The organism is Paenibacillus sp. FSL R5-0701, from assembly GCF_037973995.1.
Lineage (GTDB): Bacteria > Bacillota > Bacilli > Paenibacillales > Paenibacillaceae > Paenibacillus.
Map to the genome: position 1 here is coordinate 3,804,094 of NZ_CP150230.1, position 115,343 is coordinate 3,919,436.

The 115,343-nt window shown below is 40.5% G+C and carries 89 protein-coding genes and 1 pseudogene (1 of these 90 running past the window's edge); 67 read left to right on the forward strand and 23 right to left on the reverse strand.

All coding sequences use genetic code 11. The annotated features are described in order from the left end of the window. Positions 1 to 117 precede the first annotated feature (117 nt). A complete protein-coding gene (locus tag MKZ13_RS16765; protein ID WP_339176837.1) occupies positions 118 to 1,125 on the forward strand; it encodes an LLM class flavin-dependent oxidoreductase in 1,008 nt (335 codons plus the stop codon). 122 nt (positions 1,126 to 1,247) lie between these two features. Here MKZ13_RS16765 and MKZ13_RS16770 read toward each other — a convergent pair whose 3' ends face one another. Next, a complete protein-coding gene (locus MKZ13_RS16770; RefSeq protein ID WP_339176838.1) occupies positions 1,248 to 1,667 on the reverse strand; it encodes an Lrp/AsnC family transcriptional regulator in 420 nt (139 codons plus the stop codon). A gap of 141 nt (positions 1,668 to 1,808) precedes the next feature. Here MKZ13_RS16770 and MKZ13_RS16775 point away from each other — a divergent pair, with 141 nt between their 5' ends. Beyond that, positions 1,809 to 3,002, forward strand: coding sequence for an MFS transporter (locus MKZ13_RS16775; RefSeq protein ID WP_339176840.1), 1,194 nt, complete (start codon positions 1,809 to 1,811; stop codon positions 3,000 to 3,002). Between the two features lie 197 nt (positions 3,003 to 3,199). Here the strand turns inward: MKZ13_RS16775 and MKZ13_RS16780 are convergent, their stop codons facing one another. Then, positions 3,200 to 4,165: a LacI family DNA-binding transcriptional regulator gene (locus MKZ13_RS16780; RefSeq protein ID WP_339176841.1), complete on the reverse strand. Its 966-nt coding sequence runs from the start codon at positions 4,163 to 4,165 to the stop codon at positions 3,200 to 3,202. A gap of 139 nt (positions 4,166 to 4,304) precedes the next feature. On the opposite strand from MKZ13_RS16780, the gene MKZ13_RS16785 reads away from it, so the two are divergent. Next, complete coding sequence (locus MKZ13_RS16785) at positions 4,305 to 5,627, forward strand: 6-phospho-beta-glucosidase (protein WP_339176843.1); 1,323 nt, start codon at positions 4,305 to 4,307, stop codon at positions 5,625 to 5,627. A gap of 162 nt (positions 5,628 to 5,789) precedes the next feature. Here the strand turns inward: MKZ13_RS16785 and MKZ13_RS16790 are convergent, their stop codons facing one another. After that, the gene (locus tag MKZ13_RS16790; protein WP_181155444.1) at positions 5,790 to 6,464 is read right to left on the reverse strand and encodes a GntR family transcriptional regulator; all 675 of its coding nucleotides are present in this window, start codon (positions 6,462 to 6,464) and stop codon (positions 5,790 to 5,792) included. A 225-nt stretch (positions 6,465 to 6,689) separates the two neighbouring features. Between MKZ13_RS16790 and ytxJ the strand changes: the two genes are divergently transcribed. The 9 genes from ytxJ (at position 6,690) to MKZ13_RS16835 (ending at position 13,817) form a co-directional block, all read left to right on the forward strand. Continuing rightward, a complete protein-coding gene (gene ytxJ / locus MKZ13_RS16795; RefSeq protein ID WP_076331732.1) occupies positions 6,690 to 7,028 on the forward strand; it encodes a bacillithiol system redox-active protein YtxJ in 339 nt (112 codons plus the stop codon). Between the two features lie 41 nt (positions 7,029 to 7,069). Next, positions 7,070 to 7,534, forward strand: a complete 465-nt coding sequence (locus MKZ13_RS16800; RefSeq protein WP_339176845.1) for a DinB family protein — start codon at positions 7,070 to 7,072, stop codon at positions 7,532 to 7,534. A 36-nt stretch (positions 7,535 to 7,570) separates the two neighbouring features. Continuing rightward, entirely contained in the window at positions 7,571 to 8,062 is a 492-nt protein-coding gene (locus MKZ13_RS16805) for an OsmC family protein (RefSeq protein WP_105598995.1), read from the forward strand. A 40-nt stretch (positions 8,063 to 8,102) separates the two neighbouring features. Further along, entirely contained in the window at positions 8,103 to 8,444 is a 342-nt protein-coding gene (locus tag MKZ13_RS16810) for a thioredoxin family protein (protein WP_339176846.1), read from the forward strand. Positions 8,445 to 8,586: 142 nt separating this feature from the next. Next, on the forward strand, positions 8,587 to 8,742 hold the full coding sequence (locus tag MKZ13_RS16815; RefSeq protein WP_339176848.1) for a hypothetical protein: 156 nt from the start codon (positions 8,587 to 8,589) through the stop codon (positions 8,740 to 8,742). Positions 8,743 to 8,828: 86 nt separating this feature from the next. Continuing rightward, positions 8,829 to 9,227, forward strand: coding sequence for a rhodanese-like domain-containing protein (locus MKZ13_RS16820; protein WP_339176850.1), 399 nt, complete (start codon positions 8,829 to 8,831; stop codon positions 9,225 to 9,227). A 233-nt stretch (positions 9,228 to 9,460) separates the two neighbouring features. Continuing rightward, positions 9,461 to 10,303, forward strand: coding sequence for a PRD domain-containing protein (locus MKZ13_RS16825; protein WP_339176851.1), 843 nt, complete (start codon positions 9,461 to 9,463; stop codon positions 10,301 to 10,303). Between the two features lie 108 nt (positions 10,304 to 10,411). After that, positions 10,412 to 12,343 (forward strand): beta-glucoside-specific PTS transporter subunit IIABC, encoded by a 1,932-nt coding sequence (locus tag MKZ13_RS16830; RefSeq protein ID WP_339176853.1) that lies wholly within the window; start codon positions 10,412 to 10,414, stop codon positions 12,341 to 12,343. 43 nt (positions 12,344 to 12,386) lie between these two features. Further along, positions 12,387 to 13,817, forward strand: coding sequence for a 6-phospho-beta-glucosidase (locus MKZ13_RS16835; protein ID WP_339176854.1), 1,431 nt, complete (start codon positions 12,387 to 12,389; stop codon positions 13,815 to 13,817). A 177-nt stretch (positions 13,818 to 13,994) separates the two neighbouring features. Here the strand turns inward: MKZ13_RS16835 and MKZ13_RS16840 are convergent, their stop codons facing one another. Further along, positions 13,995 to 14,543, reverse strand: coding sequence for a cysteine hydrolase family protein (locus MKZ13_RS16840; protein ID WP_339176855.1), 549 nt, complete (start codon positions 14,541 to 14,543; stop codon positions 13,995 to 13,997). Between the two features lie 718 nt (positions 14,544 to 15,261). Here MKZ13_RS16840 and MKZ13_RS16845 point away from each other — a divergent pair. After that, positions 15,262 to 16,461, forward strand: a complete 1,200-nt coding sequence (locus MKZ13_RS16845; protein WP_339176856.1) for an MFS transporter — start codon at positions 15,262 to 15,264, stop codon at positions 16,459 to 16,461. Positions 16,462 to 16,635: 174 nt separating this feature from the next. Here the strand turns inward: MKZ13_RS16845 and MKZ13_RS16850 are convergent, their stop codons facing one another. After that, positions 16,636 to 17,520, reverse strand: coding sequence for an NmrA family NAD(P)-binding protein (locus MKZ13_RS16850; RefSeq protein WP_339176857.1), 885 nt, complete (start codon positions 17,518 to 17,520; stop codon positions 16,636 to 16,638). Positions 17,521 to 17,664: 144 nt separating this feature from the next. Between MKZ13_RS16850 and MKZ13_RS16855 the strand changes: the two genes are divergently transcribed. From MKZ13_RS16855 to MKZ13_RS16865, 3 genes are all read left to right on the forward strand, one after another. Beyond that, the gene (locus MKZ13_RS16855; RefSeq protein ID WP_339176858.1) at positions 17,665 to 17,988 is read left to right on the forward strand and encodes a helix-turn-helix domain-containing protein; all 324 of its coding nucleotides are present in this window, start codon (positions 17,665 to 17,667) and stop codon (positions 17,986 to 17,988) included. A 942-nt stretch (positions 17,989 to 18,930) separates the two neighbouring features. Beyond that, positions 18,931 to 19,515: a sigma-70 family RNA polymerase sigma factor gene (locus MKZ13_RS16860; RefSeq protein WP_339176859.1), complete on the forward strand. Its 585-nt coding sequence runs from the start codon at positions 18,931 to 18,933 to the stop codon at positions 19,513 to 19,515. Then, a complete protein-coding gene (locus tag MKZ13_RS16865; RefSeq protein ID WP_339176861.1) occupies positions 19,476 to 20,495 on the forward strand; it encodes a DUF4367 domain-containing protein in 1,020 nt (339 codons plus the stop codon). Before MKZ13_RS16860 ends, MKZ13_RS16865 begins: the two co-directional genes overlap by 40 nt. 333 nt (positions 20,496 to 20,828) lie before the next feature. On the opposite strand, the gene MKZ13_RS16870 is transcribed toward MKZ13_RS16865, so the two are convergent. Both MKZ13_RS16870 and MKZ13_RS16875 read right to left on the reverse strand, forming a co-directional pair. Beyond that, positions 20,829 to 22,037: an IS110 family transposase gene (locus MKZ13_RS16870; protein ID WP_339185407.1), complete on the reverse strand. Its 1,209-nt coding sequence runs from the start codon at positions 22,035 to 22,037 to the stop codon at positions 20,829 to 20,831. A gap of 417 nt (positions 22,038 to 22,454) precedes the next feature. After that, positions 22,455 to 23,306 carry an aldo/keto reductase gene (locus tag MKZ13_RS16875; protein ID WP_145321661.1) on the reverse strand — a complete coding sequence of 284 codons (852 nt, stop codon included), beginning with the start codon at positions 23,304 to 23,306 and terminating at the stop codon, positions 22,455 to 22,457. Positions 23,307 to 23,479: 173 nt separating this feature from the next. Here MKZ13_RS16875 and MKZ13_RS16880 point away from each other — a divergent pair, with 173 nt between their 5' ends. Next, a complete protein-coding gene (locus tag MKZ13_RS16880; RefSeq protein ID WP_339176864.1) occupies positions 23,480 to 23,929 on the forward strand; it encodes a MerR family transcriptional regulator in 450 nt (149 codons plus the stop codon). 131 nt (positions 23,930 to 24,060) lie between these two features. Then, positions 24,061 to 24,573: an AAA family ATPase gene (locus tag MKZ13_RS16885; protein ID WP_339176865.1), complete on the forward strand. Its 513-nt coding sequence runs from the start codon at positions 24,061 to 24,063 to the stop codon at positions 24,571 to 24,573. Positions 24,574 to 25,612: 1,039 nt separating this feature from the next. Here MKZ13_RS16885 and MKZ13_RS16890 read toward each other — a convergent pair. Next, positions 25,613 to 26,677 (reverse strand): GntR family transcriptional regulator, encoded by a 1,065-nt coding sequence (locus MKZ13_RS16890; RefSeq protein ID WP_339176867.1) that lies wholly within the window; start codon positions 26,675 to 26,677, stop codon positions 25,613 to 25,615. Positions 26,678 to 26,939: 262 nt separating this feature from the next. Between MKZ13_RS16890 and MKZ13_RS16895 the strand changes: the two genes are divergently transcribed. The 5 genes from MKZ13_RS16895 (at position 26,940) to MKZ13_RS16915 (ending at position 33,722) form a co-directional block, all read left to right on the forward strand. Next, positions 26,940 to 28,277, forward strand: coding sequence for an extracellular solute-binding protein (locus MKZ13_RS16895; protein ID WP_237175749.1), 1,338 nt, complete (start codon positions 26,940 to 26,942; stop codon positions 28,275 to 28,277). Between the two features lie 84 nt (positions 28,278 to 28,361). Further along, complete coding sequence (locus tag MKZ13_RS16900) at positions 28,362 to 29,258, forward strand: sugar ABC transporter permease (RefSeq protein WP_221821455.1); 897 nt, start codon at positions 28,362 to 28,364, stop codon at positions 29,256 to 29,258. 1 nt (position 29,259) lies between these two features. Continuing rightward, a complete protein-coding gene (locus MKZ13_RS16905) occupies positions 29,260 to 30,108 on the forward strand; it encodes a carbohydrate ABC transporter permease (RefSeq protein WP_221821456.1) in 849 nt (282 codons plus the stop codon). Positions 30,109 to 30,136: 28 nt separating this feature from the next. Then, on the forward strand, positions 30,137 to 31,120 hold the full coding sequence (locus tag MKZ13_RS16910; RefSeq protein ID WP_237175072.1) for a family 43 glycosylhydrolase: 984 nt from the start codon (positions 30,137 to 30,139) through the stop codon (positions 31,118 to 31,120). Between the two features lie 616 nt (positions 31,121 to 31,736). Next, positions 31,737 to 33,722 carry a beta-L-arabinofuranosidase domain-containing protein gene (locus MKZ13_RS16915; RefSeq protein ID WP_339176869.1) on the forward strand — a complete coding sequence of 662 codons (1,986 nt, stop codon included), beginning with the start codon at positions 31,737 to 31,739 and terminating at the stop codon, positions 33,720 to 33,722. Between the two features lie 137 nt (positions 33,723 to 33,859). On the opposite strand, the gene MKZ13_RS16920 is transcribed toward MKZ13_RS16915, so the two are convergent. Beyond that, positions 33,860 to 34,792, reverse strand: coding sequence for a helix-turn-helix transcriptional regulator (locus MKZ13_RS16920; protein ID WP_339176870.1), 933 nt, complete (start codon positions 34,790 to 34,792; stop codon positions 33,860 to 33,862). A gap of 376 nt (positions 34,793 to 35,168) precedes the next feature. On the opposite strand from MKZ13_RS16920, the gene MKZ13_RS16925 reads away from it, so the two are divergent. Next, on the forward strand, positions 35,169 to 39,644 hold the full coding sequence (locus tag MKZ13_RS16925; protein ID WP_339176872.1) for a DUF5695 domain-containing protein: 4,476 nt from the start codon (positions 35,169 to 35,171) through the stop codon (positions 39,642 to 39,644). 26 nt (positions 39,645 to 39,670) lie between these two features. Then, complete coding sequence (locus MKZ13_RS16930) at positions 39,671 to 42,487, forward strand: S-layer homology domain-containing protein (protein WP_339176873.1); 2,817 nt, start codon at positions 39,671 to 39,673, stop codon at positions 42,485 to 42,487. Between the two features lie 149 nt (positions 42,488 to 42,636). On the opposite strand, the gene MKZ13_RS16935 is transcribed toward MKZ13_RS16930, so the two are convergent. After that, positions 42,637 to 43,845 carry a sugar efflux transporter gene (locus tag MKZ13_RS16935; protein ID WP_339176875.1) on the reverse strand — a complete coding sequence of 403 codons (1,209 nt, stop codon included), beginning with the start codon at positions 43,843 to 43,845 and terminating at the stop codon, positions 42,637 to 42,639. A gap of 661 nt (positions 43,846 to 44,506) precedes the next feature. Between MKZ13_RS16935 and MKZ13_RS16940 the strand changes: the two genes are divergently transcribed. From MKZ13_RS16940 to MKZ13_RS16955, 4 genes are all read left to right on the forward strand, one after another. After that, complete coding sequence (locus tag MKZ13_RS16940) at positions 44,507 to 44,917, forward strand: sigma-70 family RNA polymerase sigma factor (protein ID WP_339176876.1); 411 nt, start codon at positions 44,507 to 44,509, stop codon at positions 44,915 to 44,917. 715 nt (positions 44,918 to 45,632) lie between these two features. Next, a protein-coding gene (locus tag MKZ13_RS16945) for an IS3 family transposase (protein WP_339176877.1) occupies positions 45,633 to 46,966 on the forward strand; the annotation gives its coding sequence in 2 pieces (ribosomal slippage) (positions 45,633 to 46,035 and positions 46,035 to 46,966; 1,335 coding nt in all). 478 nt (positions 46,967 to 47,444) lie between these two features. Then, on the forward strand, positions 47,445 to 48,467 hold the full coding sequence (locus MKZ13_RS16950) for a glycoside hydrolase family 43 protein (protein ID WP_339176878.1): 1,023 nt from the start codon (positions 47,445 to 47,447) through the stop codon (positions 48,465 to 48,467). 344 nt (positions 48,468 to 48,811) lie between these two features. Continuing rightward, positions 48,812 to 49,648, forward strand: coding sequence for an alpha/beta hydrolase (locus tag MKZ13_RS16955; RefSeq protein ID WP_145148156.1), 837 nt, complete (start codon positions 48,812 to 48,814; stop codon positions 49,646 to 49,648). Between the two features lie 792 nt (positions 49,649 to 50,440). Here MKZ13_RS16955 and MKZ13_RS16960 read toward each other — a convergent pair. Beyond that, positions 50,441 to 51,649, reverse strand: a complete 1,209-nt coding sequence (locus MKZ13_RS16960) for an IS110 family transposase (protein WP_339185407.1) — start codon at positions 51,647 to 51,649, stop codon at positions 50,441 to 50,443. A 603-nt stretch (positions 51,650 to 52,252) separates the two neighbouring features. On the opposite strand from MKZ13_RS16960, the gene MKZ13_RS16965 reads away from it, so the two are divergent. Continuing rightward, positions 52,253 to 52,930, forward strand: a complete 678-nt coding sequence (locus tag MKZ13_RS16965; protein WP_339176880.1) for a hypothetical protein — start codon at positions 52,253 to 52,255, stop codon at positions 52,928 to 52,930. Between the two features lie 516 nt (positions 52,931 to 53,446). Further along, the gene (locus tag MKZ13_RS16970; RefSeq protein ID WP_339176882.1) at positions 53,447 to 53,848 is read left to right on the forward strand and encodes a DUF3888 domain-containing protein; all 402 of its coding nucleotides are present in this window, start codon (positions 53,447 to 53,449) and stop codon (positions 53,846 to 53,848) included. Positions 53,849 to 53,971: 123 nt separating this feature from the next. Here MKZ13_RS16970 and MKZ13_RS16975 read toward each other — a convergent pair whose 3' ends face one another. Then, a complete protein-coding gene (locus MKZ13_RS16975; RefSeq protein WP_221821467.1) occupies positions 53,972 to 54,577 on the reverse strand; it encodes a GNAT family protein in 606 nt (201 codons plus the stop codon). An 850-nt stretch (positions 54,578 to 55,427) separates the two neighbouring features. Between MKZ13_RS16975 and MKZ13_RS16980 the strand changes: the two genes are divergently transcribed. The 3 genes and pseudogenes from MKZ13_RS16980 (at position 55,428) to MKZ13_RS16990 (ending at position 57,829) form a co-directional block, all read left to right on the forward strand. Further along, entirely contained in the window at positions 55,428 to 55,916 is a 489-nt protein-coding gene (locus tag MKZ13_RS16980; RefSeq protein ID WP_339176885.1) for an NUDIX domain-containing protein, read from the forward strand. Between the two features lie 129 nt (positions 55,917 to 56,045). After that, a pseudogene (locus tag MKZ13_RS16985) lies at positions 56,046 to 57,019 on the forward strand (IS3 family transposase); the annotation flags it as partial. Between the two features lie 93 nt (positions 57,020 to 57,112). After that, the gene (locus tag MKZ13_RS16990) at positions 57,113 to 57,829 is read left to right on the forward strand and encodes an IS3 family transposase (RefSeq protein WP_339176887.1); all 717 of its coding nucleotides are present in this window, start codon (positions 57,113 to 57,115) and stop codon (positions 57,827 to 57,829) included. Between the two features lie 749 nt (positions 57,830 to 58,578). Here the strand turns inward: MKZ13_RS16990 and MKZ13_RS16995 are convergent. Together MKZ13_RS16995 and MKZ13_RS17000 are read right to left on the reverse strand one after the other, a co-directional pair. Beyond that, on the reverse strand, positions 58,579 to 59,580 hold the full coding sequence (locus MKZ13_RS16995) for an alpha/beta hydrolase (protein WP_339176889.1): 1,002 nt from the start codon (positions 59,578 to 59,580) through the stop codon (positions 58,579 to 58,581). Between the two features lie 26 nt (positions 59,581 to 59,606). After that, on the reverse strand, positions 59,607 to 60,500 hold the full coding sequence (locus MKZ13_RS17000; protein ID WP_339176890.1) for an MBL fold metallo-hydrolase: 894 nt from the start codon (positions 60,498 to 60,500) through the stop codon (positions 59,607 to 59,609). Between the two features lie 257 nt (positions 60,501 to 60,757). On the opposite strand from MKZ13_RS17000, the gene MKZ13_RS17005 reads away from it, so the two are divergent. The 10 genes from MKZ13_RS17005 (at position 60,758) to MKZ13_RS17050 (ending at position 71,863) form a co-directional block, all read left to right on the forward strand. Further along, positions 60,758 to 61,303 carry an XRE family transcriptional regulator gene (locus MKZ13_RS17005; RefSeq protein WP_221821473.1) on the forward strand — a complete coding sequence of 182 codons (546 nt, stop codon included), beginning with the start codon at positions 60,758 to 60,760 and terminating at the stop codon, positions 61,301 to 61,303. A gap of 429 nt (positions 61,304 to 61,732) precedes the next feature. After that, positions 61,733 to 62,098, forward strand: a complete 366-nt coding sequence (locus tag MKZ13_RS17010) for a hypothetical protein (protein ID WP_339176892.1) — start codon at positions 61,733 to 61,735, stop codon at positions 62,096 to 62,098. Then, complete coding sequence (locus tag MKZ13_RS17015) at positions 62,070 to 62,294, forward strand: hypothetical protein (RefSeq protein ID WP_339176893.1); 225 nt, start codon at positions 62,070 to 62,072, stop codon at positions 62,292 to 62,294. Before MKZ13_RS17010 ends, MKZ13_RS17015 begins: the two co-directional genes overlap by 29 nt. Positions 62,295 to 62,375: 81 nt before the next feature. Then, positions 62,376 to 64,352, forward strand: coding sequence for a sigma-70 family RNA polymerase sigma factor (locus MKZ13_RS17020; protein WP_221821475.1), 1,977 nt, complete (start codon positions 62,376 to 62,378; stop codon positions 64,350 to 64,352). A 552-nt stretch (positions 64,353 to 64,904) separates the two neighbouring features. Then, positions 64,905 to 65,570, forward strand: a complete 666-nt coding sequence (locus MKZ13_RS17025; protein WP_339185408.1) for a GntR family transcriptional regulator — start codon at positions 64,905 to 64,907, stop codon at positions 65,568 to 65,570. A 15-nt stretch (positions 65,571 to 65,585) separates the two neighbouring features. Further along, positions 65,586 to 67,277: a dihydroxy-acid dehydratase gene (gene ilvD / locus MKZ13_RS17030; protein WP_017688240.1), complete on the forward strand. Its 1,692-nt coding sequence runs from the start codon at positions 65,586 to 65,588 to the stop codon at positions 67,275 to 67,277. A 471-nt stretch (positions 67,278 to 67,748) separates the two neighbouring features. Further along, positions 67,749 to 68,339: a hypothetical protein gene (locus MKZ13_RS17035; RefSeq protein ID WP_339185409.1), complete on the forward strand. Its 591-nt coding sequence runs from the start codon at positions 67,749 to 67,751 to the stop codon at positions 68,337 to 68,339. A 1,105-nt stretch (positions 68,340 to 69,444) separates the two neighbouring features. Further along, positions 69,445 to 70,083: a restriction endonuclease gene (locus MKZ13_RS17040; protein WP_339176894.1), complete on the forward strand. Its 639-nt coding sequence runs from the start codon at positions 69,445 to 69,447 to the stop codon at positions 70,081 to 70,083. Between the two features lie 41 nt (positions 70,084 to 70,124). After that, on the forward strand, positions 70,125 to 71,351 hold the full coding sequence (locus MKZ13_RS17045) for an MBL fold metallo-hydrolase (RefSeq protein WP_339176895.1): 1,227 nt from the start codon (positions 70,125 to 70,127) through the stop codon (positions 71,349 to 71,351). 53 nt (positions 71,352 to 71,404) lie between these two features. Continuing rightward, complete coding sequence (locus tag MKZ13_RS17050; protein WP_339176896.1) at positions 71,405 to 71,863, forward strand: hypothetical protein; 459 nt, start codon at positions 71,405 to 71,407, stop codon at positions 71,861 to 71,863. A 176-nt stretch (positions 71,864 to 72,039) separates the two neighbouring features. On the opposite strand, the gene MKZ13_RS17055 is transcribed toward MKZ13_RS17050, so the two are convergent. Continuing rightward, positions 72,040 to 72,573, reverse strand: a complete 534-nt coding sequence (locus MKZ13_RS17055) for a zinc-ribbon domain-containing protein (protein WP_339176897.1) — start codon at positions 72,571 to 72,573, stop codon at positions 72,040 to 72,042. A 104-nt stretch (positions 72,574 to 72,677) separates the two neighbouring features. Between MKZ13_RS17055 and MKZ13_RS17060 the strand changes: the two genes are divergently transcribed. From MKZ13_RS17060 to MKZ13_RS17090, 7 genes are all read left to right on the forward strand, one after another. After that, entirely contained in the window at positions 72,678 to 73,211 is a 534-nt protein-coding gene (locus tag MKZ13_RS17060) for a hypothetical protein (RefSeq protein ID WP_339176899.1), read from the forward strand. Positions 73,212 to 73,365: 154 nt separating this feature from the next. Then, a complete protein-coding gene (locus tag MKZ13_RS17065) occupies positions 73,366 to 74,187 on the forward strand; it encodes a CAP domain-containing protein (RefSeq protein ID WP_339176900.1) in 822 nt (273 codons plus the stop codon). A gap of 325 nt (positions 74,188 to 74,512) precedes the next feature. Further along, positions 74,513 to 76,984: a DEAD/DEAH box helicase family protein gene (locus MKZ13_RS17070; protein ID WP_339176901.1), complete on the forward strand. Its 2,472-nt coding sequence runs from the start codon at positions 74,513 to 74,515 to the stop codon at positions 76,982 to 76,984. Next, positions 76,959 to 80,255, forward strand: coding sequence for a hypothetical protein (locus tag MKZ13_RS17075; protein WP_339176903.1), 3,297 nt, complete (start codon positions 76,959 to 76,961; stop codon positions 80,253 to 80,255). Before MKZ13_RS17070 ends, MKZ13_RS17075 begins: the two co-directional genes overlap by 26 nt. A 281-nt stretch (positions 80,256 to 80,536) precedes the next feature. Continuing rightward, the gene (locus MKZ13_RS17080; RefSeq protein WP_339176904.1) at positions 80,537 to 80,785 is read left to right on the forward strand and encodes a hypothetical protein; all 249 of its coding nucleotides are present in this window, start codon (positions 80,537 to 80,539) and stop codon (positions 80,783 to 80,785) included. Positions 80,786 to 81,050: 265 nt separating this feature from the next. After that, the gene (locus MKZ13_RS17085) at positions 81,051 to 81,971 is read left to right on the forward strand and encodes a bacteriophage abortive infection AbiH family protein (protein ID WP_339176905.1); all 921 of its coding nucleotides are present in this window, start codon (positions 81,051 to 81,053) and stop codon (positions 81,969 to 81,971) included. Between the two features lie 481 nt (positions 81,972 to 82,452). Next, positions 82,453 to 83,538 carry an RES family NAD+ phosphorylase gene (locus MKZ13_RS17090; RefSeq protein ID WP_339176906.1) on the forward strand — a complete coding sequence of 362 codons (1,086 nt, stop codon included), beginning with the start codon at positions 82,453 to 82,455 and terminating at the stop codon, positions 83,536 to 83,538. 304 nt (positions 83,539 to 83,842) lie between these two features. Here MKZ13_RS17090 and MKZ13_RS17095 read toward each other — a convergent pair whose 3' ends face one another. Beyond that, the gene (locus tag MKZ13_RS17095; protein ID WP_339176907.1) at positions 83,843 to 84,088 is read right to left on the reverse strand and encodes a hypothetical protein; all 246 of its coding nucleotides are present in this window, start codon (positions 84,086 to 84,088) and stop codon (positions 83,843 to 83,845) included. A 324-nt stretch (positions 84,089 to 84,412) separates the two neighbouring features. Here MKZ13_RS17095 and MKZ13_RS17100 point away from each other — a divergent pair, with 324 nt between their 5' ends. From MKZ13_RS17100 to MKZ13_RS17115, 4 genes are read left to right on the forward strand one after another with little or no spacing between them, the layout of a single operon-like run. After that, the gene (locus MKZ13_RS17100) at positions 84,413 to 85,090 is read left to right on the forward strand and encodes a hypothetical protein (protein ID WP_339176908.1); all 678 of its coding nucleotides are present in this window, start codon (positions 84,413 to 84,415) and stop codon (positions 85,088 to 85,090) included. Further along, positions 85,065 to 87,038, forward strand: a complete 1,974-nt coding sequence (locus MKZ13_RS17105) for a hypothetical protein (protein WP_076331697.1) — start codon at positions 85,065 to 85,067, stop codon at positions 87,036 to 87,038. Before MKZ13_RS17100 ends, MKZ13_RS17105 begins: the two co-directional genes overlap by 26 nt. A 14-nt stretch (positions 87,039 to 87,052) precedes the next feature. Further along, a complete protein-coding gene (locus tag MKZ13_RS17110; protein ID WP_339176909.1) occupies positions 87,053 to 88,036 on the forward strand; it encodes an ATP-binding protein in 984 nt (327 codons plus the stop codon). A 33-nt stretch (positions 88,037 to 88,069) separates the two neighbouring features. Then, on the forward strand, positions 88,070 to 89,677 hold the full coding sequence (locus tag MKZ13_RS17115) for a hypothetical protein (protein WP_339176911.1): 1,608 nt from the start codon (positions 88,070 to 88,072) through the stop codon (positions 89,675 to 89,677). Positions 89,678 to 89,679: 2 nt separating this feature from the next. Here MKZ13_RS17115 and MKZ13_RS17120 read toward each other — a convergent pair whose 3' ends face one another. Then, positions 89,680 to 90,678 (reverse strand): DGQHR domain-containing protein, encoded by a 999-nt coding sequence (locus tag MKZ13_RS17120; RefSeq protein WP_339176912.1) that lies wholly within the window; start codon positions 90,676 to 90,678, stop codon positions 89,680 to 89,682. Positions 90,679 to 90,819: 141 nt separating this feature from the next. Between MKZ13_RS17120 and MKZ13_RS17125 the strand changes: the two genes are divergently transcribed. From MKZ13_RS17125 to xerS, 12 genes are all read left to right on the forward strand, one after another. Beyond that, complete coding sequence (locus MKZ13_RS17125) at positions 90,820 to 91,179, forward strand: helix-turn-helix transcriptional regulator (protein WP_339176914.1); 360 nt, start codon at positions 90,820 to 90,822, stop codon at positions 91,177 to 91,179. 70 nt (positions 91,180 to 91,249) lie between these two features. Beyond that, entirely contained in the window at positions 91,250 to 91,948 is a 699-nt protein-coding gene (locus tag MKZ13_RS17130; protein ID WP_339176915.1) for a hypothetical protein, read from the forward strand. A gap of 142 nt (positions 91,949 to 92,090) precedes the next feature. Further along, on the forward strand, positions 92,091 to 92,993 hold the full coding sequence (locus MKZ13_RS17135) for an ABC-three component system protein (RefSeq protein ID WP_339176916.1): 903 nt from the start codon (positions 92,091 to 92,093) through the stop codon (positions 92,991 to 92,993). A gap of 19 nt (positions 92,994 to 93,012) precedes the next feature. Beyond that, complete coding sequence (locus MKZ13_RS17140; protein WP_339176917.1) at positions 93,013 to 93,357, forward strand: ABC-three component system middle component 6; 345 nt, start codon at positions 93,013 to 93,015, stop codon at positions 93,355 to 93,357. Continuing rightward, entirely contained in the window at positions 93,338 to 95,086 is a 1,749-nt protein-coding gene (locus MKZ13_RS17145; RefSeq protein WP_339176918.1) for a DUF2326 domain-containing protein, read from the forward strand. The genes MKZ13_RS17140 and MKZ13_RS17145 overlap by 20 nt, the downstream gene beginning before the upstream one ends. A 1,005-nt stretch (positions 95,087 to 96,091) precedes the next feature. Next, entirely contained in the window at positions 96,092 to 96,319 is a 228-nt protein-coding gene (locus MKZ13_RS17150; RefSeq protein WP_339176920.1) for a hypothetical protein, read from the forward strand. 1 nt (position 96,320) lies between these two features. Then, positions 96,321 to 97,052: a hypothetical protein gene (locus MKZ13_RS17155; RefSeq protein WP_339176922.1), complete on the forward strand. Its 732-nt coding sequence runs from the start codon at positions 96,321 to 96,323 to the stop codon at positions 97,050 to 97,052. 144 nt (positions 97,053 to 97,196) lie between these two features. Beyond that, complete coding sequence (locus MKZ13_RS17160; protein WP_339176924.1) at positions 97,197 to 101,135, forward strand: hypothetical protein; 3,939 nt, start codon at positions 97,197 to 97,199, stop codon at positions 101,133 to 101,135. Positions 101,136 to 101,850: 715 nt separating this feature from the next. Beyond that, on the forward strand, positions 101,851 to 104,364 hold the full coding sequence (locus tag MKZ13_RS17165) for a zinc-ribbon domain-containing protein (RefSeq protein ID WP_339176926.1): 2,514 nt from the start codon (positions 101,851 to 101,853) through the stop codon (positions 104,362 to 104,364). Between the two features lie 34 nt (positions 104,365 to 104,398). Further along, the gene (locus MKZ13_RS17170; RefSeq protein WP_339176927.1) at positions 104,399 to 105,175 is read left to right on the forward strand and encodes an HNH endonuclease signature motif containing protein; all 777 of its coding nucleotides are present in this window, start codon (positions 104,399 to 104,401) and stop codon (positions 105,173 to 105,175) included. Between the two features lie 244 nt (positions 105,176 to 105,419). After that, positions 105,420 to 106,757, forward strand: coding sequence for a hypothetical protein (locus tag MKZ13_RS17175; RefSeq protein ID WP_339176928.1), 1,338 nt, complete (start codon positions 105,420 to 105,422; stop codon positions 106,755 to 106,757). Between the two features lie 125 nt (positions 106,758 to 106,882). Further along, a complete protein-coding gene (gene xerS / locus MKZ13_RS17180) occupies positions 106,883 to 107,956 on the forward strand; it encodes a tyrosine recombinase XerS (RefSeq protein ID WP_339176929.1) in 1,074 nt (357 codons plus the stop codon). A gap of 406 nt (positions 107,957 to 108,362) precedes the next feature. Here the strand turns inward: xerS and MKZ13_RS17185 are convergent, their stop codons facing one another. The 6 genes from MKZ13_RS17185 to MKZ13_RS17210 form a co-directional block, all read right to left on the reverse strand. Then, complete coding sequence (locus MKZ13_RS17185) at positions 108,363 to 108,761, reverse strand: RDD family protein (protein WP_339176930.1); 399 nt, start codon at positions 108,759 to 108,761, stop codon at positions 108,363 to 108,365. Positions 108,762 to 109,060: 299 nt separating this feature from the next. Further along, on the reverse strand, positions 109,061 to 109,498 hold the full coding sequence (locus tag MKZ13_RS17190) for a hypothetical protein (protein WP_339176931.1): 438 nt from the start codon (positions 109,496 to 109,498) through the stop codon (positions 109,061 to 109,063). A gap of 166 nt (positions 109,499 to 109,664) precedes the next feature. Continuing rightward, positions 109,665 to 110,627: an ABC transporter substrate-binding protein gene (locus MKZ13_RS17195; protein ID WP_339176932.1), complete on the reverse strand. Its 963-nt coding sequence runs from the start codon at positions 110,625 to 110,627 to the stop codon at positions 109,665 to 109,667. An 83-nt stretch (positions 110,628 to 110,710) separates the two neighbouring features. Continuing rightward, entirely contained in the window at positions 110,711 to 112,459 is a 1,749-nt protein-coding gene (locus tag MKZ13_RS17200; protein WP_339176933.1) for an ABC transporter ATP-binding protein, read from the reverse strand. Then, on the reverse strand, positions 112,456 to 114,255 hold the full coding sequence (locus MKZ13_RS17205) for an ABC transporter ATP-binding protein (RefSeq protein WP_339176935.1): 1,800 nt from the start codon (positions 114,253 to 114,255) through the stop codon (positions 112,456 to 112,458). Before MKZ13_RS17205 ends, MKZ13_RS17200 begins: the two co-directional genes overlap by 4 nt. Positions 114,256 to 114,681: 426 nt before the next feature. Continuing rightward, on the reverse strand, positions 114,682 to 115,343 hold the 3' portion of the coding sequence (locus MKZ13_RS17210; protein WP_339176936.1) for a WG repeat-containing protein. It continues 1,846 nt past the right edge of the window; 662 of the gene's 2,508 nt are visible here — the last part of the coding sequence; its start codon lies off the right edge, out of view; the stop codon is at positions 114,682 to 114,684.

The window sequence follows — 115,343 nt, forward strand, 5'->3', positions numbered from 1 at the left end:
GTAACAATGGATGAAGAAAGTATACATTTATTTGGTATGCAATCGAGAGGTCTACATTCAACATAAAAGATTATTATTCCTCACAATTATGCATAAATAGTACTTTGAGGTGAAATCATGAAAAAATTTGATATATCTGTCTTGTCCGTTGCTCCATTAAGACAAGGCGAAACAATGAAAGAAGGAATAGAATCCGCAGTATCTTTAGCTAAGGCTGCAGATCGAATGGGTTATAAACGTATTTGGTTTGCAGAACACCATAATCACGATGCATATGCAAGTGCAGCTGTCGTCTCAATTGTACAGCACATATTATCAAACACAGAGGAAATTCGTGTGGGTTCAGGTGGGATTATGTTACCTAATCACTCACCTCTAGTTGTAGCTGAGCAGTTCGGAACACTTGAAACGTTGTATCCGGGTCGAGTAGATTTAGCATTAGGACGTGCACCTGGTACGGATCAAAAAACTGCTGAAGTGATTCGACGGTCCAACCACAATGGTGTATTTTTCTTCGAACGAGAAGTAAAAGAAGTCTTGCAATATGTAGGAAACGAGAGCGTTCAAGGGGAGATACGTGCTTATCCAGGTATTGGAACCAATGTGCCAATTTTTGTATTAGGTTCATCCATAGGTTCAGCTAAAATCGCGGCAAATCTTGGTTTACCTTATGTATTTGGGGCACAGTTTTCACCTCACGATATGAGGGAAGCACTGGATATTTATCGTGAGAACTTCAAACCATCTGCCGATCTGCAGGAACCATATGTGATGGCTTGTATCTGTGTGATCGCAGCGGATTCGGTGGAGGAGGCTACACTAATTTCAGCGAGCCATCTGCAAGTATATATTGATATCTATACAAATAATTTAAGTCAGCTTGTTCCGCCAACTGAAAAATTCCTTCAATCTTTATCCCAAGCTGAATTGGACATTATATATCATCGACTAGGGTATACCATTCTGGGCGATGCGGACACTCTTCGGCGAGATTTAATTAAATTTCAGCAGACATATCAAGTTGATGAACTCTTTGTGATATCAAATATATACGAATCTGAGAAGGAAATTCATTCTTATGAGATTTTAAAAAGCGTTGTTGATGAATTATCCGATCAGAAGTGACTTAAAGAAAGTTAGTTCCTTCTTCTTTGAAATGAAAATAATTCCAGGAAAGAAGCGGGTCTTAATGAGTCTCGCTTTTTTCTGGAATTATGACACAAACTTAATATTTAATCATCAAAGCTTCAAATATCCATTTTATTAATAACAGTGGAGAGTTTGTAATTGGCATGTTTATTTAAATCAACTAGAAAATCATTTAAGTATTCATTGGACGGAAACCTGCACTCCAACATATAACATCCCTCTCCACTAATCCTATAGTTATTTATTATATAGTTCATTTGTGTCTTTATAAAAGAGAGATAAAATTGATGGTTTGTTTCTTTTGTGAATATTGTAATAAATGCATGTATATAGCAGTTCAATTTAGCTTGATTAACTTTAATGGTATATCCCTCAATGACTCCATTGTCTTCTAATTTTGCTACCCTGGACGCAGTAGCTTGTCCAGTCATATGAATTTTAGTGCCAAGTTCTTTCATCGTAACTCGACTGTTATTGGATAATTCATCTAATATTCGACGATCAGTATTATCTAACATTTGAATTCCTTCCTTTAATGAATTGAGGATCAGATATCTTTAATTTCATTCTATCCCCTATGCAACAACTATAGTCTGATTCATTACAATACACCACGCACAAATATGTAAGATACTTATAAATAATCAAGGAGAATCATCATGAGCCAGTTAAATACAAGACTGTGGACAAGAGAGTTCATTTCTCTTTCAGCTATAAATTTCTTTATAACTTTAATTTTCTTTTTATTAAATTCGACAATTACGTTGTATGCGATTAATGAGTTTAATGCAACATCCAGCCAAGCAGGGATTATTGCAGGTGTTTTCATTATCGGATCATTAATAGGTCGGTTATTAACAGGGCGACTGGTAAAATCAAAAAAAATATTGATAACTGGACTGCTTATGTTTATTTTAACAACATTACTTTACCTCATTCATTACAATATTTCTTTTCTCATTTTAAGTCGATTGATAAATGGATTCACGGTAGGGATGGCACAGACTGTTGTAGGCACAGTTGTCGTTATGACTCTTCCAGCATCTCGAAAGGGTGAAGGGATTAGTTATTTTGCAATTAGTACGGCATTAGCGACTGGTTTAGGTCCATTTATCGGTATGTATATGAGTCAGAATGTAAGCTTCAATATGATTTATTATTTATGTTTCTTGTTGGGACTTATTAATTTTGTGATTGCAATTTTCATAAAAATCCCTTTGCCTAATAACACTGAAGCGAAAAAAGAAAAGGGTATAAAACTTTCTGACTTTATAGAACTGAAAGTGTTACCCATAGCAATCATTGCATTTCTGATGAGTTTTTGTTTTTCTGGTATAATCTCGTATTTAAATGTCTATGCTTTGGAATTGAACTTAGTAGATTCGGCAAGTTTTTTCTTTATGGTGTATACCGTTTTTGTCCTGATATCGAGACCATTTACTGGACGGGTCGTGGACAAAAAAGGAGCAAACGTAATCATGTATCCCGCTTTTGTCCTTTTCGGGGCAGGTTTACTCCTCTTAGGATCGGTTACCAGTGGCGTTACTTTGTTGGTGGCAGCAGGACTGGTCGCTCTAGGTTTTGGTAACATTTCTTCTATATCTCAAGCGGTATCTATTAGTTTAGCCGAACCCCACCGAGTTGGTTTAGCAACTGCCACTTTCTTTATATTCATAGATTTAGGGAACGGATTTGGACCATCTGTTATCGGTATGATCATTCCATATACAGGATATGATGGTTTGTACGTATTTCTTGGCCTTCTTGTTTTGACAACTCTTGTTTTTTATTATTTCTTATATGGTAGAAGAGAAAGTGCACATCGAAAACAACTTTCTACAACAGAACGATAACAGGTAGATATGCAATAAGAGGATTTAATTTGGCCGTTTCCCATGCTGTATTAGGGGACGGTCGTTTAGTCTCTTTGGAAACGCTTCTGACAATTGAGAATATACCGAGCGCAGAACATCATTCCCAAAATATCCAATATTTGATACCCTTGTCGACCAGAGTCGACCTAGTGCTGATAGCTCTTTCTTGAAATCACCTACGTTGTATGTCTTTCAATTAAAGTATATTCCAGAGGAATCAAGGTTTTGTCAGCTGAATGAAGCATGTTCTGTAGAATTAAAAATGCATTCTCTGCCTGCTGATCCACAGGATAGTGAATCGTTGTCAGATCCATTAATTTTGCCAGCTCGGTGTTATCAAATCCGATGATCCCAACGTCCCCTGGAACCGAAAATTTAGACCTCCTTAGTTCAGTAATAAATCCGGCTGCAACCTCATCATTAGCACAAAAAACAGCATCGGGTCTGTTTGTTTGTGCAATCCACCATCTTGCAAGTTCTTCTCCGTCTCGCACATAAATCTTATCCTGAAAATTCGGGAAGTCCACCGTCAATTTATATTTGGCAATAAAGTCAGCGTGTGCTCTCATACGCTCTTTTGTGTTAAGTCCGTTAGATATGGGATATACACTAAGGATCTTTCTGTATCCTTTGAGGTATAAGTGTTCGAGTCCAATCCCATATGCTTCGTATTGATCCATAAACACAGAGGGGATATTACTGTTTTCAAGCCGCTGCCATGTGACGATCGGGCCATATTTGGTATAGGATTCGATAACCTTCCACTCATTGCTTCGGAGCACGCATACTATAGCGTCCAGTTGTTTCCGTTTCAGCATTTCGAGTGCTACCAGTTCTTTCTCTACCTGACCATTCGTAATGAATAGAGTAATGTTGAATCCGTGTTTCTCGGCAGACTGGGTAAAGGCCTGTATGAATCTGATAAGTAGCGGATTGAAAGCGACTGCAACAATTCCAATCAAACAGGTAGCGCCCTTTTTTAGAGATATTGCATTACCGTTAGGTACATAATCCAGTTGTTCCATGATTTCAATTACTTTCTTTCTGGTAGATTCGCTTACGTACGGATGCCTATTAATAACACGTGAAATGGTTGCAGTGGATACACCCGCCAAACGGGCAATCTCGCTGATATTTGCCATGTAGTCCACCTCTTTGTTGTAATCTCGCCATCTCAATGAGCTTATAAAATAAATCGTGGTATTGATGCTTGACATGTAATGCATTACACAATTTACAGTACAACTATGATTCAAAACCCTTACATCAGGAGGTAAAGATATGAAAAAAGGATTAAAGATTGTAACCATCGGCGGTGGCTCTAGCTATACACCGGAACTTATGGAAGGATTTATCAAACGTCATCATGAACTTCCTGTCAAAGAATTATGGCTTGTGGACATCGAGGCGGGGAAGGAAAAACTCGAGGTCGTTGGTGCCATGGCTAAACGCATGGTAAAAGCCGCAGGAATCGACTGTGAAGTTCATTTATCGCTAGATCGCCGGGAAGCATTAACGGATGCAGACTTTGTAACTACACAACTTAGAGTTGGGTTGATGGATGCCCGTATCAAGGACGAAACTATTCCCAATAAATATGGAATGATTGGACAAGAGACAAATGGGGCAGGAGGCATGCTTAAAGCGTTTCGAACCATTCCGGTAATTTTAGACATTGTTAATGATATGAAAGAACTCTGTCCGGATGCATGGCTCATTAACTTCACCAACCCTGCAGGCATGGTGACGGAAGCGGTTCTCCGTTATGGAAAGTGGGACAAAGTGATCGGACTATGCAATGTTCCTATTATGTCCACCAAAATTGAATCAACTGTATTGGAAATAAAGGAGGAGGAACTATTCTTCAAATTTGCGGGCATTAACCATCTGCACTGGCACAAGATTTATGATAAGTCCGGACAAGATCTTACCCTTGAAGCAATCGAAAAAATGTACGGACCGGAAGCCAAAGTGGATAAAATGGTTGAGAATATCCCCAATATGAGATTTTTGCACGAACAGGTTCTCCAATTGAAAATGCTTCCTTGTCCATACCACCGTTATTACTACATGACCGATGCCATGATCCATGAAGAGCTGGAAGAAGTAAACACAGTAGGTAGCCGTGGCCAAGTCGTCAAAGAGTTGGAAGAAAACCTTTTTGAACTGTACAGAAATCCGGAGCTGGATTACAAACCGAAAGAGTTGGAAAAAAGAGGTGGTGCGCATTATAGTGATGCTGCATGCGAAATCATTAATTCCATTTATAACGATAAAGGAACTCGAATGGTTGTAAGCACTCGGAACAACGGGGCAATCAGTGATCTGCCAAGTGAGAGTGCCATTGAAATTACAAGCATGATTACTTCTCACGGTGCAGAACCAGTCCATTTCGGCTCATTCCCACCCGCACAACGAGGATTGTTGCAAGTTATGAAAGCTATGGAAGAACTCACTATAGAAGCCGCTGTGACAGGCGATTATGCTACGGCATTACAAGCATTTATCATAAATCCGCTTGTTCAAAGTGGCGACACAGCAAAGGCCTTGCTGGATGAGTTGCTTGAAGCTCACCGAGCTTATTTACCACAGTTTCATCAATAAAGTAAAAATGGTTAACAAGATCACGAATATTCATCAGCATTAGTCACTTGATAATACAGAATATCCCTGAATTCAACGGGGTGGATTAATTCGTACCGAGTTCAGGGATATTCTGAGTAATTACTTACATAAAAAAGTGAATCTAATCGTATACGTTTGCTCTTATTGTAAAAGCATGTCGAATAAAAGAGTCACATCTTGGGACGAGCTTACAGATATTATTTTTGTTTCTGAAGATCCAGCTTTCTTTTTTACAACTTCCGTCATTTCGTTCACGGTCACTACCACATCCGCTCTTTGTATAGCCTGAAAAAGCTCCTCGTCTGGTGATGAGATATCAATCGTTTGAATGTCTGCGGAAGAACGACGCTGGATTTCGTCCAGATAAAACAGGCAGGCCATAGTTTTGCATTCAATGAAAAGGTAACGCTTCTTCTTCTCGTGTTTGGCTCCAAATAATTGTGTATATGCAAATCCTGACAACATGACATTTTCTATATTGAAACCTTGTTCAAATGCGTCTTTTACGGTCTTCTCCACGAATGAAAAATAAGAATTTTGCTGCTTGAATTCCTTTATCCGGTCTTCATTAGCTATTTGAGTTCCTCGTCCTTTTTGCATGATCAGCAGTCCTTCTTCTTTGAGCTGTGAATATATCCACTGTATCGTGTTTCTATTAACAGAGAGCTGCTCCGCTAATTCATTCGTTGAAGGCAAAGCATCATCCGCTTTCAGAAAGTCTTTACTGATCAGCCATTTAATTTGTTCTTTAATTTGCACATTAATAGGCAGTGGAGATTGGGGATCTGTTTTGAAGGGCAAACGAGAATGTTCCATAATAACCATCCAACTTTCTGGGTTAACTAGTGTTCTAGATAAGCTCAATATTAAAACAATCGTTCACAAAAATCAATAAAGGTAATAAACAATAGGAATAATGGTTTTATATGAGAACAGATCATCTTGACAAATATAAATCATTCGAATAACATTATCCTAGTTAACCAATTAACTATGTAACTAGGCATCAAAAAATGATTATTCTACTAAGGAGTGATTTTGTTGAACTGGAAAGAGATATCGACACTGGACCAATGGAAAGAAGTATTGGAACAGTCGGATCAACGCGGAAAGATAATACTTAAGCATAGCACTACATGCCCAGTGAGTGCGAATGCACTAGGGGAATACGAACAGTACATCAAAGAGAGCCACACTGAAGACATTGATTTTTATCTTGTTAAGGTCTTTGAATCGCGTCATGTGTCTAATCAAATTACTCACGATCTTGATGTTAAACATGAATCTCCTCAAATTATCTATGTTAATAACAAAGAGAAATTTTGGACTACCTCTCATTGGTCGATTACAAAAGAACACATAGCCGCTGTTTTGAACTAATAACTACTACTTTATAAACCTAAAATGAAGGATGGTATACAATGAATTATTCACACTTTGCCAAACAATTAGATATCACTCGCGGAAATTTATACAAAGTATTGGAATCGGTATCCGAAACTAGCGCCGACAAACAACCCGTCGGATTCAGTAACACGATACGTTGGAATGTTGGGCACATTCTTACAGTAGCTGAAATGTTTATTTTCAACAATCTCCAAACTTCTGGCCTACCTAAGGAATATACCAGCTTGTTCGCTCCCGGTACCAAACCCTCTGACTGGAAAGGTGAGCCCATTCCGTTGTCAACATTACTTGCGCAGTTGCAGGATCAGGTTGTACGTATCAAACAACACGTAGAGATTTATTCTGATGAAACCCTGCCAGAACCATTGAAATTGGGACCTGTTCTCCAATTGAATTGCATGGGGGAAGTGTGTAACTTAGCCCTGTATCACGAAGCGATGCATACGGGATTCATCCATGCCTTAAAGCGCATCGTCTAAGGGAAACTGACTGGACAATAAAAGGAGCGGATCGACATGGCCGATATGAAATCTAATTTGAATACTGCATGGTATAAAGACACTAAAGGTAGCGGTAGACTGAAGGCAGATTATCTTAAAACGAATATCGCGATTCCCGAGTCTTCGGGAGGGAGTGGGGAAGGAGCCAATCCTAAAGAATTGTTGGTTTCCTCTGCCACTACTTGTTACATCATGACACTCGTGTATATGTTGGAACAGAAGCAACTGTCAGTTACTGGAATAGTGATGAATACAGAGGCTGTAAATTCCAAAGAAGAAGGATTTCGAATTGTCCATCTTCCTCAAGTTATTTTGTCCGCGAATTCCACTGAAGAGCAGATTCAGTCTGTGCGCAAAATCATGATTAGCGCAGAGCAAGTGTGTGAAGTAGGAAATTTGCTCAAAAAAGCAGGTGTTCAGATTGAAGTAGAAGGCAAAGTAGAGATTGAATCTGGTACAGATGTAGTAAGTCAATACATTGAGGAAAATCAACTAAACTGGGATTGACGTTCAATCATAATGCAGGTTCGTCAGTGAGGATACAGATATGAAAGAAATGATGGAATTAGCTTCGCTAGATATGGTGGAACGGTTTGTTAGTGAACATGAATTAAGTTTTTTATATGTATCTCAAACGAATTGCAGTGTTTGTCATGCATTGCTCCCTAAGATCAGAATGCTATTAGAAGAATATCCTAAGATTCAATTGGGGCATATCGACATTCACAATGTAGAGAGCATAGCAGAGAAATATATGATTTTCACAGCTCCGATCATGTTGCTGATCATAGAACAGAAGGAATATGTCAGAGCAGATCGATTTGTTCGCTTTAACGAGCTTAAGCATAAACTGGATCAGATATACCAATTGTACACCCAGTCCATGTAAACCCAATGAATCGGAACTCTTGGGAACAACACCGGGCAAAAGTCACACTTACTTGAGCTGGCGCCAATCAAATTTGGAGCCAGCTTGATTCATTTCCCGTTGATTACTTGTGCCGACTGTGCACTCGAATAGGAGATATGCCTTGCAGTTTATTACAATTGGTCCTTTCAATATTAGCCTGGAAATGTTGATCGTTAGTGCTTCCGTAATTGCAGGTTATTTTGTCTTAAAAGGGCGTTTGCGTGTAATGCGAAATGAAAACAGCAGTGAAATCCATGAATTAAAACGCTTTTGGTAAGAAGGATGTCCAGCTTTGTCACGTAGCTTGAGAGGAAATTTAGTAAGTTTCAGGTCTTGCAATTTTGTGGAGGAAGGGATAGTACGATGACATTGATTTATATCTTATTGGGGCTGGCGGGTATATGGGGACTGACTCAACTATGGCCTCTGCGTTCCCTTACTTATATTAATATCGAGGACTTGGACCTCACTCAAGAACGTTGGGGAAAGGTGAAAATCCTGGATGTCAGAGACGCGAGCGAGTATTGGACTGCTCATATTCCGGGCACAATAAATATCTCGGTTGGCAGACTGCCTGTATTGTGGAGCAAACATATTGAGCCGCATGATGAAGTATTCATCTTTTCCCGAAGTTGGATTCAGCGAAAAAAAGCTGCAAGAATTCTGGCACGTCGGGGCTTTCGGCAGTTGTATGCTGTTAGAGGTTGTTTTCTTTCAATGAATAAGGGAAACGTGGCATCTCCGTGTCCATGTATGCAATGAAGCGTTTCATTAATGGCTGTGCAACAGATTTAAGGCAAAAACAAGCAGTTGAACAAATTAAAACGGTTATTGCTAAATCTTTCGGCCGCGGCTATAATGAGAATGCGAGTTAAGGATAGTGATTGTTTAATTACAAGCTAGACCTGCTTGCACATCGTGAATTTGCGCTATATTTAGCGTTTATTTCAAGATGTGCGGGTGGGTCTTTTTATTTGTATTAAGGGGGAAATGAGATGATTATTCTTAAGATCCTTAACAATAATGTGGCGGTTACACACGACAAATTGGGTCAGGAAGTCATTGTGATGGGCAAAGGAATTGCTTACCAAAAGAGAATAGGCGATGCTCTTGATGAGCAAAGCATTGATAAAATTTACTCCCTTTCTACCAAGGAGGCATTTATCAAATTTCAGGAACTCCTGACGGAAATCCCTTTAGATTACTTCGATGTTGCGGATAGAATCATAAATTTCGCAAAAATGACGCTAGGCAAAAAACTGAATGATAGTGTATATATATCGCTCAGCGACCATGTTTTCTCAACCGTAAGCCGTTTTAGAGACGGAATCTCCCTCAAAAATGCTTTACTTTGGGATATTAAACGGTTTTACGCGGATGAGTATAAGGTTGGTTTGAAGGCGCTTCAATTCATCAAGGAGTCTTTTGATATTCAGTTTCCGGAAGATGAGGCTGGTTTCCTGGCTTTGCACATAGTCAATGCAGAGGATCGCCAAGAAAGTCAAGATATCTACAGAGTGACCAAAATCATTCAGGAAATTAGCGACATTGTCAGGTATTATTTTCAAATTGAATTCGATGAACAATCCGTAGCATTCTATCGATTTATTACGCATCTGAAATTTTTTGCGCAAAGATTAATCAGTGGAAATTTACATGAGAATGAAAGCGACCAAGATCTTCTGGATGTGATAAAAGAAAAACATCAGAATGCGTATCGTTGTGTGGGCAAAATCGAAACCTACATCAGAAACAACTACAATTACAGCCTTACGGGTGAAGAAAAACTGTATTTGACGGTCCACATTCAACGCGTGGTGTATAAGACAAGAACATGACTTAACCAGGAAAGGAGGTGAGGGTTTAAGAGTAAGCCAGGATGGTGACATTAAGTTGGCCAAACCCTTCACTATGCTGTTTCAGCTAGAATATGGAGGAGAACATAAATGGGAAAATATCAACAGTTAGCGGAAGAGATTGTGAGTCAAGTAGGGGGATCAGATAACATTAGTGACCTCACTCATTGTGTTACAAGGTTAAGATTTCATCTGAAGAACGATTCCATACCCGATGATGAAGTTATGAAAAAGCTGGACGGGGTAGTAACAGTCGTACGTTCAGGTGGGCAATATCAAGTCGTTATTGGAAATCATGTTTCTGAAGTTTATTCGGAGGTCAACTCACTAGTTAAACGGAATCCAGACAATACGAGTTCTTCAAACGAAAAAGTTGTTAAAAAGAAAAAGCCGCTGGACGCTTTCATTGATGTAATATCAAGTTTGTTTCAACCTATTCTCGGCATTCTGTTAGCTGCGGGGATGCTAAAAGGCTTCAATACGTTGTTCAGCACACTTAACCTCTATACAACGGATAGCGGGGCATATATCATCATTAATGCCATGGGGGATGCTTTGTTTATGTTCCTTCCTGTATTCTTGGGATATACATCTGCTAACAAGTTTAAAGTACAACCTTTTATCGGCATACTCATTGGATTAGCTATGTGTTATCCCGCTATTCAGTTGGATGCCTTGGCAGGTTCTAGAGAGCCGCTTTACACACTATTCAGCGGATCTGCCTTCAGTTCTCCAGTTTATCTGGATGTGTTCGGCGTTCCATTGATCAGCATGAACTACACATCCACTGTTCTGCCAATCATCATCGTTGTTTACTTTGCATCTAAAGTTCAACGTACGCTGGATAAAATTGTTCCGAGTGCGATTAAATTTTTCATGATCCCGATGGTCACGGTGCTGATTTCCTTATCCTTGGGCTTCCTATTGATCGGACCTGTTGCGAGTTATGCGTCTGAATTAATTGCTCAAGGCATACTGGTGGTACGAGACGCAAGTCCATTATTTGCAGGATTCCTTTTGGGGCTCTCATGGCAAGTACTTGTCGTGTTCGGACTGCATTGGGGACTCATCCCTTTATATATTAACAACATTACGAGCATGGGATATGACACTATCATGGCCTCCGTCTTTGCAACTTCATTTGCGCAGTTGGCCATTGTGCTTGCAATTATCGTGAAAACCAAGGATAAAAAGCTTAAGGCTCTAGGCTTCCCTTCGGCCATTTCTGCATTGTTTGGCATCACTGAACCGGTCGTTTACGGTATTATCCTGCCGCGCAAGAAGCTGTTTATTATGAGCTGTATCGTTTCGGGTGTTGCTGGTGGATTTTATGGACTGTACAACCTTAGAGAGTTTACTTTTGGTGGATTTGGTATATTTGAGTTTTTGACGATGTTCGACCCTAATGAACCAGGCACGTCTAATATTATGATTGCCATCATTGGTGTAGTGTTTGCCATGGTTGTCTCGTTTGCATTAACACTCGTCATGTTCAAGGATGATAAGCCGGAAGCTGACTCTGCTACATTGTCTGTAGATCCACCTAAATCAGTGTCTAAAGTTGGAAAAAAACATACGATGCTCAGTCCGATGAACGGGGAGATCATTCCGATTAAAGACGTTCAGGATGAGGCTTTCTCTCAAGAGCTATTAGGTCGAGGGATTGGAATTCGTCCTTCTACAGGCGAACTGTTTGCCCCCTTTGCCGGAAAAATCGTTACGCTCTTCCCGACTAAACATGCCGTTGGAATAATTTCGGATGAAGGAATGGAAGTATTGATTCACATCGGTTTTAACACCGTTCGATTGAAAGGAAAGCATTTTGAAAGTTTCGTGCAAGAAGGGGACATTGTGCATCAAGGGCAGAAACTGGTCAAATTTAACATTGCCGAGATCGAGAAAGAAGGATATTCCTTAGTAACGCCAATGATTGTTACAAACACGGAGAATTATCTGGAAATCGTCGAGACCAAAGAAAATAAAGTGAATGCAGGCGATGTGCTGCTGACAGGCTTGTTGTAAGAGAATAATTATATATCTCATAAAAAAGAAGGAGACGATAAATGTGGGATTTAAAGATGGGTTCTTATGGGGAGGGGCAACCTCGGCTAACCAATCAGAGGGAGCTTACAATGCGGACGGCAGAGGGCTAGCAAACGTTGATTTGAGCCCGACTGGCGACGTGCGAGAAAGTGTACTTATGGGACAAACTAAAATGTTTGACTTTGACGAGAATTATTACTATCCCGCTAAAGAAGCCATTGATATGTATCACCATTTTAAAGAAGATATTGCCTTGTTTGCCGAAATGGGTTTCAAGGTATATCGCTTGTCGATTGCTTGGAGCCGTATTTTCCCCAAAGGAGATGAGACAGAACCTAATGAGGCTGGGCTTCAATTCTACGAAGACTTGTTCAAAGAGTGCCAAAAGTATAATATTGAACCCCTCGTCACCATTACTCACTTTGATGTTCCAATGCATTTGGTCAAGGAGTATGGTTCATGGCGGAACAGAAAAATGGTTCATTTCTATGAAAGACTGTGTACGGTGATATTTAATCGTTACAAAGGGTTGGTTAAATATTGGATTACTTTTAATGAAATTAATATGGTCTTAGAAGCGCCATTTTTAGCAGCTGGGCTGTTCATTGAAGAACACGAAGACGCGGAAGCTGTAAAGTTCACAGCCAGTCACCATGAACTGGTAGCCAGTGCGTTGGCCACCAAAATTGCCCATGAAGTTGATCCGGAAAATATGGTAGGTTGTATGCTTGCTGCCAATGCTCCGTATCCTAGAACATGCCACCCACAGGATATATGGAAAGCGAAGCAGGTTGAGAACCAAAGCTACTTCTTCATTGACGTTCAGGTACGAGGTGAGTATCCTGTCTATACACTCAAAGATCTTGAACGCAAAAATATAGTACTCCCATTCGAAAAAGGAGACCAGGAATTACTAAAACACCACACCGTTGATTTTATCGGATTCTCGTACTATTCTTCCAGTGTGGTTAGCGCAGATCCTACACAAACGGATACGATTGGAGGCAATTTGTTCCCCAGCTTGCCTAACCCCTACTTGAAAGCTAGTGACTGGGGCTGGCAAATTGATCCACTCGGTTTGCGGATTACGATGAACAACATTTATGATCGATATCAAAAACCTTTATTCATTGTAGAAAATGGTCTCGGTGCTGCCGATATAGCGGATGAGAGCGGATATGTTGAAGATGACTATCGAATTGCTTATCTAAGCGAGCACATAAAAGCGATGAGAGATGCTGTAGAGTATGATGGCGTCGATTTGCTTGGGTATACTGTATGGGGACCGATTGACATTGTAAGTGCAAGTACGGGAGAAATGAAAAAAAGATATGGTTTCATATATGTTGACCGGGACGATGATGGTCAAGGAACATTAAAACGCTCCAAGAAAAAATCATTCGAATGGTACAAGAAGGTTATTGAGTCAAATGGTCAGAATCTGGATGCCTAATTCATAATAAGGTCAACATAAACAAAGGTCACTCCCACTTTGCTTGACAGAGTGGAAGTAACCTTATGTTTTCTAATTTTATTATTTTACAATAAAATAATTTTGCAACTGGTTTCGAAGTTTTTCACCTTCAACTTTAATCTGAACTATTGTGTTCTGTAATACCGTGTTTATTTCTTATTGCGATGTGAAATCTTCAGTCGATTTCACATCGCAATACATGCCATTAAGTGCGCCGACAAAGGCATAATGGACCTGTTCAGCTGGTACGACCTTATTTTGATAGGATAGCTCTCTCGTTGCACATGCATCTTCAATAAGTGTTGTTTCATAGCCGAGATCAACTGCAGCTCTAACGGTTGCATCAATACACATATGTGTCATCATCCCTACAACCACTACTTTGGTTATTTCTTTCTCTTTAAGTTTGCTTTGTAATTCGGTATTCAAAAAGCTGTTAGGAAAATGTTTATTAATAATACTTTCATTTTCTAATGGTAGAACAGCCTCATGTATTTTTACACCTTCCGAACCTGGAAGAAAGAAACCAATCGCTGGGTCACTTGCGATATGCTGAACATGGAAAATGTTATCCTTGTGATTTTGTCTGAACCAATCAAGCACTTTTGCAGCATTAGAAGCTGCTTTTTCAGGATTGCTTAATTCCATCTTCCCATTCGGGAAATAGTCATTTTGAATATCTACAATAATTAGAGCTGTGCTCATTATTCTCCACCTCGTATAAAATATTTTGTTACACTATGATCATAAATCGAATTGTAATTTTATTCGATAAGTTAACGAAACACTTTTATCCCAAAAAAATTCATGGTGAAAGGAATCTATTATGGAACTTGATCATATTGATTTTCAGATCCTTCGGTTACTATCTAAAAATGCACGTGTTCATTGGGAATTGGGACTTTCTTTTCTTTTACAGCCTTTGTCATTTTCTATATGAAAACAACAGACCATCATTTGTTATAAAATCAATGAACGATCGAAGAGAGGTATTGGAGGTTCACCGCGTATCGAGAGAAGGCTTTTACCATTTAAAAAAATAAAACCAGCTCTCAAGAGCAATTAAATCTTTTTCTCAGAATTGCGTGATGAATGTGTGAATTTAAGATAGTACATTTTTGTAGCTCCAAAGCTGAGTCAGAGATACCGTGAAAACTACTTTAGTGAATAGATTTTTTGATTAACAAGAATATAGTACATTCAAAGTCGCAAATTATGTGACTTTTTTGGATTTTTCAAGAACACTTTCATCAATCAATGAGAATGATCGAAACACTTTACTACATCTATGTAAAAATGGACTAAAAGCTTATAGACTATATCTTATGATGAAATAATAACTAAGAGAAAAATTTCAACTTTTATATCTGACGTTATCTAATCATTTGAAGTTTATGAATTTAATCGTAAGAGGAGTATTCAGATGAAAAAGCCACTAAAAGATCAAAAAATGGTGATGTTGATTTTACTAAGTAATATTTTCACAGCCTTTCTCGGAATTGGATTAATTGTTCCCGTTATGCCCTCTTTCAAAGACATGTTGGATTTATCCGGAAGTACAATGGGCTATCTGGTTGCAATCTATGCCTTATCCCAGTTAATTATTTCGCCTTTTGCTGGTAGATGGGTTGATCGTTTTGGAAGAAAAAAAATGATCGTTATCGGGTTACTGGTATTCAGTTTGTCAGAATTAATTTTCGGACTAGGAACACACGTTTCGATACTTTATTTGTCCAGGGTACTGGGAGGAATAAGTGCTGCGTTTATCATGCCAGCTGTAACAGCATACGTTGCTGATATTACGACTACAGAGGATAGACCAAAGGCGATGGGATACGTCTCCGCTGCGATCAGCACCGGATTTATTATTGGGCCAGGTGTGGGTGGATTTATTGCCGATTATGGAATTAGGATGCCATTTTTCTTTGCCGCTGCTATGGCACTCCTAGCCGCTATTTCCTCTTCGATTATATTAAAAGAGCCTCTGTCACATGATGAGATGCAACAACTATCGTTAAACACAAAGGGATCTAGCTTCGTTAAGGATTTAAGAAAATCAATTCAACCACTCTACTTCATAGCCTTTATTATGGTCTTTGTCCTTGCTTTCGGATTATCTGCCTACGAAACGGTATTCAGCTTGTTTTCTGATGAGAAATTTGGCTTTAGCCCCAAGGATATCGCAAGTATCATCACCATAAGTTCCATTGTAGCGGTAATTATTCAAATTTTATTGTTCGGCAAATTAGTAAATAAATTAGGCGAAAAAATGGTGATTCAGATCTGCCTAATCATGGGTTCGGTTTTAGCATTCATATCTACTATTGTCACGAGCTTTATAGCCGTTTTGATTGTAACTTGTTTTATTTTTTTAGCGTTTGATTTATTACGACCTGCCCTAACTACCTTCTTATCTAAAACTGCTGGTAAACAGCAAGGTTTTGTAGCAGGTATGAACTCTACTTACACGAGCTTGGGGAATTTTTTTGGCCCAGCATTGGGTGGTATTCTATTTGACATTAATATTCACTACCCTTACCTTTTTGCAGGAATAGTTCTGATCATTGGTTTAGGACTTACAGTATTATGGAAAGGAAAATCTAATCAAGCCTCACTACGATAAGAAGTGTTTTTAAGGGGAGAAACGCCAAGTGGAAGAGACGTGGAATATAGCCTTGAGACAACATAAAGTAGGGTGGCTGATAAAATAATCTCTCAGGAAATGTACTGTAGCACATTCCCTGAGAGATTAAAGTGTTATTGAAACGAATTCTGAGCGATGTTACTGAAAGTATTCTTAAGAACCAAAAATTGTTTTTATATGCGGTTGTTGCAACCAAACCTTCAGCGAGGTCAATTGGATATCAGGGACAACCACACGATCTTTCACGTCATAATAGTTCAGGGAATCAATATTAGCTCCGATCCAACGATAGAAGCCTCCAATACCAGCTGCTTGGTCCGCCCCCATTACTGGTGTGAGCGCTGCTTCAAAATCATCATAGTTCAAGAAATTGAATTTTAGATCTTGTCCCAACGCTTGTGTAAAACGCTCACCGAGTTCTGCACCAGTAAGTGCTTCCGAACCTGGAGCTAACAGCACTTGACCTGCCAGCTCAGGATGGGTTAACGCATAATAATGATATTGCGCTGCGTCTTCGGAGCTGATCCAAGGGATCGGTTTATCTGCTGGCACAGGGTAAAAGAGCATCCCATTATTGATCAGACCCGGAATCAAGAAGTTCTCCATATAGAGTGTGGGTTTTACCAAAATAGTTGGAATACCGCTTTGTTGTACGTACTCGATCAATTCTCGTTTAACATCCAACGTTTTGGTGTCGGTTGGTTGTTCTGGTAAAAAGCCATTCGAATTCACAACGATCAATTTCACGTGCGCTTGTCGAGCTGCTTCAACGGCATTCGTAATTTGTTGCTTCATTAATGCTGTGTCATACTCGATTGGCATATTCAAGAAGACTTTATTAACACCATTATTAACTTCATTCAGCGATTCAGGTACAGACAGATCTCCAACAAATGCCTCTATACCTTGTTCTTTTAAAGTCGCTACGTTTTTGTCATGACGTGTAATGGTGCGAACAGCTACCCCTTGGGAAGTTAACAATCTTGCTACGGCTCCACCTTGTACCCCTGACGCTCCATAGACTAATATCGTTTCCATATATACAACAGCTCCTTATAGTTACATTCATTTGTTCAGTATTGAACTAAATGTTATATTTATAATAACTAACTCACAAACTTTATGTAAGTACGCACATTCGGGATATCAGGTATCTCCCGTGATACTTTTGGAGGTAAACTTATGGAGATCGAACCACTGGAAAATTGCAGTCCTTGTCCGGTTGAATTTGCAGTCAATACAATCGGTGGCAAGTGGAAAATTCTAATTTTGTACCATTTATTGAATAAAGATATTATACGGTTTAACGAACTACAAAAATCACTCTCCACGGTGACGCATCGTACACTTACGCGTCAATTGCGTGAGCTTGAAGAAGATGGGCTAGTGAGCCGCGTTGCTTATGCTGAAATGCCTCCTCGTGTCGAATACTCACTAACAGATAAAGGACATAGTCTCACCCCGATTCTATTGCAATTGCAAAACTGGGGTCTACAACATATGTAAGCACCTTGAACACAAGAAAACACCATTAAAGTCGCTGTAATAGCCAATTTTCCTATTATAAGGAGTCGGTATTATTCATGCTCATATCTGAATTAAACTGATATTTAAAAGATGCCCCCAATGATTGAATACATCATTGGGGGCATCTTTTATTTAAATCATGTATAAAGATAGCTTTTTACCTCTCGAATAGTTCAGCTGAGGCATTCAGCAATTATAAATCTAAGGATAAGCTTATTTAAAATACTTTGAGAAAGAAGACTTCCTCGTAGATGAAACGACTAGTAGCAGACCAGCCATTCATAATTAAAGTGTAAACCCGGGATAATAATGCTTTAAGAAAAAAAAGATCTAATAAGGGGACAAAACTGATGAAGGGTCGATTTAAATTTACAGTCTTTATTTTAATAATGCTGGTAATTGTAAGTGGTTGTCAAAATACTTCAAAACAACAAGTTCGACCATGCTAATTTAAGAGGAATTCTTAAAGAAGCTAGTATCCTATGCGTATCTTAACACTTAATCCATTGAAGACATAAGACAGAATACGATTTTGATGGGAAAAATCACAGGCAATGAGCAGCTTTTTATATTCCAGAATTTTAACTAATGGCCAGAAAAAAAAGGTTTCCAAATGTCGTGGGACAAGAACTTGGTCCGATTACTGATTGGCAAAGAAGAGGTTCACCATAGAGATCAAAGGATGTATATTGAAACATTAGATGTTGAATTTGCTCTTACAGTGTTTGGGTTTTGATTGGTACTGTTGTAAGTAATCTGAGGCCTATTAACCAGACCGATTCTGTATCACATACAAATAAAGAGGAGTATGGTTGAACAACAATTTAAAGAATTTTCTAAAAAATGTCCCTTTAGAACTACCTCGTTTGTTGTACATATATAGACTTCATCGTGAATACCTGGGAGGTGCCTTAAAGAAACATGGATGAGGAAACCGAATACAGAATTAAAAGAGTACAAGCGGGCGAAATTCAGGACTACGTTTATATCGTTCAAAAATACCAAAAACAGATATTTATGTATTGTTGGAGACTTATTTCAAACAAACAGGAAGCAGAGGATGCTGTTCAGGACGTTCTGGTTAAGGCTTATGAGAAGATAGATCTCTATAAACCTGAGGTGAATTTCTCCGCCTGGCTCTACAAAATAGCCTATCATCACTGCATAAACATAATCCGTCGAAAAAAAATGCAACAGAAATGGAAGTTCAGACTAATGGCTCAAGATCAAACTGCCATTAGTCCTGCAGAGATGCTGGATAAGCAACTCTTTAACGAACCACTATGCCGGGCGCTTGAAAAACTAAATGTAGTTGAACGGAACCTACTGATTCTGCGCGTTTTTGAAGAAAAATCGTTTGTAGAAATAGCTGAAATTTTGAATAAAAGTCCCGATGCCGTCAAGAAAAAGTTTGCTAGAACCAAAATCAAACTCAAAAAATGGATGACACCAAAGGAGGAAGAACTATGCCAAAATTACAACGTACTTCTCAAAACGAAAATCTGAAAGAAATGGATCTCTTGATCCAAGAGGAGTTTCAGAATTTTGATGTCACTGACAAAGTCATGACTCGGGTCCATAAGCTGGCAGTTCACAAGAGAGGCTTGCATGTCAGAGCACGAGTTCGTCAAAGAGTCGTGGTTCTCGGGCTAACCGCAATGTTCGTTCTTGGAGTATCAGTGACAGGGTATGCGGCCTCACAATATATTGAATTCCTTAACAATAAAGGAGAGGTGGTACTAAACACTGCAGCCGCCAAAGAGCCTACTGACTTTGTTACCAATTACACAAAAAGACTGGGCTTTTACACAAATCAGATTAAAGAACAATTGCGACCTGGGGATTATGTAGCCTATTATGTCAAAGATGAGTTAATTAACAACGCTGATAAATTAACCCCCGTAAAATTTGAATATAAGTGGATCGAATATTCAAATTTCAGCAGTTTGCAAGCTGAAATTACACGGACGCAAGCTCCAGTTTTAAAATCAATAACGCAACTTCCTCAAGGGTACCAGTTTGATTACGGATACGTTTATCCTGCCGATCTGTATACAAACCATCTCGCAGATGCTGCTTACCTGAAGTTAACAGACGACCTTAAAAGACAAGCTGAATCTTCTTCGGATGGGCAACGGGTCTATATTCAAAAACTGAATTGGAACAAGGCTGACTTCTCTTTGGCACGCTATGTTAAGGGGAAGAACGTTGTAACTGTAATGGCAACAAGAATATTCCCCGACTCCAAAGTGACCATATTCCAGGACGATCAGGCTAAATCCGAGAAGCTGAACATTCAAGGTAATGAGGTCTATTATATTCAATCCGATATTAAGGATAGGGAAACTAATTCCGTTCCTTACCAACGGATTGGATGGAGGGACGATCACAATCATTTGTTGTATGAAATATCCAATAATAGGGACAGTAATTTAGGTAAAAAGGATCTGGTCAAAATCGCTGAAGAGATTCTGACATCTCCTTAGTGCTCTAAACAACAAAGGGATAAACATGGCACTTTAGACATTAGTTCTGCTTTACTGAAGGACACAAGATATGCGGCAGCACTGATATGTGAATCTAACTCCAGATGATAATTTAATTTAATATGTCGAGGGACAAGAACATAGTCCGATTACCGATTAGGCATTAAAACTAAACGGTTCTTTTCCTCGTTAATTCATTAAGCTATACCAGCTAATAGCTTGTCAAGATTACCAGTAAAGTGATACTAAATCATGTGGTATAGTTAAAATGAGCATGCCAAATAACCCTCCAATTTCCGATTTGTCTTGGAAGGTTATGCCAATAGTAATCTTTTAAATTGGACGAAATTCCTTTTTGTTTTTCAAGATTGCATAGAGCCAATGGACGAGCTTATTTGCACATGCGATTAGAGCTACTTTATGTGGTTTTCCTTCTGCTCTCTTGCGATCATAGAACGCTTTGATTCGCATATTTCGCGAGCGTATAAGCCCACACTGGACAGCCATTACCAGGGCGTAACGCAACTGCCTAGAACCGCGTTTCGTGATTCGGTTTCGAGTTGCTGTAAATTTACCCGAAGCAAAGACACTCGGGTCAATGCCTGCAAAAGCCACCAGCTTTTTTGGGTGATCAAATCGGTCGACTTCTCCAATTTCAGATAAAATTGTTGCAGCAATTTTATGCCCAATACCGGGAATCGACTGAATTAATTCATACTCTTCAATTTCTTCAGCGAGAGCATCTATGTTCTGTTCCAGTTCAGCAAGATGCTCTTGGTACTGAAGAATAAGGGTAATAAGAACTTTCAAATTGATTAAGTGGCTTGCATACATGGTTTGCTGAAATGGGTTTTGCTTCGCCGCGTGTAGCAGTCGCTGAACCCGTTGGTTAATCCAGCCCTCTGAACGCCCCCGTTTCGAAGAAAGTAGTTCTTTCATCTTAGCTTTGAGTGTAATTTCATCCGTCTGTAAAACTGAATATGAGGTTGGAAAATTACTTAAAAACCGTAGTGAAATACGGGAATACATAGCTCCAAAGACGCCTTTGTAAGCTGGGAAAACCTGATCTAAAACGGCTTGGAATTGCAGCTTCGTCTGTACACACATCTTTGAAAGGGACTCATACTGTCTTGTAAGATAGCGTAGATTGAGAAGTTGCACACCTCTTTTCTTAAAAGGTTCAAACTCTTCCTTGTAGTACAACTCTCCTAATAGGTAAGCGTCCGCAGCATCCGTCTTTACTTTACGAAGTTGAGATTTTCTAAGCCGATTTGAGATGAGCGGATTAATGACAATGTAAATGTAGTGATGTTCTTCTAAGAACTGAACAACGGGACTTTGGTAATGGCCGGTTGCTTCTAGAATAAGCAGAGGCCGAAGTTTGGATGTAGTCTCAACATCCTTCAAAACTTGATGTAAAATTGCTAGGCCATCACGAGTGTGCTCGAACTGGAATGTCCCTCTGAAGGGCTTTCCGCGTGCTAAAAAGGCTTGTCCATGGCTTTCTTCTTTTGAAATATCTAGACCGACAACTGGATTCATTTCATCTCTCCCTGTAAGTTTAGATTCACCGGCATCCCTAAGGTTCTTCTGTCGCTCCATAGCATCGCTTGTTATACGGGATCTTACGTCCCAACCAGCCTCAATCATGGTCATGACAAGTAGGGCGAACACTATAGCACTCGGGATCAAGTCCCACGGGCAGGTACGATCGACCGGACTACCTTAATCCTCTATGCAAATGAAAAAAGGATCAACCAGAAAGAACTGGTTGATCTCATAATACGAACGGGCAGGATACTTCGGGAGATCTTGGTGCTTCTGAGATTTCGTTACACAACTAGCTGCAGTTTTGCTATTTTTAGAATTTGCAATTCAAGTAAAAAAAGGACAGGGATGACCTGTCCTTTCTTTATAGATGAGTGTAAAATCCTGATGAGTTTACGGTTCGATCAAGGTTTACAGATCTACTTTCAAGGTGCCCAGCATCTTGGCGAATTTCGGATCGTGGTAGGATAAGAAAAGACTTTCCCGTGTATCGAGGGTGGCAATCTGTTGCATATCGTCTGCGCTCAACTCAAAATCGAAAATGTCGAAGTTTTCGACGATCCGCTCTTTTCTCACCGATTTTGGAATAACAACGACTTCACGCTGAACAAGCCAGCGCAGCACGACCTGAGCGACGGACTGGTTGTGTTTTTCTGCTATCGAGGCCAGAACTTCGTTACCGAACATGTTGCCCTTTCCTTCAGCGAACGGCGCCCACGACTGGTGCTGCACTCCCTGCTCTTTCATAAAAGCGGTACTCTCGATCTGCTGGTAGAACGGATGCGTTTCAACCTGGTTGACTGCAGGTACGATTTCGTTATGCACGATGAGGTCCATCAGACGGTCGGGCAGGAAGTTGCTGACACCGATCGCCTTGATCTTGCCTTCACGGTATAGGTCTTCCATCGCACGCCAAGCGCCATAGTAATCGCCGAACGGCTGGTGTATAAGGTATAGATCGAGATATTCGAGCTGTAACTTCTTCAAGGATTTGGCAAACGCCAGCTTGGCACTCTCGTATCCTGCATCTTGAACCCAGAGCTTGGTCGTGATGAACAGCTCCTCACGCGGCACGCCACTGCGCTTGATCGCGCGTCCGACCGCTTCCTCGTTCAGATAACCGGCGGCGGTGTCGATCAGGCGGTAACCGGCCATCAGCGCTTCATATACCGCGTTCTCGCATTCTTCAGCATCGGGAACCTGGTAGACTCCGAAGCCGATAATCGGCATTTTCACTCCGTTGTTCAATGTTACGTTTTGCATTTTAACTCCTCCTAGTATTTAAATGTATGATAGCAAACGGCGCGTATCCCGGGAATCGGGCACTGCAGCGGTAATTCCACTTACGGCTGAATTGCATTACAATAAGCTTAGAACCTTCGTGCTACACGAAGTCAAGTCGTCTTCACAACTTTATTTTCCAAGGAGGAATTGACATGTATACGGTCAAAGAAGCCGCCCAGATAACGGGACTCACCCAGCACGCCGTGCGTTTTTACACGGATAAAGGCCTGGTGCCTAGCGTACAGCGCAATCAAAATAACATTCGGATGTTCAACGACGAATCAATCAACTGGCTGCATGGCGTGAAATGCCTCAAGCAATCCGGGATGCCGATTGAATTCATTAAAAAGTATATCGATCTCTGTCTCGAAGGGGATTCGACCATTCCGCAACGCTTCGCACTTATGATGGAGCATAAAGAAGCGGCGCTCGTTCAGCTTGAAGAAGCCAAACAGCACGTTGCCCATTTAGAACAAAAAACCGACCTATATCAGGCCATTCTGGAGCACCGCACTCCAGACACGACCAATCCCGGTAACTGGGACAAAATTCAGCATATGCATGCTGACGTATTTTACTCGTCCTCTGTTCGGAAGGCGTGAGACATATTTTGAGCACATCAACCGTTTTGGGGAAAATCTTCGGTTTAAAACTCTTGATTGGCTTGCAATGAACTAGATTCACATCAATCTAGATTGAACTAACGGGAGACTATAGTTTAGAGGGGCTTGGTATGAAAAACATTTTTCTGATTGGCGGTACAATGGGCGTAGGAAAAACAACAACTTGCCAAATTATGAAGGATAAATTGAGCAACAGCGTATTTCTTGATGGGGACTGGTGCTGGGACATGCGTCCATTTCAAGTGACCGAGGAAATCAAAGAGATGGTTATGCAAAATATATGCTTCCTTTTGAATAATTTTATCAAGTGTACCGTTTATGAAAATATTGTCTTTTGCTGGGTAATGCATCAGCAAGCTATTGTTGATGAGATTATTACACGTCTTGATACACAAGGTTGCAAAGTGCATCTCATATCCTTGGTATGCAGTATAGAGGCATTGAAAGAACGGCTGACTAAAGATGTAGATGTCGGAAATCGTACGGAAGATATATTATTAAGAAGCCTAGAGCGCATTCCTCTATACGAACAACTGAATACAACTAAAGTGGATGTCTCGAACATCACCGCCGAGCAAGCAGCAGACTTTATTATTCAGCGGTTCTCAATACCAACTAATTGAATGTGTAGTCTGGTTTCGCATGGAACAAATCTATACGATAAGAATGCTGAATTGCACTGAACCGGTCTGGAGAACAGGTTGAGAAGTTAGAGTTACCGTTTGAATGTACAATTAAACAAGGTAAGTAGCATAGAAAACGTACTGATTCAATATAAAGAAGAAGCATAGTTTGATGGTATTACAATTGTAAATTATTACTCAGGGTATTCCACTAACGGGAAACGTTAGTTGAGTAATAGCAAGGAGCAGTTTGCCGTTGGTAGCTGCTCCTTTTTTAATTAAGATAACTGGCGGTTAATGGAGCAGTTAGATAGAATAGTTGGTATTAAAAGCTTTGGAAAATGGTTTTAGATCGGAGATGAGGTTGATCTGTGACACTATTTTATTATATTGTGCAAGCCATGAGCTTCCTTATGTTACGAATGTGAACCCTGCCGCTAAGGATGATAAACTTATGGAGGTCTACAATACGGAAGAGGATGCAGCAGGATTATATATAACCGGTTTAGTAGAGCTTTTCAAATATATACGCAGCAATATGAGAATAGGTAAGGACTTAGAGTTGTATTGCTGCTGAGCGCACGGACAGGAAAGATTTTTGGATGCTCCAAATAAAGAACTCGACCTCGTGATTGAACTAGCTTAAGAAGTGAATCAAGGTACAGTTTTCCAATAAGCTAACGAAGAAACGTTAGTTCAATAAAACCAAGGAAGAAGCAGCTGATGATGTGATGGAATGACAAAATGTCGAAGGACAAAAACATAGTCCAGTTGAAGTCGCTATTATAGTGGCTTTTTTTTTAGGAACCAAGTCTTGTCCCAAGCTGAGGACAAAAACATTGTGTCATTTCGGATTAGGTAATTATCTAAATAGTATTATGATGGAATCCTGTGGCGAGAGCTTGAGTAAGTTTTTTTGTATCATGAACTAACTTTTTTAGGCAGACAATCATGAACAACATCGTCGGTAAAACCAAACAATATGCCCAGTTTATCTATCTATCTATCTATCTATCGCCTGGCTACAACCTTTGTCGTGTCAAGGGAAGATGAGTTGCACGGGGATGACGGCGTTCTTAGGAGAATAAATATCTTCCATCTGTTCACATAACAGCTTGACGGCTGTTCGTGCCATTTCCTGTTCATCCTGCTGCACATAAGCTACGCCTGAAAGATGTGGATTATCGAAAGATAGTAAATCGATATTTGAGTGTTCGTTCAGAAGACTGATCGCGGCGGATGTAAGGCGTGCTGTTTCTTCAGTCAAGGAGAAGGCTGCCGAAATTCCACTGTGGTTCTGCAAGAAGTTGCTTACATAGTCCAATGCTTGCTCGCTGCGTAGAATGTCGAGAGGAATGTGACACCACAAGCGCTTGTCAATCGAGATGCCTTGATCTGTGTACGCCTGCTCGAAGCCGAGCGTGCGGTCCTCGACGGCTGTATTGGCATTTTCAGGTGAGATGAGCGCAATCTGCTGATGACTCTTGGATAGCAAATGGGACACAGCTTTATACGCACCGCCGTAATTGTCGGATGTAATGGTGTACGTCTCAATGTTGCGCAGATAGCGGTCGATGAACACACACGGGAATTTATCGAGCGACAGACGCAGTAATGATTCGTTGTACTTCTCATCTTCTGTTGGAAAAACGATCAGCCCCTTCACACCGAGCTCCGTTAGTGTACGAATGACGTTTGATTCGATAGAGGAAGACTCGCGCGTGATGCTTAGTACCATGCTGAGGCCGGCTTCTTGTAGGTAGTGTTCCGTGTAGTCAACGAGCTTCTGAATGACACGGGTTCTCATCGTCGGAATGATGAAGCCGATGAGCGGCATGGAGGACGCGCTGCATGGGGATGGCGAGAAATTGATGCTAGAAACAACAAGACTAGAAGAGACGAATGAGCCTTTGCCTTGTACGCGTATAATTAATCCCTCGTCAGCTAGTAGGGTTAGGGCGTTCCTGACGGTAATTTTACTTACTCTGAATTCGTCCATTAGTTCTTGTTCAGAAGGAATGCGATCCGTTGGCCGAAGCTGCCCTGATTTAATTTTCTGTATAATGTTTTCTCGAATTTGTTTGTAGAGCGCCAGCTTTTTCAAAGAGTAGCATCTCCCCATAAACTTTATGATTTTATAATCAATTGGTTATATAAAGCTTATTTCATATATATTATAATACGGCATGTAAAGCGCTTACAATATGGAATCTAAGAAATTGTTGCGAAGGGGTCTTTTCTTTGAAAGGTTAGAATTATGTTAAGGATGGTGGTGCCAAGGTGTATTGAAACCGCTTAAATTAACAGAACTAACTAGTCAGCCAACTTTTCAAATGCATAACAAAAAAAGAGAGGATGACGAACAAATGAAAAAACGCAGTGCTTTAATCTCCATCGTTACACTCCTTATTATGTCACTTGTTTTTACTGCATGTGGTAATCCTTCCGGTTCAAAAACGGAAACGCAGCAATTAGGCGCTAATGCCGGTGAGAATGCAACAGAATTATCATTTTGGACATTCGTAGATTTGCACGGCAAGCATTTGGATAAAATGCTGGGGTTATGGAACCAACAGAACCCAGACAAACAGATTAAGTTGAATGTAACGGTTATGCCTTACGATGATATGCACAACAAGCTCTTATTGGCAGTTACAAGCGGAAAAGGTGCTCCTGATATCGCGGATATTGAGCTTGGTAAATTTCCTAAATTCTTGGAAGGTGACAACGTTCCACTGGAATCTTTGAATGATGTATTTGCACCATACAAAGACGTTGTTGTTCCTTCACGTGTCGAGATTTATTCCAAAGCCGAACAGGTTTATGGATTCGATTATCACGTAGGTGCGACGCTTGCTTTCTACAATACTGAAATTCTCGAGCAAGCAGGTGTTGACTACAAGACAATCAAAACGTGGGAAGATTACAAACAAGCAGGTATCAAGGTTTATGAAAAGACTGGCAAGTACTTAGGTACTGCTGATACATCAGCTACATGGCAAGCATCGCTGCTACTAGCTCAGCAAAACGCTGATTTTACAGATGAAAATGGTAATCCAAAAGTGAACTCACCTGAAATGATTAAAGCGTATGAAATGTTAGTCGATCTGCAGAAGAACAATGTTATTCATACGATCCCTGGCGGACAACCCGACACAGAAGAAGCAAAAGGCGAATACAACAAAGGCAACTACGCAAGTGCATTGATGCCTGAATGGTACATGTCCCGCTTTGTAAACGAAATGAAAGACCTTAAAGGTAAGTATGCAATAGCTCCATTGCCTGTATTTGAAGAAGGTAATCCTCGTTCCGTTGGCTTAGGCGGTACTGGCACAGTTGTTACTAAGAATGGTAAAGACGTTCAGTTGGCAAAAGAATTTGTAGCCTTTGCTAAGCTTTCGAAAGAAGCTACTACTGAAATCTGGAATACACTTGGATTTGACCCAATTAACATGGAAGTATGGAAAGATGATGCAGTTACAAAAAACCCTGATAATGAATACGTCCAATACTTTAAAACAAATGCATTTGATACTTTGAATGAAATCAAGGACGAAATTAGAGCGATTAAGTCCGTTAAAGCCTCACCAACCATCGGCAATATATTCAATACGGTAACTTTGAATGCTATCTTTGAAGATGGCCAAGACGTGAAGGAAGCTTTGGATGAAGCACAAGCAGCAATTGAACAAGAATTGAAATAAATATAATAAGTAAATGATTTGATTAGACCTGTCGGCAGGTATAGTAGTCGGCAGGTTTAACCTTAGTCAAGGGAGATTGAGAATATGATAAAGAAATTTGTATACTCTCAAAAAGTTGCGCCGTATGTTTTTGTATTGCCATTTATACTTATATTTTTGATATTCTGGTTTTTTCCACTTGTAAATTCATTCGTAATGAGCTTTCAAGATAGAATGTTAGGACAGGATCCTAAATGGATTGGTGAAGCGAATTATTCGAAATTACTTACTGATAAAGTGTTTTTGACATCTATTAAAAATAGCGTTGTGTACATGTTAGGAACCTTAGTGCTGTTAATTCCTTTTCCTATGTTATTCGCCGTTATGATAAACAGTAAGTTAATGAAGGGAAGAGAGTTTTTTAAATCTTCGTTCTTTCTCCCTGCATTGACTTCTGTCGCAGTTGCGGGTACCATTTTCCGGCTTACATTCGGTGAAATGGAAGGTTCATTAATGAATAGTTTCCTGGGTCTATTTGGTATAGAGCCTATTAAATTTTTGAAAGACGGAAATTGGAGTATGGCAGCACTATTAATCCTCGCATGTTGGAGATGGACAGGTGTTAATATGCTTTACTATCTATCCGGTTTGAAAAGCATTGACAATGAATATTATGAGGCTGCTTCAATTGACGGGGCATCTGCTTGGCAGAAGTTTAGAACGATCACAATGCCATTATTGAAGCCGACCACGGTATATGTTACGACAATTAGTGTTTATGCAGGTTTAGCCATGTTTACCGAGAGCCTGATGATGTTTAACGGTAACAATTCACCCAAAAATATTGGCTTAACCATTGTTGGATACCTGTATAGACAAGGGATTGAGCAGAATAAGCTGGGTTACGCAGCTGCAGTTGGTATCATTCTGTTAGTCATTGCTATGGTTATCAATTTAACGCAGTTGAAATTTAGTGGAATGTTCAAAAAGGAGGAGGATTAAAGTGGGCAGAAGTCAGACGAGGAGTGATTTCATCTCTAGAATAGTAATTATTTGTTTATTCATTATACTATTCGTTATAATTATGATCCCATTCTACGCAGTGGCCCTATCTTCCTTTAAACCAGGTGAATCATTAGTTAGATATGGTCTTAACCTAAGTTTGGATTTTGAAATCATGAGTTTTGATAATTTCATCTATCTGTTTACTGGACAACATGATTATTTTGTGTGGTTTTGGAACAGTATGATTTTAACAATCGTTCAAGTGGTTTTAACGCTTTTTGTAAGCGCATTTGTTGCATATGGTTTTGCAGCATATCATTTTAAAGGTAAGAACTTCCTCTTTATATGTGTTTTGCTCATTATGATGGTGCCTTTCGAAATACTGCTGGTTCCCTTGTACAGCCTAATTAATGATTTGGGAATGGTGAATAGCTATTCGGCAATCATTCTGCCCGGTATAGCCAATGCCGCGACAATATTTTTCTTCAGGCAATATCTACGAAGCATACCCAAAGAAATTATTCAATCTGGGCGGGTTGATGGCGCAAACGAGTATGCGATTTATTTTAGACTAATTATTCCGATTATGAAGCCATCCTTTGCAGCAATGGCCATTCTGAATGGTATGAATAGCTGGAATAATCTATTGTGGCCATTCATGGTTCTCGGAGATCAGAGTAAATATACACTTCCAATCGGTTTGAAAACGTTGTTAACTCCTTATGGCAATAACTATGATCTATTGATCGTAGGCTCGTTCTTCTCCATCATTCCAATTTTTATACTGTTCATTGCTTTTCAGAAATATTTCATAGATGGTATGACTGCAGGCGCTGTCAAAGGGTAGTGTATATTATGATGAAACAGGTGATAAGATGGAAATCCAACAACGAGCGTTACATGACATTCAACCATTGATTGAGCAAAGAGCTGATCCTTTTATTTACCGACATTCGGACGGTTATTATTACTTCGTAGCATCCGTTCCGGAGTATGATCGGATTGAAATCCGTAGAGCCCAGAACCTTGAAGGGCTTGTTACATCAACTCCTGTAGTGATCTGGAGAAAGCGCGAGACTGGTATCCTTAGTGCTAATATTTGGGCACCAGAACTGCATTTTATTGATGACAAATGGTACGTGTATTTCGCTGCCGCACACACGACGGAAACGAATGAAGGCTTGTTCGACCATCGGATGTACGTGCTAGAGAATGAAAATGCCAATCCGCTCGAAGGCATTTGGACGGAAAGAGGGCAGGTTCGTACCGAGTGGGAAAGCTTCGCCCTCGATGCCACTACCTTTGAGCATAATGGCAGCCGTTATTACGTATGGGCACAAAAGGATCCGAATATTGAAGGTAACTCTAATCTGTATATATCTAAAATGAGCAATCCGTGGACGTTGACTGGGCCGCAAACGATGATTTCGATGCCGGAATATGACTGGGAAATCATTGGTTATAAAGTGAACGAAGGCGCGGCATTTATTCGCAAAGGTAATCGGGTATTCCTCTCTTACTCGGCTAGCGCCACGGATTTCAATTATTGCATGGGCTTACTTGAAGCCGATGCGGATGCTGATTTGCTCGATGCCAACTCATGGCGCAAGTCTCAAGCAGCGGTTTTCTCCACAGATGAGAGTATCTCAATGTATGGTCCCGGTCATAATTCCTTCACGGTGTCAGAGGACGGCGAAGAGACGCTATTTGTGTTCCACGCAAGAACGTACAAGAACATTATAGGAGATCCGCTGTACGATCCGAATCGCCATACATTTGTGACGGAGCTTTTGTGGACGGCTGACGGCAAACCCGATTTCCGCGGCTCTGTTGCAGCACTTGCACGTTCTGTACAGTGAACGAGTGTCCCAACAAGGTTGGTTGATGGATTTGAGTTCGTTTATCCAACTTGCCAAAGAGAGACAGTTAGAACATCGAAGGCACCCTACTGGGTGTCTTCGACTTCGCTCAACAGATAATACGTCGAACCGTAATACAAGTAGTGGAAAGTTGCCTTAAAACTTGCCGCTCCAGTTATCCCGGAAAATCATATCAAAAAAACAAAAACAGTCGCTGATCAATAGGATCGGCGGCTTTTTTTATGTTATCGGTACGATTTTTAGTCCATGCCAAGGACAAGAGCTTCTATCGATTGCCGGAATGGACAAGAACATTGTCCGATTACCGTTAAGAAGTACATCTAAAGAATAAAGATGTAATTTAAATCTTAACAGGCAGCATAAATTTTGCACAGTTTTCAAATTTCTTATGGGACAAACAACTCGATAAGATACAAAAACGGGCTTTGAGTCACTTACAGCAAGACGAACTGTAAGAGGTAAGTTTCTGATTTGTTACAAGGTTAGCATATGTACAAGGTTGTAATTATATAAATTTCAGTTGGAAATGATGATTTCAGCCTGATGTAATGATTTGTAAAATAAGGTTATCAAAAAAGAACAAGGAGAGGTTCCCATGACAAAGCCAGACGTCACGCACCATCCACAGACATCAGGTTATAGCCATAAAATCAATGATCCATTCTGGTCGCATTATATTGAACTGGTCCGCAACGTAGTTGTTCCTTATCAATGGGAAGCGCTCAATGACCGTATCGAAGGAGCTGAACCAAGCCGGGCCATACGGAATTTCCGCATTGCTGCAGGGGATGAAGAGGGCGTTCATTATGGCATGGTTTTTCAGGATAGCGATGTTGCGAAATGGATTGAAGCAGCTTCGTACCTGCTCTCCGCGAAGCCCGACCCGGAACTTGAAGTCCTCGTGGATTCTGTTATTGAGACCATAGCTCGGGCACAGCAAGCCGATGGTTATTTGAACACGTACTTCACCCTGCGTGAACCTGGGGCGCGCTGGACGAACCTCGCCGAGTGTCATGAACTTTATTGCGCAGGACATATGATTGAGGCTGGTGTGGCGTACTATCATGCCACGGGCAAGCGCACGCTGCTGGATGTGGTTATTCGCCTGGCGGATCATATAGGCACCGTATTTGGTACAGAGCCGGGACAATTGCCAGGTTATGATGGACATCAAGAGATTGAACTTGCACTATTCAAATTGTATGAGACGACAAAAGAAGAGAAATATCTGGAACTGAGCCGTTATTTTCTGGATCAGCGGGGAGCGAGTCCGCATTTTTTTGTAGAGGAATGGGAGCAAAGAGGCCGTACCATACATTTTGGCGAGTTGGATATGGTTCACCGACACACGTACTCGCAGTCCCATCTGCCTATTAGGGAGCAGTCGACAGCAGAAGGCCATTCGGTTCGACTGGTTTACATGTGCGCGGCTATGGCAGATGTAGCTGCAAAAACGGAGGATACATCGCTGAAAGAAGCCTGTGAACGGTTGTGGAGCAACATCGTAAGCAAGCGAATGTACATTACGGGAAGCATTGGTTCATCAGCCAAAGAAGAAGCATTTACAGGCGATTATGATCTGCCTGGAGATACCGCCTACGCAGAGACCTGTGCTTCAATTGGCCTGATCTTTTGGGCGAAGCGCATGCTGCAGATGGAGCAGGATAGCCGGTACGCAGACGTTATGGAGCGAGCCCTGTACAACACGGTGATTAGTGGAATGTCTCTGGATGGTCAACGTTTCTTCTATGTGAATCCGCTTGAAGTCGATCCGAAGATGCAACGTGTAAATCCTAATTATGCCCACGTGCGAACACGCCGGCAAGGGTGGTTTGGTTGTGCTTGCTGTCCGCCGAACATTGCGCGATTAATTGCCTCATTGGATCAATATGTATATACCCCGGCTGTGGAACAGGCTGCGTTGTATGTACAATTGTACATCGGAGGGGAAGGGGAATTCACACTTGAGGGTAGGAGAGCAGCCCTAACCATGGACTCTGACTATACCTCCACTGGAGATGTGAAGCTGATCGTTCGGCCTGATTCCCCAGAGGGAATGCAGTTTACGATAGCTCTGAGAAAGCCGGACTGGTGCAAGATTCCCGAGCTGTGGATTAATGGGGAGAAGAGCGAACAGGATGGTTTTACTTTTGAATACGGTTACATAAAAGTGAACCGTTCGTGGAAAGCCGGTGATGAGATTAAACTTCACTTCCCTATGGAGTTGCTGCGGATGAAAGGGCATGATCACATCAAAACCGCTTTCGGAAAAGTAGCCATCCAGCGGGGACCGTTTATGTACTGTCTCGAAGAAGTCGACAATGGCCGCGGATTGCATCGCATTCAGCTGCCCCGGGATGCCGAGTTTCATATCGGTAGCGGGGAACAGATGCCTCTGGGGGTTCCGGATCTTACAACCATTGGGCAGAGAATCGTATCCCAAGAAGACTGGGGAATACATCTGTATCGCAGTGATGTTCACTGGGATATACAGCCTGCCGAGCTTCGGTTCATTCCTTACTTCACTTGGGCCAATCGGGATGAAGGAGAAATGAGCGTTTGGATTCGCGAAAGCGAATAAGAAGAAGTCTACTCGTGCTGCTGTAAAAAGGTATGCAAAAGGAAAGCGCCCGATAGACCCACAATACGCGCTGTAGGATAACGCGATCTTTGATGAGCGGACACTTTTTTCACGGCATCAGTTCTGATTGAGTCAGTTTATTTATCTGAGTTGGTAAACTTGCTGCGGAAGTTGGAAGGAGAGATGCCCTCTTTTTTCGAGAAACAGGAAGAGAAGTAGGATACATGATTAAAGCCGATCTCTTCGGCGATGCGAGCAACGGACCAGGCGGTTTGCAGCAGCAGCTTTTTGGCCTGTTCGATTCTGTAATGCAGCAGATATTCCATGGGTGTCATGCCATACACTTTCAGCATGCTGCGTGCGAGATAGTTTGGATGGTAGTTAAGTTCCTTTTGCAGCATCGGATTGGAGATCGGTAGCGGGTAATTGTGGCGGATGTAGAGTTCAACTTTCTCGGCAATCCGGATTGCGGCAACGTCTAACAGTGAAGACAGCCCAAGATCCAGATGCTGCATAAATTGCTGGAAGGTCGCCTGTCGTTTCCAATTGCGCAGGGACTGAGGCTCCTGATCAAGCTGAGAGAAATGCTCCAGCAGTTCCATATCTTTGATTGCAATGTGCAAATGTTTGGGAATGAAGATGGAACAGACATCACAGTGGTTCAGATATGCGCTCACCTTATGTGTCTCGATTAGTTCGGCTTGATTGGCGAGACATTCGTCCATGTTGGCAGACTCTCTCCAGCTGCCAAAGGTTTGAAAATGAATCCAGATCATTTCCGTTTCCGCCTTACAGGTTGCGCTGCCGTAATGATGTCCATCCGGCTTAAGGATCAGTGCTTCTCCCTGGTTCAGAAGCCATTCTGTCCCGTTCTCGCTAATGGCGAGCGAACCGCGTGTAACAACAATTAGATCAAAGACACCGATGTCACTGCGGCTAATGTGATATTCACCGGCTTCGTAACAAGCACGTCCGCAATCAATAAAATAGGGAATGGGCGGGGTAATGAAATGAAGGATGGGCGAGTCCAATCCGGCACCTCCGAACAGGTTGAAATATTTAAAATTCATGTTGGCATCGAGAATTTATTTTTTATGATACAGCAAGTAACATAGAAAATAAAGCGCTTACGAAATTCAGTTTTAACCTTCAACGGATTCAGGTTTAGAACCTTATCTTCACTCTCGTGCTGGTTGTGATGATGATTCCAATGGAAATTATTATCCTGCCCCTGTATGGCTACACGATATAGGCTCCACGTAAGTGGAGTAACGGTTATAGGATTCGATTATCTTAACAATCGACTTAGAGATTCTACTTTAGACGAAAGAATGAACGTCATTTTCGATGGATCGGTCAAAGGTATTTCGTAGAAGAAACTATACTTACCGGTTTAAGAGAATTAAACCCCTAATGGATATGATCACATATATACAGGAGGTTATAATGACAATGATTTCGAAGAAGTGGAAGCCGCTCATGATCGCGCTGCTCCTGGCATTTTCAAGTCTGCCGCTGCAGGTTAGCGCTTTGCCTGCGGCCGCGACGGCTGCAGTAAAGACCGGTATCTCCAATGCCAGCCTGTCCGCCAAAGTTGGCGACTTAGGTCAGATTGAGGAGCTTTATATCAACAACAATCCTACCAATAAACAGGGGAAGCCAATCAATTTCGTCCTGCCTAACACTACATCGCCGCAGAATGGTACTCAGCACCAATGGATGGGAGAAATGATCTTCTCTTACCGTACGGGTGCCAATGGACAATTCCCTGATAACAGGGACGGCTTTGTAGAAGTTGATGCCAATAAAACATTGGCTGCCGGGGGATCTACACAATATTCGACCATTAATCCGGATAACCCCTATATGAACAAGACCGCATCAGCAGACGGCAAGAAGGTAGAAGTCAACTTTATTGGACAGAACCTAGACTCTACGGGCCAGCGGGTAATGAAGGGCTTCGATGTGAAATCCGTTTTTGATATGGAGACCAATGACGGTTCACTGCTTTGGGAAATTACGGTGAAGAACAAGAGCAATCAGTATATCGAATTCGGAGATATCGGCTTGCCAATGCCTTGGAATAACAAATATCAGACCTTATCCGATACCTATGATGACCGTGTGACAGTGCATAATTTTGCAGGTGCTGACAGTGGATATTCTTATGCCATCCGCACCAGTGGTGAGGGAAACTTTATGCTCTTCACTCCGGTGCCGGAAAGCGGCGCTCGAATCGAGTATGTGGATTATTGGATGCATGAAGCAGGAGAGCGACGTGCTGCAGACACCTTTAAGAACTGGACAGGAGACAGTGGCGGCTGGTATCCGGGGCTGAACGTGCTTTATATTCACTCCAAAGAAATCCAAAAAACGGGACGCGGGTACTTTACTGATGCTTCCAGCCTCGTCCTAGGACCGGATGAGTCCAAGACGTATAAGTTCAAATTCTCCGCAGTCCGTGGAGGCGACAATACGCCGCAGGAAAGCGCCCAAAGCCCAAATAATAGTTCGACCTCGATGGAAGACCGTGAAGCCAATCTCCGGTCCATCCTATATAAATCAGGTATGATTGATGCCGTAGCGGTGCCGGGCTTCCAGACAGCGATCGATATGCCTGTCAAGATAGACCTGCACTATGACGACAGTATCGTTGATGTACAATCCATCGATATTCAAAATGTGGCAGAGAATGATCCGTTTGACGAAGCGCATATTCCGGATATCAAGCCTGGGAAGAGCAGAAAGGAAATGGTTGATAACTCGCGGGCCGAACGTGGACTGCCTGACGGGAACCCCGGCTACAACGAGTCGGTTGAGTTTGTGGAGACCAAGATCGTAAATGGTGAACAGCATCATATTTATTCACTTCAGTTTGATTCGATCGGCAACAACAGTGTGCGTATCGAATATAAGCTGAAGGACGGCAACGAATGGGTGGATAAATTCACTCAATTTGAATTCAATGTTCTAGCCGAGCTGGATGCAATCTCGGATGCCCATTCCGAATTCATGGTCCAGCAAACACAGGATAAGAATCCGGAAAGTCCAACTTATGGTAACTATTTCGACTGGTATCTTACAAGCGGCATCGATCTAAATACAAGCCATTGGGGAGATGACTGGAGCCATGACAACATCAACTTCATGACGATGAAGAACTATCTGGCTCCCAATCCCGATGAAATTCGCTCTATCGAGACATTCCTGATCGACTTCATGTGGGAACGATACATGAAGAATACTCAGGATAGCTACATCGTTGCGAACTGGCTGAAAGATTCTGGAGCGTATACCGACAAAGATAAGCCTTATACACGTACCTTCTCCGAAATCATGGAAGCTACCGGATTTTTCAACATGTACCGGATTCAGAAGGCTTATCCTAATTTGATCGAGTACCGGGAATCGCCTCAGTTTTATCTGGAGAAAGCTTATAACATCTACTATAAGCGCGTTTCCACCGGGGCCATCGGATTCTATGGCGAGCAGCAAATCCCGGATATGATTGAAGCACTGAAGGAAGAGGGGATGCAGAACGAGTCAACCAATCTGCAGAAGAAGTTCGCCCTCGACAAGGGACGGAATATGACCAGAGCCACTTATCCTTACGGATCGGAATTTGAATATGACAATACTGGCGAAGAAGGGGCTTATGCAGCAGCGAAGGCTCTGCGCACGTACTATCCAGCAGACGCGCTTACAGGTGCAGCTGAGAAAAGTATGGAAATGGCCGATTGGAAAACACGTGCTATGCGCGGGATTCAGCCTACCTGGTTCCATTATTCCGTGCCCGTTTTCCGCGGCGGTGAAGGCTGGTGGAATTTCCAATATACTGCGTCTTTAGCAGGTTACATTATGGATGACTGGCTAAGGTATGAGAATGATGGCAGATCGGTGGAGCAGAAGGCCATTGCACAGCAGCGCAATTATGCCGCTAAGATTTCGAATTTCAATGCCGTCAATATGGGACAGATTTCGGCTAATTCAGTTGGCGGTACCTCTTGGAGATATTCGATGTATAAAGGAGGCACAGGTACGAAGGACGTATACGATGGCGGCTCACGCCTCATGAGTAACGGCTGGAATGATTTTTCGGGCGAATCAGAAGAAGGCCTCTATGGTTCCCTTCTCAGTATCAGCTCCGATATTGTTACAGATCCGATATTCGGGCTGTTCGGTTATGGAGCGCTGGTAACTGTCGAAGGAGATAGCTACAATATTACGCCGAAAGACGGTTTCGGCAAACGGATCAATCTGATCGATGAGAAAATCTATTTGGAGCTGGAAAGCGATAAAGTAGAAAGCGCGCAAATTCAAAAAGATGGTAAGGGTTTTACTCTCCAGCTCCTGAATCCATCAGGGAAAGAGCATACTTCACGGATTTTGTTCGATGGAGTGGGGATCGAGAATGGCTACTATACCATGAAGCTGAATGGTGCAGCTGCCGGACAGTTCTATGTTCAGAACAATGAAGGCGTTGCCATGTTTCAGATGGGTAGCGTGCAGCGTGCTGAATTGATCATTGAAAAGTCAGCCGGCGGTGAAAATGAAGCTCCGCAAATTACTGTAGAGCTGGCGACACAACATCCACAGGCGTTGATTCCATTTATGCTGAATGGGATTGTAACCGATGACGGCGCGCCGGAAGGAACTCTGTCTTACCAATGGGAAGTGGTCAGTGCCCCAGAAGGCGCCAAGCTAACCTTTACTCATCCGAAAGCAAGCATTACACAGGCTACGGGTACCAAAGCAGGCTCATATACGGTTAAGCTTAGCGCAAGTGATGGACAACTGACTGGCTCCAGCCAGGTCATCTTCGAACTGGCTTCACCGCCGGATAAACAGCCTCCAGCAATTGGCCACGTAACTGCGGTTCAGGATGTTGCAAATAACAGTATCGTGGTATTGTCCGGGGAGGCCATTCCTGACCCTGTGCATAGCGAGGCAGAAGAACCCCAGTTGAAGTACACTTGGGCCGTCAAGCAAAAGCCTCAAGGTTCAGCGGACATTTCATTTGTGGATGGTGACAAAACAGCAGCCTATGCGCGTGTAAGCATGGCAGGCACCTACGTGTTTACCTTCAGTGCGACAGACGGAGACAAGAAGGCCAGCAAGGATATAACGATAGAGATTAAGGAAGATACCGTTGACGTTTACCGGGCACTCAGCGTTGTCACCAAGAAGGATATTGAACCAGAACTTCCTAGACAAATCTATATTCTGTCAGAGGAAGGGTATTTAGAGCAGGAAATCACTTGGGATGCTATAGATCCAAGCGGCTATGCTAGTGTAGGCCAATTTGAAGCCAGAGGAACGGTCAATGGCAGTGCCTTGGAGGTTTGGGCTACCGTACATGTCGTGAATACTGAGCTTCAAAATGCGGCGCTGACAGCCAAGGCTTCCGCTAGCTTCTCTGGTGGCGACGGATATCCGGAAGCGATGAATAACGGCATTGAACCTAAAAGCTCGGCAGATTTCTCGCCGAACCGTGGTGCCCCCAACAGTGCATGGCATAACTGGGGTAGAGAAGGAGATCCAGCATGGGTGACGTATGAATGGGATCAGCCATTCCTGGCCTCATCCATGGATGTATATGTATTTCAAGACAACGGCGGGAACTTTCGTCCAAAGGATATACAACTTATGCTTCGCGGCGAAGATGGGAAATGGTACACCCCGCGGGACATAAAGGGATTGGGAAATGAACTTAATAAATACAATACGACTACCTTTGAGCCCGCATATATTACAGGTGTTCGTATGGACATGAAGCCTTTCGTTAATGGCAGCGGTATTCTGGAATGGAAGGTATACGGCTATACCGGAGCGGTAGATAAGTCAGAACTGATCAAGGTCTATAACTATGTAAATACATTAAATTCTTCGAACCTTGCAGATGCATCTGTCTTGCGCCAATAGAAGCGGCGAAGACAGATGCATCTGCTGTGATCAAGAATATGAATGCCACAGACGAAGAAGTTAGCCTGGCGCTTGAGAAGCTTTTGATGGATTTGCGTCTGCTCAGTCCGAGAGGCGGCAATATGGCCTTCCTCGCAAATGCTTCTTCCAGCTATACCTCTCCTTGGGAGAGTTTGGCTGCAGTAAACGACGGAAAGAAAGATGGCAATAACATTTTGCATTGGGGAACCTGGGGCCATGAGGGCGCAGAGGAGTGGGTGCAATATGAATGGCCGCAGGGTGCCACCATCCGGAGTTCGAATCTGTTGCTGTGGTCAGATGCCGGCGGAATCAAGCCGCCTACCCAAATTGTATATTCCTACATCCCGGCGGATAGCGGAACTGATGAATGGATAACAGCGGGAACGATTACGGAGGGAATCAAAGTGGTTGAACATACTCCAGTGGAATCCTCCAATCCGTACACGTTTGACTCGGTGCTGAATGTAAAAGCACTGCGGGTTACCCTGACCAAACAATCGCGGGCAGGCGATAACGGTGTAGGCCTATGGGAATGGGAAGTTCACCAGGCCATACCCAGTCCTGATCGTGAGGCTCCAGTAACACCGGCCGGTATGGCACCGTCCATTCCTGATGGAGATGACGGCAAACTGATTGGTGTGACAACAGAAATGGAGTATAAGAAGGAAGGCGAAGAAGAATATATTGCAATTGCAGGAATTGAGGTCACAGGTCTCACCGCCGGTAAATATTATGTCCGGTATATGAAGACCGGTTCGCTGAGCGCCAGCCTGGATAAGGAAGTCTTTATTCCGGAAGCGCAGACACAGGAGCAGGTTGCACCCGATGAGAGTGGGTGGGTAATCTCACACGCCAATTCGGATACCGGCATAAAAGGCATAATTGAGGGTTTGAATGATACGATGGAATACCGGAAGCTGGGCGAAGAGGACTACACGCCTGTTACAGGTTCAAGTATCAACGATCTGGAGCCTGGCAGCTATCAGATCCGGTATGCAGCCACAGACATCCTTAAGGCAAGTCCGCCGGTAACCGTGGACATTCGCAATGAAGCCAGGGCAGACAGAGAGGCACCAACAGCGGAAGGACTCGTCATTACACCGCCTACAGCGGCAGGCGGGAATGATGGCAGAATTGAAAATATGACTGTCGATATGGAGTACCGAAAGGCGGATCAAGGTGGTTACATGCCGGTTAGTGGATCCCGCATTGAAGGCCTCGAGGCCGGCAGCTATGAGCTCCGGTACGCCGGGACGGATATGAGCAATCCAAGTCCTGCTATCCTGATCGTTGTGCCTGACGGAACCAAGCAGGAGCAAAGTCCGCCGTCCAGTGCAGAGGTCAAGGCTGTAAATGTCAGTGCAGCTGGGGCCAAGGATGGTAAGATCACTGGTGTAAGTCCTGTAATGGAATATCGGCTAGTAGGAGTGGACGCTGGCAGCTGGAATGCGATCACAGGCACAGAGGTTACAGGTCTTGGCAACGGAATTTACGAGGTAAGATATAAAGAGACGGCAACTCATTATGCGAGCCAATCCCTTACTGTCGTTATCAGCAATCCAGTCATCAATCCGAAGCCTACGGAAACACCGCCGTCAACGGATGCACCTGTGTCAGTGACCACACCTTCACCGGTTCCTGAAAACATCAAAGTCGAAGGGAATTGGATTAAGATTGTGGCACCAAAGTCGGATACCAAAACCGGTAAAGCTAAAGGAGCACCCATCCGGCAGGAAGACCTTAATAAGGCTCTGGAGCATGTAAAGTCGAATAGCAATAATATTAAAACAATTATGGTGGATATTCCGAAAGCAGAGGGAGCCCATTCCTATGCGGTTGAGCTTCCTGCAGCTGCACTAACCGCAGAGCATGCCAACATCAAGATCGAGATTAATACGGAATTTGGAACCGTTACCGTACCTTCTAATTTGCTGAAGTATGTATCAGGTGCCAAAAGTGTGGAACTGACACTGAGCTGGCTAGATACGGCAAAGCTACATTCAGAAGTAAAATCCGTAACAGCCAGCAGACCTGTTATTGCATTCGCTGTTCAACTAGATGGAGAAGAAATGGTAGCCTTGAATACACCGGCTGAAATCAGACTGCCTTATGCTCCTGATGTTGAAGAATTGGCCAATTCCAAATACCTTACAGTTTCGTACGTGGCTGCGAATAGTACATTTGTTCAGTTACTGAATGGCAAATACGACAGTGCTCTACAAGCCATGGTTTTTCCAGCGTCAAACACAGGTCAATATGCAGTTGTGTATACAAAGAAGTTCTTCAATGATGTCATCAAGGATTCGTGGTACGCACCAGCGGTTGAAATAATGGCGTCCAAAGGATTCATCGACGGGACATCAGCAACAAGCTTTAGTCCTGGCCAAAAGGTCACAAGAGGTGAGTATCTAGCCTGGTTGGTAAGGACACTGGATCTCAAAGCAGAGTTAAACACCACCTTCAGTGATATGAAGCGAACAGACCTTTATTATGAGGAAATCGGAATCGCCAAAGCACTCGGGATCGCCCTGGGCACGAACGGCAGCTTCTATCCGGAAACGGAAATTGCTAGACAAGATTTGGCTGTGCTGACCATGCGGGCTTTACGGGCAGTGGGCAAAACCGAGCAGACCCATACAGCTGAGGATCTCAAGAGATTTACAGATGCGGCAAATGTAGCAAAGTACGCAGTTGATGACATGGCTGCAATGGTTAAAATGGGTTTCATAAACGGGCGAAGCAATGTCACCTTGAGTCCTGCTGGAACGACAACCAGAGCAGAAGCTGCTCAGGTTCTGTGTAAGATTTTCTTGCAGCTATAATTAAAGAAACCGACCTTGATCCTGTTTTATGCAGGAACAAGGTCGGTTTCTTTTTCAGGGAATGCTTCGAGCATGATGCCTTGCCAATGTTAATTACCCCATACCTGGAAAAGCTTAAAAATCTACATTATCCCATTGAATCGGCGTAGTCAGGTTGAAATTTGCGGTTCATCTACAGGCTGTCGTCCACTTACCACAAGCATAATTACAGCAACAATGATAAGTATAAAGCAGAAGATAAATGAGTATCGGTAACCCACAATGCTGGCTACTCCACCACCAACAAGACTACCAATCAGCCTGCCGATTGTGGATGAATTCGAATAGAGTGTGGAAGCATATCCCGGCATACTAGGTAGCAGGTCCTGAATGTAGCTAATTCCAATCGCAGAAATGACGGCGACAAAAACAGCGAGCAAAATTTGTGCTGCAAGCATTTGCCACATCTCGTTCGAGATAAGGATAACGAAATAATAAGCTCCTCCAAAAATAGCCCCGCAAAACACCAAGATTCGGTTACTATACTTTGCACTAAGTAGACCGAGTACAATCATAAAGGGAATTTCCAGCGCAGCACATATACTGCTGACTAAACCGACATGACTTGTCGTTCCCCCAAGATTGTTTGTAATAAAGAGAGCCGTGTTTATGGTGCTCATCCAATGAGCCGTATACATGAGTATCATAATGAGAAAAGGAATTAGAATATCCCGGTTTTGAGCCAGTCGGAAACTTTTTATATTCGCTTCAGCATTACTGCTCTTCATTTCTGTGTTTGATTTGAGAAACAGGAAAACAAGCAGAGCTACGAGCAGGAAAGCTCCGATCGTTCCCAAAAAAATCCCCTTAAATCCAATAGCAGTGAGTAATAAAGTGCCGATTAAAGGACCTGTAATAAAGCCGAGAGAGAAAGCAGAACGCAAGGTAGAATTAGCAAACGCACGCTCCGTAAAATGACTCTTTATCACTGCTTCTCTAGAAATAGCGAACAACTGGGGCATCCCTAGTGCACCAAGGGCAGTAAACACAGTCATGTAAATGAACAACATCGGAAAATCTTGAATGAACAAGTATCCACTAAAGGCCAGGACATTAGAGAGAGTAGAGAAAAGATAAACGCTCTTCCGATTCAAGCCGAGGTCAGAACGTCTCCCGATTAGCGTACTGATCCATATTCCTGCAATTAGTGTAACAGCTAGATAAAGACCAAACATTCCAATAGATACGCCAAGCTGTTCCGTGAAATAAATAGATAAAAAGGGGGTACTGAGTGAAATGCCCATTCCCTGTAATGCCATACACATAAAGAGTAAAGCATACGAAGGAATGGAAAATAAGCTGATGAATCGATTGATCATAGTGTAAAATTACTCCTCAGAATTTGTTGTTGTGTAACCACCATGCATGACCTTGCTTTATCTCGTCTAATTGCATTTTACTGGTGAATTCTTCACATCCACTTTGGGAAGCTAATAAACGCTCACATTCATGGCTGAATAGAATCAATCGTACATCTTTATTATGTACTAAATGACAACACAAACAATATAACATTCGTGCCAAATGCTTGCCTAAACCTACCATAGACTCGTGTGAGTATACAGTAAATTAAAGGCAGTTCCCGGAAAAAGGAGGTTCCCTTTTCACTATCAACAGGTTGTTATTAAGGAAATACATAGTCATTTCTAAGACAGTACATGTGGAGCATGATCCAAGGCCTCATTCTGCTGTAAACTATGCTTGAAGCCACCAAAAATCCATTTTACAAGATAGGGGGATGAGCGTTAAAGTTAACGCAATTAAAGACAGGCGATAGATTTAAAAAGATGAGGTTTTAAAACAAATCAGGTGTACTCAAATCAGCTTTAATTTTGTTTTATAACATACACAGATGCGAACTCCCTAAGTTACCATATTGTTGTTAGAAACTTTTTCTAAAAAATGTCCCTTTAGAACTACCTAGTTTGTTATGCATATATCAACTTCATCGCGAATACCTGGGAGGTGTCTTAAAGAAACATGGATGAGGAAACCGAATACAGAATTAAAAGAGTACAAGCGGGCGAAATTCAGGACTACGTTAAGCCTGAGGTTTATTTCTCCGCCTGGCTCTACAAATTGGCCTATCATCACTACATAAACATAATCCGTCGAAAAAAAATGCAACAGAAATGGAATTTCAGATTAATGGCTCATGATCAATCTACCATTAGTCCTGCAGAAATGCTGGATAGCCAACTCTTTAACGAACCACTAAGCCGGGCGCTTGAGAAACTAAATGTAGTTGAACGGAACCTATTGATTCTGCGTGTTTTTGAAGAAAAATCGTTTGCTGAAATTGCTGGAATTCTGAATAAAAGTCCCGATGCCAGGGATAAGGAAACTAATTACGTTACTTACCATCGAATTGGATGGAGGGACGCTAGGTAAAGAGGATCTGGTCAAAATAGCTGAAGAGATGATTACATCTCGTTAGTGTTCTAAACAACAAACTCAAATACAAAGTAAAGAGTGAGTACAGATTATCTAAGCAACATTCGCCGATCTCAGTCGGAGAGCACTTTTGTTCAACATTAATAATCTTTCTTACCCTTGAATACAATCCATAGTAACAATAGAAGATTTGCTTGGCTCCAACATGGATGCTCCACCTAAATAGGTATCCCCGAAGATTCCTTTTTGATAAACTTGGCAAAAAGTTGACTTATAGATGGGATATCTAACTACAATTCCAGTTTTTTGCCGAGGAAGGAAATTCACCGGAAATGGGCGAAAGCTTTACAGTCGCAAGTCAGTTATCAAGATTCGCAAAAAGGTAAGAAACTGGGGAGAATTCCAGTGTAGACCGATTCGTCGGAGCGATTCTCCATTTCGTCCACAGGTGTGTATGGTGACGCTATCCTAAAAGTTTACCTAAGAACGGCAGGAACGACCTATTCGTGGTCAGAAGAGGCACAATGAACGCGTCTAATTTTTCAAGCTAATACGCGCTTTCCTCCTTTTCTGCACACCCTCATATTCGATTACAGCAAAAGGCCACCCGCAATCATTAAACTGTACCCTATAGAGTAGATACTTTAAAAAAGTCTCTCTATGGGGTATTTTTGTTATATACCATGTACGAGACAAGGACGGAGAACGATTAATGAGTAAAAAAACATTTACAACCGGCGAAGTAGTGCAACTTGCTACAAATCCCTATGTGAAGTCTGTTTCGACCAAGGGAATCACTTATACGGACGAGTTCAAACAACTCTTTATTACATTAAATCAGCAAGAAAGGCTGCCTAGAGAGATCTTTGAGACTTGTGGATTTGACGTTCAGATCATTGGAATGACTCGGGTCAAAGCCGCAGCCGACCGATGGAGAGCCAGTTACAACGAGCAAGGGGCTATAGGCTTACAAGATACACGAGGCAAACATTCAGGAGAGTCTCTAAAACGAGAGTTAACCTTGGCAGAAAAGAACGCGAAACTCGAAGCGCAGATTCACCTGCTCCAAGCAGAGAATGAACTCTTAAAAAAGATTCGCCTGGCCGAACGGGGGTGGAACCACGAGTAAAACTAACGCCTAGCCTTCGATACAGGTTAATCCGAACCGTGATTGAGAAATACCATCTTCAGCGAATGGTAAGTGTTCTGTGTGAGACTGCTGGGGTCTCCAAAAGCGGATATTACCGATACTGGAGCACTTCAGCCATTCACAGACGCACGAAGAAGGAACAGGTTGATGAGGAAATAGGTGTGTACATTCGTCAAGCCTTCCAGTTTAAGAAACGTAACAAGGGCGCTCGTTCCATTAAGATGACGCTGCAAGGACAATTTCAGATCATTTGGAATCTCAAGCGCATCCGAAGAATCATGAAAAAATACGACATTGTATGTCCTCATCGACGAGCTAATCCCTACAAACGAATGATGAAGGCAACCCATGAACATCGAACCATGCCTAACCTGTTACAACGCAACTTCAAACAAGGCATCCCGGGCAAAGTACTTCTAACAGATATTACATACTTAAGTTACGGCCAAGGGAAACGCGCCTATCTGTCCACCATTAAGGATAGTTCCACCAATGAAATTTTGGCTTATCATGTGTCGGAGCGAATGACGATGGATCTGGCGACAAACACGTTGCTTCACTTACAGAAAAATCGCAAATTCAAGAAGAGTCGTAATGCCTTCATTCATTCCGATCAAGGTACGCATTACACTCATCCGGATTTTCAGAAGAAAGTGAAACGGATGGGGCTTGGACAATCCATGTCAAGACGAGGAAATTGTTGGGATAACGCACCGCAGGAGTCGTTTTTTGGTCATTTTAAGGATGAAACTTCCTTAAAGAGCTATGCCACGTTAGACGAAGTCAAACGTGAAGTTAAAGCCTATATGACCTACTATAATCACTATAGATACCAGTGGAACCTAAAAAGGATGACCCCTGTACAATACAGAGATCATCTTCTTGAAGCCATATAGTTTTTTTTAGAAATGTCCTTTACATAGGGTACAGTTTATCATTTGCGCCAGCGGCCTTTTTTTCTTGGCCTTGTTGTGCGGCGACACAAAACAAGAAGCAAAACGCGAGCAATAGGTGTATATTTCCAATATAATCAAATAGGCGGGAATTGTACATTTTTTCGGGGAAAGATCTTTATTATGTGTATAGGAAAGAATAAGCGGGGCTTATACAATAACATTAGAGATTGTAAACGCTTGCTTTGAATTCTGAGGATGCAATCAATGAATTACCGTAATCGCTGGATACTTGAGCGCTATTCTGAACCTAGCGCGGGAATGCCTACATGCTGGACGATGAAGCGCCTCCCTTGTTGGCTTGCCTCAGCCAGCTGCTTCACCGGCGTCTACCTGGGGCTGCGCGCCTTGGGCAACGGTACAGAGAACACCAGCCCTAATTATGAAGGATTCTATTATCCAATACCAAAGGAGATGCCTTATGAATCAACAACAACTACCTAAGCCCCACCAGCCACTCGTAACCCACATCTTCACTGCGGACCCGTCCGCCCATGTCTACGAGGGCAAAATCTACATCTATCCTTCCCATGACCTTGATCATGACGAGCCGAGCAACGATAACGGCGACCAGTATAAAATGGAAGACTATCATGTCCTCTCGATGAACAACTTCGATTCCCCTGTGGTCGATCACGGCGAAGCGCTGCATCTGAGAGATATTCCGTGGGCCTCCAAGCAGCTCTGGGCACCGGATGCCGCTTATAAAAACAATACCTATTACCTGTTCTTCCCGGCACGGGACCATGACGGCATCTTCCGTCTGGGTGTGGCAACATCAGAGTCTCCGGCAGGCCCGTTCAAACCGCAGCCGAATTATATGGAAGGCAGCTTCAGTATCGATCCAGCTGTACTGGTGGATGACGACAATCAGTCATACATCTATTTCGGCGGACTCTGGGGCGGACAGCTGGAGAAATGGCAGACCGGCAGCTTCATGCCAGATGCAGAAGGACCGGGTCCTGACCAGCCAGCGCTTGGACCGCAAGTTGCACTGCTTAGTGACGATATGCTGTCCTTCCAGGGCAAGCCTGCCGAGATATCAATTGTCGATGAAGACGGGAATCCGATTCTGGCCGGGGATGAGGAACGGAGATATTTTGAAGGCCCATGGATGCATAAATATAACGACTATTACTACCTGTCCTACTCTACAGGAACCACGCATAAGCTCGTATATGCGATCGGCAAGAACCCGATGGGACCATTCACGTTCAAGGGCGAGATTCTCTCTCCAGTTATCGGCTGGACAACCCACCACTCCATTGTGCAAGTTGAAGATAAGTGGTATCTGTTCTATCACGACAGCTCCCTGTCGGAAGGCGTCAACCACAAGCGCTGCGTTAAATATTCCGAACTGAAATACAACGAAGACGGAACGATCCAGAAGATCAATCCTTATCCGGGTGGCGAGTTAGCGGAAACAGATAGGATTACAAAATAAGGCATAACATGAGGCAGCTCCTGACGGGGCTGCTTTTTTGATAGGAGGATCAGTTGTGTTACTCAAACTTGGAGAAAATCTCTGCTGAACAAAGAATATTTTACTGTGAGACTATGTGTAGAACAGTAGAAAATGATTCTTTCTATTGAGGACCATTACCATTAATCATAAGAGATCACTTTTTATTGATTGGTTTAGAGTTGCAGGAGAAAGGAGTGTAGAAGTTTCCAATTTACAATGAACGATTCTATTTAATTCTTGGGTACGATTGACAATAGTAGATTGCATATGTAGCATTTGAATAGTAACAATTAAACGATCATAACTAAACGGAGGGATTTTCCATGGCTAAAGTAAACGTAGGCGAAGAGAATGCACAACCAATTGAACTGTATTACGAAGATCATGGCGAGGGGAAACCCATCATCCTTATTCATGGCTGGCCTTTGAGTGGAAGATCCTGGGAGAAACAAGTACCTATCCTGATTGAAGCGGGCTACCGTGTTATCACGTATGATCGTCGTGGTTTTGGTCAGTCTTCCCAACCTTGGGATGGTTATGACTACGATACTTTTGCATCTGATTTACATAAATTGATTTTGCACCTCGATCTGCGCGATGCTACACTGGTTGGGTTCTCCATGGGAGGCGGCGAAGTAGCTCGCTATATCGGAACATATGGAACGGAACGGGTTTCCAAAGCTGTATTTGCAGGCGCTGTTCCTCCTTACCTGTATAAGTCCGAGGACAATCCACAGGGAGGATTGGACGATGCAACGATTGCTGAATTCCAAAATGGGGTTAAGGGTGACCGTCTAGCCTTCTTGGATGGATTTACAAATAACTTTTTCGCTGCAGGAGATCGTACAGACCTTGTGAGCGAGCCGTTCCGTCTATATAACCGGGATATTGCTGCTCTGGCATCCCCTAAGGGTACCCTGGATTGCATTGCTGCCTTTGCTCTTACCGATTTCCGTCAGGACCTGGAGAAATTCAATATTCCGACCCTGGTTATTCATGGCGATTCCGATGCCATTGTGCCGCTTGAAGTCAGTGGACAACGTACACATGAATCTATCCCTGGCAGCCGGCTTGTTGTTGTAGAAGGTGGACCACATGGCTTTAATGCGACACATCCTGAAGCATTTAATGCAGCGTTGATCGAATTTCTGAAGAGCTAAGCTTTGATTAAAACTGGTTAGAAAAACATACGAAATAAAAAAAGAGCAGGACACCCTTTTGGAGTAGGGGTGTCCTGCTCTTTCAACGATTACAGAAATTCGACTGTATCATGTTGTTCCCGGACAATCCTGGTTGTATCAACCTTGTTGTGCAAGGAAGCGACCGCTTCTTCACTCCATGACGTACTAAAAACCAAACTCAATGTTTATTATCAACGACTTTCCATACTGAAACACTGTCTGAAATTAATAGTACTTTGTATACGCCAACTAACCTGTATATTCTCATGAAGAGAGCTTCGTTCGAAGATAGAAGAAGACCACCTTAACCCTAAGTTTGATAATTAATCTTAATCTAAGGCCAGGACATATGCATATATAAAAATCGAAGAGGTGAACAAATTAAAATATTTCCATTATATATTGCATGTACTTCAACAGCTGAGCTTAATACCGTTACTGAGTATGTAAATATGTCGAGGGGCAAGAACATGGTCCCTTCGAAGTCGCTATTTTAGCGACTTTTTTATTTTATCGGTACAAGTTCTTGTCCCAAGCCAAGGACAAGAACTTGTACCGATTGCCGGAATGGACAAGAACATAGTCCGATTACCGATTAGGCATAAACCTAAACGGTTCTTTTCCTCGTTAATTCATTAAGCTATACCAGCTAATAGCTTGTCAAGATTACCAGTAAAGTGATACTAAATCATGTGGTATAGTTAAAATGAGCATGCCAAATAACCCTCCAATTTCCGATTTGTCTTGGAAGGTTATGCCAATAGTAATCTTTTAAATTGGACGAAATTCCTTTTTGTTTTTCAAGATTGCATAGAGCCAATGGACGAGCTTATTTGCACATGCGATTAGAGCTACTTTATGTGGTTTTCCTTCTGCTCTCTTGCGATCATAGAACGCTTTGATTCGCATATTTCGCGAGCGTATAAGCCCACACTGGACAGCCATTACCAGGGCGTAACGCAACTGCCTAGAACCGCGTTTCGTGATTCGGTTTCGAGTTGCTGTAAATTTACCCGAAGCAAAGACACTCGGGTCAATGCCTGCAAAAGCCACCAGCTTTTTTGGGTGATCAAATCGGTCGACTTCTCCAATTTCAGATAAAATTGTTGCAGCAATTTTATGCCCAATACCGGGAATCGACTGAATTAATTCATACTCTTCAATTTCTTCAGCGAGAGCATCTATGTTCTGTTCCAGTTCAGCAAGATGCTCTTGGTACTGAAGAATAAGGGTAATAAGAACTTTCAAATTGATTAAGTGGCTTGCATACATGGTTTGCTGAAATGGGTTTTGCTTCGCCGCGTGTAGCAGTCGCTGAACCCGTTGGTTAATCCAGCCCTCTGAACGCCCCCGTTTCGAAGAAAGTAGTTCTTTCATCTTAGCTTTGAGTGTAATTTCATCCGTCTGTAAAACTGAATATGAGGTTGGAAAATTACTTAAAAACCGTAGTGAAATACGGGAATACATAGCTCCAAAGACGCCTTTGTAAGCTGGGAAAACCTGATCTAAAACGGCTTGGAATTGCAGCTTCGTCTGTACACACATCTTTGAAAGGGACTCATACTGTCTTGTAAGATAGCGTAGATTGAGAAGTTGCACACCTCTTTTCTTAAAAGGTTCAAACTCTTCCTTGTAGTACAACTCTCCTAATAGGTAAGCGTCCGCAGCATCCGTCTTTACTTTACGAAGTTGAGATTTTCTAAGCCGATTTGAGATGAGCGGATTAATGACAATGTAAATGTAGTGATGTTCTTCTAAGAACTGAACAACGGGACTTTGGTAATGGCCGGTTGCTTCTAGAATAAGCAGAGGCCGAAGTTTGGATGTAGTCTCAACATCCTTCAAAACTTGATGTAAAATTGCTAGGCCATCACGAGTGTGCTCGAACTGGAATGTCCCTCTGAAGGGCTTTCCGCGTGCTAAAAAGGCTTGTCCATGGCTTTCTTCTTTTGAAATATCTAGACCGACAACTGGATTCATTTCATCTCTCCCTGTAAGTTTAGATTCACCGGCATCCCTAAGGTTCTTCTGTCGCTCCATAGCATCGCTTGTTATACGGGATCTTACGTCCCAACCAGCCTCAATCATGGTCATGACAAGTAGGGCGAACACTATAGCACTCGGGATCAAGTCCCACGGGCAGGTACGATCGACCGGACTACCTTAATCCTCTATGCAAATGAAAAAAGGATCAACCAGAAAGAACTGGTTGATCTCATAATACGAACGGGCAGGTTAGCTTAATAGGAACGTCCTGTGTGGTGAGCTGCACCTTTGGGCACTATGTATGAAGCTGCGCGGATCTCGTCCGGATCGGAGAGAGCAGTGGCGTGCCGGTCGCCTGTTCTTCAGTTGTTCTGTGAAAATAAAGTTGTAGACTGGCAGCCGGCATTAGCCAATAGGCAGGATAACGGAACCGTTAGATGGACTTATTGTTCTCATATGATACAATATATCCCAGAAATATCTGTGGGTTAATGAAAAGCGCTGATGAATTAATAAGAGACCAGCACAAAAAAGTGGTAGTTTATGGATATGCAATAGTCGCCGAATGGAACTTGGTACTAAAAGGAGGCAGGACACATGCTAGAAGAACAGGAAAAATTCGGGGGAGAAGGATATAACAGGTCGTACGCAATTGCTACGGGTATGCCGATTTTGAATCTTAGGGGTAGCATACCGCGTGAAGGTAACGGCCAACTACCTTTTCCGTGGGTGACAACGGGCATCAGGATTGATAAAGAGCAGATGTTGGAAACCGTTATGAAGCAAAAGACACTCGAGTATTTGTTTAATATGCAATTCAGTAAGGAGGAGATGACCGACCGTAATTTGGTTGTAGGCTGTTATGAATACAGGAATCCGAATGACAAGGAACAAATATTGCTATATGCGCTGGTTTCGTTGAAGGAATTTCTCGCGAGATACGGCGATGAACGGGCATCGGAGATTCTGATGCGAGTTGGCTGCACATACGAGAAGATTATGGAGGAATGCGATGAAGCCATTGAAGAACACTTTGCAGTGTTGCGCCGGTCACTTCATTTAAAGAATTTGAGGGACAAATATGATGTCGTTTACGAGTGGAGTGAAGAGGAAGGGGTAAAGACGTACATAATCAGATACACCAAATCGAGTTATACGAAGATTAAAGCTAACTCATTCGATGAGTTGACCAAACTCTATGATGAGCAACGGAAGAAGGATGCAAAGAAGACGTTCGCGATTCTGGAACCGTTAGAAGCATTTATGCAAGCCTAAGAAAACCGCCCCTTTAGGCCATGAAAGATAAAATAGCAGGATTGAAAAACTGCTGCGGTCCTGTCGAGGGACAAGAACATGGTCCCCATTGAAGTCGCTATTTTAACGGCTTTTTTATTTTATCGGTACAAGTTCTTGTCCCAAGCCAAGGACAAGAACTTGTACCGATTGCCGGAATTGACAAGAACATAGTCTGATTGACAATTAGATATATATCTAAACATTGATCACATGCACTTTAAACTTCATTAAGTACCATAACACATAAAAATGTTTATATTGTTATGGACAACTGATCAAAGAGAGGTTAAACATGGTTGGATGGGTATTAAAAAAGCGAAATATCAGACTGAAACTTGCTGTTGAGGACAAGAACATGTTCCTATTTCCGGTTAGACGCATAACTATTCGTCATCTTGCCCTTCAATTCATTAAACTAACGGGCATGTTAGCATAATAAATTATCTTCATTTAGTGAAAACTATCCTTAAAAATCTGGGGATGAGGGTTTCAGAAATGAAAAGATTTATGGGATCATTGCTAACAGTCATCATTTTCTTGATGGTAATCCAGCCCATTTGTGCAAAGCCAAACGATGAATCATTGAAACGGCTTGTACTTACTTTGTTAGCTCCAAAAATACAGGAACAGATTAACCACTACTACAAAAATAAATTAACTGTATCACCTACGTTTACGCCTTTTTTGGATGGAACTGATGTAGACGTTAAATATCATTCTTCACATATTGATGTTCAGGTTAAAACTATCCCGTACGTAGGACCTCATTTAAATGTTGGACTCGACTCAATGAGGTTTAGTATAGATAACTCGGGATCAATAGTGGTTCTTGAGTATAAGCATATAAGGGATTATGACTTGCCTCCTAACTGGCAAGAAATTATTAAAAATCATTGAACTAACAAAGAAACTATAGCTCAATAAAGGCCCTTGTTACGATGGGCATTTATTGAGCTTACCAATGGCATTTGGCTAGGAAAATATCAGAGTGCTTCTTTTACTTTTTTTTTATATAAACATCTATCTTGTGTTTTTTGGCGAGTATTTTATATGGATCATATGTTTAAGAGTGCTTTTTACCTCAGGCCAGTCGTTATCCGTAATGCTATAAAAAACATTGTCATGAAATCTACCTTGAGTATCCCGCCTATGCTTCCTAAATATGCCTTCTTTAGTTGCCCCAATCCGTTCTATCGCTCGCTGTGACCTTATGTTATAGCCGCTGATGGAAAATTGCACGCGGACTAGCGCTAATTGTTCGAAGCAATAATTTAACAGTAAAAACTTACATTCCGTATTTACACCTGTACGCCAGTAAGTTGGTGTTAGCCATGTCCAGCCGATTTCCGCATTTTGATTGATCATATCAATATCTCCGATTCTAGTGGTTCCAATAATTTTTTCCGACATGAGTTCGACGATGACGAAAGGGAGTTGGGTGCCATGAAGCTGGTTTTGTATGGCTTGTTCGATTAAATGCTTAATATCATCAAATGTTGCATTTTTTCTCCAAGTAAATTCCCATATGTTTGGATCCATCAGTGTTTCAAGTAAATCTTCTTTATGTTTAGATTCTAGGGGTAAGAGTTTTATTGTCTTGCCTATTAAAGTAACATTTTGATTCATGTCATTTACACCTCCGATTCCATTGTGATTCATTATCTTAACGTGGTGGGATTAGTATATATTTATTGGTATCGACGTTGAATGCATTAACCGTTGAATTATTGTACTTTCATGCATCACAAATTCTCTACAGGTGTTCTATTAAGTTCAACTAACGAGCAGGATAGTTTAGTGAAGGTGGAGGATAAATTCAGATAGAATTCAATAACAAAACCAAGTTAACTTAATAAATTTTAGTTAAAAAGGGAAGATCAATGTTGAAACGAATGCCCTTTGAACGTCCAACGGAGCATTATGACGAACAAATTTGTGAAATGTTAAAACTTCGGAAGCAGCTTTCAAATAACAATCCTGGTTTCCCGCCATTTGAATATATCTTTAAATGGGCTGAAACTTTTGAACTTTACGAGAATTTTCTGAAAAACGTTTTTGGAACATTGAATACCAGATAAGACATCAGGACTTGAATTAATGATCATAGAATATTGTAAGCCATTCAGTGACAAGAAGACGGGAACAAAGATTGTCTTTAGACTGGAATAGCTTCAACGAGCATCGATTAGTCTAACGTAGAAATGTTAGCTTAAAGCATCCTCGTGATCAACTGCGGTTTACAACTAGTGGATGATAATAGGGATCGTTGCAGATTTGCTGACGATCCTTTTTATATACCTTTAGGGACGGTAGAGAACGAAGAAATTATATTGGAGTGATAATGCCTGCCTCATTAAGCCAACGGGCAGGTTGCTTCAATCATGCCGGCAGTATCTTTTAGAAATCCACAAAGGCAGGAAAGTGTAGGAATTGTGTGGAATAAATATACAACTTTATCTTATTTGGAGGTTGTAAAATGGCGTTCCCGACACATATTGTATCTGCAGGCGGAATTGTAGAAGATGGAACTGGAAATATCCTTTTAGTAAAAGCTCATGACGATGGTTGGGTGTATCCTGGTGGAATAACTGAAGTAGGAGAAAACCTGATTGATGGCGTCATTCGTGAAATCAAAGAGGAAAGTGGAATAAATGCCACGGTTAGCCATTTGATTAGTGTTGTTTCGAATACAGCAATCCATAAGTGGTATGACGGTGTGACTGATGTCCCTACGAAGGTCATGTTTGATTTTGTGTGTAAAGCTGTGGGGGGAGAGTTAGCTACTTCTAATGAAACGAGCGAATGCAGGTGGGTACCAAAGGAAAATGTTCTGGATTTGATTACTTTACCTGGAATCCGCATGCGTTATGAAGCTTATTTGAACTTTAACGGATCTGTGAATTATATGGAGTATGTAACTGCGTCAACGACAAAATTTGATGTCAAGTTTCAAAGGAGTGTTTAGTTGTACGAGGGATAGTGTATTGAACTAACGGGGAACGGATAGCTCAATACAATTAAATGAACAAAAAACAGCCGATAACTGAACTGCACCCCATTTGTTAGACACACTAACAATGGAGGTGCAGTTTTTTTGCTTAAATTCAGTTTACATGAGAAATTGAAAGCCATTCATAGATATCAGAATGGTGCTGAAGGAGTCAAAAGTATTGCAAAATCATTACGGATAAATCATGAAACTTTACGTATGTGGATTAGGCAATACGAATATCACGGCGTCAAAGCTTTTGAAAAGAGCTATACAGCTTACACTAAGACATTTAAACTAGACGTACTCACCTATATGAACGAGAATGGGACGTCTCCAAATGAAGCTGCGGTCATATTCAATATACCCTCTCCTGGGATTATTAGAAAATGGCGTATTCAATTCAATGAGAATGGAATGGACGGCCTGAAATCAAAGAAAAAGGGGCGTCCACTCATGAAAAATACGAACAAAAATATGACGAAGAAGCTAGAACCTGCCGATGAATCAGTCGAAGTTCTACAAGCTGAATTAGAACGTTTACGTATGGAAAACACTTATTTAAAAAAGTTGAATGCCTTAGTTCAAAACAAGGAAAAATCACCAAACAAGACAAAGCGCAAGTAGTCTACGAATTAAGGCTTGAATTCCCGGTGGTTGCGTTGCTAGCGTTCGCTGAAGTCCCACGTAGCACCCTATTACTGGGTGAAACAGTTTGACAAGCCCGATCTAGACGCAGACCTGAAACTCCTTATTCAATCCATTTACGAGGAACATCAGGGGCGTTATGGCTATCGTCGTATCCGTGATGAACTAGTTAATCGTGAACACCGAGTTAACCATAAAAAAGTACAGCGTATCATGAAAGAATTAGGCCTGAAATCAGTAGTGCGTATAAAAAATATCGTTCCTATAAAGGAACAGTGGGTAAAATTGCACCAAACGTACTGGATCGTAACTTTCAGGCAGAAAAACCAAATGAGAAATGGGATACCGATATTACGGAATTTAAGTTGTTTGGAGAAAAACTTTATCTATCACCTGTTCTAGATTTATTTAACGGTGAAATTATCACTTATTAGAACAACGTTTTCCAGTACCGAAGAAGAGATGGCATACTTGCGGGCGGAGATTGAATACTTAAAAAAGCAGTATCCAAATCTACACAAGGAGTGACGAGTAAAGCTGCCCGATTTCAGATCATAGAGGATTTACGAGTACGCCACAGCCTTTCTTGGCTCTTAAAGTTAGCTGCGGTGTCTTGCTCGGGCTATTACAAGTGGAGAAAAAGCATACCAGCGGCAAAAGAACGTAGACACAAACAACATGAATTGGAGTCGCATATGCTTGCGATCCATCGGGCACATCCCTATTATGGTTATCTTCGAATGACGGTAGCTTTACGAAAAGAAGGCCTTAGAGTCAACCACAAAAAGGTGTATCGATTAATGAAACAATTAGGAATCTCTTCTGTCATTCGAAAGAAGCGTCGATTCTTTCGAAAACAAGCTTCTGTGGTGAATCCGAATCGACTTCAGCGCCAGTTCCAGACGGATACGCCATGTACTAAACTGGTCACAGACATCACCTATATTCGTGCTGGAGAACACTTTGTGTACCTGTCTGTCATTCAGGATTTATACAATAATGAGATCTTAGCTTGGCATCTATCTGAACGAAATGACCTGGCTTTGGTTCATGAAACGCTGGATAGACTCCGTCAGCACGCGGATCTGAGTGGCGTAATTCTGCACTCGGATCAAGGATTTCAATATACCTCGAAGCCTTTTAACCGTAAACTGGAACAGCTCTTTTACAACCAAAACCGATTTCAGAAAAAACTAAACGACCGTTCTCCGGTAGAATACCGGGAAACGGCCGCAGCTTAAATTTTGTCTTTTTTGTACTGTCTACTTGACAGGGTTATGACCAAAATAGCGACTTTTTTATTTTGTCGGTACAAGTTCTTTCAACGCTAGGAGGTATTTCCACTGGAACTGTAATCCCATTTGAAATAGATAAAACAAGTTCGTTAACAAGCACTTAGCAAAGAAAAGGGGAGGAAGATGAATGTGATTTTGGATTAAGGGAGGAGAAACATATGCAGATATTGTACTTTGTACTGATTTGTCACTGTTAGGCACAAACAAGAAAATGTTTCTATTGCAGAATAGGCGTAATCGTTATTTTGCCCTCTTTAATTTCATTAAGCTAACGGGCATGTTAGTTGAATAAATTGAGGAGAGGGAAGGTCAACGTGTCGGATATACAAAAATGAGTTGAATAGTAACGAGCCAAAATATAAAGCTTCTTTACATAATCATAAGTTCCGTCGGGAAAATATCCTTTTTTTCCACTAATCACTGCATTAGGACTTCTTAACTTAGAGATCATAGCATCATGAGGCAACGTAACCTGCTCCGCAGTTGATCTGGAGCCAACATTTCCGGTAGCAATGTCTTGCGTATAAGGGGCCTATTGCCGCCGGCGCTTGTGCCGATGTAATCATAGTATGATTCATGGTGAATTTTCCTCCTTTAATGAATATAGAATGATTGTCGTTTTTGTTTGCTTAATAAAGAACCCGCAGTAATAAGCTGCGGGTGCGAGATAGTATTAAAATCCGCTAATCGCGTCGTTATTGACCCGCTGGTGTGTAATTCTCGTCTAGAAATGATTGAACAGCTCGGAACGCTTGAACTCTATTTTTTTCGAGCAGTACCATATGAGTACCTTCTCCGATTTCCACCCAACGGCGATAAGCAGCTCCAGTTAAGGAAGTAAAGAAGTTTTGTGCCAAATCTAATGGTACATCGATATCCCACTCCGCATGAATGAGGAGTACGGGTACGGTGATATCTTTAGGTTCATAGAAGGCTTTGCCAACCGTCCAATATTCACGTATGTCTAGAATCGGCCCGTTGGTAGCGCGAATATGCTCAGGGTGTACGGTCTTGTTATTAGGATCGGAGGCCAGCGTTGCTTCAACCCATTTTTCAAACCAACCCTCAGGGAGCAAGCTGTCACGTTTTCCTTCAGGAGCAGCACTTAACCAGCGTTCTTTAGTAGTAGCTGCGGGCACAAGGCGATAAGAGCCAAGCGGGCCGCCTGTATCAATAGGGATTGGTTTGTTGCTCAGCCACTGAGGAGCAATAAGGGTTAACTTGTTCACTTTGTTATTATTACGGCTTGTATATGCCCCAGCCACCGTACCGCCCCAAGACATCCCAAGTACATTGACCTTCGATAGATTTCGATGCTTTAGGACGAAGTCTACGGCCGAGCCAAAGTCACGAACTCCGGTTTCTGTACGGACAAGCGGAGGATTCTGATCAGCAGGTTGCTCCATTTCTGGCGGTCTTGTGGATCCACCATAGCCACGAACATCTACTGCATAGACGTCATAACCGTGACTTGCGAGGTAATCAAGGAAGGTGAAACCGTCTAGCTCCACATCATATAGGCTGCCAATTGGATAAGTAGCACCGTGAACCATGACGATCGTTTTCTCATTAGAGAAGACAGTCATAGATGCAAGACGTTTATTAAGGACCGATAGCTCAATACCAGGCGTATCGCTAGCTATGTTAAAGTTCTCAGATACGATGGAGATAGATTTGTTGAATGTGTTGTTAGACATTATATTTTTCGCCTCTCTTCAATGTATTAGATAAAGCGCCAGTTGAAGCCGTCTTCGCTTCGGGTGACGTATCCCGCTGAACTCTCTGGGAAGTGCGTACTGAAATAGATAATTGGACGGTCGGCAACATATTCCAAAGCCCAGCGGCGTGAAATTCGGGCCTGACCGCCAAATTCACAGTACATAGAATTCCAGTCCGGTCGCATAACTTGGAATGGGTGATGCATGATATCGGCGCCGAACAAAGCTTCTTCACCACCCGATGAAAGACGAATAGACATTTGTCCGATACTGTGACCTGGAGTCGGAATGAATGTAAATATATCTAGTAACTTTCCGCCTTCTGGACCGATAGTTTCCGTCAAGCCTGCCTCAACGATCGGAAGTACACTCTCTTCATAAACATTGAAATTTGCTTCATTTTCTTTGTTATGGCTCGCTTCGCTGGAGTAATACTCTTGTTCTTTAATAGGGAATACGTACTTGGCATTGGGGAATGTAGGTACCCATTTGCCGTCAACTAGCCTCGTATTCCAACCGACGTGATCCACATGCAAATGAGTTAGTAACACGTAATCGACTTCTTCAGGAGTAACGCCTGCCTCTTGAAGTCGCTCGAGATAAGGTAGCTGCAGATTAGCAAGATCCGGATTTAGTGGCAGGTTTTTATCGTTACCTGTAGCCGTATCAATAAGAATCGTATGATGGGGTGTCTTCACGACCCAGGTGCCTATACTCACGATGAGTTGCGAATTTTCGTCAAGCAAGCCCTCAGGGAAGAATTGTTGGTTCTCTTCTAATACAGAGGGATCCCACGTACCTGGGAAATAAATTTCTGGTGGAACACCACTGATTACCATTTCGGTGACTCGGGTAACAGTAGTATCGCCTACGGTGTAAATCTTAGGTAGCTTAGTCATATAGCTCATCGCCCTCCTTCAAAATTTCGCTGGAAATGAAATTCTATATTTAAAAAGAATTATGTGTACATGTCCCGGGAACGTATTTGCACATCAGTCTTGTTAAAATCTTAATCCAATAATGTTCTTAAATCAACGTTTTTACACCGAAATTGAACCACCGTAAGAAAGCTTGCTATTGCTAGGTATTTTAATTATTATCAAATTATAAATTTCGCTGAGAGCGAAAAAATTCAAATGTGAAGGAGACATGAAAGATGAATTCTATAGGCGAGGTCATTAGAAATACCCGCAAAAAGCAGAAATTAACTCTTAAAGAAGTAGCAAAAGCAGGATCTATCTCAGTCTCTTTTCTCAGCGAAATTGAACGGAACAAAGCGAATCCGTCGATAAGTGTCCTAAAAAGGATTGCCAATGCGTTAAACGTGAATTTTACTGATCTATTTGGAGAGAAAGAACAAAGCATCGTTGTGAGAAAAGACGAACGTAAACCGTTGGTACATTCTGAAGGCTCACGTATTACATGGTATTCCCTTAGCGAAGGAAGTAAAAATAAGATGGGACCAATCTGGGGGGTGCTTGAAGAAGGTGCGACTTCTGGTGATGTTGGCGTAGGACACAGCGAAGGAGAGGAGTTTCTGTATGTCCATTCGGGCTGCCTGGAGTTCATGCTTGGGAATGATAGATATACGTTAGAAGAGGGGGATAGTATATATTTCGATGCCAAGACACCGCATAGCTATAAGAATGTATATAAAGGTGAGACCTTGGTGATTGCCGTGTCGACGCCTCCAACTTTTTAAGTCCAAACCGACAATGTCAAAATAGTAAGTCTGCTAAAAACACTTACATATTTTTACTTCAGCGTTGTTGGTTTTGTCATTAAATCAATTTATTCTCGAAAGGTAAAACGGGCTGGGAGGTTACTATTGTGTTGATAGGAAATGCACCTTTCTTCTGGTCAAGAGTCTTCTGCAAAAGGAAAATGAAATAAAAGAGTAAATCATTGCTAAGCTAACGGGAAACGATAGCATTGTAAAACAAAGTAAGCAACAGATCAACCACATTACTATTGGGGATACATGAGCAGAATGGCAAAGATATAGACACTTGGGAATGGAAAGGAATTTCAGAAATAAAAATGAACGAACAATGGATATTCCGATTACAGCCGCTGCCGCGAAGCAGCAGAAGAGAAGCAGGCCGAAGAGGTAGAAGTTCCAACGGAAGAAATGCAGACGGAGATTCAGAAAGTGATTCCGGAGTTTCTGAAGGTGCACGTACCGTTCAATGCTAAAGATGCTTTTTTGAAGAATTCAAAGCCGTATCTGACTGAAAACCTTTATAAAGCATTAGAGCAAGAACAGCGCCGCGTAACGCTAACGATCGTCAAAACTAAAATGACCAATGTAGAGCTGGAGCCGCAGAAGGAAGGATTCAGGGAACAATGGTGGAATGCAGATATCGAGGTAGAGAATACCGATCAGGAAGGCCAAACCAATATTAGTACGTTAGCTTATATCATTAAGGCCAAATTAGTGGATGGACAATGGAAGATTGATGATTTGGGTGTACGTTCAAGGGCGTGGAACCCATGAGGATATTGCGAAAGAAATCCATGTCGCTCGCGCCATCGACTACCGGGGGATCGAACGGGGAAAGGACTGTGAGTTCTCCAATACCCGTACCGGGCTGGAAGAACTGCTTCAGTGGATGAAGGAGCTTCAGCAGGAACACACCAAGAGTGACGTGCTCTTTGGCACCCGTGCTTGCCGCATGCGAGTGGTCACTTGATCGGTCAGTTCCAGAATAATGTTACATTAATTAAATCCAAACCCCCGAGTAAGCTGTCTATATAACAGGAGGTGAACGACAATGATCGATGCACAGCAACAAATCAACGCCGCACAAAACGGAGATCACGATGCCTTCGTTTCTCTTATAAAGGATCGAACGGATAAGCTGCACCGAGTGGCTCGCCATTATGTACGGGAGTCCAAAGATGCGGAGGATATCGTTCAGGATGCCCTGGTTAAGGCTTATGAGTCACTGCAAACGCTGCAGCAAGCCGAAGCGTTTGAGAGCTGGCTTACCAGAATTGTGGTGAACCGGGCGCTCAATCATTTGGAGAAATCCAAGCGTGTTCACCTGAGCGAAGACCCGCAGGCGCAAGAGCCATTGGTCGTTAATGATATCGATCAAACCCTGGATCTGGAGCGTGCATTGGCCAGTCTGAATCCGAAGCTGCGTCAGCTCCTTTTCTTAAAATATAAGAAGGACCTGACCCAGCAGCAAATCGCCCATCTCCTGGATATGCCATTAGGTACTGTAAAAACACAATTACGGAAGGGGCTGGAACATTTGCGCAACGAAATGGCTCAAGATTTTCTCGAACGAGACCTGGATACATTACGCCTGCAGTTAAGACAACAGGCAGAGCACCAGTTTGCCGTTTCACCGGATTATGATCTGATCGTCAATGACTATCAAGAGAACACCATGAGGGGAACACGGAAGGGAGAAGCGGGATTCTTATGGGTTAAAACGGGGAGTGATGACGCCGTTTCTGCCACGCTCTCCAGGGACGGCAACTTGCTAGACTATGCCATTTCCTGGGCCTCATTGGACAACGAGACACGGATATCTGAGGAGGAGCTCAAACAGCAGGCAGTGCAATTCCTGGAAGATCATTATCCCGGCGCACTGCGTGATTTTCCGTATTGTGAGATGGAGTGGATGGAAGGGATGTTTGGGTACACACGACAGCAGAAGGCGATGGGGCTGCCGCTTCCTGAGACTGGATGCCTGATTATGGTTCACCCCAGCGGTCGCGTGGTCGGATTTAGGTACTACGGAACCGTTCCAGGGCCAGCACTCCCAACCATGATCACACCAGAAGAGGAACAGATGGCGTGTCTGAAGGCGAATTTTTTGCTACATGTGGAATATTGCGTATTGGACAAAGCCGTGTACACGGATGGTGACGATCAGGTCCATCTTGTTTACGCCCCCCGAAGTAGAGGGCTAATCTATACTGCATCATCACAGGAGGAAGTTCCGACAGCCTATAGGGCAGAAGCTGTCCCCTCTGACCCAAGAACTCTGGACGAGTGGCCAGGTGAGTTCCCGCCCGCACGAAGCCTAGAAGAGTGGATTGGCGTAGACAACGACCAATTTCAGTTAGTACAAGACGACAATATTGGCTCGAACACCAAGTTGATGGTGTGGAAGCAACAGAATGAAGAGCGTCCAGCCAAGAATGACCGGTCTTGGAAGGCCTATTGGGCTGATCAGATGGAGGGAGCAGTCAAGGCGCGAGTAGACAGCCAATCCGGACAACTGATTGACTTTGTTTCGCATGGTAAGCCAGATCAACTAGCTCCATTAACCTGGGATCGAGACGCATGTATAGAAGTAGCTATGGACTATGTCCGAGGACTAGCAGCCGAAATGTTGCCGTATCTCAAGCTTCTAACTGAAGAGACCGACGACGAAGATCGTTTGGAAATCATTCGCTTTGGTGTATATGTTCAAGACGTATCTGTCAGGGATGAATGCTATCAACTAGCTGTTGACCGCTCTAATGGGAGGGTCAAAAGTTTGATGTCCCCCTCCATAAGGCCAGAACAGTTAAAGAAGCTGGAGACCGTGCCTTCATTTGATTACCAGACAGCCATCCTCCGATGGACGGCACAGGCCAAGCTGCGTCTGCAATGGGAACGGATGCACAATGCTCGGCCGGAAGAGGCCCCGTACGAACTAGTGTATCGAATGATTGGTAGCGAGCACGAGCGGACGCCCGAAGTGCTTGATGCGCATACGGGGAAGTTATACGAAAATACTTTTTACTGACAAACAAAAATATCTAGCCCGAAACTAAGGGCTGGAAGGCATTCATTTGCCATTATTTAGACAAAGGGCATAAATTCATGAATCTGGAGGATGCGAGAGTCGATCAAACCGGCATATTAATTGTGACCATTGAATTTTAAAAACGCCGAACTCGGAATATGAGTTCGGCGTTTTAGATAGATTATACGACGGAGGGGTGGGAGTTAAAGCTACAAACTCATGTCGAGGGACAAGAACTTGTACCGATTACCGTAATGGACAAGAACATCGTCCGATTGCCGATTAGATGTGTACTAAAATAAAAAGTACATAAGCCCTCATTAGTACCAAATAATTTTATATAAGAACATTCACATTAAAATATATTACTTATGTAACATTTCTCAAAGAAAGACTCTTAAATTATAGTTCTCTTTTTTGTCTCAGACTCTCAATAAAAACAGGTAGTTATCTGGATAAACTTAATTGAGCGAGTAAATGAAATAATAATTGCTTCTCGATCGTGTATGCGATATATTGCATATAAGAATAATTGTAATGAGGATGAAAACAATGCCAATACCTAAAGATTTTTCCTTACCAGTCCGTATGTCCGCAAAAGAAAGAGCGTTTTCTCAGATTCAGCGATGGATCATTGATGGAACACTGCAACCAGGTGAAAAGCTTATTGATGCGGAAATGGCTGAATCGCTTGGAGTCAGCCGGACACCGATTCGGGAGGCATTTCAGTTACTCGAAGTTCAAGGCCTCGTGTCCATGCATCCAGGAAAAGAAACAAAAGTAACGAATATTGAGAAAAACGATATTTTTAAGATGTATTCAACGATGGCTGCTCTTCAGGCCTTAGCTGCTGAAATCACCGCCCAAACTATTGTTCCAGAACAGATCGAGAAACTAAAATCCATAAATTTGGAATTCGCAAGTTCTATTAAAAATGGACAAGTTTATCAGGCTATGGAGGTGGATGAGCAATTTCATAATTATATTGTGGAGCTCTCAGATAATCCTTATGTAGCTACATTTAATACATCTCTTCAGATTCACATTAGGCGATTTAAATACGTATTTTTAAAACAACCTATTACGGCTACACTAGCTTCAGTTGAAGAACATGATCAGATTATTAAAGCTTTTGAAGGCAAAAATAGCAACGATGCCCATAATTTAATGAAACAAAATTTTATTCGACCGATGCAGGAACTGAACGAAATACTTTGAAATGAGGGAAGAAACATGGAAAATAAAAAAGATCTTCGCATTCGAAGCAAGGTAATCAGTGAAGGTGCTAACCGGGTACCGAACAGAGCGATGCTGCGTGCAGTTGGATTTCAAGATGAGGATTTTAAAAAGCCAATGATCGGAATAGCAAGTACGTGGAGTGAAGTAACACCGTGTAATATGCACATCAATGATTTAGCGGTGCAAGCTAAGCGGGGCGCACGTAATAACGGCGGTGCTCCACTAATTTTTAATACGATTACCGTTTCTGATGGGATCTCGATGGGGCATGGCGGGATGTTGTTCTCGCTACCAAGTCGGGAAGCTATAGCTGATTCGATTGAAATTGTGACCGGAGCCGAGCGTTTTGACGGCGTTGTTGCAATCGGTGGGTGTGACAAGAATACGCCTGCATGTTTGATGGCTATTGGACGGATGAATATTCCTTCTGTTTATGTATATGGAGGAACCATTCAACCTGGTAATCTCGACGGTAAAAAAGTGGATATCGTTTCAGCTTTTGAAGCCGTTGGGCAATATCAAGATGGGAAAATAACAGACGAACAATTGCATAAGGTCGAATGCAGTGTTTGTCCAGGTCCAGGGGCTTGTGGGGGGATGTATACCGCTAATACGATGGCCGCAGCTGCAGAAGCAATGGGTATGTGTTTGCCTGGTTCTTCTTCAACATCAGCTATCTCAGCGGATAAAGCATTGGAATGCGAAGCAGCCGGTAAGCAGGTCATCTCACTTCTTGAACAGGAAATCTACCCAAGAGACATTATGACGAAGAAAGCATTTGAGAATGCGATCACCGTTGTTATGGCTCTAGGGGGATCAACCAACGCATTTCTCCATCTGCTAGCTATTGCGCACTCCGTAGAAGTGGATTTAACCTTGGATGATTTTGAACGAATTCGCTTGCGTGTTCCTCATTTGGCAGATCTGAAGCCAAGTGGTCAGTATGTCATGCAGGATTTGAATGATATTGGTGGTGTTTCCGGGGTAATGAAGCTATTGCTCGCTGAGGGATTACTTCATGGGGATTGCCTCACCGTAACTGGTAAAACGTTGGCGGAGAATTTAGCGGAAGCTGCTCCACTTCAGAATGATCAAGAGATTATACGTCCACTCAATAATCCGCTTAAACCAAATGGACCACTGGTTGTGCTTCGAGGAAACCTAGCTCCTGAAGGCGCTGTTGCCAAAATGTCAGGCATGAAGATACAACAGTTTTCCGGACCGACAAAGGTGTACGATAGCGAAGATGAAGCGACAGAAGCGATCATGAATGATGAAATTCAAGAAGGGGACGTATTGGTCATACGCTATTGTGGACCGAAGGGTGGACCAGGTATGCCTGAGATGCTTTCCGTTACAGCACTCATTGTAGGAAAAGGTCTCGGGGGAAAAGTTGCTCTCATAACAGATGGTAGGTTCTCGGGTGGCTCGCATGGATTTGTAGTCGGCCATGTATCCCCTGAGGCACAAGTAGGTGGACCGATCTCTTTGCTCCAAAATGGAGATATTATCACCATTGATAGCGACATTCAGGAAATTAAGGTTGAAGTGCCAGAAGAAGAGTTGGCCGCTCGAGCGCAAGCTTGGGTACAACCGCCACTGAAAGTGAAATCCGGTGTACTTGCCAAATATGCTAAATTAGTTTCCTCTGCTTCAAGAGGTGCAGTAACAGATTTGATGGAATAGACAATTAAACATGTTGCTACATATAAAATGGGAGGGGAGAAGCTACTACAACGAATGCATGAAGCGCGCTAAACAACAAAACGCCAGCTTTAGAGATCAAGAATGTCGCAAGAAAAAGATGAAGAATTTAGTTTCATCATTTGAAAATGAAGTGCACCCCCTAGAATAGACATTGGAAAAACCCCTGAGTTTAGCCGATGAAATTCTAGGGGGTGTATTTTTGCTTGTACCGTTTCTCGACTTTCATTAATTGGGGGTTCGCTACGAATAGCAGGCAGGTTCCGGCTAGTGCAGGAATGTTTGTCGAGGGACAAGAACATGGTCCGATTACCGATTAGGCGTATATCTAATCGTTATTTGGCCCGTAAATTTATTAAACTAACGGGCAGGATAGTTTAGTGAAGGTGGAGAATAACCTCTGGGAGAAGTCGATAACTAAGCAAGGTAAAGGGGAGATCAAAGTTGAAACGAATGCCTTTTGAACGACCAACGGAGCATTATGACGAACGGATTTCTAAAATTGACGAGCAAATTTGTGAGATGTTGAAACTTCGGAAGCAGCTTTCACACAACAATCCTGGTTTCCCGCCATTTGAATATATCTCTGAATGGGCTGAAACTTTTGAACTTTACGAGGATTTTCTGAAAGTCGTTTTTGGAACATTGAGAAGTGAAGAGCATTATAAACCAATGGTTGATCCATCGGATTTCAGAAAACATATACCCGTATTAAAATCAGTCGAAAAAGGGAATTTCTTTTATACTTTAAATTCAATAAAGCAATATAATAATGCAAGTGTAGTGACTTTTAATATTGATTGGGATGAGACTGAGGTACCCTCATTTACTAATAATCACCACCATTTTGAATTGCAAATTGGAGATGAATATGATTGCCGAATGCTAAAAGGTGGTGGTCATTCAGGTCATGCTTTTACTAATTATGTAGTATCACCGCCATTACCTGATAAAACTCCAGGACTTGAGTTAACGTTTATAGAATATTTTAAGCCATTCAGTGAAAAAGAGACGGGAACAAAGATTGTCTTTAGTCTTGAATAGCTTAAACAAGCGAATGACATAAAGTCGCCAACCAAGAAACCCCTTATAAAACAAGGGGTTTCTTGGTTTTTGGTAGGGAACTTTGTGTCAATTTTTAGTGACACAAAGTTCCCTACTAGGCAGGAATTTGACACAAAGTTCCCCACTGGCCTGGAGAAGAGAAAAAGTTGGAGATCAATTCTACTTACTGAGTAGGATAATGTTCAGTAGGAGTATTTATTGTTAGATCATTCACAATAATTTGATTCAAAATTTAATTTTTTCTGTCACAATGCAGACTCATTTTGAGTATCATCGATAAACAATTTATCACATCTATAGAACTGACCTGATATCATAATTTAGACTCCATTCCGATATGGTATTACCTTAATTGAGGTACTATAACTATACTGAAGAAGGTTTAAACTGACATACAGGATCAAATTGAGCAAGTATGTCGACGTATAACTGTTGCTAAAATGATTGTAAACAATAAGCTCATAAATGAACTTTTTTATTGGTCCCAATAACAATCTGGTCGCGGGACAAGAACGTTGTTCCAATGCCGCAGGATGATTGACAAATAGGCCATCTTGGACTGGCCATAAGGTAAATAGATGATATCTGTCAGAAGAGCGAGACCAGGGATTCTTTTCTTGAAGTCCCTCTATAAAAGGATGTGTAAAATTCGATGCTCCTGAGCCGCCTTAGCCATTCGTTTGAATGGTTTGGGTTTCAGATGAGGACAGACCAAACCGAATTTCTTCATCAATCCACGATTTCGTTTGAGATTAAACACGATACTAAACTTGTTATGGAGTGTGATTTTGATGGAACGTGAAGCTTTCGGCGATGAAAGGCTTTCTTCGCCGATTTGAAGACATCTTCATCGCGCTGAGCCTTCTCTAAGAGTACCATCTGCTGCTTGAAGATAACGATATAGCCAGATCTGGAGACCCCTAATAGCTCACAAAATTGTCGGGTCATCCGGTTCAGACCTTCGCCTATAGCTTGTTGAATGAATTCAAATCTTGATTTGCATAATACTAGGATCACAAATTCTATCTATAACCTTGAAATATATGGTATTATTGTACTGGGAATTAGAAGGGGTGTAGGTCTAATGGGCTATATTATTTTTCTGCTGATTATTGCTTCAGTTTTTGTGTTGTCTACATTAATTCTCATCTTGTCGAGAAAACAAAAGACTATCGTTGTATTTGATAAGGAGAACTACGAACTAAGAGATGTTACATTAGCTGATATTGATAGGATGGAAGACGGCTCCGGATTTGAAATGTACTTATACAGATTATTAATCGAACTAGGCTATTCCGGTGTCTATAAGACTATAGGTAGTCGTGACTTTGGAGCCGACGTAGTATTTACTGATCCGGATGGAGTTAGAAATGTTATTCAAGCCAAAAGATACTCGGTAGAAAATCCGGTGGGGATTAGCGCTGTTCAAGAAGTCTTCTCTTGTATGAGATACTATAAGGCTAAAAAAGCGGTTGTCATCGCAACAACCAGATTCACAGATTCATGCGAAACGCTGGCCGGTATCAATTACGTGAAATTAATTGATCGTACGGAATTATCTAGCATTATAGAGGCCTTCAGAGCTGGTGATACCTTTGCAGCTCGTAAAATAATTGAAGCGGAACCCAGAAGGATACTTGAATCCTGGTCAGAGGCAATTTCAACTGAGCTGCATGAGGTTCGTAAGGATTACAAGGCAGAGAAGTATGTAAAAAAGCAATGAGTAAATGAGATTTTATTTTGAAAAGAAGAGGAGGAAGGAAGTTGGGAAGATTTATTGCGTTTAAATTAAATAAAGGTGACTCATTCTATTTAGAAACAAGAGTACATAACAAAAAGAAATCGGTACTAGTAGATGGTGGAGACGGAGAACATGTTAGTGAACACTTTAAAAGCACAGTAGGTGAAAACAAAAAAATAAATGTTGTTGTATGTACTCACAAAGACAGTGACCATGCAAAGGGAATAATGGAAATCTTAGCAAGCGTTAAATGTGATGAGGTTTGGTTACCGGCAGAATGGGGGGATTTAGTAAGTGCGTTCATCAGAATTAATCTACCAGAGTTTTATGAGTCCATCATTTCACTTTTGAAAAACTATGAGACTACAAGGGAAGAAGAAGAAAGATTTGAAGCTGAGGGAATTAATACTTATGAACGTGAGAATGAAGATGAAAAGATAATTGATATATATAATTTTCTGAGGGAAATAGTATCACTCTCAAATTACGGTACACGAAGGGGTATAGATGGGCTTCAAAAAAAAGATCTAGGATTGTTGTATTCAAGAATGACATATAATAAATTGGCTTACGCAGGTAATTACCACACAGTATTGTCAAAAGAAATGAATGAAAGATTGACTGATATTTTAGGACATTATGACATCATAAAAAATATTGCTAATTTAGCATTAGAAAAGGGAGTAAAGATCCGCTGGTTTGTTTACCATAAGAATGCTCCCCTTAAAATAAGTGCTGATGATCCCTTAATCCCACTAAATTCAAAAGAAGTACTAAAAATGAGACCTTTAAATGCAGTGCAAGTTCTGTTGGAATTGGTCATGCAATTTGTCATAAGTGAAGTGAATCAAAAAAGCCTGGTCTTTAGTTCTCGTTGGAACAACAAAAAATATCCACCTGTTTTATTCACCGCAGATTCGAATTTAGAAGGGAGAGAAGTACTTAAGGCAAAATTTAGAGATGGTATGATCATTACTACACCACACCATGGCTCTTTTAATAATACACCGGCATTTAAAAAGATTAGATGTAGAATTAAATTTAATAAGATTGTAAAAACAACATGGGTAAGAGGTCACAATAAAGTTAGATTAGATGATTGGTACTTGAAAGGCATATTAGCTATTAAAGGTTCAACAAGAAGATATTGCACCAAGTGCGAGACTAACCACATTCAATTTAGATCAAAAAAAGGACAATGGAAGCAGGTTCATCGTAAACGTACAGGAGATATATGTAATTGTACCTAGTAACACCAGGAATCAGGGTTGATAAGTTTAACTGATGTTAGGAGGAAATCTAATTGCGTAAAGAAATAATATACATTAGCTCACTTGGCCATAATGATATTAAAAATGAGTTTCAAAAGGTGCTGGCTGCAAGGAAATATGCCTGTTTTTATTCTTGGGATTTAAGCGATTTTTTGGGGGATGTCACGAGGGAATCTTTCCTATTAGCTATGCCTTTCAATGGGAAGATACATTGGTTTCTTTTAAGAGAGCTGGTAAAACATAATGATAGAATTGATTTAGAAGTTATAGATAAATGTGTTCTTAGTGGAAGCCCTGTCACTATTAAAATCACTTTACATTTGAATGAAAAGCGTCAACTCGATAACGTAAATTATAACTTTTCTAGAGATGTAGACAGAAATAACAGCAATTTAAAGATTATTGAAGATATAAGAAGAAAAAGCATGGGTGGGTATATATTTTCATTACATAATGAGAATGCATTCACACTTACACCTGGGAAGCAGTAATCATTATGACATTTTAACCATGGTTGGTGCCTGCCGCTGGGAGTGATTTTTCTGATCTGTAGGCTTGAGAATTAATCCTCCAGGTTATGTGATTCATGTGAAGTTCGAATAAATAGAGACACAGCTTACACTCTTATCTGTATGTGGTGTAAAAGGTGTCTCTATTCCTAAATGTCTTATTTATCATTTTTCTCGCTGTGCTCTTTTAATATCTTATATAACTTTTTTATAGAACCTTCACCTAGGTTTCTTATACGGCAGAGTTGATTAAAGTTTAATTCTAGAATTTGTTCAACCGTATTGATATCCCTTCGCTTAAGGCTATTGAATATCCTTGCTTCTACTTTTGGATTAACAAGCACTTCAATAGTTTCTTCAACAGTGTAGTCAATTTTTAAAATCTCTTTGAGTTTCTTTTCCGGATGATGTTCTAAATCCGTGAAAGAACCTTTCATTTCTAACCGTTCAATTCTTCTCATTTCCATTTCTTTTTTCCAGCGTGAGCTTTTACACCTAGCACACCCGTCATCACGAACTCTGATCCTTACTGGATTAAACTCTTCGTGGCCAAAATTACATATCCACCATGCTCTACGATGAGAATCTGCAGTTACATCGTTCGGTGAGACCCTTTTACTTTTCTTTGTATCCCACTCTGCTGCTATGTGACTATGAGAAATGTCCAGAGAAGTTTTAGGTTGTACTGTCAAAGTACGTTCACTCTCCTAGTATTTTAAATCATTGATCAAGTGCCGATATTAATTATTATATCGAATGTAAGGCAAGTAAACTATTAGAATAGTGTGGTAGGTAAATGAAACGGATTACAAGTGAGAACTATTATAATGCTGATGAACCTTTTAATTTTTTCGGTTACAGAGATCCTCTGACAGGTGAATATCAAAAAATTACGGAGACCTATCTGATTGAGTCTATTGATGAGCTCAAGCATAGTGAACTCATTACTCCAGAAATCAAAGAAATGATTGAAGTATCTAAAGCTCTCTTTGCTTACGGTTATTTGTACTGGAGCTTTCTGACACTATCAATGGATCAAGCGTTTAAAGCGTTTGAGGCAACGATTTCCCATGTTCATGAAAAGATATACGGATCAAATTACACTGGAACCACTCGTTTGCAGCTCTCTTCTATGATAGATAGATTGTCAAAGAGAAATGTGATTGATCAAGAAAAGAAGTCTAGATATCACAATCTAAGAAAAATCAGAAATATAAACGCTCACCCCTCTTTTCAAACGCAACTTGGATTGCCTGCCTATGATGTATTGAAGGATATATGTACAGAGATAGATTTCTTGTTTCATGCTTTACATAATCAGGGCAAGTGAAAAATAGATTTCTTGAATAATCGTTATGGGAAAATTTGATGCGAACGCGTCCCAAACATACTAGCAAGATTCATAAATAGGGGAAGCAGAGGGGATAAACGAATATGGAATCAAAGGGAATACCCGGAGAAAGGGACGTGGGTGGGCTATCTCTATGCTCGCTGCAACCTTTACCCTAACGGTCATCGTGCAGGCTTATCCAGCCGTTCACGCATCGGCGGCATCGGCTACGATGGTCTCCCAAGGAGGGTTCACACAGGATCAACTCGACGGATTGGCGTATCTGAATGAGATTCGGGCGAAGGTAGGCGTTGGCCCCTTGGAGCTTGACGCGAGATTGTCTCAGGCGTCTCAAGCATACGCGGCATATTACAATACCACTCAGTTCAAAGGAAGGACGGCCCATGAGGAGGGGCCGGGCACACCAGGATTTACGGGAGTGACAGCAGGAAACCGGGGAAAGGCAGCTGGATGGCCAAATAAATCGGTAGCTGAAGTCATGTCTTTTAATAATGCAACAACACGCCAAGCGATCGATGCCTGGCTAAGCACTGCTTATCATCGAAAGATTATATTGGATAAGCAGTACACATCGGTCGGCATTGGATTACAGAATGGTACTGCTGTCATGAACCCAGCCTTCATGAAGTTACAGAAGGATAGTACGGAAGCCAGAGTATATCCGTACGACGGAATGAAAGAAGCGGACGTTGGTTTCTACGGATTCGAGAAGCCGAATCCTCTTGTCCGCTTTGGTGTTGAACACTCGGGTGGCATCATCTCCGCTTCAGCTGGCTTCGACATCGATTCGTTCGAAGCTAGCATCTTGGATTCGCAAGGACAAGATGTTCCGTATTACAGTGAAATGCAAGGTAATACGATGTTCTTGTATCCTAAGGATGTACTGGACGGCTACAGCGTCTATACGGTGAAGTTTGATTATACGCTGTATAAGGAGGCAGCATCGACAACATAGGTAAGGGAGAATTTGGTACTTGCTCCGAATGAGATGGAGATACTGTCAATTGTTATCTTTGGACGGTATGTATGGAATTAGCTCGATCTGGTTGAAGATATTCCCGGAATAACCAGATACATAGAAGCGAATTATTCAGCGATTAAGCAATGCACCAGAGACCATAGAGCGAGCTATGGTAATGCTAACGAGGGAAAGTTCTTTGCGATTTATAGCATTCCTGATTGTGAGAAGACCGTTCTGGGAGTAGCCGTGAGGTGTGGAGTAGCTCTGCCTTAACTGGTACGCCTCAAAGAGTTAATAAATTTCATACAGGAGTGATTGGATGGAAACTACTAATACTAATAATATACGCAGATATAATTTCGAGAATATTGAAAACACACATAGAAATTCCTCATCTTTTTCTCTCTTACACTATGCCTTTATGTACCGTAATTTTGACAAAGTATTAGAAATTGTAAATGAGGACAATCTTAATGAACAGCTCATATGCGAAGGTAAAGCGGGTTATGAGTGGATTACTCCGGCAGTTTGTGCCAAATGGAACGAGAATTACATAAGAGCCTATGATGATAAGCACAATAAAAAGTTATATGGGCTGCTTAAAAAATCCGAATCTTTTGAGAAAGTGAAAGATCAACGTTTCTTACTTGAATATACTGAAACAATCGCAGCTGATAGAAATGTTTTTGACATCTTTTTTGAAGGAAATCAGCCTATTCTTGATGTGAGATATTATGAAAAACAGGAGCTTTCCTCCAAGCAAGTAGAGAAAAATGGAATGTCCCTGGTTATTGATGAAGTAGGGACCGGGAAGACTGTTACTGCACTTTATTCAATAGTAAATACCATTCAAAATGCGATAAACCAGAATAAGTATGCTTATATACTTGTGGTTTGTCCTTATAATAAACGCACCGACTGGCAGGATGACATTAGACGCCAGCTAGGAAGATATGCACACATTGTTGAACAAGGTGATCATGGTCGCATTTACTATAATCATTTAAAAGACGCTTTTTTCCGTGAGAAGGAACATGTGATTATAATAACGGGGCAAGCTCAATCAAAAAAAGATAAAGATGGCACAAACTCAGCGCTTAAAGGCTCTCTTGAGCAGGTCTCTATTTCAGAAAAAGATATTGAAAGATGGGATTTGGTAGTCATTGACGAAGGTCATATATCCTTTGATAATTACCGTTCTCTCCGTTCAGATCAAGTGATGATGCTTACGGCTACTCCCATTGTAGTGAAGTCATCTTCAGCCAGAGGTTTTGAGGATTATATTGAATTAATGAACACAATTACTGGGAAGTGGAATCATACCCTTGTTATGAATCCGATTGAGAATACAAATCCTACTGCAGATGATATATTTGTGGGTCTATTCAGGGAAGATTTGGGATTAAGAGCAGCAGAACGAATCATACGATTTGAATATTGTAAGAGAGTGGAGAAAAGGCATGAGTTGTTTGATCGAATTGTAGAACAATCTGGATTCCTAGCTGCCTTGCAATACGATCAGGATGATACATATTTATTGAGAAAAGCCAGAGATAACTTTGGGGATGATAGTTTTGATAGTCACCGTAACCACAAGCTGGACAAACTTCTGGAGATTGTCACACACAACAATAACACTAATTCATACATTATTTTCTGTGAGCATACAGAAGTAGTTAAAAATGTGTATGATCGATTGACAGATGAAGTAAATGCGATAATCACTATGAAGCATGGTTCCCATCAAGAAGCGGTTGGCATGGAGGACTCAGGCAAGGAACAATTTATAAACGGGATTAAGCTGAATCTGCGTCAAAAAAACAGAGTAATCTTTGTGACTACAGGTAAGACAGGGGGTACGGGCCTTAATCTGGGTGAATTTGATGGTATTATTCATTATGAATTACCTTTTACCAGCATTGAACTAGAGCAACGTTTTGGACGTGTTGACAGAATGGATACGAATAACCGTAAAGAAAAAGAGATGATATTTTTACTGAATGAATCATCTTCTATTCATGATTTTGATAATAATCGGATGCTATATTATTGTACAACCAAAATTGATTTTACCTGTCAGTATACACCAATAAGGAATACTGTATTATTTTATCCGGAATTTATAAAAAGGAGCTTTGAAAATTTCAAATCGTATCTGATTAATCTTAAGGAAAATACGCTTCTCAACAATAACAATGAGGCAATATACAATGACGTAACAGCAAGAAGAAGAACAATAAGCAGAAGAAATGAATGGACAGCGATTTTAGGGGCTGCACAATCAGAGTCAGGCAACAAAAAAATTCATGAAAAAATCATAGACGTTCTTAATAGCCCAATGGATGAACGGATTGCTGGCGAAGATTTCTTCAAGCTCTTAAGGGAGTATCATGGCGCTTATAAACAGAGTCCGTACAGTATTCCGGAGTATGAAGCAGAGAAAAGGAATTTTGATGAAAATATAAAAATCATTCAAAATGTGCTTGTTGTTATAGGAAAAGAGAGTGCTAGGGACAGTGATGTTTTTGTCGCATTGCAAGAGAGCCAAGAGGACGGGGAACACACGGATTCCTCCAGTAAGTATCGATCTCTAGAGAAAATTGCAAAAGAGGATGCTGATAGGGAATCTCATGTGCTCATTGAATCCAAGATAAACCAACTTATAAATTTGATAGAGAATCTTAACGAGGACACTTTAATTGCAGACGGTATTTTTTATTATAACAAGGACAAACAAATAGAGCGCAGAGAGGTGAGAGACTTCCGTGGATATAACAGCTCAAGGGATTAACGAGGCATTAGCCAGAGGGGAACATAACGCTCCCAAATATATGCGGGAAGAGATCCAAGCTGCTAATCAATATCTGAAGAACGAGCGATTAGATAAGCCCGCATGGCTTGATGATTTTTTAACGAATAACCAATATAAAATGCGTGAAACCATCATTCGGTCATCTAATGGCAAGGGTATCGCGTCATTGGATGGATACAACGAAGGATACTTTAATGAAATTATTCAAAATGCGAATGACATCGATACTGCCGATGAGATGTATATAAATGTTAGTAAAGAGGGAGATGTCTACTCAATTGAATGTAAGTATGCGGATCAGGGTTTTTCCGTCTCCAATATCTATGCGTTTCTAAACAGAGAAATGTCTGATAAAACCCATGATAAAGGTCAGAGCGGAAAGTTTGGCATAGGCATCAAATCCTTTTTTACATTTGTGGATAGTCTTACAATCGACAGCAATGTAGTGATGACGTTCAACATTATCAGTGATAATAACGGTGAGTTGGATATAGAAAGCGATGTGAAGCGCAATGATCATTGGCGCCAAGGCACTACTAAATTGACGTTACAGTTCAATGGGAATAAGGAAACCAGCTTCAATACAGCAAAGCTAAGAAAGCTGATTGATTTTTTATGTGGTGGTTTTCATCTGAATCCAGAACTTCTTTTTCATAATGAGGATCATTCGAGCGTTATATTTGATTTGCGTTCACTGTTGTTTACGGATGGTGTGAGGAGTAAGACACATGCTATTAAGAAGATCCATTTCAAAGGTTCAAAAAAAGAAAACTCCCTTACTTTGGAGTGTAACGATGATGGAAGCCAAGAAGAATATACAACAGGTTGGATTACCAAAAAATCCGCAGTTTCTTTGTCTATTGATGGCATTCCTGCAATAGAAAATAAGTATTTATTATTTAGAACAGGAGATATTGTGTTCGCATACCCTTTGAATGCAGATGAGCTTTCTAAGAGAAACAGATTTTACACCACATTTTTTATTAAATCTGATGGCGAGGAAGCAATTTATCCATCAGGTGCGCTTATTAATACAAGATTCTCCAATATGCACAGAACGGATCTCGGACACAGTTTTTTAGAGATAGAGAATGCTGTACAAACTATAAAAAAAGAACAAATGAAACTTTACAAGTTTATGTGCAGTGCTGAAATTGAAAATAGTGCCCACAGATATGAGATTAGCGATATCTTTCATGGTCTTTTATATGTCTACAGGAACGTTGAAGTTAATGAACATACGGAGAGTCTGCTTTCTATACCTGATATGGACACACAATACTTACCAAAGTTCATGGATTCGCATGAATTCAAGGGGAAACTGGTGGTGAAGTTAAAAGCAGTTGAAGAATATCAACGGCGTACCCCATTTGAAGACGAAAGCATTATTACAAGACTCACGGATACATTTAGTTCAGTTGCAGGTAAAAATGAGATTGTTAAGTATGACGATCTTATCAGTAACGATAATTGTCTGAGCGGGGTAAAACGTATTTATAGTTACCTGTATGAAGCAACAGAAGGTTCGAATAAGCTGTATCTGAGAAATATTCTCTGTGCATTTACTGGTGCGGCAGAATTGATTGCCTATAGAATAACGGGTTTAAGGAGTGAGGATGGAGAGAATATCCAAGTAGAAGAAAATGAGATTGATGCCTGGTTACTTGCACATGAGGAGGCGGAGTGGGAACTGCTGCTCAAGCTTATCGGGCGATATAAATTAAACCCCAATGTAAGCTACACTGGAGAGATCAGCGGTGCTGCGATAGTTCCGTTTATATTCAACGATAAATTACAACAATCAGGTCCAGAGGGACCCTTCTCAAAGAGACAAACCCAAGAATATGAACTAAAGTATAGCAGTATGAAAACTGAGTTGCTTGCTATGAGGGGAATCGATTCAGGGAATTCAGGAAATACATTCAATATTAGATATAAGGGATCTTATTACAGTGCCTGGGACGGGGTATATCATTATTTTTCTTTACACTTTCCTAATATATCTACCCTGAATTCCAAGAATCTAATGCTGTTTGTTGAGCTTTTAAAAAATGGCAGTTTAAATGAGAAAATAGGTTATAGGTCCAATCAGTATCTTATACCAGATATCTTATTGTGTGAGAAGAACAGGATCGATTTAAGGTATAGAGAAAAGGGCCTGATTTCAAACATCATTCATGAACAACAATTAATAAATTTAAGCTTTCTGCGAAATATAGAAGTTACCACTTTTGACGAATTTAAGTATTATAGAGAAGCATTTGATAACATTGATTTTTCAAAAGAAATGCGTAAAAACAATGTGAAATGCAGGATAGAAAATATTACTGTCAAGGAGTTATCCACTGAAGTTCTCCCATGGTTTGGAAACTTGCCTTATGATATTTCCTATTATTTTAGAATTGCGTCAATTGCAGATCATCCAGATATTAATCACAGTGAAAAGTTAAAGTTCATTGAACGGATTACAGGTCTCAAATTGTACATTTCTAAATTTAATAGCGGCAGTAAAAAACATGTTATTGGATATTTGGGCGGTCAAAATTTTAAAATGAAAAGAAGTGCTGACGAAAAGTTGACTTCAGTCGGTCAGTATGATGAGGACTCCAATAAGGTTTATATTTGCTACGACAATATTAATGACGAAAGTAAAGTAATCAGTGAAGTGTTAGTGGATTTGGGCTTTGACTCTGCAATCATAGTAATTTTTAATGCGTACATTAGCAGTGAAAATAATGACAAAGTGCTCGGATATAACGACTATGCAAAAGCTGTAACATCTTCGGCTGCTCCTTTGAAGTTAAATTGGAGACACAGTAATAATTTTGACTTTCCGGCAGACCGGAGCTTTTTGTATGAGGATTTGTACAGGCTACTAACTTCAAGGGGGTCTTATGATAAATTTTGTCCGGTGTGTGGAAAAGTCCCTTCTGAAGATGAGCATAGAAATAATAACGACAAGAAAAGACAAGATAGAAAATTGATACTGTTTGATAACAAATGTGAAGAAAACAAATGCAACCTGCCGTTTATACTCACTGTTGCCTGCAGTGCCTGTTTCAATAAATTAAAAAACACTCTAAGCAGGGCAGAATTGATTAAAGAATGCGATGGCACTTATTACTTGAAATTCTCAACGGAGATGGGTCATGGGCAGCATGAAAAAAGCTCGTCTGAGCAAAAAATAGAGCTTTCGCCTCTAAATATAGAGATTATCAATAAATACCAACTTGAATTCAATAGAGCGTAAAGGAGCCACCATGATCCAATTCGCTCTAATTTCCGACATCCACCTTGATTTTTGGCTGAAGCACAGGGACCCTACATCAGCGGATAATCTGTGGGAAATTAAGCTGTTTGCGGAGAGCCTGCTCCCCCGGAAGATCTGGGGCACCGCTACAAGCAAAACTATGAGCTACTGTGTGCACTCAAACGCTACTATACTCATATTCTGCTAGTTGCGGGCAATCATGACTATTATTTGGTGAACAGCAGGAACGCTACAAGCTGTAGACCTCGATATACTGTTGGGTGGAGATGAAGGCGTTAGGCAGCAGCAGTATCGAAGGGGTTCACTTTCTAGAAGGAGACAGCTTCGAATGGGATGGCGTGCGATATGGAAGAAACGGGATGTGGTATGACTTCGCCTACGGTATTCAGGTTATTGGGCATAGTCTTTCGTATATGCTGAACATCTGGGCGAATCAAATGAATGATCGCAACTACACGATTGGTTCACCGTGCCGTCCGCTGGAATTCTTTTTGGGAGCTTGGATATGAACATGACTAAGCGCTAAGTGAAAATGTCTACCAATGTTATAAAACAGCAGGATACAGCCTCACCACTGAATAGATAGTGCTACGGAAGGTGCACATCGGTCAAAAGAATTTGTGTGTCCTTAAGCAGTTTGAAGACATCAAGGCTATTGACGGAGTTTAATGACTTGGGAGTCTTACACCTTAATTTTGGAGAATGGCGCGATATACGAGACAGTCGCTATATTGAAAGAACTGGTTCATCATGAATATGAGGATGTGTAGAAGAATGAAATTATTTATTATTGGTAATGGATTTGATCAAGGGCATCGTTTGCCGACAAGCTATTGGAGCTTCCGAGAATTTTTAAAAGTCAAATATCCTGAATTCCTTTACGATTTTGAGAGTCATTATGAAATTTACCCAAGATATGATGATGACGCGAAGAAAGCCATGCTATGGAATGACTTAGAAACCAATCTTGCTAATATTGATACAATTGAAATCATTGAGAACGCTGTGCAAATGGATATGGGGCTTGAGAGCGGAGATTTCGGCATCAAAGACACCTTAGACCAATATTTTGAAGAAGAATACAAGTACATTGAGCGGTTGGCCGCATATTTAAAAGAATGGGTTGCTACTATTGATCTCAAAGGTGTGCAACAGAAAACATCATTTAATCTTTCATTTGAAAACGCATTGTACTTGACTTTCAACTATACAGCTGTATTGGAAGAAGTCTATGAAATTGACGATATAGACATTGTACACATCCATGGGTCATTGAATAATGGTCCATTCGGTGATGACCCGATATTGGGGCATGGTAATATTACAAGAATGGAAGAGATCCAAGAACAAGCAGGTGAAGCAGAAGAGAAGTTTGATGAAAAACTGTTGAGCATCTGTGGGGCAATTCAACGTTATTACGAGGAGACCTACAAGAACATAAAAGACTATATGTACAAACTGGATAGATTACGAGGGAAATGTATCGATGAAATTATCTCTATCGGTCATTCTATCGCCGGTGTGGATCTTCCTTATTTCAGCAGTATAGATGAGCTTTCACAGAAGCAGGCTAAGTGGATAGTTTATTATTATTGGGAAGGTGAGAAGCAAGCTATGTATAATAGTTTGCTTGAATGTGGAATCGACCCTGATCGGATTGAAATGAGACAATCAAACGAGTTCTACGATTTGTAATCTAGCTGAGGGTGAACAAAAGGATTAAACTCCGTCGCATATACTATACTTTTTAATTTTTTATTCTTTTCCTGCATAACCCCGCAATGCTTGTCGTAGGACCAGAACATGGTACTATTGCAGATTTGATAAATATCTAATCAATCGACATGTTTCAAGTAAGTACATCTTCTTCATTAATCAAACACATTAGCTTATGAAATTATGGCGCTTTGGAATGATTTATAACCATTAATCAATCAGTCTGATCGTTCTTGAAAGAAGTAAAAGCTTGACGTGTACCACATTACCATTTTCACTGCAGCTGTTGGTTAAGTTGAAGAACTAATCTCAAATTAGTCCATAAACTGGGATTTCAATGATACAATATTCAAGTAAAATAATATTGATTAGTGATAAAAGAGGCAATGACATACAAGTTAACGGGAGGGCTAAGAACTAGAATGGGTTAAATATTTTTATAATATGGGGTGAAATGATTTTGCATTTAAAAGAAGATGTACAAAATAATACTGTTGCATGCTCAGAATGTTTCTGCGATCATGGGTTACAGTTAACCGCTATAAACATCGGTATTGAAGATAATGAAATATGTCCTAACTGTAAATCAACAGATGGGAAAAAATTGAGTTTAAACCAATTAGAAGAAGTAGCATACCATTTTTTTGTGTATGGGTCATTTATTTTTTGTGATTATGGAGCTTTTCCTGAAATACAGTTTAATAATTATCAGGAAACATCAATCACCATCAACGATAACCTCAAAAAAGATATAAGAATTTTCGAAGAAAGTCTTGGTATTGGATTTTTTTATTATGGCCCAAGGGCATGGATGTATGGAGACATTGAGCCGTTAAACGATTTGCTGGATCCTGATAAACGTAATAAAGTCATAAAGCGTATAATACAAGAATATCCAAATGTCACAATAACGCAAAATGATTCTCCGCTCTACAGAATTAGAAAAGGAGAGAATCTTACTAATAATTCAAAGTATTTTGATAGTCCACCAGATCAATTCTTAGGAAGCGGACGTTTAGACTCAAAAGGTTTTCCAGTCTTGTATACTTCACCTGATTTAGAGTTATGCATACATGAAATGCGTGCGGCATTAGAAGATGAATTATATGTTGCAACACTGATTCCAGAAGGATCTTTAAACTTTTTGGACCTATCAATTATACTGAAAGAAAACGAAAGTTTTACTGATTTCGAGAGTTTGGATATTGCAGTGAATATGCTTTTTCTTGCTGGGAAACATGCATATGAGATTACTCATGAAATCAGTTTAGCAGCAAAAAATGCTGGATTTGACGGCATAGTATATCCATCATATTTCAGTAATGCTCGCAAAGGGTTAATGCCACATCAAGCATTAGTGTATGGAATATCTAATAGACGAATACCTCAATTTCAATCAATAGAACACTCTAAGGTGGCACAAAATATAGCAATCTTTGGGCGACCAATACTCGAAGGAAAAGTAAAAGTTCATAGTATAAATAAATTGATGCTGACAAAGGTTAGTTACAACTACCTTCTTGGAGCAGTAAATGAAGAAGAGTAGAGAACCGGTACTGGCAGTTATGACTAAAAGAACGTTTCACTCAGAAGAGTGGAAACATTAAATGAACTTCTAAATATTACTGTACTTCACTAACAATCGTTATTATCATTTGAGCAACTATGAAGTCGCTGTTTAAGCGACTTTTTTGCATTGTAGAATTACTTAAAGTTCCCCTCTAGCCTGGAGTTCAATCAATAAGGGATACCAGTGTGTTTTTTCTCATTCAGTTGGTACAAAAATACAAGATAAGTAATTTCTTGTTTGTAAATTGAAAAAAGGAAGCTCGAAAGCTCCTCTCCATAGATTAGGGTCTTTCAATACTTCCTAGAACTACCGCTAATTTCTCATTCATCGATGGATCTTGATTGTCAATCTTAGAGATTAACTCCGTAAACATTTTTCTGAGTTGCTGAATGTTTGTTGTAAGGTAACCATCCATTTGAGCGCCTGTTTTCTCGTAAATACGCCCGTTCTCAAGGTCTCTTAGTTTGTTTCCAATTTCCTGGATTTCTCTACTGTACTTTTCAGTAATCCCCAACGGTTCAGTCATGTTTTTTACCTCCTTAGTTTTTCTGGTTAAGATCTAGACTAAAAGAATTCGACATCAGTTTACAAAACCCCTTTTTAATTAAGACAAAAGAGCTTGGATTAATAGATATCCAGATACAGCAAAGCGAGCGTATGAGGATATATTTCCCTACTCCCCTAAAGTAGAAAAGGAGTTAAGAGGCCAGCTCCTATAGTTTATTCGAACACAAAAATTCTGATTCATGAAGCATTCGACAAAAAAATGTTTTATTGTCAAAGGATTACAGAATATGAGGTTGAATATAGAATATTGTGGTCAAAATACAATTTTTGGAGGGTTGAACACTTGTATTCACCAATCAATAAGATAAAAAATGAAATGGGTAGGAATAGATTTTATATATATAGTAGAAGGCTTCATAGAGAGGTTAGACTATACAATTCACTTCAATACGATCATTGGGTTCTGACAGAATCGGATATTTCCGTCATGAGTTACTGTGAAAGACCGTTGAAAATAAATGTATCTATTGGAGGTAAAGTTGTTGAAACAGTTTTTGATATGTGGATTAAATCAGAAAGTGAAGAAAAGTTTGTGTTTATACGCTACTCCTATGAAATAGATCTGGATAACAAACGTTCTAGCGAACAAGCGATTTATGAAATGTATGCACAAAAAATATGGTGCGCAGAGAATAATAAGACACATTGTGTCCTGACGGAAGAAAATATACGACACAATCCCACTATTATTGCAAATAAAAAAACGTTGATTCCTTTTTTCACTCCACTTTCTGAAATAAAACCAGAAGTGTATGAGCTGATTTATAGATCAGCTTTAAACGGCCCTATGACAATTCGTGATTTAGAAAAATCTATTCAATCTAAATATCATCCTGTCATAATTAGGAATTCTATATTTGCATTAATCCTCCATGAGATACTTACTTTTAATCAAGAACAGGACTTACTTTGTGGATTGACGGAGGTGCAGTTGAATGTCGAGAAGACGTATCTTAGATAGTATAAATATTGATCCGAAACATAAAGACATCTCAAATTGGCCAATTGTTAATATCATGCAACTTCAACCTGAAGATAGAGAGATATTCAAAAAACGAGAAGCTGCAGTGAACCTATATATGCTTCACGAAGAAGTAACTTTAGAAAAAATCACAGAACAAACAGGCGTAAGTAAAAAAGAATTAATTATTTTCATAAAGAAGTGTTTAGAATTTGATCCAATAACTGAAGCTATCTGGGGATTTAGAGCATTAATCCCTCATAAGAGAACCAAAAAGTATGATAGAAGTGCAACCACAACTTTTTTCCCACAACAGGAACAGCCCAAATTAAGTGGGGCCTTCAATCAACTCCTTGAACAATATCCAGAAATTAGAGAGAAGATCACTTCAGCATATTTAAGACGAAAAGGAAAAAATTCTACAATGCCCACAATCTCGACTGATGGGATCCATAGATTATTCCTAAGTTTGTGCAAAAAGAATGGTATAGGAATACATGACTATCCGTTTAATACAAATGATAAAGGATATCGATCATTATACCGTTTCTTTAAAAAAATTGAGAATAATCATTTTTCAGAAGGTGCAAAGCGTTACGGAAAAGAAGCAGCCAGGCAATCACGTATGGGAACATTGCCAAAACATGAATTGATATTACAAAAGCCTTTTCAACGCGTTCAGTTTGATGGGCATAAGATTGATGCGATGTTTACGATCACATTTAAAACCCCTGAAGGAGACTTATTTACAGAAGTTGTGGAGCGGGTATGGCTTCTTGTAATAGTTGATGTAGCAACTCGAGCAATATTAGGTCATCACCTCTGTGTAAATAAAGAATATAACAAAGACGATGTTTTGCATTGTATTCGCAATACAGTAACCCCTTATGAAAAAAGAAAATTTTCGATACCTGGTATCGATTATGATCCTAAAGGTGGTATACCTTCGGCTGAAATTCCAGAAACGGCATGGGCTCTTTGGGATGAATTCAGCTATGACAACGGTAAAGCAAATTTATCAAATATCGTAACCGATCGTCTTTATGAAGTAGTTCGTTGTACTCTAAATCCTGGGCCGGTCGAGGCTCCAGAAGTAAGAGGCATTATTGAAAGATTATTCCGTTCCCTTGAAGTGCTTGGATACCATAAATTAGTGAGTACCACTGGAAGCAATCCTTCTGATCCTCTTCGTAAAAATCCAGAACAACAAGCAAAAAAGTTTGATATTTCTTTATCAGAACTAGAGGAGCTAACTCATATTCTAGTATCTGATTATAATGGTATTCCCCATAGTGGAATTAGAAACTTTTCTCCTCTTCAATTGATGAAACAACGAATTGAAAGAGGGATGGAACCAAGAGTACTTGAACCAGAAAAAAGAAAAGACGCCATTTTTTTTATGATCCAAACTAAAAGAAGAGTGAGTGGGAATATAGAAAAAGGAAAACGACCATTCATAAATTATGAAGGGGTTCGATATCAAAGCGATATTCTTAGTAATAGTCCTCACCTGATCGGCACGGAATTAACAATTGTGGTAAACGTTGATGATATACGAACAGTAAAAGTATTTTTGAGTGATGGTAGTGAGTTTGGATACCTTACTGCATATGGCATTTGGGGGATAACACCTCATTCATTACGAACAAGGAAGGCTATAAATAAATTAAAGAATGAAAGGAAAATATTCTTTACTACTTATCAAGATCCATTTCAAATCTACTATGAGTATAAAGCATCTAAAGCTAAGACTGGAAAGAGAGAACGAAATCATATCGCACAATTACAAAGGGAACTGAACAAAGCCGAAGCAGCATCTACAAATAACCATGAAAAAGAAGAAGAGCAATTCTTTGCTCCAGATGTCCAGTCAACAGGGGATGTAAACAGTTTATTTATTGAAGAAGACGATGACGATGATAGAATTTTTAGAACTTACAACTTTTGAAAGGAAGATTTCTGATGAATATCGATGTTTCAGATATAAACAGGCCATATGTACCCCCAAAGACTCATCCCATCGAAACTGGAATTTACTTCATAGGCACTAAAGAAGTGAGAAGAATGTACAAAAATATTAAGCAATGGATTGAAAACCGAGCACCAGGCGGAATAGCCTATGGCAGACCTAGATTAGGTAAGACTTGGGCTATCGACTACTTAACAAAGGAACTACCAATAGATTTTGGTGAGAAGCTTCCTATTCTAAAATTTAAATGTGAGCAAAATTCAAGAATTAATGAAACCACTTTCTATGAAGAATTATTGGTACAGTTTGGACACGGAATCCCTTTCTCAGGAAGAAAAACTATGAAAGCTGAAAGATTAAAAAAATATCTTCAAGAGATAATCGAGAGTTCAGGAAGTAAAAGGTTAATTCTATTTATTGATGATGCCCAGCGTCTTGTTCCAGTTCAATACAATATTTTAATGGATATTTATAATTATTTGAAAGAATTCGGAATTAGCATGACAGTTATCTTAGTTGGCCAAGAAGAATTAAAGCATGTTAGATCAGGTTTTATTGCTTCAAAAATGGGACAAATTGTTGGTCGCTTTATGGTTCATGAGTACAAATTCTCAGGCGTAAGAACAAAAGATGAGCTGCAAACCTGTTTAGTCGGTTATGACTCTTTATCTGAATACCCTGCAAATAGTGGTTGGTCCTACACAAGATTCTTCTTTCCGGATGCATATGAGCAAGGATTTCGTTTAGAATCATCCACAGAGGAGCTATTTTCTACTATATCCAATATTAGAAAAGAAAAAGGAATTACTAAACCTTTAGAGATACCGATGCAATATTTAACGCTTACTATAGAATATGCTTTTAAAAAATACGGTGTCTTAGGTAAAAATGTTGACCAGTTGACGTCTAGCCATTGGTTAGACTCATTAGGTAAGTCGGGTTATATCGAAAATGAGCTGTACAACGACTTAATTTAGATATATCAGTTCGATTTGAAAAGGTGGTTAAAAATGATTCCTGAACTAAAGGTTTACTTATCAAAGCCAGATGGTTCAATTACTTGGAATACAGATTGGATATCTGAGTTTGAATCTCCCTGGTCTATTTTTCAAAAAATTCAATTCACTAACTTACTTAATAAACGAGACTATTTTCATTTGTTTGGGACTTCAGAGACAATCAAAAAAAAGACTATTGTTGGTGCAAGAAATCATAATTTGTATTCAATGCCCAGTTTTGATGATAATAGATTTATAATCATTTTAGGATTCTCATTAAAAAAATATAATTCTGATGTAATTAAAAACATATCTGGATTTTTGAATGATGGCGGAATGAGAGAAATGCGGGAAATTTCCTCAGGAAATTGGTTTTGGAGAAAGTCTTTAACTTTTTGTTGTGAATGCCTAATTGACGGTTACCATAGTATATTGCATCAATTTGGTCTTTTTCAACAATGTCCTTTTCATCAGAAACCATTGTATGATCAATGTCCCAATTGTTCAGCCAAATATCCATATGAACTATTTAAAGATCAAACTTATTTTGAATCAACATTAACGTGTATGTGTAGTCATCAATACAAAAAATTCAACAGGGGCGTACCCCTTAATACACATTGGAAGGCGTACAGAAGTAACGATTTGTCAGATAAACTTGCTATACAATGGCTAAATCTAAATCAGTTGCAGAAAAGTAACCTGAGCTCAGTATATCTATACCCTCACACCTCAATTAATGAGACACCCCAATTATTAAAGTTTTATTTAAATTATATCGAGAGGGATACAACTCCCGATCAATATAACGTGGAGACCTCAGATCATCTTAAAAGAATAAATAACATTCCGTACTTAAAAGGGAAATACATTAGAAAAAAAAACAGAGAATTCGAAAACATTAATACAGCAAAAAATCATATCACTTTTTTTTCAAATCATCAAAACATTGTTATGAGCGAATTTCAAATTATAAGAAATTCAATGTTTAGTTCAGTTGCGAAACATTTAAGAAGAACTATTTTGAAAAAGCATAAAAGTTGTATTAAACGTTATACCTCCGTTATAAAAACAAACGAAGGAATGGATATTCCTATCTGCCCTTATGCATCTGCATATGTTAAGTGGAAACAAAAGATAATGAAGATTGTACATTTTTATGATGTAGACGCAATTCCTTATAGCCGGACCAGTTTTTGTTCAGAGAATGTTTCATTTTTAGGTTATTTAGACGAAGACCCAATATTCGACATTATGAATTCTTATTTAGCTAAATTTCCTACAAAAAAAAGCAATTACTCATATATCAGTTGGTTAATTTCACACACCTATAGTTATTTATTTTTACATCTTTTCAAATTGTATCTCACCGATTCAGTTGATAAGATAATTGAGAATAAAGATTTAACTCTGAAGGAAACAATATTGGCCTTTTCTTTTCCAGGTAAGCTCTCCGATAAAGTCCAGAAGTTCTGGGACCAAAACAACCTTAATCATTTTTTTTCTGAAAATGAATTGATATGTCCTTATCCTACAATAAGATCAAAGAGAAGAACATCCAACGAAGAATCATTTCATCCTATGCAACTTGCGTTAAATAGAGATAGAAGCCACATTTAGGATTAGTTCTCTAATTCCATAATTTCAATTAACTCCGAAGCTAATGTTTTTGAACTAGAGATACCTTTTAAATATTTGAAAGGCCCACTAACAGACCAGTCAATCTTTTTCAGGCGCTTTGCTGACTTGATAAACTTTTGATGGTCTATTTGTGTTGAGTTTTCTTTCTTACAGTTAGACAACGCCTTGGATGCAGCCATTGCTAACGCATCCAAACATACAATATGAGTAAGTTTATATTCTTTATAGTTCATCCATTCATGAGGATATTCTTGACGCATTATATTGAAAAATCCAAGTACAAGATCCACCTTTTCATGTTTTGATAAATTTGTAGTCTCAGTATCTTTGAAAAAGTACTTTAACATGCGATAAAGATTCTGCAGAGTAATATGTCTTCCCTTACTACGTTTACCCGTGATGCTACCAATGTGATAGAAAGGACTATCTTTTAATATTAATAATTCAGTAGCTTGCCAACTTAATTCATCTGATTCTCTTTTCAGAAATTTGCTTAAAGAGGTTCCAATCCCTTTGGCTTTTGTATTAATAATATCAGAGAGTTGAATTTCTTCATCGTCATCTAAAAAATGAAATGCCATGAAAGGAACATTAAGTTCTGATTGTGTTTCTTCGATATAACGTTTAATTCCTCCTAGTCGATGCTGTCCATCCATTAAAGATGCTTTATTCTTGCAAAATAATCTACCGAACATTGGTCGGGTAGAGTCATAAGCTGTAAACTCCCACATACCAGCTGCATTCAATAAAATTGGTGTGAATAATGCGTTGTCGCCTCTGGAAAGATATAATGCAAATTCATCAACACGCTTTGGATCAACTGGCCGTTGGTATCCTTTTCCTGATGGGTCGTTAAACGGCTTAACATAAGTTAGATTCATAGCAATGGAGGTTGGAAACGAGCTTTGATAAGTGATTTTCCCTCTCATTTTTGTTTGTACTACATTTTCTATAACTATTTGATGAGGTAATTGTCTCATTAGGTACACTCCCTTAAATATTTATTTTTCTTAGTAAAATATATATCTTATATTATATAATTTCTAATGGTAATATATAGTACGAGTATATTTATTTCATGCACAAGTACACCTACTCTTAAAAGAGAGGTGATTGTGCTTATGATAAAAATTAATGCTTTTGTAGGCGAGCGAATAAAATCTTTAAGGAAATCAAAAGGATTGACCCAAGCTAATTTAGGGGAACAAGTAGATCTTCCACAGCCTTATATTGGTGGGATTGAGAAAGGGGAGAGGAACATATCATTAGATACCTTGCAAAAACTACTCGAAGCTTTAAATATTACACCAGCAGAGTTATTCAACTCGTATGAAAATAAGCTACAAAATAAAGAGACCTTAGAAATTCTTGATAGAATAAATGAATCCCTATCTAATAGAAGTACTGAAGAAATTAAAATAGTGGAAAGCTTTGTTCAAGATATTCTTAAAACAATCGATAATTTGAGAAATTTAAGATAATGCAATCTATTTTATTGAAAATTGGTGCTATTCTTCTAATTAATTTAAAATTAGTGATGGTGAGTGAAAGATGAAGAATAAATTACTTATATTTTATACTGAAAAAGTAAGAGCACGTAAATTAATCTACAGTAAAATGAACTTCTTATTCTGGTCTTATTTGATTTCGTACACTTTAGCTCTTCCGTTGATTATTATTGCGTTATCTATTTGGTTTTGGACAGAAAAGTCAGCCTATGGACCTGTACTGTCAGCAATAGCCCTTGTTGTCTTTCTGATTTTTATACATAGGCGTTTCAATAGTAAGGCTCGTATCATTCTAAATAGAGAATTTTCAATAAAAACTGAAAAAGGTAAGTGGTTAGATGGCTTTCATGAAGTTCAAATTCATATGATAACAGAATATCTGATTGAGCATGATCTATATTCAAAATGGAAAATTGAGAACCTCATGGAAGCGTATAAAGCTGATAATACTAAAGAAAAGATGCCACCACTAGTTGCACCCAGCATATTGATAGCAGTTCTTGCGCCAAACTTAAATTATTTTCTGAAACATTTTTACGAAGCGAGCAACTTTCAGACGAATGAAGGGCAATTTCTAATATTTTCTACAGTGCTAATATTTTCAATTTTTTTTGTTGTAGTTATAACGTTTTGGAAATACATATTTGAAGAATTTTCTGAAATTCTATTGTATAAAAGAATAAATTATCGTAATAATCTTAATTCTATTTTGTACGATGTTTTAATTGGAATAGAGAGTTGAAGAATTAAGAAATAAGTTAGCTTTATTAATGAGTATTACTTAAGAGGTTTTTAATAATGGTTCTGTAAATTTCTATTAACTTAGGCATCGCCAGCTTGAAGAATTTAATTTTTCATGTATTCATTATAGAAAGGATGATTTTATGGATGATTTGTCTATGGCTTTTTACGATATGAAGTATAAAGAAATTATACGTGAAAGAACTGAAAATGAATTTGAAGATTTCTTTTCTAAGGTGATGCAAATGAAATATAAGGATAATTTTATGCCTTGTCGTCCCTGGGGACAGGATGGAGACAAGAAAAATGATGGCTACTTAATTCGTGAACGTCATTTATTTGCTGTTAATGGTCCACACAGTCTTAACCAAAATAGAATGTTGACTAAAATAAATAATGATTTTACCGGGGCTCTAGATTACTGGGAAGAATATTTTGATAAATGGTCTTTTGTACATAATCAAAATTCATTACCTCCTAGAATCAACAAAGAGTTGTTAAAATTATCTACTAAGTACAATTCTGTTACACTTACGTTTTGGGGACCAAGTGAAATAAGAGGAATTATTTTTTCGTTAGAAGAACCCATTATTAGAGATATTCTAGGTCCAGTTCCATCGAAAAAAAATTACACTACTTTAAAATTTGAAGATATACAACCTGTTATTAAGTCTATTTCAAGAAGATCAAACCCCAGAAATGAGGATTTGAAACCAGTCCCAGAGAATAAACTTTTAATTAATGGGCTAAGTGATCCAATTATAGGGCTTATTAAGGCCGGTTTGTTAAGAGCCCCTTTAGTAAGAGATTATTTAAATCTTCAGACAGATCTAAATTTAGGAGATCAAATTTCTGAGACTTTACGAAATTACTATGAGGATTTAAGAGACAACTCGCAGTTAGAACCTGATGATATATATAGTGAATTAGCTAAGTTTATAACCGATCCTCATAAGACTGATAATCAAGTTTATATGGCTGCTGTTCATACCATTCTTGCGTATTTTTTTGAACAATGTACAATTTTCGAAAGAGTGAGTGCATAAAATGTACAATGAATGTTACATGCAACTGGAAGAAGTTATAATGCTAAAAACCTTATCTATGAAAGATTTGAAATTAGTAAAAAAGGAGGGAAGTAGAATAGTGTTAACACCAACTAAAAATTTGCATGAGGATAAATCAATTATAAAAATTGGTGCAAGAATACTTTCTATATTAAATTCTCCTCATACAGTTAGCTCAGCCTGGAAATCTTATGTTCAAATCCAAGAGTATGAAACAAATGGTAAGATTAGAATTCAGTTTGATAACTTCATTTTAGCGATAGATTTTTTATACATTATTGGTGCAATCGAACATGGGGATGACTTAATGTGGAGGTCAAAGAATGATAAAAAAGATATATAGCACATTAAGCACGTTTAATACAGTAGAACTTCATGAAGGTTTAAATATTTTATTAGCTGATATTACTCAAAAATCTACTGTAAAAGATACTCGAAATGGGCTGGGTAAAACTACTTTTATAGAAATTATTCATTTCTTGTACGGAAGTAGTTGCACTAATAAAAGTGTTTTTAAGATGGAACAGTTTAAAGATGAATTTTTCATAATGGATCTAGAATTGAATAACAATTTATATATTGTAAAGAGAAGAGGTTCTGAGTCTAATTTCGTATATGTAAAGTGCGAAGAAACAAGTGATCTCAAGAAAAAATATGGGATGTCAGGCATTTCGAATATTAAAATAAAAGTAACTGAATGGAATGAATTTTTAGGAGAATTTCTATTCAATTTAAATTCCAGAGATGAGTTAATAAAATCAAATTTAAAATTCAGATCTTTGTTTCCATACTTTTCTAGACTGAGTAAAGATGGCGGATATTTAGATTCAACGAAATATTTTAAAACACAAAACGTGCATCTGACTCAAATTGCACTATCATATCTATTAGGTTTAGACACAAAATTAGCAATAAGCTATAAGCAACTTGAGGAAAAGAAAAAAGAAATTACAGACCTCAAGAAAGCAATTGAAACAGACTCTTATAACAAAATCATGAATGATGGTATAAATTTAGACACCGAGATTACAATTTTAACTGCTAAAATATCCAAGTCTAAGAATGATCTTGAGAATTTCTTGGTGCACCCTCAGTACAGAGAAATTGAAATTGAAGCTAATAACTACGCTCAAAAAATATCAGAACTTAGCAATAAAAACTTCATGGATAGACAAATTATTTCAGAATTAATGATTGCTTCTAAAAGTGAAAAGAATATTGAAGATTTTAATTTGTTTGAATTATACAATGAGGTTGAAATTAAATTGCCTGATATTGTTATAAAAACTTATGATGAATCCAAATTGTTTCATGAGCAATTAGTTAAGAATCGGAAAAAATATTTACAAGAGGAATTAGAGCAATATAATGAGATTGTGATAAAAAGAAGTCAATTGATAAACGAGCTTTCTCTGGAACAGTCAAAGAAAATGACAATTTTAAATACTCATGGTGCTCTAGATCAATACTCCTTGTTACAATCTGAAATGAATGAGCTTGTAAGTAAATTAGACATGTACCAAAAGCAACAGGATTTCTTAAATATGATGCGTGAGGAAGCTGCAAAACTAAAAATTGAAGAGCAGAGGTTAATCATTGAGATCAATAAATCATTAGAAGGGCATTCACGTACAAAACAGCACGCTATCTTGCTTGTTGAGGAAGTCTCTAACTGTTTATATAACTCTGTAGCTCAGTTACATATAGGACAAACAAAAAATGGCCGATATGATATTGAGATGGTATCAAGAAATCAAAATAGTACTGGAATTAATAGTATGTTAATTTTCTGTTTTGACATGATGTTAATTCAAATGTCAAAATTTTTAGATAGAAAAATGGACATGTTGATTCATGACAGCTCGCTTTTTGATCCCGTTGATGAAAGACAAATAGCGGAAGCTTTGAGATTTGGAAAAGATAAGTCAATTGAAGCAGGTTTCCAGTATATTGTAACTTTGAATTCTGATGATTTACCTGATAGCGTGAGAAAAGAAGTAGCAAGCTCCATTTTACCTGTGCTTTTGACTGATGCAGACGAATCAGGATGTTTATTTGGAGTTTACTATTAAGCTTGCTATCAGTTAAGTATAGTACTGAAGTCTGTATCTAATTTATGATGTCCCATAATCATATGCGAATCGAGTTCTATTAAAAGACAAGATCATAAATCCATTGAAAGTCGCTAAATTAGCGGCTTTTTCGTATTCTCAGGTTAGCCAGTAACTACAGGTTGGCCTTTTTTTGTAATCGTTTACGATGTGGGGAGCCGGGAGAATGTGGCGGCTTTAGGGGCTTGGTCCTCGTACCAAACTAGTTCTCCCACGACCTCCAAAAGATCATGTTTGGGCTGGTAGGTGCAGTTGCCCCAGTATAACAAGCAAAGTTATGGGTTTGAAACAATCGGGGAAAGGACCGACAAAATGTAAATAAGGAGTGAATATGAAATCTGTTGTTGGTGTAGACGTCGCTAAAGTTCCAAGTGTGGTATAGGCGTTTCGTCGCATGGACCAGTGGATTTGAGATTCACGGAGTGCTAAGCGAGTTTCAATCTGAAACAGTTGTTGCTCCAGTGGTCGTTTTGGCTTGAAGCGACGGGGCATTACCATCGTGCCTTAGTGTCCTGTCTGGAACGGAGTTGCTACATCTACTACATTGTGAATCCCTTCAATACACAAGCCAAAGGTGGAGCAGTTACGAAAAGTTAATTGGCATCTGGCAGAGATGTACTATCATGGCGACGTACAGATGAGACTTTTACTGAGCTACTGCATTTGACCCGGCAGCATATGTTTGTCACGGGAATCTTTGTGCAGACGAAGATGAACAACAGAGCCTTGCTTAAGAAAGTGTTTAGCAGGTATTTAAAATGTATTCTTAACAACGTCATTTATGATGCCCATTGTTTGGAGGGAACTGTGACGAATCGGAATGAAGTTATTCAAGGAAATTCAGGACGATCCTTTCCAAGTGATGGACCAATGAAAAAGTCAGAAAGCTGGGGGAAGTAGAGAAAAACTCGGCGTAGTTCACCTCAAAGCAAGGCATTGTTCTGAACAGTCTCATTATTGTTGACGATGATCCGGCAACTGGAGGAAGTCGAAAAGCAAATGGAGTTAGTAGAAAAGAAACACAAGATATCTTTACCAAATGGCGATTATCACGATGAAGTTCATGATGACGGAGTATCTATAATAGGTTCTGTGTCTTCGCAAATGTTTCTTAATAATCAAGTTATTGATCAACTTATGCATATTCTAAAGGTAAACCGGTCACCTGAATTAAGTAAGAAGGAGGTTCAATGATATGAACTCATATATTCTCGATAACTCCTTACTTGAGGAGTTTAAGCAAGCCTTAAGCGATCATGATGATTTTCTGATTAATACATACAGCAACTACAATGGAAAGAATCTTTGGAGCTTAATTTGCTCTGCGAAGGACTGGCTCTCCGTAAGCGTGAACGGCTTGCCGTACATCGATTTGACACATGCTCATGATGATTTTCGTTCATTGAACGTTTTACAGCTGATTATGACATATGATATTGTTCTTCAATCCATCGAGCAGCTCCAAATTCTTATAAGGGAGAATAGTATTCGAATTGGTGAGGGTGAAGGGTATCATTATGACATCCAGACGTTGATCGAGCTTTTCACTGCTCCGCAGGAGTTCCCCGAGCGGGAACGGCAAGAAGCAGACCAATATCTGAATTCGCTGCATTTATTGGTCCACGAGCTTTACGATGCGCTACAGAGCATGACATTCAGTGAAAATGCTGTGACTCAAGGACACCTATTACATTCAAGGTCCCCTAAGTTCAAAGGGCTAAATTACGATCTGGAGAAAGTTTTCGAGTATTTGAACAACCCGTATTTCAGGGCTGATCGGGTCGACTATCACTTGAGACGACTTATTAGTGAGGGGCTTCTACCGTCTTATGTTAGTCGACAGACGGACAAGCTTGACTTGCATCTTCTGCTTTTAGCTAGGCTCACTGTCAATGAAAAAAACATTAGCATTTTTTTGCTTCCCTGATTCTAGTTTTGTCAATTTCGTCTGAAAATTTGCCGCTTACAAGAGGAATATGAAGGGCAGGGATAGAACTACTTTGATAGGGAACAGAGCCATAAGAGCTACATATGGATTTATATTTGTTCGACTGACTGGATGAGAGGTGACATGATGACCGTTGAAATTGCAGGAGTTCGAGGTTATGAGTACCAGTATCTCGTTTCTGCTTATGTGGCGCTGAAGCTACTGGATCAAGAAAACGTTGACATCTATATCGAATGTGCGGATGGTGAAGATTCGCGGATTACTTTTCAGGCCGCGGGCGAGCCTTATATTTTGGACGTGCAAGTGAAGGATCGTTCCGGTCAAGTTGATTTAGCGGAGTTTTCGAGTTGGATTAGCCATTTTGACAAGCATAGCCGGGACATGAACTTGTTGGAGAAATTAAAGCAAGACGCTAACCGCTTTGTATTATTTATAACGAATGCCCGCTGCCAGGACGACGTGAGCCTCTTTGTAGATTCCAATGAGGTTTATTTGCCGTTAACGGCAGGGATGGGCAACGACTTATTGGATCGGGTCAAAACAAATGTGTTGTCCCACTACACAAATGCGACTACTGCTGGGCAGGGACGTCGGCGTTTTTTGGAGCAGTTTTTTAAAGATAACTCGAATAATCAGCTTAGGACGATTTTGAAAAAAAATCGCGTCTGGGAGTCTATGGACTGGGATATTGTTCATGAACGGCTAGCGCAGTTGCTCAATAGAAAATACGCCGTTCCTCAAAGCGAAACAGATGGCGTCATTAGCAAGCTGGATGAACTAGTTCGTCAAGGACGCGATTCCGGGGAGTCCATCACGGAGGATGTCGTTAGACTGCTTACTGCTTACAACGGCAATCGAATATTCCCCTATGATGAAAAACTCGTGCTGCGTGCTGAAATGCCCCTCTGCAGTGAAGCTTTGGAAGCTTCCCATGTGCTGCTGTTGACAGGGGTATCCTTCTGTGGCAAAACGTATTTGGCGAAGGAGATTGCCCAACGTTATCAGGAGTCTGGCTTTAAAGTAAAAATAACAAGTGAGCTAGATGGGGACAGCGGTGCGCTTGCTTTTTTGCGGCATGTGAGCCCTGAGGAGAGGCTACTCGTACTGGAAGATCCGTTTGGCTCGATGACGGCTCATCCACAAAGGGCCGAGCTTATTGCAAAAGTGGAACGGCTGCTGGACGCCTGCGGCCCACATCGCAAACTGATTGTGACAACCCGCAGCGATATTTTGCTTCATGCTTTGCGTCGCGACTCGATTGCGGAATGCCGCATGAAGGCACATGTATGGCATGATTTGACGGCTGATGAAGTTGCAACCGGAGAGCAAATTTGGAGTCGCTATTATGGTGAGTCGGACCCATCTAAGGCATTGTTTAAGCGACTGCAGGACTGGCTGGAGCGTAATGAACGTACGAGCGTCTTGCAACCGGGACAAATCGTGCACCTCTATTATGCGCAGCCTGATCTGGGTGTGCTGGAACAATGGGAGGAGTCGGCAATCGTTAATGAAGCACGGATCGACTCTAATCGCTTGGCAAGGCAAATTGACGAGCAGGGACAGTACAGCAAGCGTGTGTTTATGGCGCTTGGTTTAAGCTGCAACACCTATCGAGCGGCAAAGCTCGACGATTTGGCATTTCTGTTAAGTGAATCGACGGAGGAACCAGCGCTTAACCCTCAGCGTAACGAGCCTGTTACAATTGCCTATCATTTCGGGGGCAAAGTAGCGGAGACGCCGCCATATCCAGCCTACCAGACAACGTATGAGATTACGGTCGACAATAGGGAAGCGCTTCGAGATTTACGCGACCGCGGCTATATCAAAGTTGATTCGGTTTATAAAACGATTGTGTTTACCCATCCGATTTACTACCACGCGAGCAAAATCTTATTCCAAACGAATCTGGAGGACGTTTTTGCCGACAAGGAGAGCATTTTCCGCTTGTTAGGCCGAAGTTTGGCTTCACCTTCTAAAGAAGGAAACTTGTGTGCGCTTATGATGGCAGAGTGGCAGTATGCCGAGACACAAGATGCCACGCTTAAACAACGAGTCAAGATATTGCTGCTAAGAAGTCTACATTCGTTGTTTCCGTCTGTGAAGGATCGGGTCATTATGTATTTCAATAGTCGGCTGGATAAGCTGGACGATCAGGAGCAGAAGGCGTTTGTGCGTGCTGTAAAAGTTCAAAACTCGATGAATGACGATCATATTTTGTGGCATAAGGGCGAGCCGTATTTTAATACAGCAACGGAGCGTCGGTCCAGTTTCAACTGGCTGAACTGGGATGAGGACAGACATGTAGCAAGTCTGCAAAAATTGGCGGCAAGCGAGCCGCTTACTGCTGAAGAAATACGGGATATGCTAGCAGCTCACGTTGCAGACAAAATGAAGCCAGCGGATCTGTTACACGTTATTCGGCTGGCGCTAGCTTATGATGAAAGCTTTATTCGAGCGAAAGCGGTGAAACTGCTGTTTCAACAGTTCGCTTATACGTTCGAGGATATTGCAGGCTACTTGGAGCCGCAAGAGCATCCGGACTATATTTATAATCTGTTTCGCGGCGCTTTGTCCAGTTGGAGCAGCTATACACCACAAGCGAAGTCTGCGATTTTAGATTATTTTCGTAACTCGCTGTCGATTATGTCCGTTGCGCTGCGCTCTAAACGTTTTTTGGAAAAGTTCGAGGATCAGTATGCGCGGGATGGCCTAGATTGGGATGGACTCACAGACGAGGAAGCCCGAGAGCTATGGCTTGTTTGGTACGATGTGTTTATTGCGCTACTAAACCATTTTCCGTCCCAATATATACGGATGAATGAAGCTCATATGGTGAAAGTAGCGAGAGAGTCGCTCGCTCATGTTGATGATTTGGAGCGGATTTCCCAATTGGCAAGCTCTTGGCATCGTTGGCTGCATCATTATAGCGAACATCATTTGCCGGAGGATTATGGCATGAATATTGCGGATTATTTGCTAAAAGGAACAGGACAGGCTGCTGACGTTAGAGCAGAACTGTTTCAAGAACTGCTGTCGGTCCGGCAAACTAGTCTTCTCACGGTTACGATCGGCACATTGGTAGACCATTGGCCCTCGCTGTCAATTGGCGAACGTACTGAGCTAATAGCGGTATTGCAAGCCAAGCGAGAGGATGTCCGTTGGCTGCGTGGAGTTGCGCTGAACCGCCGCACTGTTCCTGATGAAGTGCAAATTGCGATTGTGGGCGAGGTCTTATTTGGACAAGAGATTGATGCTGTAGTGGATCGGCTGATGGCGGAAGGATTGCTGGAATGCTGCCTCAACGTCCATTGCGGTTACCCGCAGCCGTTATGGTGGAATGGCTATCATCATCATAACGAAAAGGTATGGAATCGTGTTATTTTGGAGGTTTTGGGGAGACCACCGGAGGGTCGCTGCTTCGATATTGCGTTGCGGGAGTTTATAGATGCGCTTTACAATCATGATACGCATCCATTTCCAGACGGTATGGCCGTGTATACGAGGCTGGTCGCTAATCCGGCTCAACGACAGGCGGTGTTTCGTCAGTTGCTGACCGTTACAGCAACAAACAACCAAAGTAATAAACAAATGTGGAAATTGCTGTTTGCCTGTAGCTCCGAGGAGGAACGGCAGAAATTTTTTACGATCATCGCAGAAAACATTGAAGCTGTGCAATACTATTGTGATGATGAAGACGATTTGTTGGAGCTATTTGAGCAGGAGGTTGTATTTGGCCAGTTGTACCCGAGACTGGTCATCGACCATGAGGTTGTAGCTTTTTGCTTCCGGTATATGGATTATGTTGGGCAGCAAGTAACTGCTTCACTTACCGATGAGAAGCAAGGGGAATTTAAAGCATTCATTAACTCGGTATATGAGCATACTCCGCCAAGAATGACGTTAACAAACAAGATTATTAGTAACACACTGCGCAATTTACGTATTTCCGATGACGAAATTGATCAACTAATTGAAGCTAGTCGATGTCAGCTTATCGATTTAGGCCACGAGCAATCGCAATCGTTTGACGATCATTACGAGTTGGAGCATTGGGTGCAGTGATTCGTTAAGACAAGAAAAATAGAGGTAAGCCTGCATTTTACGAACTGCATAAATCTAGTGAAAAAGATCGATCTATGAAGTTTAACAGCGAGGATGCAGCTACTCATGAAGGAAATGCTATAAATCATTATTTAGCATACGTATGATAGTTTACTTGTTACTACAAATATAAGCACCCATTTCGGTGCTTTTTCATTTGCTCTCTTACGTCAAGAAGAGAGCAAATTTAGCCCGTTTCAGTAAGTGAAGTAGACTTAGCCTTACATGTCGAGGGACAAAAACATAGTCTTCACAATTTTAATCTATATAATATACTTAAATTATAAAAAAATCTCATATAACAAGTAGACTAATTCACAATAAAAACTTTGTTTTGAGGAGGGTGTATAATTCATAGTTCATTTTCTTTATCTTCTTGCCATTAGCATCAGTTTAAATATTTGTTGATTTTTTGCATTAGTTTTTCTTAACCCACTTCTTCATAAATTTTTTCCAGACAATTTGGCCAGTTTCCGTGTTGTAAATATAAACATTATCATCAGGAAGGGATTTGGATTCTTCTCTAAGTTTGGGAGTCAAGATTGCTGAGCATTATCACATGCTGAAATAAGTTTTTGTTATGACTGGTGAAGAGTTATTAGGAGTTTCATAGTTCACCAATATCGATCACTAAGTTTGGGGCCATTTCATATCAATTAAGTTAGGGTATTTAAGTATGTTTTTTTGGAATAATGGTGGTGAAGAGAAAGGTGATAAGATGGTGGCTAAAGGATCGATACAAGAAATGAAAGATTTGGCTATAAAGAGAGAAGGGTTATGCTTATCCATTGAATATACCAATAGTAATACGAAACTTAAGTGGAGATGTAATTGTGGTTATGTATGGGAAGCAACCCCGAATAATATTAAAAGAGGAAAATGGTGTCCCTCGTGTGCTCATACCAAGAATGCCAACTCTAAAAGGAAAACAATTCAAGACATGCAAGTTATGGCAGAACGAAATCATGGTAGATGTATATCCAGCGAATACTCAAATATGAATTCAAAGCTAGTATGGGAATGTTCTAAGGGGCACCAGTGGGAAGCATACCCCAGTAATATATACTCGGGAAAATGGTGCCCCACATGTGCGGGGAGAAATAAGAGTTTAACTGATATGCAGGCTTTTGCAGAGGAGCATAACGGTAAATGCCTATCTACTCAATTTTTTAATATGACTAGAAAGCTAAAATGGCAATGCCATGAAGGTCATATATGGGATGCAACTCCAAATAGTATTTTAAACCAAAAATCTTGGTGTCCCGTTTGTGCTGGAAACAATAAAAAATCAATTAAAGATATGGAACAATTAGCTGGTAGGAGAGGAGGAAAATGTCTTTCGAAAAAGTATATTAATATTGATTATCCACTTTTATGGGAATGTACTAATGGTCACGATTTCATAGCTACACCTTACTCAATTGAAAAAGGTAGTTGGTGTCCAAAATGCAATAATAACTCAGTATTCTTCAATGAAGAGAAGTGCAGATTTATTTTGGAATCTCTTACACAGAAAAAGTTTTATAAAACAAGGAAAGAATTTGGAAACGGTTATGAACTTGATGGATACAATGAGGAGCTTAGATTAGCTTTTGAGTACCACGGAAGACAACACTTTTCATATACTCCGTATTTCCACAATCAAAGCGAGGAAATTTTTTTTGAACAACAGTTAAGAGATCTAAAAAAGGAGCAACTTTGTAAGGAGAACTCTATACATCTAATTGTGATTCCATATAATGTCGAAAGTGATACGGATAAAGTAGGATTTCTTCATAAGAAATTATGGGAATTAGGATACGATGTTTTGGATAATGACTTAGATTGGAGAAGTTTTTATAAAGGGTTTAATCCATTAGAAGAGTTACATACTCTCGCTGGTTTAAAAAATGGCATTTGTCTCTCGAATGAGTACAATGGGAGTGATGAGAAATTAAGTTGGGAATGTTCAGAAGGACATGTGTGGGAGGCCACTCCATATTACATAAGAAAAGGCTCATGGTGTCCCCAGTGCTTAGGCCGAGGGAGAACTATCGAAGATATGAAAATACTCGCACAAGAAAAAGGAGGGGAATGCTTATCAGACTCATATACAAATAACAGTACAAAGTTAACATGGAAGTGTGAAAGTGGTCATGTATGGGATGCAACACCTTTAAGTATTTCAAATGGAGCATGGTGTCCTAGATGTTCTGGTAGATTGATTACCATTAAAGATATGCATTTATTGGCCGAAAGTAAGAATGGTAAGTGCCTGTCCACCCAATATAGTAATAATACAACACCATTATTATGGGAATGTCATATGGGACACCAGTGGAAAGCAGCTACTAGAAGTATTCAGCAAGGTTCGTGGTGTCCATCATGTAATTCAAAAACGATAAATAACATGAAACAAATTGCAGCAAAATATGGTGGGGAGTGTCTTTCTGAAATATATAGTGGGATTGACAGGAAATTACTTTGGAAATGTGATCATGGACATCAATGGGAGTCGTCTCCTAATTATGTCCAAAGAGGAAGATGGTGTCCTCAGTGTAAGAAAGACCAAAAACAACGTAAAACTATTAACAAACTAAAATTGTTAAAAGAGTTAGCTCAACAAAGAGAAGGTAGATGCCTATCTCGAATTTATTATAATGTTGACACTAAACTTAGGTGGGAATGTAAGGTGGGCCACCAATGGGAGTCTACACCCTATAGTGTGAAAAACGGAAGTTGGTGCCCTACATGCGCTTCTAAGCATTCTGGTATGTATAGAAAAAATAATATTAGAGATATGAAGAGGCTAGCGGAGAAAAATGATGGAATATGTATATCCGATACTTACGTAAACAGTCAAACAAAATTACGTTGGAAATGTAAAGAAGGTCATGAATGGTTCGCCAATCCTAATAACATTCAGCAAGGATCTTGGTGCCCGACATGTAGAAGAAACGAAATTTCAATTAAGCAGAGAAAGTCCATTGAGGATATGATTGAACTAGCTAGAAAAAGAAATGGAAAATGTTTATCTACGGAATATATTAATGCACACACCAAGCTAATGTGGAAATGTGTTCATGGGCACGAGTGGGAAGCTAAGCCCAATAACATACAACAAGGAAAATGGTGTCCTAGGTGTGTTGATTTATATCCAATATCTTGTGAAGATGACTATCTCAATATTAAAGGTGAGGATTATGACTAAGCATTTTTCGTTCGCGTATCTGGAGTCATATTGGTTGGCAGGAGCCACAATCGCGGAATTCTATGAAAATAGTAATTTGCTTCTACCCGAATTTTGGAGAGATTCAAGACATCAAATACAACCTAGGATATTTAAGCCACATAAATGGACTATTATGCATGAATGGATATTTTATGTATTCAACTTTCATCATTGGTATGCGGATAGACACTTTGATCAAAGAGATATTTTTAGTATAGAGTCGACGATCGTGGAGGATGCGGGGGTTATATTATCAGAACATCCAGACTTTGAATTGTTGAATGAATGTAATTTCTGTGGTGAATGTGCAGAATGCTCTAAATATCTAGAAATTAATGAAGAGATTAGATATGCTTGGGATGATTCTGTGCTCGCTCTTGTACACACAGTCTTTCATCTGTTTATGAGTAACAAAAAATTTCTAAGGGATTTCAATGAACACATATCAGAATGTATCGAATCAGACAGTGATATATTGATAGAAAATCCTGAACATTTTGTTAATGGGAAAATTCGTAGAGTTTCTTGGCCTAAATGGCTCGAGAGAGCTATAATTTATCGTGATAAGGGCGTGTGCTCCATTTGCAGAAAAGACGTTTCAGGGACACTTAATCTAGAAAATAAGTACGCAATAGATCACATTGTACCAATTTCAAATTATGGAAATAATGATCCTACAAATTTACAATTACTGTGCTGGATTTGCAACGGAATAAAAAGTAATAAAACTAGTGAAACAAATAATATAGATATTCCCTTATGGTATGTTGAATCTGATATGCTAATTTAGCACACACACTAATTAGAACGGCAATTTCAGAGCTGCTATGCTTGTGGTAAGGGTAATGATTTCGTATTAAGTAGGGGGCAGCTTTGTGTTAGAAGGGTTGTACGTTATGTTATCTCTGCAAAAATCCGAATCATCTAACTCCAGAGAATGTGCAAACTTCATAATCTCTTATTGAATTAGCAAGGTTGTGATATATTAATGCTTGCATATTTTCTAATACATTCTATTTAAAGAGGGAATAACTATGGAAATTAAGTTTGAGGCTTGGATAAAAACGCAGGATATCTCGGAAGAAGCGCAAATGCTTTTTGATGATGCAATTAAATGTTATCGTATTGGTGTTTATCGACCTGCATTCCTAATGTCATATCTAGGTTTTATGAAGGCACTAAGAGATAGGTTGTTAAAAAGCTCTAAACCACATTTGATCAATGATAGTGAATGGCCAAAAATTATAAATGATTTAAAAAACGACAAACTTTGGGAAGAGAAAGTATTTACTTGCATAGAAGAAAAAGAAAAAGAGAAAAGAACCGAAGGTGGTGAGAAAATCCCCCCGGTGAGTAAAGTTTTTTTAGTAAGCAATGAAATTATTGAGGATATGCCTTATTGGAGAAGGATTAGAAATACATGTGCACACGCCAAAGATTCAATTATTAGCCATAGTAATGTTGAAGCCTTCTGGTTATTCCTGGAGTCACACCTTGCAAAATTTATTGTAAATGGAGGGAAACAGGCACTTTTAGATAAAATACAGAATCATTTTGACATAAAGAAAAGTAAACCAAGTTTTAATTTTACTTATTTAGTTGACCAGATACCATTAGTTGTGAAACTTAGTGAGATACCAGGACTTCTAGTTGAGATTTACGAGAATGTCGTTTCATTGAATTATGATAAGGAACGAATGGATCATTCTTTTTGGAGAAGCATCGCTTACTCAACAGATTCTCGCATTTTAAACGGCTTCATAGAATTTATTAGTTCAGATAATAAAGTATTTTCAGATTTTGTAGAGGCATTCCCAGATAGATTATTGCTATGTACTAGTAAGGTTGAGTTAATAAGATTTTTCTGGATGGAGTCCCTTTTTAGTGAAATAGATAATTATGATGAGACCTTTTGGGAGATATCAGATATTCTCATTAAAAATAATATAATTCCACATGATGAAGTAGAGTCTTTCGTGAAAAAATTGGTGGCTAAAGTTAGGTCTGGCTCTCCAGTTCCAAACGAGGAACAGATTAAAGCTTTAAAAAAACAATGTTTTTTTGAAACAATGAGAGATAGACTTTTTCAGTCTGGTAAGTTGAATCAAGCATATAGAGGTTATGAAAGTGCAAATAAAAACAGTCAAATAATAATATTTTATTTAGAAAATAATGAACTGGATTTATTGGTGGTAAAAGAACTTAATAAGCTATTCCAGACATATACTTTCGGTCGATATTATGAAGAAATGGAGACCTATATTCAAGACAACAAACCTTTCTTAACTGAGTTTAATCGGATAGCAAAAGAAAATGGGATAGAAGTCACCAGTTTTTTTGTTATACAAGATACCGAGGGAATCGAAAAATAGAATTTGAACATTGAAAGCCGCTCCAATAGCGGCTTTCAATGTTTAGCGGTCTGTATATAATTACGTAAAATAATAATTTGACGAATAATTACTTAGAAGTTATATTCATTTGGGGGTGGTTGCTTTTGGATAAACAAGCTAAATTACACCTTATGGGTCGAATTGACGATAAGTTAAGTGAATTACCTTGGTATGTTACTGAATTTATTGACAGTAAGAAGCGTAAGCTTTCTGCCTCAACACTTCTTAATTACTGCCACGATTATATTATCTTTTTTGATTGGCTGATTACAGAGAACTTTACCACAGCTCAAAAAAGAACAGAAATTGAATTATCCACGCTAGAAACATTAACGATACGTGAAACAGAAAGCTTTTTGTCTTTTTTGGAGTATCAACTTGGGAATAATAAGCTAACAATAAACCGTAAGCTTTCTTCTCTTAAGTCCTTATTTGATTACTTACAGAATAAAGCCGAAACAATTGATTTAAAGCCTTATATACAACGAAATGTTATGGCTAAAATGGACTTGAATGCAGTAAAAGAAAGTCAGGAAACGATCGCGAATCGTATGGAAGGGAAAATACTGAGAGAAAATGATTTTGAAGCTTTTAGAGTGTTTGTAGCATACGATTATGGCGAATTAAACAAAACAAATAAACGTATCATGAATTTCCATCAGTTTAATCGTCAACGAGATACGGCAATAATTTCATTAATCTTAGGATCAGGACTTAGATTATCGGAAGTTTCCGGAATCAATCTTGAGGATTTAGACCTGACAAAATCATCTGTAAGAGTAACTCGAAAAGGGGGAAAAGAGCAATATGTTTACTTTAGCAGCCAAGCATCCCTAGATATTGAGAATTACCTGCAGGTAAGGGAAACAAGATATACCCCAGAAAAAAATGAAAAATATTTGTTTATTGCAGCACCTGTAGGACGCAAAGGTAAAAATAGACGTTTAACACAACGTTCTATAGAAAAACTTGTTGAGAAATATGCAACAGCCTTTGGAAAGCCGGCTTTGACGGTTCATTCTTTGAGGCATTCATTTGCCACACGTTATCATATTGAGAATAATGATGTCCCAAAATTAAAAAATCAATTAGGACATTCTTCAATACAAACTACAATGATTTATACGCACTTAACAGATGATCAAATGAAAAATGCTGTAAACAACATGGATAAATAATTTGGAGGGAGTGACACAAAGTTGCCTACCAGGCTGGAAAATTGACATAAAGTTACCCACCAGACTGGAGAATGACACATAAAGTTGCCTACTAGGCTGGAGAATGACATAAAGTTGCCTACCAGACTGGAGAATGACATCATAAAGTTGCCTACCAAGTTCCAAATTTGCTCCGTTAATTTTAACAAAGGGCATAAATGCATGATAGTAGGGTACTTTGTGTCATTTTGGTAGGGAACTTTGTGTCAATGTACATCATGTAACTATCGGGAAACGATAGCGATATGAATTGAATACATATGTACAAAATACGAGTTTTGTGAAACAGTAATAATGTTTTTAAAGGCTGCACATGATTTTTAACTCTGTGCAGCCTTTTTTTTACTTCTACCTGACTTTAATCCGATTAATCCCAAACTACTTCTGTTCCTGCTACGAAGTCATGAATCGCACGTCGATCCTCACGCATACCGACCATAAAAGCACTCACAATAACTCCGATACCCAAAGTTAATACGTACACAAGTCCAGCTACAACAACTCGCATCAGCATTGTACCAATTTTTGGCGGTTCGTGTGTGTCGTATTGGCGTATACGAATTCCACATATACGTTTCCCTATGGTTCGACCATACCAGTAAACTGGTAATAAGATTGAGTATAACGCACTAAGCAGTTTGGCAATCGGCTCATCCGCATCAAAGTTCCCCGTAAGCACACCTGCAATAATTACTAATGGAATTGAAATAATCAGACTATCCAACACACTTGCTGCTAATCTAATCCAAAAACCTGCTTTATACAAAATGCTTTCCTCCAAACTACAATTTTAAACTAAACGGCTAATTTCTTTCATGAACTCCCTTCATTAAAATATCTAACTTTATGTACACAACTCAAATAGTATAACAGAAAATTTTACCTATTTACGATAAAACTCCTATTCCATTTCACTCGCATCCCTTGTGAATTTTATAACAAACTATCGAATTAACTCAACCGCTGTTCATGTTCACTACTTACTCTTACATAATCCTTTCTAACTGATTCCCCAATGAAAACACCATAATAATTATGTAAACCGAGAAAGCTACTCAACATTTGTTAAGTAGCCTTCTGTTCGTTCTGCATCTGCCCTCTTCGCCAAATCTTATTCTCCACAATGGCGTAGACTAAACCGGCGATGGCAAATATCCATATCGATGTCATTTGGTTCAGATGGTATCCACTCACGAAATATGGATTGTACATGAGATCAAAAACCCATAGCCCGCCCCATCCAAACCCAATCATATAGATGAAAGTTCTCACCATAGGAAAGCATACATATTTCCGCAGCAGCCATGAGATCGGGATAAGAATAACAACATAAAAAGCGAGTAAATAGTGACCAAATCCCAGGATGAGCGACAACATATATATCAAGCCCCCTAGATTACGTAAGCCGTAATACTCTGTCGTTGTAATATGGTACCCTTCTATCCTCTCAAGAACGATGAGTGCTGTAAAGAAGATTCCGATAAATATCAGTCCTAATACCATGTAACGTTGAACCGCGTTCACCAACATCAGATCACCCCAATGTCTAAACGCAGCCAGAACCGCTCAAGTTACATGATTTCGAACAAACTACACAATTATACATAAGCCGCCATTAGATTCTGTAAATGTTAAAGTTAATCCATCATGAATTGCTCTAATCCAACAACTACTTCTGGCCTTCCAGAATCATCGTACCCAAACGGTCCATAAGCTCCATTCTCCCCATCGCTGTGTATGAATAATTATAATTATCGACATTGGAGATTTTATAGATCTTGCCATTCTTCACTGCGTTCATGTTATTCCACACCTTGCTATCGACCATCTTGTTCTCACTATTCTCCATCAACAGCAGACGATCCGGATTAACGGTAACTAGAGCCTCTAGAGCGATCTCTTTGCCTCCCCAGCCCTCTGGATCAGGGATACCCTCTGTGCGCTTCAGGCCCCATTCACTGTATAACATCTCAGCTGCCCCTTTATTGGAATAAATGACCAGGTTGTTTGGATATGTCTCAATTACGGCAAAGGATTCACCATGTACAGCCGCCTCCAGCTTTTGTTTCCACTCTGCAGATTTCGCATCATACTTGGCCAGATATTCATCTTTCTTGCTTTCTTCTCCAAACGTATCTGCCAGGAATGTCAGGCGTTCTCTCCAATCATAGTAGGAGTATGGCAATGCAATTGTTGGTGCAATTTTAGATAAAGTTCCATATTGATCCGTGTTAAAATCCTTTCCCAGAATAATCAGGTCCGGATTGGCTCCTGCTATTGCTTCAATACTGAACGGTGAACCATACCAGCCCAGATTAACAGTATCTGCACTCAGCTGATCCTTAATGGTTGGTGTGATTTCCTCCGGATTACCATAATCAGCGCTCATCGTCGCTACAGGCGTTTTGCCAAGGATTAATAGCTCTTCTGTCGAGCCGGATAGATCGACAATGCGCTCCGGGCTCAAGGGAATTGTAATCTCTTCTCGATTTGGATTGGTAATCACTTTGGTCGTTGCTTTTACCGTTCCCTCGGAGGGGCTGTTCACTTCGCTGGTCGTCTGGGTTGTTCCACAGGCCGCCAAGGTGAGCATACAGCATAGTGCAATCCATACAGGAATTCGCTTAAACATCGTTGTCATTCTCCTTTTATGTCAGTTCATTAGCCACATGAGGCTTACTCGCTTCAGTTACTTTATCTATCTCATCGAACTCATTATCCGTTTACTTTTACCTGCCAGCCTTCAGCATCCTGTTGTAATTGCCACAGACGAGCGTAGATGCCCGAGTAACCTAGCAATTGCGCATGCGTTCCCTGTTCTACAAGCTGACCTTGGTCCAATACAATAATCTGATCGGCATTCTGAATGGTCTTTAATCGGTGTGCAATCAAAATGACCGTCTTGTCGGCCACAAGCTCATTAATCGCTTGCTGCACCGCGGCTTCGTTCTCCGGATCAAGTGAAGCGGTGGCTTCGTCAAGCAAGACGATCGATGCATTTTTCAACAAGGCACGTGCAATGGAAATCCGCTGTTTCTCCCCACCAGATAACGTCGATCCACCCTCACCAACGAGCGTATCGTATCCCTGAGGCAGACTGGAGATAAATGCATGACAACAAGCTCTCCGTGCCGCCTCCTCAATCTCGAATTGCGTAGCGCCTTTCTTTCCTACACGAATGTTGTTGCCGATTGTATCCTGGAACAGATACACGTCCTGGAAGACCACAGAGATATCCTGCAACAGCTTCTCGGGGTCCATCTGATCAACGGGTCTGCCGCCAATGCGAATCGTTCCTTGCTGTACATCCCAGAAGCGGGCAATGAGACGTGTGACTGTACTCTTACCACTACCGGATGGGCCAACCAGCGCAGCAATGGTATGCGGCTCAATCGTAAACGACAAGTCTTTCAACACCGGCTGCTGATCATCATATCCAAAGGTCACCTGGTCAAATGAAATCGCCTGATTGGGCTGTACATCTCCCTTTCCTGCCATCGGAACTTCCTGCTGCACATCCATAATGCGCCTTGCACTATATGCGGAGTACCGCATCTCCCCATAACTCATCAGTACAACCGTTAACGGTTCAAATACCTTCGTACCTACCAGCAAAAATAACAGAAATACCGGTAAGGACAACTCACCGCCTGCAAGCAAATAACTGCCCACCAGAATCATCCATGTCATTCCTGATCGTGCAAGCAACATCGCTCCCATGATCATCGGTCCCATGATGCCTTCCAACCGAATGGAAGCCGATTTCAATTCGTCAAAAGAACGACGTAGCCGCTCAAAACGTTTGCCCCCCATATTGTGGGCCTTAATCTCACGAATACCGCTCAGGTACTCCTGCAGCCGACTGGCGGCTTCGTTTTTGGCTCGAACATGGTTCTCACTCAGTCGTGCCTGAATCGAATCCGTAAGCCATAACAGCGCCACACCTAAGGGAACGGCAATAAACATAGCTACGGCCATTCTCCAATCCACCAACAGAAGTCCGCCAAAAGCAAGCACCGGAAGCACAATCGCGCTGATCAGCTGCGACAGATTGTGAGAGATCGTATGCTCGACCTGACCATAATCACTCAGGATTAGATTCGTCAGATCCCCAGGATCACGTTTTCCGAAAAAACCTAGCGACAGATGGCGAATATGTTCGGCCAACTTCAACCTTCCTGAGGCCGCAAGGCTGTATGCTGCCCGATAGGTCTTGTCATAGAGTGAGGCGTAAGCCGCATACTCCACCAGAATCCAGACAAACAAGATGCAGCATACAATCCACATTCGGTTGATATCCAGTCCTTTGTCCGGTTCAGCAAAAGACGTATAGATCGTATTAAATATGTCCACAAGCAGCGCCGCAGGAACAATCTTTGCAATCCCGTCCAGAATCGCTGCAATTACCGAAGGAAGCAGACTACGAGGGTTACCCCCAGATATATTGTATAAATAATTCCTCATTGCACTGCACCTCCAAGCTTCCAGGAAGCTGCACTGATATGGGTCTGCCACATGTGCTCATATACTCCGCCTAATGCACGCAATTGATCATGTGTCCCACGCTCGGCAATTGCCCCTTGTCGGATCACGAGAATTTGCTCTGCTGCACGAATCGTTGTTAGACGATGAGCAATAATCAATACCGTTTTGCCTTGAACCAATTGGGCCAGACCTTGCTGGATCTTGTGCTCATTCTCTGCATCCGCGTAGGCCGTCGCTTCATCCAGGACCAGAATGGGAGCATTTTTAAGCAGTGCTCGTGCAATTGCAATTCGCTGTGCTTCACCGCCAGATAGATACGTACCGCCTTCTCCGATTTTGGTGTCATATCCGGCATCCAGTTTCTCAATAAATTCATGACTGCAAGCAGTTTGAGCCGCAGCTATAACGTCCAGCCGTGAAGCTGATGTATTGCCCATCCGAATATTCTCTTCAATCGTATCGTAGAACAGATGTACATCCTGGAATACAAAGGACACGGTATCCATCAGTTTCTCCGTACCCATCTCCTGAATCGGAATCCCACCAATCGTAATCTCACCTTCCTGAACATCCCAGAAACGAAGTAATAGATTCGCAATGGTTGACTTCCCCCCACCAGAAGGTCCGACAAGTGCGGTCATTTCTCCTGCTTTGGCTACAAAATCAATCTGTTCAAGTACAGGTTTATATGCTTCGCTCTCCTTACGTTCATAAGCAAAAGATACCTGCCGAAAGGCAACCTCATATGTATCCGGAACTTTAGGCAACTCAGGTTCTTGTACAACCGGCTCGGCAAACACCGATTCTATCCGTTTCTGTCCTTCCACAATCTCTCGCATCCCACTACCCAGATACATTAACTTCAATAACGGAGCAGATAGACTCGGGGTAATGATCAGAAACAGAATAAACGTGATCGCAAACGACTGATTCCCCGCATTTCCACTCGACACCAGAATACCCACCGGAACGATGAAGGTAAATAACGAGATCATGATTACAAAAAACAGCCCGTAGGATGTTTTACACAAATCTGTTATTCTCAACGAAATATCCCGGTACCGCGTCACCGCCTGTTTGAACGTCAGAAACGAATCGGCTGTAATGCCAAATACTTTCACCGCAGGCATACCTCTCACGTATTCAACACCCGTCGCATTCATATCTTCGATGGCAAGTTGAAAATCACGATAAGCCTGACGGCCTCGTTCACTGCGGAACAGACGACTTTGCAGCCAGAACCCGATTCCAATCGGAACCAAAAGCGTCAGCGCCATGCGATAATCGAGCCAGAACAGATATCCCAAGAGCATCAGTGGAATAACGATCGCACTCACCAGATCCGGCAACTGATGGGCGATAAACTTCTCAATTTTCTCCACACTGACTTCGATGATCTTCTTAAGCTCACCAGTTGCCGTCCGGGTGTGATAGCCCATCGGTACTTTGGCAACATGTTCAGCAAGTCTCACTCTGAGCTGGTACAAAATGTTGAACGCAGCGATGTGTGAGCACATCCCCCCGATATAGAGCGCAACAAGCCCTGCAATCAGGGCTACGAACGCGATGATCCCCCAATAGATCAACAGATCTTTGTCCATGGCAGAGGGTTGCCCCGCATGTGTAAGCAGTTCCTCAACGATCTTATACACTCCGACAAAAGGAACAATCTGCAACAGACTCGACAGGGTCGAGAAGATACTTGCTGTAATCAGCAGACCTTTGCGCTCCTTCGTTACTTGCATTAGTCCGGACACTTCAGACGTGTTGTTCATCTCACCCCTCCTGATATTAATAATCATTCTCAATATAGCGCGGTGTTATATACGCACATTAATATCTCATAGAGCCCTGAATGATCACTACCTCTTCGCGGAGCAATAATACCTCTTCACGGATTATTGTTGTCTCACAGCTTCTTATAAACCCTATTGGACATATGACCTCGTCGCTTAACTTGAGAATGACTGGTGAAGCATTTACATTCTCGCCAAGAAAAAGAAGTGTTGTTGGAGAATGTTTTCGTTTTTTACTTGTATAGATAAATGTGACTTATTTGATCTGTAACTCCCGTAATATTTTCCATTTAGTATGGATAAATATGTGAAGGAGTTACTTACATCATTAAACTGTCGCCTATTGAATCCAAAAGGAAGCCATATTAGATATATGGCTTCCTCGCTTAACCTGTGAATGGGCACTCAACTATGAAAAGCTTTCCAGAACGAACCTTCTGTATTAATGATGTCCTTGATCTGGAGAAAGGGAATTTTAAACGTTGGAAACCCTGCCGCATAGGGTGCGATATCATATGGGTTGAAGTAGAGATGCAGAGCATCCGCTGTGACAAAAAACGGCTGATCCGCACTAATCCCCGTATAGGTGTCCGGAAACACATACGAGTATTGAGGATCGTTTTTGATCTGATCCCCCACAATCTGGCTTAACACTTTTACGTAGTCGCTATTCGGCTTAAATAAATCCTTCAGCTCATACAACTGACCATTCGTCAGATTAATGATCGCATAGATCATCGTAGGCATACCATGCGCTGCACCCGCCGGGTAGTTATAACCTGTGAGTTGCAGTTGTAGCAATTGCTGCTGATAAAACGTAACATCAAAATCACCTGTATACGTGTAATCCAGCTGTTGATCTGCAGGGATCGGTTTAACCTGGGAGAGCTGCTTCAACTTGGCATTCAGCGCAAGCTGCTCCGCTTGGTTCGTTAATCCCTCCACCTGCGGATAATATACGAGATAGTCCCTGTTTGGTTTGTACTTCTCTTCGCGTACACGGTACGGCAGATGAAGTGGAACGATTGTATTTTGCCGCCAGATGATCTGTCCGGCCCGATTCACAT

Bases quoted from the DNA above. Each gene is read 5' to 3' on its own strand.
- MKZ13_RS17115 (WP_339176911.1), top strand. From the start codon at position 88,070: ATGATTCCTGAACTAAAGGTTTACTTATCAAAGCCAGATGGTTCAATT.
- MKZ13_RS16860 (WP_339176859.1), top strand. From the start codon at position 18,931: ATGGATGAGGAAACCGAATACAGAATTAAAAGAGTACAAGCGGGCGAA.
- MKZ13_RS17125 (WP_339176914.1), top strand. From the start codon at position 90,820: ATGATAAAAATTAATGCTTTTGTAGGCGAGCGAATAAAATCTTTAAGG.
- MKZ13_RS17040 (WP_339176894.1), top strand. From the start codon at position 69,445: ATGGGCTATATTATTTTTCTGCTGATTATTGCTTCAGTTTTTGTGTTG.
- MKZ13_RS17140 (WP_339176917.1), top strand. From the start codon at position 93,013: ATGCAACTGGAAGAAGTTATAATGCTAAAAACCTTATCTATGAAAGAT.
- MKZ13_RS16810 (WP_339176846.1), top strand. From the start codon at position 8,103: ATGAAAGAAATGATGGAATTAGCTTCGCTAGATATGGTGGAACGGTTT.
- MKZ13_RS16900 (WP_221821455.1), top strand. From the start codon at position 28,362: ATGATAAAGAAATTTGTATACTCTCAAAAAGTTGCGCCGTATGTTTTT.
- MKZ13_RS16840 (WP_339176855.1), bottom strand. From the start codon at position 14,543: ATGAGCACAGCTCTAATTATTGTAGATATTCAAAATGACTATTTCCCG.
- MKZ13_RS16960 (WP_339185407.1), bottom strand. From the start codon at position 51,649: ATGAATCCAGTTGTCGGTCTAGATATTTCAAAAGAAGAAAGCCATGGA.
- MKZ13_RS16800 (WP_339176845.1), top strand. From the start codon at position 7,070: ATGAATTATTCACACTTTGCCAAACAATTAGATATCACTCGCGGAAAT.
- MKZ13_RS16975 (WP_221821467.1), bottom strand. From the start codon at position 54,577: ATGAATCAAAATGTTACTTTAATAGGCAAGACAATAAAACTCTTACCC.
- MKZ13_RS17150 (WP_339176920.1), top strand. From the start codon at position 96,092: ATGATCCGGCAACTGGAGGAAGTCGAAAAGCAAATGGAGTTAGTAGAA.
- MKZ13_RS17105 (WP_076331697.1), top strand. From the start codon at position 85,065: ATGTCGAGAAGACGTATCTTAGATAGTATAAATATTGATCCGAAACAT.
- MKZ13_RS17060 (WP_339176899.1), top strand. From the start codon at position 72,678: ATGAAACGGATTACAAGTGAGAACTATTATAATGCTGATGAACCTTTT.
- MKZ13_RS16895 (WP_237175749.1), top strand. From the start codon at position 26,940: ATGAAAAAACGCAGTGCTTTAATCTCCATCGTTACACTCCTTATTATG.
- MKZ13_RS16770 (WP_339176838.1), bottom strand. From the start codon at position 1,667: ATGTTAGATAATACTGATCGTCGAATATTAGATGAATTATCCAATAAC.
- MKZ13_RS17155 (WP_339176922.1), top strand. From the start codon at position 96,321: ATGAACTCATATATTCTCGATAACTCCTTACTTGAGGAGTTTAAGCAA.
- MKZ13_RS16910 (WP_237175072.1), top strand. From the start codon at position 30,137: ATGGAAATCCAACAACGAGCGTTACATGACATTCAACCATTGATTGAG.
- MKZ13_RS16885 (WP_339176865.1), top strand. From the start codon at position 24,061: ATGAAAAACATTTTTCTGATTGGCGGTACAATGGGCGTAGGAAAAACA.
- MKZ13_RS16880 (WP_339176864.1), top strand. From the start codon at position 23,480: ATGTATACGGTCAAAGAAGCCGCCCAGATAACGGGACTCACCCAGCAC.
- MKZ13_RS16855 (WP_339176858.1), top strand. From the start codon at position 17,665: ATGGAGATCGAACCACTGGAAAATTGCAGTCCTTGTCCGGTTGAATTT.
- MKZ13_RS17070 (WP_339176901.1), top strand. From the start codon at position 74,513: ATGGAAACTACTAATACTAATAATATACGCAGATATAATTTCGAGAAT.
- MKZ13_RS16980 (WP_339176885.1), top strand. From the start codon at position 55,428: ATGGCGTTCCCGACACATATTGTATCTGCAGGCGGAATTGTAGAAGAT.
- MKZ13_RS17135 (WP_339176916.1), top strand. From the start codon at position 92,091: ATGGATGATTTGTCTATGGCTTTTTACGATATGAAGTATAAAGAAATT.
- MKZ13_RS16875 (WP_145321661.1), bottom strand. From the start codon at position 23,306: ATGCAAAACGTAACATTGAACAACGGAGTGAAAATGCCGATTATCGGC.
- MKZ13_RS17000 (WP_339176890.1), bottom strand. From the start codon at position 60,500: ATGACTAAGCTACCTAAGATTTACACCGTAGGCGATACTACTGTTACC.
- MKZ13_RS17165 (WP_339176926.1), top strand. From the start codon at position 101,851: ATGTTTTTTTGGAATAATGGTGGTGAAGAGAAAGGTGATAAGATGGTG.
- MKZ13_RS17195 (WP_339176932.1), bottom strand. From the start codon at position 110,627: ATGTTTAAGCGAATTCCTGTATGGATTGCACTATGCTGTATGCTCACC.
- MKZ13_RS17160 (WP_339176924.1), top strand. From the start codon at position 97,197: ATGATGACCGTTGAAATTGCAGGAGTTCGAGGTTATGAGTACCAGTAT.
- MKZ13_RS16870 (WP_339185407.1), bottom strand. From the start codon at position 22,037: ATGAATCCAGTTGTCGGTCTAGATATTTCAAAAGAAGAAAGCCATGGA.
- MKZ13_RS17025 (WP_339185408.1), top strand. From the start codon at position 64,905: ATGCCAATACCTAAAGATTTTTCCTTACCAGTCCGTATGTCCGCAAAA.
- ilvD (WP_017688240.1), top strand. From the start codon at position 65,586: ATGGAAAATAAAAAAGATCTTCGCATTCGAAGCAAGGTAATCAGTGAA.
- MKZ13_RS17085 (WP_339176905.1), top strand. From the start codon at position 81,051: ATGAAATTATTTATTATTGGTAATGGATTTGATCAAGGGCATCGTTTG.
- MKZ13_RS17190 (WP_339176931.1), bottom strand. From the start codon at position 109,498: ATGGTATTAGGACTGATATTTATCGGAATCTTCTTTACAGCACTCATC.
- MKZ13_RS17205 (WP_339176935.1), bottom strand. From the start codon at position 114,255: ATGAACAACACGTCTGAAGTGTCCGGACTAATGCAAGTAACGAAGGAG.
- MKZ13_RS16780 (WP_339176841.1), bottom strand. From the start codon at position 4,165: ATGGCAAATATCAGCGAGATTGCCCGTTTGGCGGGTGTATCCACTGCA.
- MKZ13_RS17005 (WP_221821473.1), top strand. From the start codon at position 60,758: ATGAATTCTATAGGCGAGGTCATTAGAAATACCCGCAAAAAGCAGAAA.
- MKZ13_RS16955 (WP_145148156.1), top strand. From the start codon at position 48,812: ATGGCTAAAGTAAACGTAGGCGAAGAGAATGCACAACCAATTGAACTG.
- MKZ13_RS16920 (WP_339176870.1), bottom strand. From the start codon at position 34,792: ATGAATTTTAAATATTTCAACCTGTTCGGAGGTGCCGGATTGGACTCG.
- MKZ13_RS16775 (WP_339176840.1), top strand. From the start codon at position 1,809: ATGAGCCAGTTAAATACAAGACTGTGGACAAGAGAGTTCATTTCTCTT.
- MKZ13_RS16830 (WP_339176853.1), top strand. From the start codon at position 10,412: ATGGGAAAATATCAACAGTTAGCGGAAGAGATTGTGAGTCAAGTAGGG.
- MKZ13_RS16865 (WP_339176861.1), top strand. From the start codon at position 19,476: ATGCCAAAATTACAACGTACTTCTCAAAACGAAAATCTGAAAGAAATG.
- MKZ13_RS16965 (WP_339176880.1), top strand. From the start codon at position 52,253: ATGCTAGAAGAACAGGAAAAATTCGGGGGAGAAGGATATAACAGGTCG.
- MKZ13_RS16785 (WP_339176843.1), top strand. From the start codon at position 4,305: ATGAAAAAAGGATTAAAGATTGTAACCATCGGCGGTGGCTCTAGCTAT.
- MKZ13_RS17130 (WP_339176915.1), top strand. From the start codon at position 91,250: ATGAAGAATAAATTACTTATATTTTATACTGAAAAAGTAAGAGCACGT.
- MKZ13_RS16995 (WP_339176889.1), bottom strand. From the start codon at position 59,580: ATGTCTAACAACACATTCAACAAATCTATCTCCATCGTATCTGAGAAC.
- MKZ13_RS16915 (WP_339176869.1), top strand. From the start codon at position 31,737: ATGACAAAGCCAGACGTCACGCACCATCCACAGACATCAGGTTATAGC.
- MKZ13_RS16940 (WP_339176876.1), top strand. From the start codon at position 44,507: ATGGATGAGGAAACCGAATACAGAATTAAAAGAGTACAAGCGGGCGAA.
- MKZ13_RS17065 (WP_339176900.1), top strand. From the start codon at position 73,366: ATGCTCGCTGCAACCTTTACCCTAACGGTCATCGTGCAGGCTTATCCA.
- MKZ13_RS17020 (WP_221821475.1), top strand. From the start codon at position 62,376: ATGATCGATGCACAGCAACAAATCAACGCCGCACAAAACGGAGATCAC.
- MKZ13_RS16845 (WP_339176856.1), top strand. From the start codon at position 15,262: ATGAAAAAGCCACTAAAAGATCAAAAAATGGTGATGTTGATTTTACTA.
- MKZ13_RS17035 (WP_339185409.1), top strand. From the start codon at position 67,749: ATGCCTTTTGAACGACCAACGGAGCATTATGACGAACGGATTTCTAAA.
- MKZ13_RS16850 (WP_339176857.1), bottom strand. From the start codon at position 17,520: ATGGAAACGATATTAGTCTATGGAGCGTCAGGGGTACAAGGTGGAGCC.
- MKZ13_RS16825 (WP_339176851.1), top strand. From the start codon at position 9,461: ATGATTATTCTTAAGATCCTTAACAATAATGTGGCGGTTACACACGAC.
- MKZ13_RS16790 (WP_181155444.1), bottom strand. From the start codon at position 6,464: ATGGAACATTCTCGTTTGCCCTTCAAAACAGATCCCCAATCTCCACTG.
- MKZ13_RS17175 (WP_339176928.1), top strand. From the start codon at position 105,420: ATGGAAATTAAGTTTGAGGCTTGGATAAAAACGCAGGATATCTCGGAA.
- MKZ13_RS16925 (WP_339176872.1), top strand. From the start codon at position 35,169: ATGACAATGATTTCGAAGAAGTGGAAGCCGCTCATGATCGCGCTGCTC.
- MKZ13_RS16935 (WP_339176875.1), bottom strand. From the start codon at position 43,845: ATGATCAATCGATTCATCAGCTTATTTTCCATTCCTTCGTATGCTTTA.
- MKZ13_RS17200 (WP_339176933.1), bottom strand. From the start codon at position 112,459: ATGAGGAATTATTTATACAATATATCTGGGGGTAACCCTCGTAGTCTG.
- MKZ13_RS17145 (WP_339176918.1), top strand. From the start codon at position 93,338: ATGATAAAAAAGATATATAGCACATTAAGCACGTTTAATACAGTAGAA.
- MKZ13_RS16805 (WP_105598995.1), top strand. From the start codon at position 7,571: ATGGCCGATATGAAATCTAATTTGAATACTGCATGGTATAAAGACACT.
- MKZ13_RS16820 (WP_339176850.1), top strand. From the start codon at position 8,829: ATGACATTGATTTATATCTTATTGGGGCTGGCGGGTATATGGGGACTG.
- MKZ13_RS17095 (WP_339176907.1), bottom strand. From the start codon at position 84,088: ATGACTGAACCGTTGGGGATTACTGAAAAGTACAGTAGAGAAATCCAG.
- MKZ13_RS17110 (WP_339176909.1), top strand. From the start codon at position 87,053: ATGAATATCGATGTTTCAGATATAAACAGGCCATATGTACCCCCAAAG.
- MKZ13_RS16950 (WP_339176878.1), top strand. From the start codon at position 47,445: ATGAATCAACAACAACTACCTAAGCCCCACCAGCCACTCGTAACCCAC.
- MKZ13_RS16970 (WP_339176882.1), top strand. From the start codon at position 53,447: ATGAAAAGATTTATGGGATCATTGCTAACAGTCATCATTTTCTTGATG.
- MKZ13_RS16765 (WP_339176837.1), top strand. From the start codon at position 118: ATGAAAAAATTTGATATATCTGTCTTGTCCGTTGCTCCATTAAGACAA.
- MKZ13_RS17120 (WP_339176912.1), bottom strand. From the start codon at position 90,678: ATGAGACAATTACCTCATCAAATAGTTATAGAAAATGTAGTACAAACA.
- MKZ13_RS17010 (WP_339176892.1), top strand. From the start codon at position 61,733: ATGCAGACGGAGATTCAGAAAGTGATTCCGGAGTTTCTGAAGGTGCAC.